Here is a 91,627-nt window from a genome sequence, read left to right as displayed (position 1 = left end):
TATATTCGCTTTGAATGCGGACCAAGAAGCGGCCTCTCTTTCAAGCGACATTTAACAATTTATCATAGAAACTTTGGCTTGTCAAGAGAAGTTTATAATCAATTTTGCCAGTCGCAAATGAAGCTTAAAACTGGCCCCTCTCTTTCAAGCGACATCTACTAGATTATCATAAGAATCAGTAGCTGTCAAGGGATGAATTAAATCTTTCGAATTAAGTTTCATCCCTCTCTCAAACACCAGTAAATAATTTATCATATGCTTGATTTATTGTCAATAGAAAATTTAGATTTTTTATTATTTATATTATATCCAAATCATTCTTTAATTATTCCTCCACCAACTACTATATCTCCATCATAAAAAACTACAGATTGCCCAGGGGTAACTGCTCTTTGCTCTTGAGAAAATTCCACTTTTACTTCTTCTTCCTGCGGTATAATAGTAGCTTCTTGAGCAGGAGAGTTATATCTAATTTTAGCTTCTACAGTTTTTGCTTCAGAAAGCTCATCAATTGCAATCCAGTTCACATCTTCCGCTATTAAACTCTTACTAAATACATCACTATTCTCTCCTACAACTAACGTATTATTTTCCGTATCTAATTTCACAACATATCTCTTTTGATGAGTTTCTAAGCCTAAACCTCTCCTCTGACCAATTGTATAAAAGGGTAATCCCTCATGTTCGCCTAATTTATTACCATCTAAATCTACAATTGGACCTGGAGTTATGATTTCAGGATAATGTTCTTTTAAGAATCTTTTATAATCATCATCTGGAATAAAACAAATCTCTTGACTATCAGGTTTATCATGAACATTTAAATCAAACTCTTCAGCTAACTCTCTAGTTTCAGTTTTTTTATATTTGGCTAGAGGAAACAAAGTGTGTTCAAGTTCTTCTTGAGTCAAATTATAAAGCATATAGCTTTGATCTTTTTTAGGATCACTAGCTTTCTTTAATATATGACGCCCCTCTTGATTCCTATCAATTTTAGCATAATGCCCTGTAGCCATATAATAAGCATCTAATTCTTTAGTTTTTCTTAAAAAAGCATCAAACTTAATTTCTTTATTACATACAACACAGGGGTTAGGGGTTCTACCTTGAGCATATTCCTCTTTAAAATTATTAATTACTGTCTTTTTAAACAATTCCTCAAAGTTAACTACATAAAATGGAATATCCAGTTTAGATGCTACTCTCCTAGCATCTTCTACAGCAGATAAAGAACAGCAATTAGTATCGTCATCTACTGGCTCTTCTTCAGAAGGCCAAACTCTCATTGTAATACCAATTACATCATAACCTTGTTTTTTCAACAAAGCAGCCGTCAAAGAACTATCAACTCCACCACTCATTGCTACCACAACTCTATTTTTATCTAACATCTAATCAACCCTCTTTTAATTATAGTCTAACATTATTTGGACATGGCAAAGCCATGTCCTTATTACTTTATAGTTTTGTGCCGTTTTAGATTTCATTCTTTCTTAACTATTATTTCTTTATTATTGATTTTTATCCATGTTGATGGTGACAATGAAAGTCATCTTCTTCTTCAGTTTCAATCCCTAAATAATTATTAATTGCCTTTCTCAACGCATCAGCAGCTAAATTTGAACAATGCATTTTTACATCTGGCAAACCACCTAAAGCTTCTGCAACAGCTTGATTACTTAATTCTTTTGCTTCATCTAAAGTTTTGCCTTTTACTAATTCAGTAGTAATACTACTAGTAGCTATTGCTGCCCCACAACCAAAAGTCTTAAATTTAACATCACTAATTTTATTATCATCATCAACTTTAATATACATTTTCATAATATCCCCACAAGAAGGATTCCCTACCTGTCCCACACCATCAGCATCTTCAATTTCACCTACATTACGCGGGTTTTCAAAATGATCCATCACTTTATCAGAATAATCCATCATTATTATCACTCCTTAATTTAGTAATGAGTAACTAGTAATCAGTAATGAGTTAAAACATAAAAACAATCAAAAATTAATTCAAGATTCTGATTTTGACTTTTACTCATTACTATTTTCTGATTACTGTTTACTATCTCTTAGTCTTGATTATATATAGGAGACATAGCTCTTAAATCACTAACTACTTCAGGTAATACATTTAAAACTTTATCTATATCTTCTTCAGTATTATATTTACTTAAAGACAATCGCAAAGATCCATGCGCTACTTCAGCAGATAGCCCCATTGCTAGTAAAACATGAGATGCTTCAAGGGAACCAGAAGTACAAGCAGAACCGCTTGATGCTGCAATTCCAGCTAAATCTAACTTCATTAAAATTGATTCACCTTCAATATACCTAATACTAAAATTAACATTACCAGGTAAACGCTTAGTGCGATGACCATTAAGTTTAATCTCATCAATTTCTTCTAAAATTCCATCAATTAATTTATCTCTCAACTGAGTTATCTTAGCCTGTTTTTCTTCTAAATTTTGTCCAGCAATTTGAGCTGCTTTTCCTAAACCAACAATTCCTGCAACATTCTCAGTAGTAGCTCTCCGCCCTCTTTCCTGAGCACCACCATGTAAATATTTCTCTATTCTAGTACCTTGTCTAATATATAAAGCACCTATTCCTTTTGGAGAATGAAATTTATGCCCAGATAAAGATAATAAATCAACATTCAATTCATTTACATCCACTGGAATAGAACCTACAGCTTGCACTGCATCAGTATGGATAGTAATATCATTTTCTTGAGCAATTTCAGAAATTTCAGAAATAGGTTGAATAGTTCCTACTTCGTTATTAGCTAACATAATAGTAATTAAAATAGTATCTTCTCGAATAGCATCTTTAACATCAGCAGGGTCTACAAGACCATCTTCATCAACTGGTAAATAAGTAACATCAAAACCTTTATCCTCTAAATATTCACAAGTATGCAGCACTGCATGATGCTCAATACTAGAAGTAATAATATGTTTACCTTTATCTTTTAATTCCTCAGCTACCCCTTTAATTGCATAATTGTCTGATTCTGTACCTCCACTAGTAAATACTATTTCCTTAGCATCATCAGCACTAATTAAATCAGCAACCTTATCCCTAGCTTCTCTAACAGCATCTCTAGCTTCTCTACCAAATGAATGAAAACTAGAAGGATTTCCATATACCTCAGTAAAATAGGGCTTCATTTCTTCAAGTACTGTTGGGTCAGTGGCGGTAGTCGCCGCATTATCCATGTATATTCTTTCCATTTTTATTTCCTCCTTTATAAACTTAAATTGTTACTTACTATTTATTATATATGATACATATAACCATGTTGTTCTCCTTCTTGCTTAGCATTAATTGCTTCCTGTCTAATATCTTCTAAAGTAATAGAATCTAATACTTCATCAATTCCTTCTTTAACTTGATTCCAGACTAACTCTACTACACAATTTGAGCTTCGATCACAGTTACTTTCCTCTCCTGCTACACAATCAGCTAAAGAAATTGGCCCCTCTAAAGCTCTAATAATATGACCAATAGTTATTTCTTCAGGATTTTTAGCTAACATATATCCCCCGTGTGCTCCTCGCACACTTTCTACAAAACCTTCATTACGTAAAGTTGAAATCAATTGTTCTAAATAATGTTCAGATATATTTTGTCTTTCAGCAATACTACGTAAAGGAATTGGGCCATCACCTTCATGCAGGGCCAAATCAAACATTGCTCGCACCCCATAACGACCTTTTGTAGATAATTTCATAACATCACTCCTTTAATCCCGAGTATTCTTATCAGGATTACTAGATTAATCATACCATACCACTCGGGATTTGTCAATTCTTAGATTTGAAAATGTAAAACCAAAGCTAATTTACACTAACTCTATAGTTCAAAATTATTAATAATCAGGTTGATAAGTACAACTTTTAAATAATTTTTTCATTAACATTAAAGTTTTTTCTACTATTGGACCTACCGATAAAGCAACTACAATAGTTCCTATACCTACCGGTCTTCCTAAAAAATAACCAACTACTAATACAGTAAATTCAATACTATTTCTAATCACAGCTAATCTATAGTTTAATTTCCGGTCTAAAGCCATCATCAAACTATCTCTAGGTCCCGTGCCACACTCTCCAGAGATATAGACTCCAACTCCAAAACTAAAGACAATAACGCCACAAATCAAATATAAATAACGCATTACTAAAGCATTTGGTTTTGCAATCCAAGGCATAATTATATCAATTAAGAATCCTACTAAAAACATATTAATAACTGTTGCTATAGTAGGTTTGATTTTAGCTATTAAAAAACTCATAATAATAATTACTAAACCAGTTAACTGGCTAGCTTGTCCTAAAGTAATACTAAAATGATTAGTCAACCCAATATGAAATACATTCCACGGTGAAACACCCAAGTGAGCTTTAACTGTTAGTACAATCCCGATACTAACTATTATTAACCCTAAGGTAAATCTTAACCAACTATTTTTTTCTTCCATTAAACAAACACCTCTTCTAGTTCTTCAAACTCCGATTCTCCTTTTGTTTCCTCTTTAATCCTAGCTTTAAAATTACTAATAAGGCTCGGCTTCATAACCGCAATTATTCTAACCCCCTCATTAGTATATTCAGTATTTTCAACTTTAGCTTCTGAACCTTCTAAATCATTAATTACTTGCCCCATCATATCATAGGATACTTCAATAGCTAATTTAATATAACGTGTCTTTTTTATAATTCCTGCTTCATCAATTGCTTCTCTAACACTATCACCATATGCTCTAATCAATCCTCCAACCCCATGTTTTACGCCACCAAAATATCGCGTTACTACTACTACAGTATTAGTTAATCCTCTTCCTTCAATCGCTTTTAAGGCTGGAGGACCTGAAGAACCAGAGGGTTCACCATCATCACTAGAACGAGTAATAGCTTTATCTTCTAACCCTACTTTAAATGCATAAACATTATGAGTAGCATCAGCAAACTCTTCTGAAATATCTGCTATAAACTCTTCAGCTTTTCTAACCGTAGTAACATTTTTAATTGAAGTTATAAACTTACATTTCTTTATTTTACGCTGAATCCTCGTATCTTGAGCAATCGTCTTATAACTATCCATAATTACACCTACCTCGCTAATCTAAACTATCTAAAAATTTTTTCAATCTCTTTTCATGTCCATTATTAGTAGGAGAATAAAATTCTGCTGCTGTTAATTCATCAGGCAGATACTGTTGTTTAACATAATTTCCTGGATAACTATGCGGATACTTATAACCCTGCCCATTACCCAAATCTTCTGCTCCACTATAATGGGCATCTTTTAAATGACTGGGTACTCCAGAAGTTGAATTGCTTTTCACAGCTTCCATTGCTTCATCAATAGCATTTACTACCGCATTACTTTTCGGAACCGAAGCAATATAAATAGCTGCTTGGGCCAAGGGAATTCTTGCTTCCGGCAGTCCTACATACTCCAATGCTTCAGCTGCTGAAACTGCTAACATCAACGCATGAGGGTTAGCATTCCCCACATCTTCAGCTGCATGAACTATCATTCGCCGCGCAATAAACATCGGATCTTCTCCAGCTTCAATCATCTTTGCTAACCAATATAATGCCGCATCAGGATCAGAACCGCGTAAACTTTTAACAAAAGCCGAAATAGTATCATAATGATTATCACCAGATTGATCATAATTAATCGCCTTTTGTTGAATCGATTCCTCAGCCACCTCTAAATCAACAGTTTTTACCCCTCCCTCTGTAGGAGTAGTCAACACTGCCAATTCCAAAGCATTCAAAGCTTGTCTAGCATCACCATTAGCTACATCAGCTAAATGTTCTAATGCATCACTGCTAATTTCTACCTCATAACGTCCCAATCCTTTTTCTTCATTTTCCAAAGCTCGTTCCATAACTTCTATAATTTGTGAAGCATTCAATTTCTCTAATTTAAAAATTCGCGACCGCGAAATCAGAGGCGAATTAACTTCAAAATAGGGGTTCTCTGTAGTAGCTCCAATTAAAACTACAGTTCCATCTTCTACAGCAGGTAATAAAGCATCCTGCTGGGATTTATTAAAACGGTGAATTTCATCAATAAATAAGACTGTTGCTTTAGAATACATTCCCCGCCGTTCTTTAGCCCGCTCAATTACTTCCCGTAAATCTTTAACTCCTGAAGTCACAGCATTTAAACTTTCAAATTCAGCTACCGTAGTATTCGCAATGATTTCAGCTAAAGTAGTCTTGCCCGTTCCCGGGGGACCATAAAAAATAACAGACTGTAAACGATCTGCCTGTATAGCCCGCCGCAACAATTTTCCTTCACCAACAATTTTCTCTTGCCCCATAAATTCATCTAATGTCTGCGGCCTCATTCGAGCAGCCAACGGTTTACTATGATTATTATTATCCCCATCTTGATTATTAGCTTGAGTAAATAAATCCATTTTTCCACCTCATACTCTATAAGTTTAACAGTAGTTAGTAGTGCAATGAGCAAAAATTGTTGCATATAGATTGGTCATAAAACCTAGCTGAAAGTCTAAATAATCGGTCTACACGAAGAGTCTTTGCACTTTAAGACTCGTAGGAAACAGTTAAAAAATAAAAACAACCTCAATTTAAGACAGTTCTTGCCTCCACTATTAAAGTAAAACTGCCTTGGTGGGAGATGAAATTTTTTCAAAGCGACTTTAAATCTAGTTTGTAAATGAGTCTTAATGAAGTATAGTTATCTGTAATTTTGAAAGTTTAATTTCTGATTTAATTAAACTAAATTACAGATAACTATACGAATTTAGACGAATCAAACTAGATTTAGGAGCGAAGAAATAATTTCATCTCCCAGCCCGCAAGTTACACTTTATATAAATATCTTTTCTAATGCCTTAGCAACGCCATGTTCTTCATTACTTACAGTAACCATATCTGCTTGTTCTTTAACTTCTTGTGGTGCATTATCAGTTACTACACCTAAATCTGCCAATTCTAACATATCTAGATCATTATAATTATTACCAAAAGATACTACATCTTGCGGAGATAAATTATATTTTTTTAATAATGCCTTCAGTCCAACGCCCTTATTAACATTTTGTCCTGTTACATCTATATAATTCTCAGTTGTTTGGACAATTGACAAACTTTCGCCAAATCTTTTCTTTAAATCTCTGACAGTTTTTCTCATTATTTTTTTATCTATATTAAACAAAATATTAATTGGTGGTTCATCTAATCTCTTCTTTAAGTCTCCTACTGCTTGCGGCATCACTTTTTCTTCTTCGATATGAACATCAGCTTTATCAGTTATTTCTTCTACACAAATCTGATCTGTAAAATAAAAACTAATATGTAAATCACGCTGTTTAGCATAATTTAATATCTGTTCTGCTAATTCTACTTCAATAAAATTTTGTGCTAGCACTTCACCTGATGGTCTTTTAATCAATGCACCATTATTAGCAATTAAAGGCGTATTTAACTCTAATTCTTTAGCAAAAGCTAACATTGATTGATAAGGTCGGCCACTAGCTAATATAATTTTAACATCTTGTGCTGCTAAATCAAGTAATATTTCTTTACTATAAGAAGAAATAATAGAATCATTTGTTAATAATGTTCCATCTAAATCTAAAACAACTAATTTATACATCTAATTCTGCGCCTCCCTCTATAACTATTTTTCTCAAAGCATGAGCCACTCCATTATCTTGATTTGATTTAGTAATAAAATCTGCTTTATCTTTTACTCCTTGAGGAGAATTGCCCATTGCTACTGCTACTCCTGCTACTTCAAACATAGCTACATCATTGAAGTTATTACCAATTGCTATTACTTCTTCAGCTTTCACATTCATTTTCTTCATCATATATTTTAAAGCCTGTCCTTTAGAAACTTCTAAATTCATCACTTCTAAATACTCTTCATCTGATCTAGTAATATATAATTTATTCTGATACTCTTCTCCTAAAAAAGCATAAACATCATCTATTTTTTCTTCTGCCCCATAATAAATAATTTTAATTGGCGCCTTAGATACTTTTAAGTCTTTTACAACTTTAGGTTTAATTCCTTCTAATTCTAAATGTCCTTCTGCCATTTCTGAACTACTAGTTAAAATTTCTCCATCATAATAAACACTAACTCCATAATCATTCTTTAACCCATAATCTATAATTTCCTGTGCTTTATCTAATGGTAAATTACATTTGTGATAAGTTCTTTCTGTTAAACTACATTTAACCATAGAACCATTAGCAGAAATCAAGGGTAAATAAACTTCTAATTCTTTAGTATAAGGTGCTAAAGATTGATAAGGTCGACCGCTAGCTAAAATAAAACTGATTCCTTTATCGGCTAACATTTCTATCATCGTGCGATTTTCTTCTGGTATCTCTTTTTGATCATTTAATAAAGTTCCATCCATATCTATTGCTATAAGTTTATAATCCATAAATTTATTACCCCCAACAATTTAAATTTAGTCAGATATAGTTATAATAATAGAACTAACCTTATTATTATTTCTAGACTGATTATTATTTTCCTGGATTCAATTAATAAAAAGTCCAGCTCCTACAAGAAGTAAGAGCTGGACTTAAGTATAATTATTTAGTTAAATAAAGTTCTTTTAATGATTCTAAAGCAATATCTTTATCTTCTTCTCCAGTCTTAAAGTACTCTGGAATAGCTAGTCTATCTTGAGGAACATACTCTTGTTTATCAGTTAATATCTTTTTGAGTTGTTTTAAATAACCATCGGCAGTACTTTCCCAAGTATATTGAGCTTCAACTCTCTTCATACCTGCTTCTCGATATTCTTGCCAAGTTTCTTCTTGCCCTACAACTTTTAATAGGCCTTCAGCAATATCCTCTGGATCTTCCGGATCTACTAAAATCCCGAACTTTTTATCTCCTTCACGCATAATTTCTGATGGTCCTCCATTTTGTGTTACTACTGCTGGCAATCCAGAAGCCATAGCTTCTACTGGAGCCAAACCAAATGGTTCATAAAAAGCTGTTAAAGCAAATACAGATTGATAATCAGCTAAAGTGCGATAACAAGCTGCTAGTTCTAATTGACTAGCTAAAGAAAACATACTTACTTTACCTTCTAAGTCATTTTCAGCAATAATCTCCATAATCTCATCTAAAATTTCTTTCTCATCGCCACTTGCCTGAGAATAATCCTCAAATGGATTATCTATCCCCCGCAAAGTCATTACTAAATTACCTTGTTCTTGTAATTCTTCATTTTGAGCAAAAGCTTTTACTAACCCTACATGATTCTTTTTGTGATCCAAACGACTAGCAGCTAAAATAGCTGGCATCTCTTGTCTGTCTTCATCCAAATCACGAGCAAAAACTCTTTCAATCTTTTCTTGGATTTTCTCTTCTGTCTCATTTGCTTGATCAGGATTGAAAATGTCAGTATTAGCTCCCGGTGGCACTACTGCAAATTTATCATCATTATCTACATCAACAGCATTACGATAAGCATGATGAGAATACTGTTCTTTCTGTTCTTGTTTAGTGCTCACAAAATTAGTTGCAGAATTCTTCATAGCAATTCTTTCAGCAGTAATCCGACGGTGGAACTTAAAACGATCATTTAGCTCTTCAATATTATCTTCATCAATATTAAATTTATCCATCTTTTGCGCTCCAAGAGAATGACCAGTAAATGTAAATGGAATATCCATTCTCTCTTGCAGCATAGCTCCTGCTAATCCTCCATCACCATAATGAGTTGTTGTGATATCAGGCATCTGACCTTCACTTTGATAAAATTCAATTAAATTATCAACATAGTCTGTTAAATGTGGCCATAATTTCTCTTTCTTTAAAAATTCATCACCGCCAAATGGAATTCTAATTATTCTGACCTTATCACTAATTGCATAAGAATCAAATTTTCTAGAAAATTCTGGCCAGTCTTCATCTCTAACCTGTCGTGTTACAATATCAACCTGCACATCAAATTCTTCTGCTAAAGCTAAGCAAACCTCTTTAACATATACAAGTTGTCCACCAAAGTCAGGATGTTCCGTCCAATAACTATCATTCGGGTCAAAATTTCCTTGCGGGTTTAAAAAAGATATTAATTCAGGTTTAGACATCTGTTTAGCCTCCTTAGATTTTAAAACGATTAATAATTTCATCTTTATTCGGTAAATCTGCTAAAGCTCCTACCTGCTGTAATGCTAAGGCAGCAGTAGCATTTCCAACTTTAACTGCTGTTTCTAATTTATCACCATCTACTAATGAAGCATATAATCCTGACCAAAAGGCATCTCCTGCACCAGTAGTATCAACTACTTGCTCAGCATAAGTATCAAGCTCTATTTCTTGCTTTGCAGTAGAAACTATAACTCCATCTGCTCCTAAAGTCAAAATTACTAATTCTACTCCTAATTTATGAAATTGATTAATATACTCTCGAGGAGTAGACCCAGAACCAAATAATGCTTCAGCATCATCAAGAGACGGTTTAACAATATTAACTTGCTGCAATAAATCTTTAATAAATTGTGGTCCATCTTCTCTACCTTCCCACAATTGTGGTCTGTAATTTGGGTCTAGACTAATAATCTTGTCATTCTTTGCTGCTAATTCAACTATTTTAGCTAAAGTTTCTCGTGTTACTGGGGCAGATAAAGCAAAAGTAGAAAGATGAATAACCTTGGTATCAGTAATTAACTCTTCCTTAATATCATCTTCTTCAATATACTTTTCAGCATCACGATAAGCAATGAAATCAGGACTCTCCTTACTTTGGGTAACCATAACTATTGAAGTATTATGTTCTGCACTAGATACTACTCCACTTACATCTACACCGCCAGCAACTAATTTTTCTGTTAAATAGTCACCTATACCATCAGCACCAACTTTGCTAATCAAAGCAGAATTAGCACCTAAACTACTAACATTCATTGTTATATTAGCAGGAGAACCACCAAAATAACGCTTGAATTCATCTGCTTCTTTAAATGAAGGAACCAAGTCGGTAGAAATAATATCTGCTAAAACTTCACCAACTGCCACAACATCAAATTTACTTTCAGAAAATTCAACTTTTTCAGACAAAGAAAACACTTTTAATACCTCCTCACTTTTATAAGCTGTTTCATAATTCCTCTCTAGGTTGATTCTCTCACTTCTATATCATAGTCTAAAACAATATTATTATCCTCTAGTTCTTCTCCCTTAATCAATTTTAATAATGTTTTAATGCCTGTTTGACCTAGTTCATAAACAGGTTGCACTACTGTAGTTAAACGTGGTTCTACATAATCTACTAAACTAATATTATCGAATCCAGCTACTGCAATATCTTCTGGAATACTATAACCCTGCTCCCTAATATATTTCATTGCCCCTACTGCCATCTCATCATTAGCTGCAAAAACAGCATCAGGAACTATATTCTGCTTTAATATCTCTGCAATTCCTTGATAACCACTTTGCAAAGTAAAATCTCCTTTAACCATTAAATCAAAATCAAACTGCAGTTCATTATCAGCTAAAGCTTGTCGATAACCTTTCTCTCTCTTCAGCCCAGCAGTTTTATCCTCTTCTGGCCCGCCAATAAATGCAATTTTTTGATAACCTTCTTCTATTAAATAATTTGTCATATCATAAGCAGCTTGATAATTATCAATATTTACAGTAGGATAATCAATTTCATTTTCTTCTCGAGAAATAATAACAATAGGAAAATCACAATTAGATAACAAATCAATTCGTTGTTGATCATAAGTCTTACCCATATATATCAAACCATCAACTCTTCTATCTTTTAAAACATTAATACATTTTCTTTCCCGAGCTAATAAACCAGAAGTATTCAATAAAACTACATTATAATCATTATTTCTAGCTAAGTCTTCAACCCCTCTAACAATTCCTCCAAAAAAGGGATTCCAAATATCTGGAATTACTAAACCAATCAATTTTGTTTCGCTTCTCCTTAAATGCCGCGCATTGGCATTAGGACTATAATTTAATTCATCAATTGCTTGAGTAACTTTTTCTTTAGTTTGATAAGTTACTCGGGCACTATTATTTATAACTCTAGATACTGTAGCTTCTGAAACACCTGCTTCAGTTGCTACATCTCGAATTGTTATTTCATTTTTTTCTGACTGCTTAACTTGCTTTAAATTATAACCTAATTCTTCAATTGCTAAATCTACTTTTTCTTTAGTTTGAGGAGTTACTTTTTCGCTATTGTTCAATACTCTAGAAACAGTGGCAGTAGAAACTCCTGCTCTTTCAGCAACATCAGCAATTGTAGTCATTAAAAATCACCTCTTTCTGGTGTATGAAAACCATTACATTATTTATTATAATAATATTTTAGTCTACTGTCAACATTATTTACAACTTATTATTTTTTTATCAGTAATTATTTTCTCAACTTTTTGGTCATGGCAGGAAGTCTTAATTTGCTCAGCGAGTTGTTCTGAAAAAGCTAAAGCAATTGTCAATACTTGTGGGTCAGAAGCTAATAAGCGATCATAGTAACCGCCTCCATAACCAATTCTATTACATGAGTCATCAAACCCTACTCCTGGGGCAATAATTAAATCTAATTCTTCTTTATTAATTAATCTTCTGTATTCAGGTTTAGGCTCTAAAATACCATAAGTACTACTAGGAGTTAATTCTTGCTCAAAATTTTTAAGTTCAGATAGATATAATCTCTTTTCTTCAGTATCAGTAATTGGCACTATCACTCTTTTATCTTCTGCTAAGAGCTTTTTAATTATTGCTTTAGTTCTAACTTCATTATTGAAACTAATATAAATCAAAATTGTTTGAGCAGTATTATATTCTTCAGTAGCAAAAAGTCTCTTTTTAATAAGCTTACTTTTCTCTTTCACTTCTGTTGTTGACAAATTATTTCTAATTTCTAATAATTTTTCTCTTTGTTCTTCTTTAGTCATAATTTCACCTCTTTTTAAATATAAAAAATATTACTAAAATTTTTCTTAAAATTCCTCCACTCATTTTTTTCAAAATATACTCTAATAAATAATAAAAAACTGCAGCACCTTCAATAGAATTGTCAGGCACTGCAGTTTAAATTATATATAATTATCTAAATTTTAATTTAGTCTAATTCTAAATCTTCTAATTCTAAGGCTAATTCTCCTAATTGCCCCTCATCAACTTCAGATGGAGCATCTGTCAACAAGCAAGTTGCTCGCTGAGTTTTAGGGAATGCAATTACATCTCTAATAGTATTTAAGTTACCAAGTAACATTACTAAACGATCTAATCCAAATGCAATTCCACCATGCGGCGGAGCACCATATTTAAAGGCTTCTAATAAGAAACCAAACTTTTCTTCTACTTCATCTGCTCCCATATCTAATAGTTCAAATATCTTTTTCTGCAGGTCAATATCATGAATTCTGATACTACCTCCACCAATTTCTATTCCATTCAGTACTAAATCATAAGCTTGAGATTTCACTGCAGTTGGATCTTCATCTAATAGCTCAATATCTTCTTCTTTGGGCATTGTAAATGGATGATGTAAAGAAATATATCTTTCTTCATCTTCATCCCACTCTAATAATGGGAAATCAGTAACCCAAAGGAAATCAAATTCATCTTCAGGGATTAAATCTAACTCTTCACCTAACTTCAAACGTAAATTACCTAAAGAAGCAGCTACTACTTTTGGATTATCAGCTACAAACAACAGTAAATCTCCTGCTTCAGCTGACATTTTATCTATAATAGCATCTATTTCTTCATCAGCTAAAAACTTAGCAATTTGAGATTCTACACCGTCTTCTGTTACTTTAATCCATGCTAATCCTTTAGCTCCATAATCAGCAACAAAATCAGTTAACTTATCAATATCCCCTCGGGAAAAATCAGCACAACCTTTAGCATTAATTCCCTTTACTTGACCTCCATCAGCTACAGTACCACTAAATACATTAAAGTCACTATCAGCTACAATCTCTGATAGATCAATTAATTCCATATCAAATCTAGTATCTGGTCGATCAGTTCCATATCTCTTCATTGCTTCCTCATAACTCATCTGAGGAAAATCAAGTTTCTCCTCAATATCGGCAGCAGCAAAAACTTCTTCAATCATTCCTTCAATCATATCTAAGATATCTTCTTGATTCATAAAAGACATCTCAATATCAATTTGAGTAAATTCAGGCTGCCTATCTGCTCTTAAATCTTCATCTCTAAAGCAGCGAGTGATTTGAAAATATCTATCCATACCAGACACCATTAATAATTGTTTAAATAACTGCGGTGACTGTGGCAAAGCATAAAATTTACCTTTATTAACTCTACTTGGAACTAAAAAATCTCTTGCTCCTTCCGGAGTACTTTTAGTCAACATTGGTGTTTCAACTTCTAAAAATCTATTGTCGTCTAAATATTCTCGCACTGCTTGTTTAACATTATGTCGCAGCTTAATATTATCCTGCATTGGATTTCTTCTCAAATCCAAATATCTATGTTTAAGTCTTAATTCTTCACTAGTTTTAATTTCATCATCAATCATAAACGGAGGTGTCTCTGCCTCAGCTAAAATTTTCAATTCACTAGCATAGACTTCAACTTCACCAGTTGCTAGTTCTTCATTAATCATTGCTTCAGGTCTTGCTTTAACTTTTCCTTTCACAGCAATAACATATTCTTTACGCAACTCATCAGCTAACTCAAAAGTATCTTCATTTACTTCAGGGCTAAAAACAACTTGAACTAAGCCAAAGCGATCACGCAAATCAGTAAAAATAACTCCCCCATGATCTCTTCTGCGCTGCACCCAGCCCATTAAAGTTATCTCTGTTCCTTCTTGTTCTTTAGTAATTTCACCACAATAATCTGACCTACTCCAATCTTCCATACCTTTCATCTTGGCTTGCTCCCTCCTATGCTATTCTACCCGCTTATCCATCTCTGCTACTAAATTGTCTAGTTCAATTTCTTCTTGATCTCCTGTTTTCATTTCTCTAACTGTAGCAACGCCTTTTTCTAGTTCGTTACCACCTAAAATTATACTATATTGAGCATTATTTCTATCTGCACACTTCATTTGTCCTTTTACACTACGATCTAGATAATCCATTTCTACTTTAATACCTGCTTTTCTTAACTGATTCAGATAGCGAAAAGCAGTCTTTTGGGCTTCTTCACCAATAGTAGTAATAAATAAGTCAATCTCACGATCTATCGGCAACTCTATCCCTTGCTCTTCAAGAGCTAATAGAATTCTTTCTACCCCCATAGCAAAACCAATTCCTGGCACATCACGATCACCAATTTCTTCAGCTAATTTATCATAACGACCGCCGCCAAAAACTGCATCTTGAGCACCTAATTCATTACAAACAACTTCAAAAGCTGTTTTAGTATAATAATCTAAACCTCGTACTAAAGTAGCATCAATCTGATAGTCAATATCTAATAAATCCAAATATTCTTTGACCTCAGAAAAATGTTCTTGACATTCATCACATAATTCTTCATGAATTTTCGGCGCATCAGCCATGAAGTCTTTATCACTATCCACTTTACAATCTAGGATTCTAAGCGGATTACTATCATAACGATTTTGACAGTCAGAACATAATTGCTCCAAATAAGGTTCAAAATAATCTAATAGTTTCTCTTTATAATCAGCTCTACATTTAGGACAACCTACACTATTTAAACGTACCTCTAAATCTTTTAATCCTAATTCAGATATAAAATGCATTCCCAACGATATAATCTCAGCATCAATTGCTGGACTATCTGTACCAAAAACTTCTACACCAATTTGATGGAATTGTCTATAACGACCAGATTGGGGACGCTCATATCTAAACATTGGCCCAGAATAGTAATATTTAGTTGGTTGAGCATGACCATAAATTTTGTTTTCTAGAAATGACCTTACTACTGAAGCAGTACCTTCAGGACGAAGAGTAATACTACGTCCACCTTTATCTTCAAAAGTATACATTTCTTTTTCTACAATATCAGTATCTTCACCTATACCACGTTGAAATAAATTAGTCTTTTCAAAAATAGGTGTTCTTATTTCTTGATAATTATAAGTACTAAAAATTTCTTTAGATTTTTGCTCAAGATACTGCCACTTGGCAGTATCTTGAGGTAATATATCATTAGTCCCTCGCGGGGCTCTGATTTTCATTCTAAATGTACCTCCTTAATTTATCATCTAAAAATTAATTACTTTGGTTTTGTTGTTGATTTTGCTGCTGTTGCTGAATTGCTTTCTTTTGACTCTGCTGTTGTTTCTGCTTTTTAGCTTGAATTTCCTTGACTTTCTTCATTTCAGCTTGAGCTTTTTCTGTTAGACCCATTTTCTTATAGACACTATATAGTCTATAGTGAGCCATTAGATTATCTCCAGATAATTTAGAGAATTTATCATACTGTTCTAATGCTTTATCTTTCATCTCTTCTTTGCGGTATAATTCACCTAATGCCAAGTGAAGATTAGCATTATCTTTATTATTCTTCAGTGCATCTTGATATAAACTAATTGCTTTATCAGTCTTATCTTGGTTCTGATATAAATTCGCTAATGAATTATAGAAACTAGTTTGCTCTGGATACTTTTCAATAGCTTCTTCATAAGTTGAAATTGCTTTATCAGTCTTATCTTGTTTTTGATAAGCTTGAGCTAAATTATTATATAAATAACTTGCTCGACCATTTTCTTCTAGAGCAGCTTTATAATTTTTAATTGCTTGTTCATAATTTTCAGCTTGTTGTGCATTATAACCTTTAATTTCTTTACTGTTAATTACAATTTCTGCTCCTTCTCTCTCTTCAGAAATCCATTTATCAAAAGCAGCTTTTTTCTTTTTATTTAATAGTTCATTTTCAATTTTACTCTTCTGCTTTTCAAATTCTTGACCTTCAGCTTCTTTCTTAGCAGTTACCTTAATAACATGATAACCAAACTTAGTCTTAATTGGGTCACTAATTTCTCCTTCTTCTAATCTAAATGCTTCATCTTCAAAAGCTTCAACCATTTTACCATGACCAAAGGAACCTAATTTACCGCCTCGTTTTGCTGATGGTCCTTCAGAATATTCTTTAGCTACTTTAGAGAATTCTGTTCCTTCTTCAATCTCTTCAATTGCTTCTTCAGCCTTTTGCTTAGCTTTTTGATTACTTTTATTCTTAGTTCTAATTAAAATATGACTAGCAGATACTTCTTCATAATTTTCTTTAATCTCTTTATCTGAAACTTTAATATCTTTTAATACTTCATCAAATAATTTCTGCATTGCTAATGACTTCTTCAATTGACTGCGGATTTGGTCTAAAGAACGTCCTGCTTGCTTTAATCTTTGTTCTAATTCTTCTTTAGACTTAAACTTAGAATCTTTAACTATTTTATCTAATCGTTCTTCTATCTTTTTATCACTAACTTCATCCATCAATCCTCTAGATTCCATTTCTTGTTCAATTAACTGACGATCAATCAGCTGATCTAAAACTCGCTTTTTAAGTGATAAAACTTGTGAATCCTGGACTCGTCCTCTCATTTGACTTAGAGTCTGATTAACTTGCGATTGAAAAGCCCGATTAGAAATTTCATCACCATTTACTGTTGCAATTGGGCTATTATTTTGAGCATTAACTTGACTTTGATTTGCTCCACCAGTGTTACCATAATTTAAATAAACTAAAGTACCTCCACCTACAAAAGCAATTACTACAATATAAATTATTAATTTCATTTTGTCACGTAAAAAATCCATTAACATCTTTTTTAGCCTCCTTGAAAGGTTAAATTTATAATTTTTTATTTATTACAGACTAAACATTATTTTAACTTATCTCAACAAAGTTGTCAATTTATCTATCTTACGTTGAGTCCTCTCTTCTACTTCTTTGATATACTGCACAGGAAACTTAGGATTAATTTCCCGCTCTAAAGACCAATCATTACTATCAACTAATTTAGTAACTCCCCCACCTCCTAAAGCAATGATAATTTCTCTTTCTTCCATCATTAAAATATTATAAATAGATTCCTGACCTGGCTTAGAATAACCAATATTCTCAAAATTTCCTAGTGGTGACTTCTGCCGATACATATAATAAGGAACCAAGCCCAATTTTTCAGCAGTTTTTTGAGTTAAATTTAACATTTTATTTATCTTAGCAGCAGAAGCTGTAGATAATCCACTTTGCTCTTTGCTTAAGTTTGCAGCACGTTTAATAGCTAAAGTATGTACTGTCAAACTATCTGGCTGTAAATCTTGTATCTCTTCTAAAGTAAGCTGTAACTCCTCTTTTCCTTCACCAGGCAATCCTACTATTAAATCCATATTTATATTAGCAAAATTCATTTTACGGGCCAATTTATAAGCTTGCACTACATCTTTAACAGTATGGTCGCGCCCAATTTTATTCAGCGTTTTCTGCTGCATCGTTTGCGGATTAATACTAATCCGGCCAACTTTTTCCTGTTTTAGTACTCTCAATTTTTTCTCATTAATTGTATCAGGACGACCTGCTTCCACCATAAACTCACGTAAATCATCCCCAGTAATAGCAAAAGATGATTTTATTTTTTTTATAATTTCTTCTAATTCTTCGGCCGACAGTACTGTTGGAGTCCCGCCCCCAATATAAACAGTATCAACTTTTAAATTTAAATCTCTAACGACTTGACCTATACTTTCAATTTCATATTGTAAAGCTGCTAAAAAATCAGATACATATTCTCCATACTCTTTTAAAGGATAGGAAGCAAAAGAACAATAATCACATTTAGTAGGGCAAAAGGGCACTCCCAAATAGATACTGATCTTTTTTCTTGCTTCAGACGCTGTAGGTATATATTTACGCTCACGACGTACTATATTTAATAATAATTCTCTTTTTTCAGGGTTAACTCCATATATATTCTGTAGTCGATAATCAACTTGTTGATAACTTAATCCTTTGTCTAATAAAATATGCACTAACTTAGTAGGACGAACTCCAATCAAAATTCCCCAAGGGCTCATCTCTAAATCTAAATAATCACACAATAATCTATAGATGCTTAATTTTAATCTATATCTACATCTTTTCTCAAAATCTTGCCCATCAACAGCAGAATCTAAAATTTCTTTATCTTTAATTATATCTCTTTGTTCTGCCTTAGAAGAAGTATCTCCAACTATCTCACTAATGACCTTAATACCATCGCTAGTATCTAGTTGAGTATTAATAATAATATCAAAATCATAAGCTTGCGCTGCTTTATAAATTTCTATATGCTCTGGTAATAAAACTTTTAAAGTACCCTTAACTGGACCATAGTATTTGGAGTCGATCTTTAAACCTATTTTCATAATTATATCCTTCCTAATTAAAGATAGGGATTATTTTCTTTCACTTCTGCTAAAGTAGCAGATGGACCGTGGCCAGGATAAACCATTATTTCATCATCTAATTCTACAATTTTTTCAAGAGATTGATTTAGTTTAGAGCGAGAACCTGTTGGTAGGTCAGTTCTACCTACTCCACGAGCAAATAATGTATCACCACTAAATAAAACATCAGCTCCTAACAAACAAATACTTCCCTTAGTATGACCTGGGGTATGAATTACTTCTAAACTAATTTCACCACAATTAATCTCTCCTCCCGCCTCTAAAACTCTATCTGCAGCAGGAGAAATCAATTTTTCTGCCATAAACGATGATAAATTTAATTCTGGGTTTGTTAAAAAGTTGGCATCAGCTTCATGAACTAATAATTGAGCATTAGTTTCAGCTAATATCTTTTCATTTGCTGCAATATGATCAATATGACCATGAGTATTTATTATTAATTTTAAATCTAGTTCTTTTTCCTCTAAAGCTTTTAATATTTTTTCAGCAGAACCACCAGGGTCAATTACTATTGCTTCAGTTGTATCTTCATCAGCTACAATATATGCATTAGATTCCATATTCCCCACAATTAACCTTTCTATAAACATTGGCACTTTCCTCCTTATTTCGCAACTTGTTCATAAAAATTTCAGTTCCAAAAACCAACTAGCAATTAACAATAAAAACTTTAATCTAGATAGGCAAGCCTACCTAGATTAAAGTAAGAAATTCATAATATCTGTCAATTAAAATTGTAACTTGTAGTTGTGATAATTTTGTGAACAAAATTTAAAGATTAAGAAACAATTATCATTTTAACTTGGATTGGCTCTTCTAACCTTCAAAACACCATCAATTGCTTCTAACTTATCAATGATTTTATTCATATGATCTAAACTACTAATATGGATTCCTAAATTGATATGAGCTATACTATCATCACTAGTTCGAGCATCTACTTCTGTAATGTTAACCCCTTCTTCTGAAATAGCTTTAGTAACATCATTTAACAGTGAATGTTTATCTAAAGCTTTAACTTCTAATTCTACCTGATAAGAATTATCTTTATCAACATACCACTCTACATCAATAATTCTCTCTGGTTCTTTGTCTTCTAACTCTTCAAAATTAGGGCAATCAGTGCGGTGAATAGAAACACCACGTCCTCTAGTAATATAACCCCCAATTTCATCACCGGGAACTGGATTACAACATTTTGCAATCCGCACTAGCAAATCATCCATCCCTTTAACTTTAACACCTTGATTAGCAGATTGATCTTTCTTAATTTGATGTTTTTTACGTAATTCTTGCAATTCGCTTTGTGGGGTTTTTTCTTCTTGTTCTTTAGTCGCAGGTTCTAACTCATGAATTACTTTTTCAATTGAGACTTTATCATAACCAATTGCTGAATATAATCCTTCTAGATTAGAAACCCCTAACTCAGGAGCAATTTCTTTCAATTTACTTTCTTTTTCTTCTTCTTTAATATTAATATTGCGCTTTTTTAATTCTTTTTGCAACATTTCTTTACCCTTAGCTGCTACCTCTTCTTTTCTTTGGTGTTTAAACCAACGTTTAATTTTACTTTTAGCACGAGAGGTTTGAACAAAATCCAACCAATCGCGACTAGGGCCACTATTACTATTAGTTAAAATTTCAATTATATCTCCATTTTGCACTCTATATTCTAAAGGAACCATATTCCCGTTTGCTTTAGCTCCAATACAATTATGACCTACTTCAGTATGAATATTATAAGCAAAATCAATTGGCGTAGCATCTTTGGGTAATGAAACTACATCCCCTTGCGGAGTAAAAGCAAAAACCTCATCTTCAAACAGATCTATTTTTAATGTTTCCATAAATTCTTTGGCATCAGTTAAATCACGCTGCCATTCTAATAATTGACGCAACCATGAAATCTTCTTTTCGAAGTTTTCATCTTGAGGTTTCCCATCTTTATAACGCCAATGAGCTGCAATTCCATATTCGGCTGTACGATGCATCTCCCAAGTCCTAATTTGAATTTCTAATGTTTCTCCTTGCGAAGTAACTACAGTAGTGTGTAATGATTGATACATATTAGATTTAGGCATTGCTACATAATCTTTAATTCTCCCTGGCATAGGAGACCATAAATCATGAATAATACCTAAAACCTCATAACATTCTTTAACTGTATCAACAATTACCCTTAAAGCTGTTAAATCATAGATTTCATCAAAACGCTTATTCTTATTCACCATTTTTTGATAAATGCTATATAAATGTTTAGGACGACCATAAATTTCTGCTTCAATTCCTACTTCACCTAATTTCTCATTTAACTGCCTATTAATTCTTTCAATATAGGCTTCTCTTTCTTCACGATTTTTAGCTACTTTATTTGATAATTCTTTATACTTTTCTGGCTCTAAATAACGAAAACTTAAATCCTCAAGTTCCCATTTCAACTGTGAAATACCTAAGCGATGAGCCAAAGGAGCATAAATCTCAATTGTTTCGGTAGCTTTTTGCTTCCGCTTTTCTTCCCTCAAATAATTAAGGGTGCGCATATTATGCAATCTATCAGCTAATTTAATCAATACAACTCTAATATCTTTGGCCATAGCTAAGAACATCTTGCGCAAACTTTCAGCTTGATGCTCTTCTTTACTTTCAAAATTAATTTTATTTAACTTAGTAACTCCATTGACTAAAACTTCAATTTCAGACCCAAATTTTTCGCGAATATCTTCTAATGTTGCTTCAGTATCTTCTACTGTATCATGAAGTAAAGCAGCAGAAATAGAAGTTAAATCCAATTTCAGCTCCGCCATTATCCGCGCCACTCGCAGTGGATGTGTAACAAAAGGCTCACCAGAGACACGATCTTGTCCCCGATGAACCTTTTTCGCATAATAATATGCCTCTTTAACCAACTCTATATCTGGGTCATCAATATATGATTGTATTTCAGTTAATAGCTTATCTAAAGACATGATAAATCGACCTCCTCTAGCATAGAGTTGGCCCTTTAAGGCAGACAACCCTATTCAATAATTAAAGAAAACACATCTTGTCCTTCTAATTTATCTCGTCCATTAAGAAAATCTAATTCCATTAAAAAGGCAACTTCTACAATATCGCCACCAATTTCTTCAACCATTTCTACAGTAGCATTAACTGTACCACCAGTCGCTAATAAATCATCAACTATTAGTACCTTTTGCCCTTCTTCAATTGCATCACTATGCATTTCTAAAACACTACTTCCATATTCTAAATCATATTCTTTTACTACTTTATCTCCTGGTAATTTTCCTTCTTTTCTAACTGGAACAAAGCCTTTATTCATATTAATAGCTAATGGAGCTCCAATTAAAAAGCCACGTGCTTCAATCCCTACTACTAAATCTATATCTTCCTCTTCATAACGTTCAGCTATTCTATCAATTGACTCCTGAAAAGCATCAGCATCCTTTAATAAAGTAGTAATATCCTTAAATTGAATACCTTCCTTTGGGAAATCAGAAATAGTTCTAATCTTATCTGCTAAATTCAATGTCCCTCTCTCCTTTCAATGTTGTTAAATAAGTTTCTGTAATAGATTTTAAAATTTCATTCTTTTCTTTACTAGCTAAATTTTCTAAGTAAGAGAATACTTCTTCTAAGACAACACATTCATTATAACGTATTGAGCTACATAAATCTAATTTTTGTTCTGGTTTATCTAATAATTTAATTTTACCTCCTTTTCCTTTGATTCTTTCAATTAAACCTAATTCAACAAAAATATTAAGACAATTAATCAAAACTTCTTTATTAAGTTTAAAATTTAACTTACTATTCAACTCATATAATAACTCTTGCTGATTAATAGTAACTTCTCCTGCTTTATTTTTATTTTTAAATAAAATAATGTATAATTCCTTTAATAATTCACGATTAGGAAGTAACTGTTGCAATACTTTTTTATTTTTTTCAACTTCTTCAAATTGATATAATAAATGCAGCTCACCTGAATCAGACTTAACAGCTTGATTAGCTAAATATTTAAAATTATAACTATTAAAACCTGGTTCATAAAATATTACTTGCTCAATATTCTTAAGCCCCCACACTTCATTTAAATAAGGTGTAACAATTAACATTCTTAATTCTTCATTTACAAATTTATTCCTAATAATAGATTGTTCTTTAGAACTTAATTTTTGATGATAAAAAGCAATTTCTTCTTTATAGAACGGATTTTCTTTTCTTAATTTTTGGGCTAACTCCCTAGTTTTTGCAGGTTGATTAACGTAAACTACTGTATCTTTATTTTGCAAAAGCAACTGTGCTAAATACTCTTCTTTATCAATAATATTACGTTCATCTTTTAATTTTAGTGGGGCTTTATTATAATTGCTACAAACCTGATTGTCAAAATTAAATTCTTTATTCAACTCAGCAATTTCTGTTCTAGTAACTGAACTAGTTAAAGCTAACAATAAAGGAGAACCTAATTTAGCAATTAAATCAGTAATTGAAGGAGTAATAGAATCATTAATAAAATGATCTATTTCTTCAATCACCATTAATCCTAATTCAGATTTTATCTTTTCTAAATCTACTCGAGCCGTCTTTAAAAATTGAGGCGTTGTAATTAATAAATCACAATCTCCATTCATCAATTCCGCTTGCAAGGTTATTGCTTCCCTATCTGCTATTGAAGCAGTAGCTTTAGATACTTGTAGTCCTAAGTTACTTAACTTTTCAGTAATAACAGGAAAACGCTGTTCTAATATTGATTTAAATGGATACATCAATATTACTAATTGATTTTGCTGCAGCGACTGCCAAGCAGCAAAACTTAAAGATAATTCATCTTTATTTTGGCTAGCATTAATAATACTTAAAGTGCTTTCCCCTTTCAATAATGAAGTTATAGACTGCTCTATTAGTTCAGAGTTAGTATTATCATATAATTCTTCTCGCAAATAATCTAAAACCTGAGCTGAATTTTTATTTTCTATTTGGGTTTGCACTTCTTTTAAACGAGCAAATTGTTTACTGTATTCTTTCTGCCTAGATTGTTTAACTAATATGCACAAATTATAATTGCTATTTTCATCGCTAAAAACTTCAGCAACAATAGCTTGATATTCTACACCTACATCTAATTTGCGAGCTAAACTGCTTTGCTCTTTTGCTAAATATCCTAATACTTCATCAGATTCAGTTAATACCTCTACCACTTTATAACTATTATCTTTACTTGCTTTAGAAAGTAATTTAACTCTTTCTCCGATCTTTAATTCTTTAATTCTATCTTGCCGTTCGTTAAATTCAGTTCTCTTCACAGCAATAAAATCACTTTCTTTCTCTTCTACTTCTTCATCTCTAGCAAATAATTGCTCTATTTTAGAACTAAGTGGTACCTTTATATCTTTAATCTTCAACTGCAAACTCTTCTGTCCCTGCCAGCAATTTATTTCAGGACTGAATAATAGTGAAATGTTTTCAGACTTAAGGTCAAGCTTTCTTTTAGCCTCTGGTTGACTAAAAGCAATTCCATCAACTTTTAATCCTTCATCTTGAGCAGTTAACTTTAAATGGTCATCGTTCTTACCTACTAATTTATAATCACTAATCTTTATTTCTTCAACTATCAATTTAGGACTAGGATTAGCACAACCAAAAGGGGCTAAATTATTTAACTCTTGCACTAAAGTAAAAGATAATTGCTCTAAATCAACTGCAGCATCAACCTTTTGGCGCGGAATTAAGTCCTGAGGTTCTAATTCTTGCTTTGCATATTGATTCAATTTATCACGCAACAAATCAATTTTTTCTTCTGCCACTGATAATCCCGCTGCTTGCTCATGCCCTCCAAAGGCTGCTAATAAATCTTGATTAGCTAACAATGCATCATGAATATTAAAGCCACTAATGCTTCGTGCTGACCCTTTACCCATACCTTCTTCTTCAATGGCAATTAATACTACAGGGCGGTAATATTTTTCATTTAAATCTGAAGCTACATTTCCAATCACACCTGAATGCCAATTTTCAGAAGCTAAGACCAAAATCCAATTTTCCTCTAAATCTAGTTGCTCAATCAATGCTTCGGCCTCATCCTGCATTTCTTGACTCATCTCTTGTCGTTGATCATTTAAATCATCTAACTTTTGGGCCAAAGATTGCGCCTGCTCATAATCTGAACTTAAAAACAACTGCACACCTAAATCTGGATTCCCCAATCTACCACAAGCATTAATCCGTGGTGCTAAACCAAAAGCAATATGACCAGTAGAAATTTCCTTATCTAAACAACCCGTCACTTCTGCTAAAGCAAACAACCCCGGCTCATTTTTACTCAATTGCTGTAACTGCTCTAATCCTTCGTTAGCTATAATTCTATTTTCATCCCGTAAAGGAACAATATCAGCTACAACTCCTAATGTAACTAAAGCCAAATATTCAATAGCAGCAGGCATCACAACCTCTTCTTTACTTAATTCTAGCGCTTGCACTAATTTAAAAGCTACCGCTACTCCTGCTAGTTCAGCATAAGGATAAGTAGAGTCTTCACGTTTAGGATTGATCACAGCCACTGCTTCAGGCAATTGTGGGGGGACAGTATGATGGTCAGTAATAATCACATCTATCTCCAACTCATTAGCTAAACCTACTGCTTCATGAGCTTTAATACCACAATCCACTGTAATCATTAAATCTATTTCTTTTTCTGCCAAACTTTTCACAGCAGACTTATTTAATCCATAACCTTCTTCTAATCGATTAGGAATATAAAAATCAACTTGGGCTCCACAATCTTTTAAATACTTCATTAATAATGAAGTACTGCTAATTCCATCGACATCATAATCACCATAAATAACTATATTTTCCTGTTCTGCAAGCGCCTGCTTAATCCTTTCTACTGCAGCTTTCATATCCTGAAATAAATATGGGTCATGCATTTTTTTAATATCACAATCTAAAAAATCTGCTACTTTTTCTACACTATCATAACCACGATTAGCTAATATCTTAGCCGTGATAGGAGTGATCTCTAATTCAGTTATTAGTTCATCAACTAAACCTTCTTCTACTTCTTTTAACTGCCAAACTCTGTCTTCAAACTCCATGATTATCCCCCAATGCATTTTAAATACTATAAATCATCATATCAATTATTCCATCTAAAATCTACCTGACTTCAAGATTGAGATGACTAACCAAGACCCAAATACAACTGCCAACAAATAACCTGTTAAGCCAATTATCGGATAATCTAAAAATAAAGGTCCTTTATCACTCAACATGATTAATGAAGAGCCAATTATTAATGCAGCTACAATTACTGCCATAGATATCCTATTAGTAATAATATCTAACTTAGCAATAAATTGATTCAGACCACTGTGTTCTAAATTAATTGCTAAATCTTGATTCTTCAATAATTTTAAAATATACTGTACTTCATCAGGCATTTCCGATAAAGTAGAAAAAATATTCCGACCACCGCTAAATAAATCTTTTAATAATCGTTTTGGATTTAATTTAGCTTTAATCAATTTAGACATAAAAGGCTTAGCAGCTGCTACAGTATCAAATTTAGGATCTATTTTAGAAATTAATCCTTCAATGGTAACTAATGATTTACCCAATAAAATAAAATTAAAAGGAAGTTTTATTTTATATTTAAAAGACAAATTAAACAGTCTATTAATTAAAGGACCTAATTCTACTTGTTCTAAAGTAGCCCCATAATAATCATCAACTAGTTTATATAAATCACGTTTTAGAGCACTTTTATCTATCTCTTCAGTCACTATCCCTAAGTTCAATAGCTCATCAACTGCTAAATCCATCTCTTTTTGCAATAAAGCCATAAATAAGGTAGCTGCTATTTCTCTATCTCGTTGACTAATCTGCCCAATTAAACCAAAATCTATTAATCCTAATTTACTATCATGGGTAATCATTATGTTCCCAGGATGAGGATCCCCGTGAAAACAACCATCCAAAAGAATCTGTTTCATAAAAGAATCAAATATAGTCTCCGCCATTTGATGACGGTCTATATCCTCAGATAATTCATTAATACTTACTCCATCAATATATTCCATCACTAATATTTTTTTAGTAATAAATTCCCAATATAAATCTGCAACTTTTACTTTTTCTTCTTCCGCAAAATTATTTTTAAATTTAACAGAATTGCGGGCTTCATTTCTATAATCTAATTCTTTTTTTATTAATTCAGAAAAATTATCCATAATTTTTACTGGACTAATAAATAAATCATCAAAAACCCTTTTCTCTAACATTCCAGCTAAATCTGTCATAATATCTAAATCAGAATTCACTTTCTGCTCAATACCGGGCCTCTGAACCTTAACTACTACTTCTGTTCCATCATGTAAAATAGCTTTATGGACTTGTCCAATTGAGGCTGAGGCTAAAGGAGCAGGAGAAAACTCCTGAAAAAGCTCCTCATAATCAGTTTCTAATTCAGATTCCAACTGCTCAATCACTTCTTCATAAGTAATTGGAGGAGCTTGGTCCTGTAGCTTTTCTAACTCTAAGATATACTCCTGAGGTAGTATATCTGGTCTAGTACTCAATAATTGACCTAATTTGATAAATGTAGGGCCCAATTCTTCTAAAACTTTACGTAACCTTTTAGCTTTGCTAGTCTCAGGTGGCGCTGAAGAATCTAAGGTTTTAATTCTTTTAGATAAAGGTACAAACTGATATAAGTCTAATTCATTTATTAAATAACCAAAACCATGCTTGATTAAAATTTCTACTATTTCTCTATAGCGTTTGAGATGTTGATATTTTTTAGTAATTCCTTTAAACAACATCTAGTTCACCACCCTAAAATATTATTACTAATAACCAACTTGCCATCATTAAAGCTATTATAAAAGATATTAATGTACCTCCAAAAGTTCCTAACACAGTTCCAGTACCCACTTTAATTGATTCTTGAATATTCTTTCCCGTTGATAATTCTAAAGCGACAGCCCCTAAGACTGGGCCAAGAAAGATACCAAGCGGAGGAAAGAATAGACTACCAATTAAAACTCCCAGAATAGCCCCTATAATTCCATATTTACTACCACCAAATTTTTTAGTAGTTACAGCACTAAAGAGCCTTTCACTTATTTCCGCTAAAACACTTAATCCAATCAAGATGATAATTAACCTAATACTAACTACTGAAAAGTCCGTTGCCACCCCATTAATTATAGCTGCCCCAACAATTAAAGGGGTTCCAGGAAAGACTGGTACTAAAGTCCCCAAAACCCCTAAAACTGCTATGATAGTTACTATTATATTAACTATCACTTTCTACTTCCTCAATCTTTTCATTCTCCAATCTTTCTATTTTCTGTTCTAGCGATTTAACCTGTAACTCTAATGTATCAACTTTCTGTTTTAAGTTTTTTACTTCTTCTTGGCGGCTAAATCCAGCCTTTTCAAATTCATTCTTCACTTCTGATTTAACCTTATTTTTAATATCTTCGCGCTGCTTCTTTGCTTTTTCTACCATATTATCTACTAATTCTTCCGCTTCTTTTTTACTAACAGAACCTTCTTCTACTAAATTCTGGACCATTTCTTCAATCTTATCTTTGGTTAAAAATACTGCCCCTAATCCAGTAGCCAACATATCTTTAAATACTTTCATCATCGTAACCCCTCCTTGAATAGTTATCAGTGATAATCTCTACTATTTTTCTGTTTTAATTTAATAGACCCTAGTCTATTAAATTAACTAGGGTCTACAATATATTATATCTTAATTTCCTTTCTTTCATTCCATTCTACTAAAATTGGACTAGCTACAAAAATAGAAGAATAAGTTCCTGATAACATTCCAATTAATAACGCTACCATAAAAGTTTGAATAGTCGTACCACCTAAAAACAAAATTGCTAGAATAGGTAATAATGTTGTTGCAGATGTATTAATAGAACGAGGTAACGTATCTAATAACGCTTGATTAGTTAAGCCTTCAAAAGTATCTCTTTTAGAATAATGCATTTTCTCTCTAATCCTATCAAAAATAACAATCGTATCATTAATTGAATAACCTACAATTGTTAATAAGGCAGCTACAAAAGGACTATTAATTTCACGACCTAAAATAGCGAAAGCGCCTAAAACAATAAATACATCATGTAATAAAGCCAAAATAGCAGCCATAGCAAACCTAAATTCAAAACGAACACTAATATAGATAACAATTGCTATTGCAGCAATAATCAATGCTTTAATCGCATTAGCCTTTAACTCTTGTCCAATAGTTGGCCCTACTGCAGCCGTTCTCAACATTTCAGCCGACGGATACTTCTCTTCAATTTTATTTTGAATATTTACAACTTGATCTTGACTTAATTTTGCAGTTTTAAATTGAACCCCATTATTCTCTGTTTGTTGTACTACACTATCTTTAGTAATACCCGAATCAGATAGGATCTCTCTAATTTCTGAATTAGGTACTTGCTCATCAAAACTAAACTGCATAATCGTACCCCCAGTAAAATCAATCCCTAAATTAAGACCCTGGGTTAAAATAGCTACAATACCAATAACAAGTAAAACGCCTGAAATAATAAACCACAATTTTCTTTTTGCAATTATATCCACAGCCATTACCTCCTTGACCAGCCGAGCAAAGAATTTTTCTGTAACAGATTTGTATCTAAAGCAGTATTAAGTAACATTCTAGTTACTATAATTGCTGTAAACATACTAGTTAAAATACCGATTCCCAAAGTGATTGCAAATCCTTTAATTGTACCAGTTCCAAAGTAGGCTAAAACTAATACAGTAATTAAAGTAGTTACATTAGAATCTAAAATAGTATGAAATGCTCTTTGAAAACCTGATTCTACTGATGCTTTTAACGTCTTGCCTTGTTGATACTCATACTTAATCCTTTCAAAGATAATTACATTTGCATCAACGGCCATTCCAATTGATAAGATCAAACCAGCAATTCCAGGTAAAGTTAAAGTTGCATTCAAACCAGATAGAACGCCTAACACAATTATTGAATAAAATGCTAAGGCAATTGCTGCTAATACACCAGGCAATCTATAAGTTAAAGTCATAAAAATAACAATTAGAATGAGACCAATAATTCCTGCTTTAACACTTTTATTAATTGAAATCTCTCCTAAAATTGGACCTACAGTCCGATTTTCAATCACTTCAACTGGAACAGGCAAAGCACCTGATCTAATCTGCAAAGCAATATTCTGTGCTTCTTGAATACTTTCAAATCCAGTGATCCGAGCTTTAGAACGATTTATTTCCTCTTGTACCTGAGGATTAGTTAGTAGTTCATTATCTAAATAAATCCCTACTCGTCTGCCAACATTATTTCTCGTAATTTCAGCAAATTTACTCTGCCCTTCACTAGTTAATTCCATTACAACAATTGGACGATTAAATTTAGAATCAAATCCTGATTCAGCATCTTTGACCTTATCACCAGTCATTAATACTTCATCTGCTTCATTTTTAAACTTCAATTGCGCTGTTCGACCAATTGTTTGAATTGCTTCATTAGGATTTTCAATACCAGGTAATTCAACTATAATCCGTCTTTCTCCCTGTAACTGAATCACGGGTTCTGTTAACCCCATGCCATTAACCCTTCTTTTGATTACACTTTTCACTCTCTGCATTGCTTCATTATTCACTTTTGTTTTAGCAGTATCCTGAGCTTCTAAAACTACATGCGTTCCACCCTGTAAATCAAGCCCAAGATTAATACTTTCATTTAGTGGATATAGAAAATATGCTGCTACTAATAATAATACTACAATACTAGCTAACTTCAAAACTCTCTTTTGCTTCCAAGTCATAACTTGTCTCCTTTCTCTGATACCATAAATAATTATGTTTAGCGGTTTTAATTATACTTTACCATTACTTTAATTTCAAGATAGAAGGTGATTTTCCTTTATGATAAAGCAATTAATTCAAGTTTTTAAGCAAAAAATAAAAATGGCTCCCTGAGCAGGACTTGAACCTGCGACAAAGTGGTTAACAGCCACTCGCTCTACCAACTGAGCTATCAGGGAACATTATGCTAAAAACTAAATTTTTACAATAATATATTACCACAGTGGCACTACCTTGTCAATATTTTTTTATAATTCTTTTTTACAAAAATACCAATCCTTAGATTTGAACTCTGGTTCTAATCTTTTTTCAACTTTAGCATTATCCAAACTTTTCGCCTTCTATTAAAAATTTTTAATACTCACTACCCACTTTATTAATTAAAACCATAGTTTATGATTAAAAATAAAAAAGCTACTCCATAAAGAATAACACTTCAGGGAGTAGCTAAAAATATATGAATTTTTACTGTGCCGCTGAATTACTTAATTGCGGATAACTTGGGTTGTCTAACACCCTCATACGCGTCACAGGCCAATAAACCCAAAACGCTTTACCTTTAATTTGGTCATAAGAAACATAGCCTACTATTTCAATTCTTCTACTGTCAGAACTATGGTTCCTATTATCTCCTAAAACCAATACATGCCCTTTAGGAACATGATACGGACCAGCAGTATCATGAATTTTATAAGTATCTTCTTCTGGGATATAATATTCATACTTATAAGTTTCAATATAATCTTCTTTGATATAGTTTTCTGTTAATGCTTGCCCATTAATATATAAAGTTCCACCTATTATTTCTATTTTATCTCCTGGCAAGCCAATTACTCTTTTAATATAATCTCTCGAATCTCCTTCGGGATTTAAAACTACTATATCTCCCCGCTGTGGATTTTGAAAATAGTATATAAATTTATTAACAAATAATCGCTCACCGTTATGTAGCGTAGGCTCCATAGAAGAGCCCGAAACTACAAAAGACTGAACTATAAATGTAATTATAAAAAATGCTAAAACTCCTGCAATTAATAATGATTCAATGAATTCTTTAGCGAATTCTTTAGTAAATAAACCAAAAAAATCCTTATTCTTTTTACTCAAGATTCTGTTCCTCCTAGAAATTACTCAGTTTCTTGCTCTTCTGTAGTTGAATTTTCTTGCTGTAAGCGACCAATAGACTGTCTGGTGATCTCTATTTCTACATCAGAAGCAATTTTTAATTTTAAATCATCGCCATCTATCTCTTTTATTTCTCCTTTAATACCTCCTACAGTAACTATTTTGTCTCCAACATTTAATTCTGATAACATATCTTGCCTTTCTTCTTGTCTTTGTTTTTGAGGTCTGATTACCAAAAACCAAAAAATACCAAATACTACTACTATAGGTAGTACAGTTCCTAAAATACTTGACATAGTTATTTCCTCCTTTTAAAATGTAAACCCATTAATAACTTCAATAAAGAAGATAAAATTCCTTTATCAACTTTAGGACTATTTTTCAACTCCATACTGATTATAAAATTGCTCTCGATACTCTAAAAAACATCCTTCTTTAATTGCTTCCCTTATATTATGAATAATATCTAACATGAAATGTAAGTTATGATAAGTAGTCAACCTCAAACCTAAAATTTCATTTCGTTTAATTAAATGTCTAATATAAGCACGACTGTAATTATTACAAACATAACAATCACATTCGTGGTCTAATGGCGTAAAATCTTTTTTATAAGTAGCATTTCTCACAGTGATTCGTCCTCCACTAGTAAATACCGCTCCATTTCTAGCAACTCTCGTTGGAAATACACAGTCAAACATATCTACTCCACGCATAATCCCTTCAAAAAGATCAATTGGAGTTCCTACTCCCATTAAATAACGTGGTTTATCTTCTGGTAATAATTCAGGAGCATAATCAAGCACCTCTAGCATTTTTTCTGTTGACTCTCCTACACTTAACCCTCCAATTGCATAACCTGGCAAATTAAATTCAGTAATCTCTTCAGCACTCTTTTCTCTTAAATCTCTATGCATTCCCCCCTGCATAATTCCAAATAAAGCTTGGTCATCTCTAGCATGCGCTTCAATTGATCTTTCTAACCATCTAGTAGTTCTAGCTACAGCTTTTTCAACATACTCTTTTTCAGCAGGGTAAGGAGCACATTCATCAAAAGCCATAATAATATCTGCCCCTAAACTATTTTGAATCCCAATTGCCTTCTCTGGATCAATAAAATGTTTAGAACCATCAAGATGAGATTGAAAAGTAACCCCTTCTTCTGTAATTTCATTACTATCACTTAAACTATAGACCTGAAATCCACCACTATCAGTTAAAATAGGACGATCCCAATTCATAAACTGATGTAAACCACCAGCTTCTTCAATTAATTCATGACCGGGTCTCAAATATAAATGATAGGTATTACTTAATATTATTTCAGAGCCTACTTCTTTTAATTCTTCAGGGCTCATAGTCTTTACTGTTGCTTTAGTTCCTACCGGCATAAAAATTGGTGTCTTAATTCTTCCATGTGGAGTAGTGAATTCACCTACTCGAGCTTTAGTTTCTGGACATTCTTGATTTACTGTATAATCAAATGACAATTTATCGCCTCCAAATATAAAATTTTAAGATCTCTGTTTTTACTTGTCTATTTTTTTACCTTTAGCTTTTATCTCATTTATTATTGTCTCATCATTTCTTTTACTTATTCTTTACTACTTACTCGTTACTGATCAATAATTACTCTTTTTAATCTTAAATTAACAGCATTCCATCCCCAAAACTATAAAATCTATATTCTTCTGCTACAGCATGTTGATAAGCCTTCATCGTCTCTTCCTTACCAGCAAAAGCACTCACTAACATTATTAAAGTAGATTCTGGTAAATGAAAATTAGTAATTAAAGCATCAATATTCTTAAATTCATAACCGGGATAAATAAAAATATCTGTCCATCCCTTATCAGCCTTGACATAACCATCTTCATCTGCTACTGTTTCTAGGGTTCTAGTAGTAGTAGTTCCCACTGCAAAAATTTTATTTCCTTCTTCTTTAGTTTGATTAATTATTTCAGCTGCTTCTGCAGATACTTCATAATACTCAGAATGCATATCATGTTCCTCAATCTTTTCTACTCGCACTGGTCTAAAAGTACCTAAACCTACATGAAGAGTAATATCAACAATATTAACTCCTTTTTCTTTTAACTTATTTAATAATCGATCAGTAAAGTGTAACCCGGCTGTAGGAGCTGCTGCTGCCCCTCGTTTCTCAGCGTAGACTGTCTGATATTTATCAGGTTCATCTAATTCACGAGTAATATAAGGTGGCAGAGGCATATTACCTAATTCATCTAAAATTTCTTCAAATACACCTTCATACTCAAACTCTACAACTCGCCCTCCAAAATCAGTTAGATCTTTAACTTCAGCCTCTAATCGACCATCAGCAAATACAATAGTAGTATCCACTTTTACTTTACCATTAGCTTTAACTAATACCTCCCAAGTATCTAATTCCTTCTGATTTAACAATAATACTTCAACTTTCCCACCTGTTTCCTTTTTCTGGCCAAATAAACGAGCCGGAATCACTTTAGTATTATTTCTAACTAAAGTATCACCAGGATTGAAATAATCAACTATCTCTTTAAAAACTTTATCTTCCAGTACTCCCTGATCCTTCTTTACTACTAACAAATTGGACTCATCTCTTGGTTCAGCCGGTTTTTGAGCAATTAGCTCTTCTGGTAAATCAAAATCAAATTCTTCAACCTTCATTATCAATTCCTCCAACATCTTTTTTTACTAATTTAGTATTTTGATAATAATGATGCAAAATTTCTTGGTAAGTAGACCCTTCTTTGGCCATTTGATAGGCTCCCCATTGACTCATTCCTACTCCATGACCCCATCCCTTACCTATAAATACATACCCTTGCTCATATCTTTCCATAGAAAATTTAGTACTGCGCAAATTTAGCCAAAATCTAAACTTAGAACTATCAACACTTACTTCCTGCTGACCATCATTAATGACTACCTTTTCCGCTCTACCTGAAGGGCCAAGCCCCTGTAAGCCTATTCTATCAATTTTACTTATTTTTATTCCCTTAGAGCTTAAAATTTTCTTTAATTCTTCTCGACTATATTTTTTCTGCCACTGATAATTAGGAGCATCATAGTCTTTAGAATCAACACTTTGCAAATAAGGAGTCTCTCCACCCCAAATCACTGCCCCTTGGGCTGTTTTACCACCCGCATTAGAATGATATACAGCAGAAATTAACTCACCTCTATAAGTTAAAACTTGTCCAGCTGTATCCTTCACAGCTTGATAAACTTTTGGGGTTGTAACACGGTGCCCTTTATAAACTTGAGAATAAATTGTATTAGAAAGATGATATCCTTGACTAAGATAAGAATTTAAATTTCTCAACGCATATGTTCGGGCTACAACTGCCTGGGCTCTCAAAGCTGCTTCCGGCCATTTTGGATCTATCTCACTACCTATCACACTAGCTAAATAATCAGCCATCTTAACTTTATTAACAACTGTTATAGTTTGCTTCTTGTTAATTAGTTGCATTGTACCTTTATAGTCTCTAGAATTAATATTTAACATTTCTGCTCCTAAAGGAGTAATCAAAATATAATCAGAAGCAAAGTAATAGTTATTAATGCGTATAAATTGACCTGTCTTTTCAAACTGAAAATGAGTTACATTAGTTAAACTAAAACTATAACCATCACTAGTCTTTATTTTTATTCCTTCATCAGCCTTTAGTGTAATACTTTTAGTCTCATTAATCAAACCTACTTTTATAATTTTATCTTCAGCCTGAATCACAGCAATACTTGCAGTCAAAATTATAGAAACTAAAATAAATACTAATCCAGATTTAATAATAAACTCTTTAAACCCAGTTAAGTTATTCACTCTTCTGGCACCTCAATTCCTAAGTGTTGGTAGGCAAGTTTGGTAACTCGTCTGCCACGTGGTGTGCGATCTAAATAACCTATTTGCAGCAAATAAGGCTCATAAACATCAGAAATAGTATCTTCTTCTTCATTAACTGCAGCAGCTATAGTTGATAAGCCAACTGGTCCTCCATCATAGTTCTCAACAATAGTTTCTAAAATCTTGCGATCAATTCTATCTAAGCCTAGTTCATCAACTTCTAATTTAGCTAAAGATTTTTTAGCTATTTCTTCAGTAATAATTCCTTCACCTTTAACCTGGGCAAAATCTCGGACTCTCTTTAAAAATCTATTTGCTACTCGCGGTGTACCCCGAGAACGACGAGCAATTTCATAAGCTCCTGTTTCTTGAATCCCTACTTCTAATACTTTAGCAGCTCGCTTAACAATTTTAGCTAATTCATCATTAGTATAAAATTGTAAACGACTAATCACACCAAATCTATCACGCAGAGGAGAAGTCAAATTCCCTGCTTTCGTTGTTGCTCCAATTAAAGTAAATTCAGGCAAATCCAAACGCACTGAACGAGCATTAGGACCATTACCAATCACTATATCTAAAGCAAAATCCTCCATAGCAGGATACATAGTCTCTTCAATAACTCGATTCAAGCGGTGAATCTCATCTACAAATAGTACATCATTAGGTTTTAACTTAGTTAAAATCGCAGCTAAATCACCTGGCTTTTCAATCGCAGGTCCTGAAGTAGTCTTAATATCAACTCCCATTTCATTAGCAATAATATTAGCTAATGTAGTTTTACCCAATCCTGGTGGACCTGATAAGAGAACATGATCTAATGCTTCACCCCGACCTTTAGCTGCTTCAATAAATATTTTTAAGTTTTCTTTTATCTTCTGCTGACCAATATATTGACCTAAACTCTGTGGTCTTAAACTATAATCCATATCCTCCTGCTGCTGACTGGGGGAAACAAACCGCTCTTCCATGCTCATTTTTATCCTCTCCTAAATTTATTATCCACATTCATAATCTATCTTTTATATAATGCTTAATCCTTCTCTAATTATATCTTCTACTGCCAAATCAGAATCTTCTTGCAGAATTTTCTCTACAGCTTTGCGCGCTTGAGTCTTTTGATAACCCAAATTCACTAATCCCTGAATGGCATCTTTAGCTTTGCTTTCATCAATACTTCTATCATTATCTACTATTTTATCAACCTCTACTTTTTCTTGCAACTCTAATATTAACCTTTTAGCTGTCTTCTTACCTACACCTTTAATCTGCTGCAAAGTTTTCGTTTCTCCATTAATTAAAGCTTGTTTGAAATTTCTAACACTCATTGTAGATAAAGTACTCATAGCAGATTTTGGGCCAATTTTAGAAACACCTAATAACTTTTCAAATAGCTCTAGCTCATCTAAGTTAGAAAAACCGTATAATCTAATTGCATCTTCACGAACATAGGTATAAGTATGCAATTCAACTTGCTCTCCTACTCGCGGCAAGTTAGATTGAACACTACCTGGAGTAAAAACTTTATAACCGACTCCATCAACATTAATTACTATAAATTCTAAATCTTTTCTGATTAGTTCTCCATTTAAATAAGAAATCATACCCGTCACTCCTCACAGTTAAGTAATCACTAAAAAGAAAAAACAGTCACCATGCGACTGTTTAAATAGAAACAATTAATTGTCCTTATATTATTATTTAATTTTTAGCACTCGAAAATCCTTCTATAATACTCAATAATTCTTTTCTATTTTCAATTTCAATTCCTGTTTGTAATCTTTTAATATCTTCTTGTACTAAATCCTTAAGCAAAATATCAGTTTTCTTTAATAATTCTTGTTCACCTAAAACATCCCCTCTATAAAGCGCAACATACCCATCTTTGATCCCCAAAAACATATCCCCGGTATTAAAATCAATTGTTTTAAAACCACTATTATCTGGTTGAGCTAACTTCTCCTTAGTTTTAAATTTCAATTCCAAATGAGGATAATTCAATTTGAACTTTTGCTCTTTTTCTATATTAGCAAAATTTAATAGAGGTTTTTTCATAAAATTAAAAGAACTTTCTTGTTCTTTTAATTTATTACTCTCTTCTATTATTAAATCTGATAAATAACTATTTTGATTTAATTCGTTCTTCAACTTAGAATCTAAATCTTCTTGCTCTTCATTTTGCACCGGGCTATCTAAAATTTGATAACTGATTATCGCTACTACTATAATCAATAATATCCCTAAAATAATACTCTGCTTTAATTTCAATAGAACATCCCCCTATTTTAGCATACCCAACTTAACTTTTTTTATAAAATAGGGGGGCAAGATTTATAAGTTAAATCTCATCTTCTATTTCTTCATATACTTCATCAGGAATATTATAATTAGCGTACACATCTTGTACATCATCATGGTCTTCTAACTCTTCGATAGTTTCTAAGACTCGTCGAGCAGCATCAGGATCATCTAAAGTAATTTCATTATCTGGAATCATAGCTAAATCCCCTGAGTCAAATTTATATCCTTTATCTTCCATGTTTCTTCTTACTTCCTGTAAATCTGATGTTTCAGTTAAGATCTCCACCTCTTCTTCTTTAACATTAATGTCTTCTGCACCTGCTTCAATTGCATCAAGCATTAGTGCATCTTCATCAATCTCAAACTCATTACGATCAATAATTAATTGTCCTTTTCTCTCAAACATCCATGATACACAACCGTCTTCTCCTAAATTACCACCATGTTCTGATAAAAGATGGCGCATTTCAGAAGCAGATCGATTACGATTATCACTCATTAATTCTAAGTATAAAGCTACTCCTTCAGGGGCATATCCTTCATAAACTATTTTTTCATAATCTACACCCTCTAAATCACCAGTACCTCTTTTAATAGCCCGCTCAATATTATCTTTGGGCATATTAGCGTCCTTCGCCTTTTGAATTGCTAAGTCAAGATCACTATTTTTCTCTGGATCTCCGCCACCTTCACGAGCAGCAACTGTAATCTTTTTTACCAATTTTGAAAATAATTTAGCCCGTTTTCTATCTTCTTTCTTCTTTTTATGTTTAATATTATGCCATTTAGAATGTCCAGCCATAATAATCGCCTCCTTTTACTATATTCAGAACACTAAAATTTTATCATATTAAAACTAAATTTTCAATCTGCTTGAATTTCAGCTTGAGGATAAGAACCTAATAATTTGATCCAAGCCACTATTTCCTCTACATTAGATAAAGCTAGTTGAATATTTTCTTCGCTCCGATGCCCTTCAAAATCAATAAAGAAAATATAATCACCAATCATTTTCCGCGCCGGACGTGATTCAATTCTAGTTAAATTAATTTCTCGCTGAGCAAACTCTTTTAAAATTTCATATAAAGCTCCAGGATGATCATCACGAGGAGAACAAATAATTGATGTTTTATCATCACCAGTCTGCGGACTATCTTCTTTAGCTAAGACAACAAAGCGAGTCCAATTTTCTTCATTATCTTGAATATCATTTCTCAGCACTGACAAATCATAATAATCTGCAGCGTGATAATTACCAATTGCTGCCCAGTTTGGCCCTGCCTTAGCTACTCTTTTAATTGCATCAGCCGTACTATCAGCAGTATGGACATTACAATTAAGATGTTCATCAATAAAAGCTCTACATTGAGCTAAAGCTTGAGGATGTGATACAACATGGTCTAAATCATCTAAGTCGGTAACTACATCAGCGGCTAATAAACTATGGGTAATCGGAATAATTACCTCATCCACTATTTTTAAATCATACTTCAATAATAAATCTAGAGTTAAAGTTACTGCTCCTTGTAATGAATTTTCTATTGGAACTACTGCTCTATCAATTTTTTCGTCTACTACTGCTTTAACTAATACTTTAATATCACAATAGGGAATATATTCAGCTACTGTACCTCGATACTCTTCAGCAGCCATTTCAGTAAAAGTTCCTTTAGGTCCTAAATATCCTACCCTACTCACTCTTCTCACTCCTTATCACTAATCATTTTATATTTAACATATTATTACTAACCTTCATATCTTATATAAAGGGAATAGAATAAAATCACCCCTACAAAGGAGGATAGCTTATGAAAATTTTTAACCCTTTTACACGAATCACAACAGATAATGGTGAAGAAGAAGACAACATTAATGACCCTTTTATCCTCTTCTTAATTTTAATCTTATTAATACAATCGGATATAAATATTTTAAAATGAATTTATTTTTCTTTTGTCCACTCCCCAGTGGACATTTTATTTATAGATAATTATTATAAATTAAAAATAAAAGACATCCAAAATGGATGTCTTCATCGGAAACATTAGTAGGTCTATAAGCCGGGTTCTGTATGCCCTTGCGAGTGATAATCATCCATCTAAACTAATAATCACTTATTAGTTTTAGCAGCTTTACCCGGGAAGTCGAGCGAGTAACTCTTGCCCTTCCCCTATTTCGCCTTGCTCCGGATGGGGTTTACCATGCTAGTTTTGTCACCAAAACTCCGGTGCGCTTTTACCGCACCCTTTCACCCTTACCAACTAAATTGGCGGTATCCTTTCTGTGGCACTAGCCCGCGGATTCCTCCGGCTGGACGTTATCCAGCATCCTACTCTATGGAGCCCGGACTTTCCTCAAGCAGAAACTGCTTGCGATTATCCGACCTACTAATGACCGTATTAAATTGCAGAATTAATTATAACAATTTAATATTCACTTGTCAATAATTATTTAGCATCTAACTACTCTACTCTTCATAATATAGAATTCGACCACAGTTGTCACAAGTTATTAGTTCATTACTATATTTAACCTTCTTGATCACATTAAGAGGTAAAGTCATGCGACAACCTAAACAATAATTATCTTTTAATTTAGCTACTGCTTTGCCGTGTTTTAGATCATATAGCTTATTATATGTTTTAATTGCTTCTGAACTTAGTTTTTCTTTAATAGCATCTTTTTCTTGGGGAATTTTATTTAGTTCTGCCTTAATTTCTTTTTGTTGTCTCTGGTGTTCTTCTTTTAATTCTTCTAAGTTCTCTTGCCTTTCATTTCTCTTTTGAGTTAATTTTTCAATTTTACTTTCTTTATTTTCAATTTTCATCATTAAATCTAAAGTTTCTTCTTCAATTTCTTCTTTATGTTCTTGTGTCTTATTTAATTTTTCTTGAATTTGATTTAGTTCTTTAGGATTTGAAGTTTCTCCACTATATAATTGTTCTTCATAACTTTCTTCATCACGAGCCAAACGCGAACTACTAAATTCTAACTCCTTCATTTCTTCTTTTAATTCTGCTAGTTCCTCTTTTTCCCCTTTAATAGCTTTTTCTAGTTTTTCTATTTCTACTGCAATCTTATCTTTTTGACTAGCAAAATTTTCATCCTTCAATTCTTCCTTTAACTCTTTTTTCTTCTCATCTAATTGTTGTAATTGATATAACAATTCCGTAGTTGACATCAAATTCCCCCTTTTATTTTAGCTCTCATTTTTCAGTGACCAGGATTAAGCTTAAAAATATTTAAATCCAAAAATTAACCACCTAATAGCTATTCTTAAATCAAATATATTTTTTAAGAATAGAAAAAAGTAGGCCAAAAATGAACTTTAAGGCCTACTTTACTTGAAACGGATTTGTATTAATTTTAGATTTTATAATTTCTACATCCAAATTATCAGTAGTTATCTGCTCTTGTAAATAATCTGTCATCCCTTCACGCATAATTTTCTCAGTACCATAATGCCCAGCATCAATTAAATTCAACCCTAATTCTTCAGCTAATTGTGCTTCATGATATTTTACATCACCAGTAATATATAAATCTGCTCCTTGCCCAGCTGCAGTCTTAATAAAATCTGCACCACTACCACTACATAAAGCTACTTTATTAATTCCTTCATCTGAATTACCAACAAATTTAACATTTTCTAAATCTAATTCAGCTTTAAGTTGAGCTAAATAATCATTAAGATTCTCTTGCTGGTCTAAATAACCAATCCGACCTAAACCTATTTTTTTTCCTTGATTTTCAACAGCATATATATCATAAGCAACCTCTTCATAAGGATGTACTTGCTCTAACTTATTAATTACACTATTTACATCATCTGCTTTCACTATAGTCTCTAAGCGATATTCTTCTACTTGATTTACTTGTCCTACTTCTCCTTTATACGGCTTAGAACCATGCAAAGGTTTAAAAGTACCAGTCCCAGACTGATAAAAAGAACAATGACTATAATTACCTAAACAACCTGCTCCTAATTCTCCCAGTGCCTTTCTCACTTCATCTAATGAATCTTGCGGTACAAAAACTACAATCTTTTTCAATTCTTCTGTAGTAGTTACTTGCAAAGGCGACGTGTTTTTTAACCCTAATTTATCTGCTAAAAAATCATTTAATCCACCAGAAGCAATATCATAATTAGTATGAGCAGAATAAATAGCAATCTCATTTTTAATCGCGTTTTGAATTAAGTTTCCTATAGCAGTATCAAATCGAACCGCCTTTAATTCACTAAAAATAAAGGGGTGATGGGATACTATTAAATCTATGTCTTTTTCTATAGCTTCTTCTATAACATCTTGATTAACATCTAAAGCTACTAAAACTTTAGATACTTCTTGATTATAAGCCCCTAGCTGCAAGCCTACATTATCCCAATCAGCGGCTAATTTCTTCGGTGCTAATTTAGTTATCAAACTACTAATTTCTTGCAAATTTACAGCCATTCTTTTACCTCCTCTAAACGATCAATTTTATGTTCTAATTCGTTAATCTTTTCATGCTGGGGAGCATTAATAGCTATTTTATCCATTATATTTTTCCAATTTTCTTTTAACTCATCTAGATACTCCACCAATAATTCTTCTCTATTTTCTATTAATTTAGGGCCCAATTCTAATAAAAAATCATCATCAATATCCATAATTCCAGGCTCAACTCTCAACACCTGATATATTTTTTCAGCTTTCTGGCCCCTTACTAATTTTTCATCAGTAATCTTAAATCTATTATCCACCAACCATTTACGGAGCGAAGCAGCTCCTGCCATTGGTTGTAAAACTATTTGTTCTAATTGTTGAGCTAATTTATAATCAGTTGCAATAATCTCTTTAATAGTTGGACCGCCCATTCCAGCAATAATCACAGTTTCAACTTCTTCTTCCTTTAAAACTGAAAGACCAGAACCTAACCTTATCTCCACTCTTTTTGATACTTCTGCTCTTTGCACATGTTCCACAGCAACTTGATAGGGTTGTTTTTTAGCATCACTAGCTATTATTGCTGAACACTCACTATTTTGAGCTAAATAAATAGGAATATAAGCATGGTCCGTTCCAATATCAGCAACTGTGGTTGGCAAATCTAAAATTTCTATAATTTTTTTTAAACGAGCTGATAAATTCATAAACATTACCTCATTACTAATAATTACTTTTTTTAGCCACTACTAGTATATTATATATAATTTCACCACTTAATATCAAGGGAATTCCTTTAATTAATAAAAAATTTTAACCTTTTTTTAATCTAATTATAATTTATTATTAATCCTTAAATTATATAATTTACTTGCAATATAATTTTACTGTTATATAATTTAAGTAAGTTAATCATCTGAGGAGGTAATAAATTATGCTAGAAAAAAAGAAATTAGCTCCCTTTTTCAAAGAAAAACTAGACGGTAAATTATCTGAAAATTACATCGACCTCCATATTCATACTACAGCGTCAGATGGTTTTATTAAACCACAATTAATAAAAAAATTATTTGCAAATACATCTCATTTGATCTCTGTAACAGACCATAATGCAATCAAGAGTAATATTCAGTTAGCTGAAGAATCTAACCTTAATATTATTCCCGGTATAGAAGTAGGATGTAGCGATGGTTTTGAACTCCTAATTTACTTTAGAACTCAAAGAGAATTAAAAGACTTTTATAAAAAATATGTAAAGCCATTTAAAATGGATTATGATATTACAAGGACCAAGCAAAATCATGAACACTTTTTAAAGCATGCTGCTAAATACAATTCCTTTATTTCTATCCCTCATATTACTGGTATAGCACAAAAAAACTATCTTCGCAATAAAGACTATATTGAAGAAATAATCCAAACAGTAGATGCTATTGAAACTTATAACCATTCTATGCCGCAGAAGAGAAATAAAAAAGCTAAAAAAACACGGAAACAGAATCAAAAATATGCTACTTTTGGCAGTGATGCTCATATAAAACAAAGCCTTATTTCTTTTTATGAAGGGCAAGAGAAAAAATTCTTCAATACTACACCACTTAAAACTATACTTCACAATCTATATTCTATCATACCACTAATTAGCAAAAGAATTGAATATATCTTTCAAACTAATTAAATAAAAAATAAAACTCCATCTACATTTTAACAATAGATGGAGCTTATCTGTTTTCATTGTTATTAAATTATAAAAACAGTTATAAAAAAACAAATGGCTCCATACTAAGAAGCATTAATCTAAATAATCTTTTAGCTTTTTGCTACGGCTTGGATGTCTTAATTTTCTCAAAGCTTTAGCTTCAATCTGTCTAATTCTTTCTCTAGTAACGCCAAATTCTTTACCAACTTCTTCTAAAGTTCTAGAACGGCCATCTTCTACACCAAATCTTAATTCTAATACTCTTTTTTCTCTATCTGTTAAACTATCTAATACATCATCTAATTGATCTTGTAAAAGCATAAATGAAGCTGCTGCTGATGGAGAAGGTGCATCCTCATCTTCAATAAAGTCACCTAAATAACTATCTTCTTCTTCTCCAATTGGAGTTTCTAATGATACTGGTTCCTGAGCAATCTTTTTAACCTCTCTTACTTTATCAGGATCCATATCCATTTCATCTGCAATTTCATCAACTGTTGGTTCTCTACCTAATTCTTGGACTAAATGTCTAGTTACTCTAATCAACTTATTAATTGTCTCTACCATATGCACTGGTACTCTAATTGTTCTTGCCTGATCAGCAATAGAACGTGTAATAGCTTGTCTAATCCACCAAGTAGCATAGGTACTAAATTTATATCCTTTAGTATAATCAAACTTTTCTACTGCTTTAATTAAACCTAGATTTCCTTCTTGGATTAGATCTAAAAACAACATGCCACGACCCACATATTTTTTTGCAATACTTACGACTAAACGCAGATTGGCAGCTGCTAATTCCTGCTTAGCCGATTCATCCCCTTCTTCCATTCTTTTACCTAACTCTTGTTCTTCTTCTTTAGTTAATAATGGGACTTTTCCTATCTCTTTTAAATACATCTTTACAGGATCATCAATTCCAACACCATCTGGAACACTTAAATCTAAATCAGTATCATCTAAGTCCATATCATCCAATTCTTCTTCATCTTTATCAGCACTAGAATGACTTTTACTCTTAGAAGTCTTTTTCGAGGTAGAACTTTTCTTATTCGAGGCAGAACTTCGCTTACCCCCCTCTTCATCAACTACTTCAATCCCTTCATTATCAAAAACTTTATAGATCTGATCTAAATTACCACTATCAGCATCTATATCAGATAGAGTATCCTTAATTTGACTCTCACTAATTTGTCCTTTTTCTCGCCCAGTAGACAATAATTCTTTCACTTTATCTTGCACAGCTGCTTTAGCCATATTAATCCTCCTTCCTAAGCAAATCTTGATATTGTTCTAATAATTGCTTTAATTCTTGATAATTTTCTTCTTGCTCTGCTTGCTTGATTTTAGCTTCTAAATCTTCTTTCTTCATTCCTGATTGATACCCCTTTATTTTCTTTATATAATCTATTAAAATTTTATCTAGATTTACACTAGAATCAAACTCGTCTCCTTGCACAGCCAACTTAGTTAAAAGCTTTTGTGAAGATTCAGCATTTAATCTATTAAATAACTCATTGATTTCTATTGTTTCTTCTTCTTGATACAACTTACAAATAGTTGTAAATAACTGTCGGTGGTCTTCTTCAACAAAATCACTTTTTTCTAATTCATTTTGAACTTTTTTAACCAACCGCGTATTGTTCAACATCAATTTCAACAACCCATTAACTGCATTTTGATATCCATCTTTTTTAGGGTCATTCAATTCAATACTATTTTTTAAATTATTATTATTATTCCTTTGTGAGCTTTTTCTATCCTGATGCTCTGATTTTTCAAATTTATTTAGCTCACTTCGTAAAACTTCAAGTCTAATTTGCAATTTTTCAGCTACTTGTTTCAAATACTCATCTCTTTCAACTCCATCATCAATAGCATTTAAAATTGGCAATAAATCTTGCACTACATTTACCCTTTCATCAACATTAGATAAATCTTTATCCTTTAAAACCTGATTAATCTTAAATTGGATCAGAGAAGTCGCATTATCTTTTGTCTGCAAAAATACTTCTTTACCTTCAGTTTTAATATATTCATCAGGGTCTTGCTCATGACCCAAACTGATAACTTTGACATCTAGCCCTTCTTTTTTTAAAATATCTAAGCCACGCAGTGTAGCTTTTGCTCCTGCTGCATCTGCATCATAAGCAATATAAACTCGCTCTACATAGCGATTTAATATTTTGGCTTGTTGACTAGTTAAAGATGTTCCTAAAGAAGCAACCACATTCTCAATTCCAAATTCAGAAGCCGTAATCACATCAGTATATCCTTCAGTAATAATTACTTCATCAGTTTTGCGCATTTCCTGTTTAGCCCAATTTAAACCATATAAATTCTTGCTTTTATCAAATAATGGAGTTTCAGGAGAATTCAAATATTTAGGCTGTTCTTCATTACTTAATACTCGTCCCCCAAAACCAATAGCTTGATGACGATGGTCAAAAATCGTAAACATAACCCGATTACGAAAGCGGTCATAATAGCCATCACTATTTTTCCTTGGTAAAATCAAACCTGATTTAACTAATAATTGATCAGAATAACCTTTATCACTTAAGAAATTATATAACCCCTGCCATCTATTAGGCGCAAAACCTAATTGGAATTTTTCAATTGTTTCTTTATCAAAACCACGCTCTAATAAATAATTATATGCTTCTTGCCCTAAATCAGACTTCAAAAGCAAATAATTATAAAATTGAGTAGCTAATTTATGAATCTTAAGTAACTTTTTACGCTGACTAACTTTACGCTGTCGTGCCTGCGAATTATTTTGCTCAGGCAATTCAATATTAGCTCGCTCAGCTAAAAATTCTACTGCTTCAGTAAAAGTCAGTCCTTCTATTTCCATGATGAAATTAAAAATGTTACCTCCTACTCCACAACCAAAACAGTAATATAACTGTTGCTCAGGACTAACATTAAATGAAGGAGTTCGCTCATCATGAAATGGACATAATCCTTTATAACTCTTGCCACTTTTTTTCAAATTAGTATATTCAGAGACTACATCAATAATATCATTACTAAATCTTACCTTCTCTATAAAGTCTTCATTGTATAACTGACTCAAAATAGTTCACCCTTTAATCAGCTATTGCTTAATAATTATCTTCTATATAATCATTCCAAAAAATTATAATAGATATACACCAATTTTTCTGCTTACATAGCCTTAATTTTGTCGACAAATTATAACAAATTCCTGTTATAAATGAAAAAAAATTAACCACCTCAGTAAAATTACAAAAATATTATCTCTATACTCTCCTGCTATATTATAACTACAACACTATAGAAAAAAATCCTTTATTAAATTTAAATTTAATCAAAACTAAAAATTAACCCTATTTAGGATTAAAAAAACCGACAAATATTTGCCGGTTTTTGAGTAATCTTAATAATTTAGTTTTATACTATAATTTTGATTACTATTATAGTAGTTCTTGACTATTAATCAAATTCCTGCATTTAAATCAAATTATGTTAATATGTTAGTATTGAGATAAGTTCTTCCCTAATCCACCTCTTAAATTATAATATGAAATAATTTAAAAATCAACTTAAAATTTAATTTTTTTAAGTTTTATTTTTTTTATTTAAAATTTGAGCTGCAATTTCTTCGATAGCAGTGTCTGTTACATCAATAATTTCACAATCTAATTCATCCATTACCTGTTGAGCATAATTCAGTTCTTTTTTAATTCTATCCAAATCAGTATAATTACTAACTGCTTTAAATTCCATCACTTTTAATCTCTTCTTTCTTATTTTATGTAAACTTTCTGCTTCAATTGTTAATCCGATTATCTTTTCAGCAGGAATTTCATATATTTCTTGAGGTAATTTAACCTCAGGAGATAAAGACAAATTAGCCACTTTATAATTATAGTTTGATAAGTACATGCTTAATGGGGTTTTAGATGTTCGAGATACTCCTAATAAAATAATATCTGCTTCTTTTAATTTATTAATATCTTGACCTTCATCACAGCGCATACTATAATCTATACAATTCATCTTCTGAAAAGCATCATGACTAATCTTATAGCTTAGACCTACTTCTAATTGCGGCTGCTGCTCTAATATTTTAGAAAAACGAGTTAAAAAGGGCTCTAAAATATCAATAGTAGGGATATCGAACATCGATGTTTCTTTTTCCAAATAATCACATAATTCAGGCGATACTAAAGTATAAGCTATTATTGCTCCTGCTTCTTTTGCTTGATTAATTATATCTTCTAATTGTTCTATATCTACTATATCAGCAAATCTTCTGATCTCAACATTTTCTATTTCAAATTGCACTATTACAGAATCAATTACCGTTTCTGCTGTTTTTCCAGTATAATCAGAAAGTACAAATATACTCAAATTATCTGTCTCCACTTTCACCCAACTCCTCTCTAAATATCCAATTTAAAATCAACAAATGCTCTAGTTATATTTGTCTTATTTATTTTACCAATTATCTTGAATTTACTCCCTCTCCCTGAATCATCTTCAGCTTCTTCTACTACTGGCAAAACATCTATTTCATAATCTACTAATTTTTTAGCTGCTTCAAATATAGTACTATCTTCTTTAATTGTAACCAAATGAGGAATTCTAGTCATTGCCATACTAACCGGCAGATTTTCAAGATCAGTTTCTCCAATAGTAATTTTAAGTAAATCTTTCCGGGACACAACCCCTGATAAAAATTCATTATTATCAACCACAAATAAGGAATCAACATTCTCTAAAAATAAAGTTATTACTGCATCATAAATTGAACTTTCTTCTTCTTTAATGATATTAGGAACTGATTTTATTTCATTAACTTTTTTATTATATAGATCATCAAGATCTTTTAGATTCACTTCACTACCGGAATAAAAATAACCAACTTTAGGTTTAGCTTCTAAAATATTAGACATAGTCAACACCGATAAGTCTGACCTTAAAGCTCCTCGTGTTAGATCTAATTGTTTAGCTATCTCCTTACTAGAAATTGGAGAATTATCTTTTACTATTTCAATTATCTTTTTTTGTCTTTCACTTAAATTAATTTTTCTCACTCCCTTCTTACTGTCCTCTTACATATCTTCTTACTCAAATACATTATAGCAAATAATTGTTGCTTTAAAAAGACTTATCTCAGGTCAGGGAGTCTGAGTTTAACTTATTTTCAAATTTTCTGTAATTGAATAATTAGTTTCCATTTCTCTAATATATGATTTTAACTCTGATTCACGTCTCATAACAATTGATTGGGGAATATTATCTTTAATACCATCTACTAATATTCCATCTGTAACTCCAGTTAAAGAAAATATAATCTTTTCTCCAGAAATAATTTCATTTAAAGTAAAAGTTTTATGCAGGTTATTAATTCCTACATTCCTCATTTTTTCTTTCTCCTTTTTATTGCGCGGGCATAACTGTGCTTCCATATCTCCCCCTAAACACTTCACTGCTGCTGCTGTCAAAACTCCTTCTGGCGCTCCTCCAGCCCCTAGCAATATATCAATCCCAGCTACTCCTTTTGCTGCAGCAATACTCCAAATTAAGTCCACTCCTGAAATCAACTTCACATTAGCTCCAGCTGACTTAATTTCATGAATTAAATCTTGATGACGCTTTCTATCTAAAACGGCAACAGTCAACTCATCAATCGATGTATCTTTAGCACCAGCTACTATAGCTAAATTTTCAAGTACTCCCTTATCCAAACTCACCTTGCCCTTAGCTTCGGGGCCAACAACTATTTTATTCATATAAATATCTGGCACACGCAACATTTTATCTTTTTCTACTCCAGCTAATGCTGTTACAGCATTAGGCTTATATTGGGCAGCAAATTCTGTTCCTTCAATCGGATCAATCGCTAAATCCATTTCATGTTTATTCTTTCTTCCTACTTTCTCATTTTGAAAAAAACTAGGTGCCTTATCCTTTTCTCCTTCTCCTACTACTATTTTAGCCCCCAGATTAATATTAGCAAACGCTTCTCGCATTGCATCAACAGCCGCCTTATCTATTGCCATCTTATCTTTATTACCTATTAAAGGTGCTACTGCTAAAGCAGCTTTCTCTGTTACTCTACTTAAATTTTTATCTAAATCTAATTTCATCTCTTCTCCCTCCTCCATTGGTTAAATTTTTAATACTTAATTTACTAAATATTAGTAACTAAGCTAATAAACTATTTAACTTAGCAGAACTACAACAATTTTGCAACAATGAAAATGGACTTTGCCCTCTTTTATCTTCTTCCTCTACATTAATTCCTAATTCAACTAAAAAGTTAATTAATTCTAATGATTCATTATTTTTCACAGCCCATAATAAAGGATTGTTTCCACTAGCATCTGTTAGATCTAATTTTGCTCCTGCCTCAACTAATCTTTTAATTATTTCTTGACTATTAGAATTTTCTGTAGCATAAATCAATGCTGTTCTTCCTAATCCTTCTTGAGCATTAACATTAGCTCCAGCAGCTATTAATTCTTCCACTACCTCTACCGTATTATATCTAGCAGCATACATTAATGGAGTTCTCCCCAAAGAAGATTTAACATTAACTTTTGCTCCAGCATCTAATAATAACCTTATAGCCTTTGGGTCATCATTAGATAAGGCTGCAAACATCAAAGCTGTAAATCCACTACGATTTCTAGCATTAATATCCTTACTTGTAGCTAAGAACTTTTTAATCACTTCTAAATCTGCTTTTTCTTTCACTACCTTCATCAACTTTGTCTCGCCAACATTACCATTAACTCTCTTCTTCAAACAAGTATTATTCACAATAAACCCCTCCTGTTAGTTTTTATGTTGCACTTAATATACAACATAATACTGATTAAATATACTTTATTAGGTTATATATTGCTCTTAAACAACTATTTACACTCTTATTATAGTGTAATAATTATAAAAATGCAACATATATATTAAAATAATTCATTATTAGGTTATTATTGCGTTTTATTGTGTTGTACTTATTCTATATAAAGTTGCACTTTATAAATTAAAAATGAAAAAGTAAAATAGTATACCCCTGCCTCCACACTTAAAGTAAAACTGTCTTGGATTAAGATAAAATTGTTTCGCAGCGACTTCAAATCTAGTTTGTCAATGAGTCTTAATGAAGTAAAAGATAAGTTTAGACGAATCAAACTAGATTTATAAGCGAAGAAATCATTTTATCTTAATCACGAAGGTTACACTTTATATAAAAAAAAGGCCATTACCCCCCTCAAAGGAATAATGACCTTAATAAATAATGTACACTATTGTTTTTTATTGTACACTAATCAATTACAATCTCAGTTAAATCAGCTATTTTACTTAATAAATTAGTAACTGACTTTAATAATCCTAATCTATTTTCTTTAATTTCTTCATCTTCTGCCATAACCATAACGGAATTAAAGAAATTATCAATTGCTTCTTTTAAAGTAGCTACTTGCTTTAAAGCAGTTAAATAATCTTGTTTAGCAATCAAATCAGCTATTTTAGATTTTAAATCTTGATATTCCGCATATAATTTCTTTTCAGAATCATCAGTAAATAACTCCGGCTTTACTTCTTCTTTTTTTCCTTTATCTGCTAAATTACTAGCTCGTTCAAAAGCAGTGATTAATTCAGCAAATCCTTCTTCATTTCTAAATTTCATTACTGCATCAGCTCGTAAGATAGTATCATTAACATCACTAAAGTCTGTTGCTAAAACTGCATTAATGACATCATATCTAATTTCATTATCTTCTAATAACTTTTCTAAACGCAAAGCAAAGAAGTCCATTAAATCCTCTTTAATCTCATTTCTAGACCTAGTTAACTTATCATTATCTTCTAATAGGTCTAATGCAGAATTGATTAACTGCTCTAAAGTAATATCTAATTCAGCATCAGTAATTATTTTGACAACCGCTAAACCCTGTCTCCTTAAAGCATAAGGATCTTGAGAACCAGTTGGAATCAATCCTACACTAAAGCAAGCAACAATATTGTCAATCTTATCAGCTAAACTAGCTACTCTACCAATTTTACTTTCTGGAAGTTTATCATCTGCATATCGTGGTAAATAATGTTCAAATATTGCTTCTGCTACAGCTTCATCTTCTCCATCAATTAGAGCATATTCTCGTCCCATTACACCTTGTAATTTAGAGAATTCATTAACCATCTCTGTCACTAAATCAGCTTTAGCCAATTTAGCAGCACGTTGAGCTTGCTCAATTTCATCTGCTGTATATTCTAAATCAGAAGCAAATTCTTGAGCTAAATCAATCATTCTTTCTACTTTTTCATAAATAGTACCTAAGTCTTCTTGGAAAATAATATCTTTTAGCTGTTCTACTTTATTTTCCAAAGGAGCTTGTTGGTCTTCTTCATAGAAAAACTTAGCATCAGCTAATCTTGCCTGCAGTACTTTTTCATTCCCTTCACGAACTATATCAAGATGTCCCTCGTTACCATTTCTAACTGTAATAAATAAATTCTTTAATTTTCCCTCTTGATCACGCACAGGAAAATAACGCTGATGTTCTCTCATTGAAGTAATCAATACTTCTTCTGGCAATTGCAAGAATTCTTCTGCAAAACTACCACATAAAGCAGTTGGATATTCTACTAAAAAGTTAACCTCAGTTAATAAATCATCAGCAATTGCTACTGTCACATCTTTATCTCTTTCAATCTCTTCAATCTGCTCTACTATCATCTTACGACGACGACTATGATCTACTATTACTCCTTCTGTTTCCAATAAATCAAAATAAGCCTCAGGCTGTTCAATTTCAATCTGTCCTTCACTTAAGAAACGATGACCTCGGCTCCAATTACTAGCTTCTACTTCTGCTACAGAAAACTCTATTGTCTCTGTACCATATAAACTCAATAACCATTTAATCGGTCGCGCAAATCTCATATCTTGGCTGCCCCAACGCATTGACTTAGGAAAATCTAATTTAAAAATAATTTCTTCTAATAAATCTGGCAACAATTCTTTAGTTGCTTGCCCTTCTTCAGTTGTACAGGCAAATACATATTCTCCATTTTCAGTATCACGAATCTCTAATTCATCTGGCGTCAATCCTTGACCTCGAGCAAAACCTTCTCCTGCTTTAGTAGCTTCACCATTATCATCAAAAGCGATATTCTTGGCAGGACCCCGAATTTCTTTTTCTAAATCTTCTTGTTCCTCTGCTACATCTTCAATATATAAAGTAAGACGACGCGGTGTACCAGTAGCTAAGACATCAGCAATTTCAATTCTCTTTTGTTCAAACAATTCTTGGGCCAACTCTTCTAATTGTTCAAAAGCTGGCAGCATAAAGCCTGCTGGTATCTCTTCCGTTCCGATTTCTAATAATAAATCTTTACTCATTATCAGCACCTCCAGTTAACAATGGATGTCCCAATTCTTCTCTTTGGTCTACATAAGCTCGAGCACACAATTTAGCTAAATCTCTAACCCGACCAATATAATTAGTTCGTTCAGTCACAGAAATAGCTCCTCTAGCATCTAATAGATTAAAGACATGAGAACATTTTAATACATAGTCATAGGCAGGCAACACCAAACCTTCTTTGGCTATCCTCTCTGCCTCTCCTTCATATAAATCAAATAATTTAAGCAACATATCTATATCCGCTTCTTCAAAATTATAAGTTGAATGTTCAACTTCTCCTTGATGATGAACATTACCATAATCAATATCATCTACCCAACTAATATCATAGACACTATTTACTTCTTGTAAATACATTGCAATTCGTTCTAAACCATAAGTGATCTCTACAGAAACAGGCTGACATTCAATGCCTCCTACCTGCTGAAAGTATGTAAACTGCGTAATTTCCATACCATCTAACCAAACTTCCCAACCAAGTCCCCAAGCACCTAAAGTTGGAGATTCCCAGTTATCTTCTACAAATCTGATATCATGTTTATCAGGGTCAATCCCTAATGCTTCTAAACTCTCTAAATAAATTTCTTGAATGTTATCAGGAGAAGGTTTCATAATCACCTGATATTGATAATAATGCTGTAAACGATTAGGATTTTCTCCATAACGCCCATCAGTCGGACGACGACAAGGTTCAACATAAGCCACATTCCAAGGCTCAGGACCTAAAGAACGCAAGAAAGTAGATGGATTAAATGTTCCTGCACCCACTTCCACATCATAAGGTTGTCTTAAAATACAATTTTGCTCAGTCCAAAATTCATTTAACGAATTTATCATCTCTTGAAATTCCATACTTCAACCTCCTAAAGTTTATTTAATTAATAATTGATAATTAAAATATCAATTCTCTATTCTAAATAAAACTAAAAAAACCTCGTCCCTAATAGCATTTCCGCTATCAGGGACGAGGTTACCCGCGGTTCCACCCTGTTTAATCCATCAAGGACTCTCTTTCTAAAATTACTCCTAAATGCCTTCAACAACATATTATGCTAGTCTCCCACCAACACTAGCTCGCTTCAATAATAGCGGCCGCCTACTACTTTTATTCATTGTAATTAATTTATTCAATTGACGTTTTAAATATATCAAAACTAAATCCTATTGTCAATCAATATCTATCATTTCCAAAAATGAAACCGCCTTAAGTTTTTTATCAATTATACTTTCAATATAATTAGGTACAATTGCCCCTAGCTCTTCACGAGCATAAGCAGGTAAATTCAATTTCATAATCCCTTTATAATCAAGGTCTAATAATCTGTTCATAAACTTAATTGTTCCTAAACTAATCTTATCATTCCAACTTTCAGCACACTCTGCACACACTACTCCACCTTCAGTAGCATTAAATCTAAAATTACTATTTAATTCAGTACCACACTTTACACAAGAATTTAAATAAGGTCGGTACCCTAATAAATTTAATAACTTCAACTCAAAAGTTCTAATCACCAAATTATTCTTATCAGAATTTGATAACAGGCGGTAAGTAATCAATAATAAGTTAAATAGTGACTTATTGACATCTTTATCAATAGTCAATTCATTAACTAGCTCGGCTGCATAAGAAGCATAAGACATTTTAACAAAATCATTTCTCAAATCAGCGAAGGAATTTTCAATATCACACTGACTCAAATTCCCCAAATCAGAGTTACCTTGATAAACTAAGACGTGATTATAAGTAAAAGGTTCTAATCCAGCAGCTAAGGTGCTTTTAGTCTTTCTAACACCTTTAGCTACTACTCTGATTTTACCGCGCTGCTTACTAAATAAAACAATGATTTTATCAGCTTCTCCTAATTCATAATGACGCAATACAATAGCGTCTGTATCAAAAAGTGGCATAATAATCAGTCCTAGCGTATATTAATCTTCTTCATCCAATCCTTTACCAGTTACTACTGCTACACCATATTCAGTACCAATACGATTTGCACCAGCATCTAACATTTCAATTGCATCATTGAAATCTTCTACATTACCTAGTGTTTCTACTCCTGTATTGCGTCCTACTACTTTACGAATAATACTTACCTGCTCTGGCTGTGAATTAGCTGAACCAAAACCAGTAGAAGTCTTAATAAAACCAATCCCTTGACTCTTAGCTAATTCGCTAACTTTTTTTATCTCCTCTTCTGTTAAATAACAAGTCTCAATAATTAATTTAGTAATGATATCTTTAGTTACGCCAGCTATTTTAGTAGAATCAATTACTGCTTTGATCTCTTCACGCACTAAATCCCATTTTTTCTCTTTAATAGCACTAATATTTGCTACCATTTCAATTTCTTGCGCCCCATTACGCACTGCATCTTTCGTTTCATATGCCTTAGTCTCTACTGTTTCAGCTCCTAGGGGGAAAGAAATTACTGTTGCTACTTTAACTGAACTTTCTTTTAATAATTGAGTTGCTAACGGTACATAACAAGGTTGCACACAAACAGCTGTTAAATTATACTCTTTTGCTTCCATACATTTGTCTTTTACATCATGCACTGTAGCCTGCGGACCTAAAATAGTATGATCAACTATTTTAGCCATATCTTTAGGTTTGATTGCCATACTAAATCACCTCATTAACATTATAGATGTTGTAATAAAACTTTAGCTAAACTAAAATAAATAAATAATCCAGATACATCAATCAGAGTCGTAATAAATGGTCCTGCTGCTACCGCTGGATCAGCCCCTAAATAATCTATAATAAAAGGGATAGTAGTCCCCACCAACGTAGCAGTTATAATTGTAAAGAACATTGCTAAACCTACTACTGCACCAATAAAATAAGTCCCCTGCCAGAAGAAGGCAATTAAACTAATAATCAATCCACAGATTAAAGCTGTAGTAGCCCCTACTCTAACTTCTCTAAATAAATGGTGGAACATTTTATCACGATCTAAATCACCAGTAGCTATGCCACGAACTACTATGGCTAGGGACTGAGTTCCTGCATTTCCTCCCGTACCTGTTAAGGTAGGAATAAAAAAAGCTAAAGCAACTACCTCTGATAAAGACTCCGAAAAAGTACCAATTACTGTACCAGAAAGCATACTAGCAAACAAAAGAATTATTAACCACGGTAAACGCTTAAAAACACCACTAAGAATTCCTTCTTCTGCTGCTGTAATTTCAAATTCAGAAGTAGCAGCCATCTTATAAATATCTTCTGTCGCCTCTTCTTCTATTACATCCAATGCATCATCTACAGTAATAATTCCTAACAATTGATTATGATTATTAACTACTGGAATAGCCAATAGATCATATTTAGACATTTGATTAGCTACTTCTTCTTGGTCCATATTTACTGTAGCTTTAATTACTTTACTATGCATAATCTCTCTTAATTTCTTTTGCGCATCAGCAGTCAATAACTCTCGCATTGAGATGACTCCTAATAAGTCTTTATTAGGATTTATTATGTAAATATAATAAATCATTTCTGTTTTAGTAGATATTTCTCTAATTTTATTTAGGGCTTCTTCCACAGTCTTGTCATCTTTAACTGCTAAATATTCTGTGGTCATGATGCCTCCAGCACTTTCTTCATCATAACCTAATAACTTCTGAATCTGTTGAGCATCTTTATTTTTCATTAATTTTAATAGTTCTTTACTTTGACCAATTGTTAGTTCTCCTAACAAATCAGCTACATCATCAGAATACATCTCATTTAAAACTACTTTTAGCTGTTGTGGAGTTAAAAAATTCAATAAAACATTTCTCGTATTAGTATCTAACTCAGAAAAAGAAAAAGCTAGTTTTTCTAAAGAGATAACGGGGATGATAAATTTTAATTCCTGCGATGATAGCTCTGCTACTAGTTCAGCCATATCCGCGGGATATAATTGAGAAAATATCTCTTTAATCTTAACTTTATCTTTATTATCAACAGCAGCTTTAACTTCAGCAATTAGCTTTTCTGCTTCCATTGCTATTACCCCCGATAACCTAGCATTTTCAATGCATCCTCTTTATCACGCCAATTTTTCTTGACTTTAACCCATAAGTCTAAAAAGATTTTACTATTTAATAAATCTTCAATTTCAGTCCGAGCTTGACTGCCAATTTTTTTGAGCATTTTCCCATTCTTTCCAATCAAAATACCTTTTTGGGAGTCTCTTTCTACATATATATTGGCTCGTATATCAATCAATTCTTCATCATTACGTTCATTAAAATCAATTATTTCTACAGCTACTGAATGAGGTACCTCTTCATGAGTATAATTAAGGACCTGCTCTCTAATTAATTCAGTGATAATAAACTGTTCAATCTGGTCGGTAATCATATTATCTGGATAATATTTAGGACCTTCTTCTAATGAATCCACCATTAAATCCAATAAATAATCAAGGTTCCTTTCTTGCAGCGCAGAAATAGCTACTACATCATCAAAATTTCCTAACCTCTGATATTGGTTAATTCTTTCTTCCAGCTCATTAGACATTTTATCAATTTTATTAATTACTAATAATACTGGCACTCCTAAATTAGTCAATTCGGCTGCTACTTTCTTATCATCATTATTGGGCGGATAATTCCCATCAACCATGAACAATACTAAATCAATTTCTTTTAAAGCATCATAGCTGACATTATTCAAATATTCCCCCATCTTATCATCAGCACGGTGAACTCCAGGAGTATCAATAAATACTAATTGAGCATCATCCAAAGTTAAAATGCATTGAATCTTATTTCGTGTTGTTTGTGCTTTACGTGAAGTAATTGAAATCTTTTGCCCAATTAAATTATTAATCAATGTCGATTTACCTACATTAGGTTGGCCCACTACACTAACAAACCCCGATTTGAAACCTTCTTCTGCTTCTAAATTATTCATCTACTATAAACCCTCCCTTATAGACTATTATAAACTTAATTTCATAATCACTCTATCTTCTCCTGGACCATATTCTGCTTTACGATAAGCTATCTTTTCAAAATCAAACTGCCGGTATAAATTAAGAGCAGCCTCGTTATCAGGTTCAACTGTTAATTCCACTGTATTTATTTTGCGCTCTTTTAACTCATTTAATGAGTATTCTAATAATTTATTTCCTATTCCCTGTTCCCGATAGTCTTTAGCTACGGCTAAGCCATATAAATATGTTTTATCTTTATCATCAAAATCTCTCATATATTCTATAACTCCTACTACTTCTTTATCAACCATAGCTACATATACTGCCCCATGATAAATAAAAGGAGGAACCCCCCAATGATTTAATCCACCTTCACCAAAGGCTTCTTTTTCAATTGCTATTATTTCCTCAATTATTTTTTGAAAATTATTAGTTAATCGTTTGATCTTGATTTCCATTATTTTCACCTCTAAATTCTGGGATTACAGTTCCAGCAGAAACAACATATTTCAGTCCTTCTTCTACTGTCATATCTAAATCAATAATTTCATCTTGTGGTACTAATGCTAAACGTCCTGAAGTGGGATTTGGAGTAGTAGGTACAAAAACATTAACTAACTTTTGTTCAGTCTTATCGCTAATCTCTCCTGTATTATCATTAGTTAAAAAACCAATTTGATAAACCTCTTCTTTAGGAAATTCAATTAGCACAACATCTTCAAAAGCAGTTTTATTACGCAGAAATAACCCACTAACTAATTGTTGTACAGTAAAATAAATCTTTCTGACGATAGGAATTTTGTTTAAAAACTTCTCTCCCATATCAATTAATTTTTTACCAATTACATTACGAGCTATGGCCCCTACTCCTAAAATTATAATAAAGGTTAAGCCTAAACTCAACAAGCCATGAGTTTGCTGACCAATAGCTAATTCAACTACTGGGCCAAATCTTTTTTCCACTAAATTAACTACGGCCATAATTATCGATACAGTCGCCCAGAGAGGAATTAATGCTACTAAACCTGTAATAAAATAATTACGTATTTCCTTTAGCATTTATTCTTCCTCCTGTTCTAACTCCGCAAAATCTTCATTAGACTTCTTTTCAATTTTCACTTTAGAAATTCTACGCTGACTAATTTTAGTAACAGTAATCTCTAAATCTTCAAATTCAATTTTCTCTCCTTCATCAGGAACATAACCTAACATACTTAATACAAACCCACTAATAGTTTCATAATCTTCTTCCGGTAAAGAAATATCTAAATGATCATTAATTTCATCAATATCTACTCGCCCATCTACAATAATTCGATTACTATCAGGCTGTTGAATTAAGTTCTCTTCTTCATCATATTCATCTTGAATATCCCCTACAATTTCTTCTAATAAATCTTCAATAGTTACTAATCCTGCAGTACCTCCATATTCATCTAAAACAATAGCCATATGTATTTTTTCTTTTTTTAATTCACTAAATAAATTATCAATTTTTTTACTTTCTGGTACATAATAAGCTGGACGCATAATTTTTTGAATAGTAATCTCAGGTTTATCACCTTTTAGTAGTGGTAGTAAATCTTTAGCATACACAATCCCTACAATATTATCAATTCTACCATTATAAACAGGAATTCTAGATAGACCCATGCGAACAACTATATCACGTAACTTTTCAATTGAATCATTTACATCTACACAAATCATATCAATTCGCGGCACCATTATTTCTTTAACTGTAATATCATCAAACTCAAAAATACTATTAATCATCTGTCTTTCATCTGTTTCAATTACTCCTTCACGCACTCCTACAGCCAAAAATCTTCTAATTTTGTCTTCACTGATAAACGGTTTAGTACCTGGCGTATTACCATCTTTATTTACTACTTGCACTAAAAAACTAAGCCCCTTAACTAGTGGATAAAATAAATAATAACAAATTTCAATGGGACGTGCAACAGTCATTGAAAATTGCTTAGCCTTTCGCGTTGCTAAAGATTTAGGAGTAATTTCACCAAAAATTAATAATAACAAGGTAACAACTCCCGTAGAAATTCCAACTCCAAAATTATGAAAAATATTAGTAGCTACCTTAGTAGCAATGGCAGAAGCTCCAACATTAACTAAATTATTTCCTACTAAAATAGTTGTTAATAAGTTATCGGGCTTACCTAATAGTCTATCTACAATTTGTGCTTCTTTATTTCCCTCTTGAGCCAAATGTCTAATTTCAACTTTATTAACCGACATCAAAGCTGTCTCTGACCCAGAAAAGAATCCAGATAAAGCTAATAAAATTATAAAACTTACTGGTTCATACCAGTTCTGTATTCCCATACAACAATTCCTCCTTAAATTTGCCAATCATAAATATAATAGTTGTAGTACGATTATCCCAATTGCTAATCCCACTACTGCCCCCCAAAATACTTCTTTAAGTTTATGGACTCCACTCTCAACTCTACTTTGCGCTACTAATGTAGTTAAGACTAGACTTAGACCAAGAACCAAGACGTCTTCAGTAATTGCTGCAATAATAGTTAATAAACAAAATGCTGTTGCTGTATGTCCACTAGGCATCCCCCCATGTAGAGGCGTACCTCTTTTAAAGTATAACTTAAAAACAGTTACTATCACAACTACAATTGATAAGGAAAGAAAAGTAATATGCATTACATTATTTCTCAGCTTAAATAATAAATTCAACGTTAAATCTAATTTACGAGAAAATATAACATAACCTACTACAATTGCACTTGTAGCAGTAATTAATACAGCACCAGCAGAAATATCTTTAATTAGTTTTATCTGCTGATGATAATCTTCTGTAATCAAATCACAGACTTTTTCAATTGCAGTATTGAAAATTTCAGCTACAATCACTCCACTAGCAGTCAATAACAAAATTAATAATTCCATTTCATTAATATTCAATAATAAGCTTGAAACCATAACAATAATAGCAACTACAAAGTGAATTTTCAAATTTCTTTCTAGTACAAAAGCCTTAGCCACTCCTACAATTGCATTATTAAAACTATCAGTTAATTTCTTTAATATTTTCATTAATCTCTACTTAAATCAAAATGAGCTAAAATTTCTTCTTCTTTAGCTCTCATTTTTTCTTTTTTTTGCGGTTCATGATGATCATAACCAGTTAAATGAAGCATCCCATGAACTGTTAAAAATCCAATTTCTCGAGCTAATGAATGGTTATACTCTTGTGCTTGTTCCTTAGCTCGGGGAATAGAAATGATTATATCACCTAACAGATTTTCATCTTCTTGTGGAAAAGACAACACATCAGTTGCTTCATTTTTACTACGATATTTATCATTTAATTCCTTAATATACTGATTATCTACTAAAGCAATACTAACCTCTTTATCTACTTTTTCTACTTCTAGTACTCTTTTACTTACTTTTGTAATTAAATCACTAACTTCTGAGTCTATTTCAGAATCCCCCTGCAAATTATTAATTAGAATTTCCATTACTTTGACCTCCTTCATCAAACTGTTTAGCAAGATTATCAGGATATTCAATCCGATTATGAAAAATCCCTTTTAGAATATTAACAAATGATTTAGCAATCTTATCTAAATCTTTTAAAGTTAAATCACTTTCATTTAATTGACCAGAGTCCAATTTCTGCTTAATTAAATCTCGCACTAACTTTTCTAAACGACCTGGATTGCTCTGAGCAGTAGGATTAGCTCTAACTGCTGCTTCTACCATATCAGAGAGCATAATCAAGGCTGCTTCTTTATTTTGCGGTTTAGGACCATCATATCTAAATTCATCTTTATCTACTTGTTTATATTTTTCATCATGCATTGCTTCTTGATAGAAAAAAGATACTAAACTAGTCCCGTGATGTTGCTTGATAATATCAATCACATCAGAAGGTAATTTATATTCTTGAGCTAATTCAACTCCATCTTTAACATGTGAAGTAATAATTAAAGTACTTAAATTAGGTGATAATTTATCATGAGGGTTTTCAGAACCAATTTGATTTTCAGTAAAAAAGTAAGCTCTTTTTATTTTACCAATATCATGATAATAAGCACCAACTCTGACTAACAATGAATCAGCCCCAATTTTATCTGCAGCAGCTTCAGCTAAATTACCAACTATAACACTATGATGGTAAGTTCCTGGAGCTTCTACTAATAATTTTTTTAATAACGGATGATTAGGGTTAGACAACTCCAATAATTTAACTGGAGAAGTAATCCCAAAAACGTTTTCTACATACGGTAAAAATCCATTAGTCACAATTGCCACAATAATACCATTTAATAAACCCAAAGGAACCATTTTAAGTAGCAACATTAGGTCTAAAGAGTTTTCAATTAACAGAAAACCAAAGATAGTTAAAGAACTAACCCCTCCTACTATAAAACCAGCTCTCACTAAATCCGTTCTTTGGCTTAATTCTGATACACTATAAATTCCAGTAATACCACTAACTATAATTACTGCTATATCAGCAATACCACCATTAGTAATCAACCCCACTAAAAATGATAAAATTACAGTGAATATAACTGCTAAATTTGTATCTAGTAAAATAGCAATAATAATTGAACAAGCTGCCACTGGAACTACATAACCAGGGTGATCAAGCGGCAAATATTTTGCTATATTTGCTAATAGCAAAATAATGATTGGCAATAATCCTAATAGAGATATCACTCCGTTATTTTCAATTAATTGTGGTTGATACTGCTGCATATAAATAACCACTAATAATGAAAGAATCAAAACCACAATAATATAGCCAATAATATTCAAATAATTATTCTTAGCACTTCTTAAACCTAATGCTTCTAGTTTTTCTATATCATCTGAAGTTACCACTTTGCCATGACGGATGATAACTTCTCCCTTATGAATAGTTTTAGTAACTTTTCCTAAATCTATATTTTCACGAGCCTCTGATTTCTTCTGTTGTGTTAATTGTTGATCATAAATCTGATTAGGCATAATTAATTGTTTTGTCAAAGAGCTAACAATTGACTTATAGATTTTAGCTTCTCCTAATTCTTGACTTTTTTGTTTCAAATTATTTTTTGCAGTTTCTAATTCATCACTTTTAACTCCTGTTTCCAGCTGTTGAGTTAAAAGTTGATTAACATCTATTTTAAGATCATTTAACTCTTGGGGAGATTTTTTTAATAAGTAAAGATACTCTTCAGAACTCAACTTTAATTCACTAGTTTGAGCTAACTTCTTTACTTTTTCATTTGTCGTCCCCTGCTCCTGTTGTAAGCTAATAACTGAACTAAAAAACTTATTACTTTTAGCCAGTACTTTCTGTTCTACATTATCTTGCTTTTGATATTGTTTTTTAACTTTCTCCACTGCTCTAGCTTCAGCTTTAACCTTTTCTTCTTGGTCTACATAAGTAACTGTTCTTGGAGCTTTAATATCCTTTTCACTAACTTGTCCTACCTGTAATCTACTAGGCAACAAATCAATAGTTACAATCCCAGCTAAAATAGACAGCACGACTATCAACCATGTGATTTGTTGAAATTTCTTATTCTTATAAAAATTTATTTTATCAAACTCTAATTTTTCTTGCAATTGATCCCATAACCCCATAACTTTCACTCCTAAATTATAGATATGATCATAACCATATACAATAGATTAATCTATTGTTCTTGTTCATAAGCATCAATGATTTCTTTTACTAACTTATGTCTGACCACATCTCGATTAGTTAAATAAGTAAAATTAATCCCATCTATATGCTTTAAGATATCTTCAGCTTGAGCCAAACCTGAATGACCACGGTGCGGCAAATCAACCTGAGTAATATCTCCAGTGATTACTGCTTCTGAATTAGGACCTAATCTCGTTAAGAACATTTTCATCTGCTCTTTAGTCGTATTTTGAGCTTCATCTAGAATAACAAAAGAATTTTTTAAAGTACGCCCTCGCATATAAGCTAAGGGAGCAATTTCTATAATCTCTTTTTCTAACAACTCATCTACTTTTTTATTCCCTAATACATCATATAATGAATCATATAAAGGACGCAAATAAGGGTCTACCTTTTCTTGCAAGTCCCCTGGCAGAAAACCTAGATTTTCTCCAGCCTCAATTGCTGGACGCGTTAAGATAATTCTTTTAACCTGATTGCTCATCAAAGCATTAACTGCCATTACTACAGCCAAATAGGTTTTACCTGTTCCTGCTGGGCCAATACAAAAGACAATATCATTCTCACGCAAAGCATCAAGATATATTTTCTGTCCAATTGTCTTCGGTCTAATCTTTTTACCTGAATTTGTAACCTGTACTACATCAGAGTATAGATCATTAATAGAAATTGACTCCTTTTCTGCTAATTCAATTGCATAATCAATTTCTTTTTTTGTTAATCTACCTTGCTTATTAAATGCTTCATTTAAATCATTGAATAAATCAATTACTGTCTCTACATTTTTCTTTTCCCCAGTAACCTTAACTATATTACCTCTAGCTACTAATTCAACATCAAACTCATTTTCAATTGTAGTCAAATGTTGATCTTGTTTTCCAAAAATATTACGTGCTGCTTGATTATTTAAATTAATTTCTTCTGTTTGCTCAACCAACTATTTATTCCCTCCTAATTGCAATATCTTTTTCCACTTCTACTACTGCTTTTACGCGCAGTAAATTATCTTCTTTAAATTCAATTAATTTTAAGTCACTATTCATTATTATAACTTCTTTTGCTAGTTGCTGCAAGATACTTTCAACAGCTTTTTCTTTAGCAAGCTTTTTAACTTGACCTATAGTTCTTTTTACTCTAATTTTCCTTAATTTTATATATTTCTTTGTAATTATTTCTAGAGGGAAACTAATATTCCTCCATTGAGCTAATCTTTTTATATTTTCTTTGATAAAAAAGTGATTATAAGGCGGCTTTTTAGGTCCACTTAAAATTATTTCTCTATTTTCATACTTTAAAATAATACTTTTTTGAATATCTGAAGTCGGTTGAGTAAAAGTTTTAACTAAAGCAGCTTCTCCATAACCTTCATACCACACTTTAGCCTTCACAATTCCAGCTGCTTTTACTTTTTTTATTCCTTCTATAATATCTTCTCTTTGCTCTTCTTTTGGTCTATTAGTAACTGTTTTTACTTCTTGACTAATTAAAATTTGCCCCTGTTTAACTGTTTCTCCTTCTTCTACCTTTGCAGTTCCCCGAAAAACAATCAATTCTGTTATTACTCCTGAATCTTCAGCTATCAAATCACTAGGCTTTACTTTAGTCTCTATGATCTTTTTTTCAACTACTTCTAAGACTAATTTTGTTCCTTGAAAATATAGATGAGCCCAAGCTATATGACGATTTTTTTGAATGATTATTTCTTCTAAATTTTCTAAAGGAATACTTGATTTTAAAACTCCCGGTCGCACTTTTAACTCTGCTAATTGTTCTTTTAAAACTTTATTTTCTACTTTTTCAGTACCCTTAATCTCAATAAAAAATATAAATGAAGATAGTACATAAATTAAAGAAATAAAAGTTATAATTCCTATTATTATAAATTTGCGATTTAAACTTCGCTTAACTAAATTAGGTAAACCATGATAACTAATTACTTCATATTGACAATTAATGCGCTGTAAATAATCTTTAAGTGGCTCTATATCTTCTAATTTAATATTTGTATAAAGTTGCCCCTCTATTCGCATTACATCCCACAGTTCAATTTTTTCTTCAATTAATAAATTAATTAATCTTTCTAAACTTCTACCAGTAATTTTAACTCTAATATATCCCTTCAGCCAATAATCTATTTGTTTTAGCATAATATCCAATATCCTCCTCAATCACAATCAAAATTCAATTGTTTGACCTGCCCAATGACTGCAATCTTTTTTTCGGAGAGATAATCAAGCTTAAGATTCAAACCCTGAATTACTATATATCCATTCTTTACTTTAATTTTAATAACTTCTGTTGTATATTTATGAATTCCTTGATGATTTTCTAATACCAAACTTAAAGAACCAGTTAAACATATAACTGGTAAATTAAAGACTACATCTTGGGGCAAATCAAATATTTTAACAAGCTTAGTTTTAATCTCATCCTGCTCCATAAAACCCCTCCTAACTCTTTAAATAATATGTATTTCATTTATCATAAATTACATTTAATCACTATAAAGTGGCACTAGCTAGTAGATAAAAGCTAGTAGCTAGTAGTAAATTCAAAACCAAAAAACAGTTCATAGCTTTGAATTATTGAATACTAGGTTAATGTTTTAGGTTTTGAATTTGATTTTATGTTTTTAACTACTAGCTCCTAGCTACTTACTTCTAGCTATAAAGTTTCACTGAAAGTGCCAATTTATATAGATATTATTACAAAAAAATAAAAAGCTTGACGTTATTTAACGCCAAGCTGCCAAATATAGTTTATATTATTGTAACTTTTCTCGTACTAACTGATTAACTTCACTACCATCAGCTTTCCCTTTTATTTTAGGCATAATTGCTCCCATTACTTGACCCATATCACTCATATCCTGGGCACCAACCTCAGCAATAGTTTCATCAACTACATCCTCTAATTCACTATCACTTAATTGTTCTGGTAGATATCCTTCTAAAATTTCAATTTCTCTTTTTAATTCTTCTACTTGCTCTGGGCGTTCAGCTTTTTCAAATCCTTCCAAAGATTCTTTACTCTGTTTGACTAATTTAGATAATACCTCAATTACTTCATCATCTGATAAATCTTTTCGCTCATTTATAGCTGCATCTTTAATAGCTGCACGAGCCATTCTAATAACTGCTACTTTTTCTTTATCTTTATTTTTCATAGCAGCTTTCATATCATTTAATAAATCTTCTTGTAAAGACATCATCGTCTCCCCCTTAATTTAACCAGGTGGCCACTGTAAATCACGTCCACCTAATAAGTGATAATGAATATGGAATACTGTCTGTCCTCCTGCTTCTTTACAATTGCTAACTACTCTAAATCCATCTTCTGCAATACCCTCTCGTTGGGCTAATTCATTTGCTACTTGATAAATATGACCAATTAATTCATTATCTTCTTCATCCAAATCTAACAAAGTAGAAATATGTTTTTTAGGAACAATTAGAATATGTGTTGGTGCTTGAGGGTTTATATCTTTAAATGCAATTACTTGTTCATCTTCATAGACTATATCGCTATCAATCTCACCATCAATAATTTTACAAAATAAGCAATTTTCCATATTTACCCTCCTTTCTATAATATAATATCGCAGTGAAGATTAATTAATTCATTATAAAATTCAAAACAATAATTACCTATTACCCACGTATTTTTATTTTAATTTATCAATCTTAGAATGTCAATTAAATTTAATATAGTTTCACTCTATTACTTGCCCATACAAATTATTATTATTTTCTGTTAACTCAACTCTTACTAATTCTCCCTGCAATTCATCTGAAGCATCTACTAATACTCGCAAATAGTTATCCGTTAAACCTGTCAGTAAACCTGTTTGATTATCTCGTCTATCTTCTAATAAAACTTGTTGTCTAGTTCCTATAAATTTTTCTCGATATTGTTGGGCCAATTTTTTTGCAATCTCACGCAGTTTCTTACTTCTTTGCTTCTTGACGCGCGAATGGACCTGGTCATCAAATTTAGCAGCTGGAGTTCCCTCGCGCTTAGAATATTTAAAAACATGAACTGAACTAAATGCTAATTCTTTAACCACTTCACAAGTAGCAGAAAAATCAGCTTCGCTTTCCCCAGGAAATCCTACAATCACATCCGTTGTAATAGCAATTTCGGGAATTCTATCTCTAATCTGCTCTACCATATCTTTAAATTCTTCTACTGTATAAGGGCGGTTCATAGCTTCTAAGACCTGATTGGAACCACTCTGCAGCGGTAAATGTAAATGGCGGCATAATTTATCAGATTCCGCAATTAAATAAATTAACTCTTCACTAACTTCTGTGCCTTCAATAGAACTTAATCTAATCCGTTCTAAATTTTCAATTTTAATTAATGCTCGCAATAATGTCACCAAATCTAGATTTTCCTGGTCTTGTCCATATTCACCTAAATGAATACCAGTCAAAACAATTTCTTTTACACCATGTTCTACTAGTTTCTGCACTTCAGTTACAGTACTATCTAGAGGTCTACTCTTTAATCCTCCTCGAGCATAAGGGATAATACAATAAGCACAAAATTGCTCACAGCCATCTTGAATTTTGATATTGGCCCTAGTTTTACCTCTCACTTTATCTAATTTTACATTTTCAAAAGGATCTTCATCTTCTAAGTCTTGAACAAAGTTAACCTTTTCTCCTGCTTTAATCCCTTGTTCAACAAAGTCAACAATTCTTTCGCGACCCTTAGTACCTAAAATTAAATCTACTCCTTCAATCTCTAATACTTCTTCAGAATCTACCTGAGCATAACAACCTACTACAGCAATATAAGCTTCAGGATTTTTCCTCTTTAAACGCCGTGTTATTTTGCGTGATTTTCTCGCACCCTGATGAGTCACAGTACAAGTATTAATGATATAAATATCTGCTATTTCATCATAATCTACAATTTCATAATTTTCCTTTTCAAATTGAGCTCTCATCATTTGAGTATCATATTGATTAGCTTTACAACCCAAAGTATAAAATGCAACTTTGCTCATAATTATCCTCCTAAGTCACCTAATTCATAAAGTAACATTGTTAAAACTGCTAAACCAGCTGTTTCCGTTCTTAATGTTCTCGGGCCAAGTAAGACAGGTTGCACTCCCTCTTCTCGAGCGCTAGCAACTTCTTGGGGACTGAAACCTCCCTCTGGACCGATAATTATTAAAACATCTTCTATTTCTTTAGTATTTTGCTGTTGAATAATATCTTTTAATCCCTGTTTCTCTTCAGCTACCCAAGGCATAACTGCTAAATCATAATCAGCTACTAACTCTAATCCTGATTCAAAATTGATGACATCTTCAACTAAAGGAATTCTAGTCCGCTTAGATTGTTTAGCAGCAGATTTAGCAATCTTTTGCCATCTCTTTTTTCTTTTTTCTGCTTTACTAGAGCTTAATTTAACTACGGTATGATCTGTTTCCATGGGAATAACTTTATCAATTCCTAATTCAGTACATTTACGTACAATTAAATCCATCTTCTTACTTTTCGGCAACCCCTGTAATAAGGTTACATTTATATCCGATTCTGCATCAACTTCTAATTCTTTTTTTATTTCTCCCTCTACTAGTTTATCATTTGTAGCAGTTAATTCAACTAAATATTTATTTTCCAGACCATCAGCAACAGTAATTTCATCTCCTGGTTGTAAACGCAGCGACCGAGTAATATGTTTTACATCTTGGCCCCGAATTATCACTAAATCGCCTCGAATATCTTCAGGTTCTACAAAAAAGTGGTTCATAAAGCTCACTCCCAAATTTAATTTTAACTTAGACAGGGCTAAGCCCTGTCTTTTAAAATAAATATAATTTAATATTTTCAATTCATATCTATCTTTCTGATCCTCCGTGTTTTAAAAACCAAAACACTCCGTACAGCCCTATTTGCTTTATTTTTTTACTATATTATATGCGCAATCTATATACAGTGTTTTTTGCATCACTCTTTACTAGCTCCCGTAATCGTCACCCAGTCATCATTTTCCTCACTTTTGCGAATCACATTATTAATTATAAAACCATTATCCGCTAAGGTCTGTTTTATCTCATCTAATTTTTCTACTACAATCCCTGATAAAATAAAAGTACTATCTGGATGCATAACTTCTTTTAAATTAGGAATCAATTGCAAAATAATATGGGGTAGAATATTGGCCACTACTAAATCATAATTATATTCTACACTATCCACTAAATTACCTTCTAAGAATTCAATTTCATTGCTAACTCCATTTAATTTAGCATTAGCTCGTGCAGCTTTAACTGCTACCGGATCAATATCAAGCCCTACAATCTTTGCTGCCCCTAATTTTGCAGCAGCAATAGCTAAAATCCCCGTTCCAGTACCTAAATCTAAAACACTAGTTTGCGGGGTTAAATTAGCCTCAATGGCTTCTAAACAGCTACTAGTAGTAACATGATGGCCAGTACCAAAAGCTTGGCCAGGATCAATTTCTATTATGATCTCTTGGGGCTGTGCTTCATATTTTTCCCACGTAGGTTTAATAACTATATCCTCTGTAATATTAAAGGGCTTAAAATTCTCTTTCCATTTATTAGCCCAATCTTCTTCTTGAACTTGATTAACTTTAAAATCTACAGGGCCAATATCTAAGTCATAATCTCGCAAAGTATCTATTTTTCTCTCTACTTCTTTTAAATCCTCCGCTAAATCATTTGTCTCTTCAAAATAAGCTTTAATTATAATTTCATTTTCACTACCACTAGCTTGTTCAGTGAACAGACCACTAGCCCCTGCTTCTTCAAGCAAGTTACTCACTGCTGAAAAAGCCTGGTTAGTGGTCTGTATTTCAATCTCTTTCCAATTCATAATTAGCCCTCTTTTCTATTCAAAGAAGCTTTTTATTTTACTCCAAAAGTTCTTTTGCTCAGGATTAATTTCTTCACCGCTAATATCAGCAAACTCTTCTAATAGTTCTTTTTGATCTTCATCTAAGTTTTCTGGGATAATTACTTTAACTTTGATAATTTGATCACCACGAGTATCTCGTCGGTTTAAATATGGAATTCCTTTATCTTTTAATCTAAAGGAAGCGCCTGGTTGAGTTCCTTCTGGAATATTAAATTTAACTTTCCCATCTAAAGTAGGTACCTTAATTTCATCACCTAAAATAGCTTGAATAAAGCTGATTGGAACTTCACAAATTACATTATTACCTTCGCGCTTAAATAAATCATGCTCCTTAACCTTAATTATAATATATAAGTCTCCAGAAGGTCCTCCATTTTCTCCTGCTTGACCTTCACCACGCATTCTTAACTTATGTCCATCATTAACTCCAGCAGGAATATTAACCGTTACTTTACGCCGTTTTTTAACCTTTCCTTGACCATTACAATTAGGGCAAGGCTCTTTTACAAACTTACCTGTTCCATTACAGCGATCACATGTTTGGGTCTGTACCATTTGGCCAAATGGGGTATTCTGCTTAAATTTGATTTCACCTGTCCCATCACACTTAGCACAAGTTTCCACATCAGAATCTGATTTAGCCCCTGTTCCATTACATTCACTACATTCTTCTGTACGTGGTACAGTAATTTCTTTTTCAGTACCAAAAGCAGCCTCTTCAAAATCAATAGTCATGGTATATCTCAAATCTGAACCTTTTCTTGCTCGACTTCTGCGGTCGCGACCGCCGCCTCGTCTGCGATCACCAAAGAAAATATCAAAAATATCTTCAAATCCACCTGCACCACCGCCAAAGTTACCAAAACCACCTTGACGTGCTCCTCCGCCAGCATCTTGGTTTACACCAGCATGACCATACTGATCATATTTAGCTCTAGTCTCTTCATCACTTAATATTTCATATGCTTCTGTTACTTCCTTAAACTTTTCTTCTGCATTTTCTTCATCACTAATATCCGGATGATATTTTTTAGATAATTTACGATAAGCACGTTTTATTTCTTTTTGACTTGCATCTTTATCTACACCTAATATATCATAATAATCTTTTTTTGCCATTATTTTCACCACCTTTAAAATTGTTTAAAGCTAAAAAATAACTACCATAAAAACAGAGCCAAAGCCTGAGGCTTTGGCCCATTTTCTTAACTAATTTATTTACTAATTACTCTTCGTCTTCATCATCTACTTCTTCATAGTCTACATCTACTACATCTTCTTCATCTTCAGCTGCTTCTGCTCCTGCTTGAGCTCCTTGCGCACCGGCAGCACCTTGCTGTGCTCCTTCAGCTTGCTCATACATCTGACTAGATAAATCATGTAGTTTCTGAGTTAATGCTTCTTTCTTTTCATTAATTAACTCTGTATCAAGCTCATCAGGATCTATATCATGAACATCAATGTCTTCAAGAACTTCTTCTAGTTCTTCTTTAGCAGTTTCAATTTCTTCTACTACAGCAGCATCAACCTGATCTCCTGCTTCTTCTAGAGTATTTTCTACTTGTCGCACTAATCCATCTGCTTCAGTTACTGTATCTACAGCTTCTTTCTTCTTCTTATCTTCTTCTGCATGTTCTTCTGCTTCATTAACCATTTGTTCAATTTCTTCTTCAGATAATCCAGTATCAGATTCAATAGTAATATCTTCTTCTTTTCCAGAACCTTTATCTTTAGCAGATACATGCACAATTCCATCTTTATCGATACTGAATGTAACTTCAATTTGTGGTACTCCTCGTTTTGCTGGAGGAATTCCAGTCAATTGGAACCGACCTAATGTCTTATTATCTTTGGCCATTTCACGTTCTCCCTGTAGCACATGAATATCTACTTGTGTCTGATTATCTTCTGCAGTAGAGAAGACTTTACTCTTTTCTGTTGGAATAGTAGTATTTCTTTCAATTAATTTAGTGAATACTCCACCTAAAGTTTCAATTCCTAAAGATAATGGAGTTACATCTAATAATACTACATCATCAACTTCATCATTTAAGATACCTGCTTGAATAGCAGCACCCATTGCTACACATTCATCAGGGTTAATACCTTTATTTGGTTCAACGCCTAGTTTTTGCTTAATAGATTGCTGTACATATGGAATTCTTGTAGAACCACCAACTAATAGTACTTGGTCAATATCAGACTTAGTTAAATCTGCATCATCTAATGCTTTTTGTGTCTGGTCAATAGTCTTATTAATCAATCCAGAAATCATATTTTCAAATTGAGATCGAGAAATATCAATATCAAGATGAGCTGGACCAGATTCAGTTTGAGTAATATATGGAATATTAACGTTAGTAGTAGACACATTAGATAATTCAATTTTAGCTTTTTCAGCAGCATCTTTTAATCTCTGTAGTGCTAACTTATCTTTTCTTAAATCAATTCCATGAGTAGATTCAAATTCATCAGCTAAATACTCAATAATTTTTTCATCAAAGTCATCTCCACCTAAGTGATTATCACCTCGAGTAGAAACTACCTCAAATACACCATCACCAAGGTCTAGAATGGAAACATCAAAAGTACCTCCACCAAGGTCATAGACTAAAACAGTCTGTTCAGAATCATCATCTAATCCGTAAGCTAAAGAAGCAGCAGTAGGCTCATTAATAATTCTTTTAACATCTAACCCAGCAATTTTACCTGCATTTTTAGTTGCTTGACGCTGAGCATCTTCAAAGTAAGCCGGCACAGTAATTACTGCATCTGTAACTTCTTCACCAATATAATCTTCAGCATAACTTTTGATTTCTTGCAAAATCATTGCAGAAATTTCTTCTGGTTTTCTTTCTTCATCATGTAAATCTACAGTAAAGTCACTTTCACCCATATGACGCTTAATAGACTGAACTGTTTTACTTGGACTTTTAACTGCCTGTCTTTTAGCAGGCTCTCCAACTAATCTTTCTCCTTTATCAGAATATCCAACTACAGATGGTAACGTTCTGTTACCTTGTTTATTAGGAATAACAGTGGGATCGCCACCTTCCATTACTGCTACACAAGAATTTGTTGTTCCTAAATCAATACCAATCATTTTTCCCATTTTTTATTCCCCCTTCAATAGAGATTAAAATTGTTTTTTAGATTTATGTGAAGATTAATTATTTAGCAACTTTGACCATAGCTGGTCTAATTACAATTCCATCATAAATATAACCTTTTTGCAATTCTTCAATAATTACTCCTGATTCATATTCATCACTTTCTTCTTCTAACATCATCTCATGTAAGTTAGGATCAAACTCTTCGCCAACTGTATCAATTACTTCAATTTCTTTTTTCTTTAATAAATTACTTAATTGTTTATGAATTTTCTCAATTCCTTCTAAATCATTTTCATTCTCTTGATCAAAACTATCAATCGCTCGTTCAAAATTATCAATCACTGGTAGTAAATCACTGACAAAATCTTTAACTGCTCGGTCAGCAATTTTATCTTTTTCTCGCTCCATTCGCTTTTTATAATTTGAAAAGTCAGCCTTCAAACGATGGAGACGGTTGACATACTTTTCTTTCTCCTCTTTTTCATCTAATAGTTCACTTTCTAACTCTTTCATCTCTTTTTCAATTTCCTGAGCTACGGAAAGACCATGCTTCAATTTATTTACTCTTTCACTAATTTGACTAAGCTCGGTTTCCATCTCAGATTCAATATCTTCTTCTAACTTATTAAACTCTTCCTCTAATTCTTCTAAATCACTATCCAAACTTGTATCTGCTTCATCATTCACACTTGCTGTTTTTTCTGATTCTTCTTTTACTTCTTCATCAGCCATTTATATCACCTACTCCTAATTTATTCTAATGATTATTCTTCTGTTAGCAATTCACTCAATAAATCAGCTATATACTTTACTCTACCTGCTACTTTAGAATACTGCATTCGAGTTGGACCTAAGACTCCTAATTTTCCAACAGGTCGCCCATTCAACTTATAGGTAGCAACTACAATACTGCAGTCTTTAATGTCCTCATAATCATTTTCACTACCAATAATTATTTCTAGTTCTGATTTATCTCCTTCATCAAGAATATCACGTACTATCTGCTTATGTTCAAGCATACTTAACATATTCTTAACCTTAGTTAAATCACTAAATTCTGGTTGGTCTAATATGTAAGTAGTTCCACCTAAATAAACTTTACCAAAAGGTGATAACTTATTACTAACCAACTCTTGCTTTAATAAGTCAATATTTTGTTGAGCAATACTTATTCTAGCGGCTAACTGAGATGCAATATTAGATAGTAGCTCTTCATCTATCTCATATAAAGACATACCAGATAACCTATCGTTTAAAATTCTTTCTACTTCATTCAAATCTTTTTTTGATAAAGTTTCAGGTAGTTCAATGATTTTATCTTTAATTACTCCTGTATCAGTAACTAAAACTATTAGTATCTTCTTATCAGTAATTTGCACTAGCTTTAAATTACGAAATGTACTTTCTTTTAGTTCTGGACTTAAAGCTAATGAAGTATAATTAGTTAAATCTGATAGTAAATTTGATGTGTGATTCATTAGTTCTTGAATTTCAGTCTCTTTAGTATCGTAATTTTTCTTAATTGTTTGAGCTTCTGTTTCAGACAAACCACGCATTTCCATTAAATAGTCAACATAAAACCTATAACCCTTATCTGACGGAACTCGCCCCGCTGATTTATGGGGTTGCTCTAGATAACCTGCTATTTCTAAATCAGACATTTCATTCCTAATTGTAGCTGAACTTACCCCAAAGTCATACTTTCGGGCCAAAGTTCTGGATCCTACTGGCTGAGCTGTTACAATGTATTCATTAATGATTGTTTTTAATATTTCTTTCTTTCGTTCCGTCATTTCCATATTACCACCGCCTTATTAATTAGCACTCACTCTTATCGAGTGCTAACAATATGCTATAAATAAAATATCATTTCCCCTATCATTTGTCAAGTCTTAATTTTGATTATTATTTTTTATTATATAGCATATACTCGTATTTACTTGCATTTTCTCTAATAAAGCACTTTATATTAACTAATATTTAATGGTTCCAAATCAAACTTCGTCTGTTTAATTTCTACTTAATATATAATTTTAATTTAGCTGAGTATAAAAGAAGATAAAACTTGGTTAGCAATTTCTCGACCATGATCAGTCAAAAATAATCGCCCTTTACTCTGATTAATTAAATCTTGCCCTACTAATTTTTGAATCTCTATCTCATAAATTTCTGTTAAAGATTGATTGAATTTTTTCTTGAATTCAGCTAAAGAAATACCTTGATTCAATCTCAAACCTAAAATTAATGTTTCTTCAATCTTTTCAACTCTACTTAATTTATTTTGTTCTGCAATCGCTAATTGACCAGCTTCTAAATGATGACAATAATCCTTTATATCAGTTATATTATAACCTCGAAATTGACCATCATAAAAATGAGCTCCCGGACCTAGAGCTAAATACTCTTGATTTTGCCAATAAATTTTATTATGCCTACTATTATACCCCGGCTGACTAAAATTAGATATTTCATATTGATAATAATTATTTTCTTCCAATAGTTCTATAGTACGGCGATACATCTTTAGGTCTAATTCTTCACTTATTTTTTCTATCTTACCTTCTTCTAACCATTGTGCAAAAACTGTGTTAGGCTCTATCTTCAAGTTATAAGCCGAAATATGCTCCGGGCCAAGTTCAATAGCTTGTTGCAGAGTATTCTCCCATTGATTTAAACTTTGACCCGGTAAAGCAAACATCAAATCAAAACTAATATTATCAAAATCTAATTCACGGGCAAGACGATAACTTGTTATTACATCATCCTTGCTGTGAATCCGACCTAATTTAGTCAAAAACTGATTATTAAATGACTGCACCCCTAAACTTAATCTATTCACTCCAGCTTGCTTTGTTAATCTTAATTGTTCTTCACTTAAAGTACCAGGATTAGCCTCCATAGTGATTTCTAAATTAGAGTTTAGATCAAATTTCTGGCGACATTGATTTAAAATAGTACTTAAATCTTGCCCAGATAAAATACTAGGAGTACCCCCACCAATATAAATTGTTTGCAATTGAGGACTATAATATTTATCAGCAACTAATTTAATTTCTTTTTTCAAAGCATCCAAATAGCGACTAATTAAATCATCATCTGCAGCTATTGAATTAAAATCACAATAATGACATTTTTGAGCACAAAACGGAATATGAATATACAAACCATAATCTTCTGTCATCTAATCACCTATTGTTAAAACAGCCATGAATGCTTCTTGTGGAATCTCCACACTCCCCACTTGTTTCATCCTTTTCTTACCTTCTTTTTGCTGTTTTAAAAGTTTCTTCTTTCTCGAAACATCTCCGCCATAACATTTCTGTAATACATCTTTTCGTTTAGCTTTAACTGTTTCCCTAGCAATAACATCATTCCCAATAGCAGCTTGAATTGGAACTTCAAACATCTGTTCAGGAATATATTCTTTTAATTTTTTAGCTAATTCTCGGCCAATTTCATAAGCAAATTCATCATGAACAATACAAGATAAGGCATCAACCGGATCCTTATTTACTAATATATCTAACTTAACCAATTCAGCTTCCTGATAGCCCTTAAATTCATAATCAAGAGTCGCATAGCCTTTAGTTCTAGACTTTAAATTATCGAAAAAGTCTAGCACTATTTCACTTAATGGCATATCATAAGTCAATCTAACTCTTACTTCATCTAAATACTCCATATTTTTGAACTTACCACGTTTTTCTTCTGCCAATTCCATAGCTGAACCAACATGTTCATCCGGTAACATAATTTCAGCTTTGACAATTGGTTCTTCAATCTTTTCAATATGATGTCGTTCAGGCATATTAGCTGGATTTTCAATTTCAAGAACTTCACCATCAGTTTTATAGATTTTATAAACCACACTAGGAGCAGTAGTCACTAAATCTAAATCATATTCACGTTCTAATCTTTCTTGAATAATCTCCATATGCAGCAATCCTAAGAACCCACAACGATATCCAAAACCTAATGCTTCAGAAGTTTCTGGTTCAAAAGTCAAAGAGGCATCATTTAATTTTAATTTGTCTAACGCATCTTTTAATAGCTCATAATCTTCTCCTTCAACTGGATATAAGCCGCAATAAACCATCGGTTTAGCCGGTTGATAGCCTGGCAATGGTTTAGCAGTAGGATTATCAGCATCAGTAATTGTATCTCCTACCCGTGCATCCTTTACATTTTTAATGCTAGCTGCCATATAACCTACTTCTCCGCTATGAATCTCATCTACTTCTTTTCTTTGGGGAGCAAAAACACCTACTTCAGACACCTCAAACTTTTTTCCCGTCGACATCATTTCAATATTCATCCCTGGTTTAATACTACCATTTATAACCCGAAAATAAGAGATTGCACCGCGGTAAGAATCATAAACTGAATCAAAAATTAAAGCCTTTAATGGCTCGTCCTGATTTCCATCAGGAGCAGGAACGCGATTTACTACAGCTTCTAACACATCTTCAATTCCTATTCCCTCTTTAGCACTAGTTAATAATGCCTCATCAGGATCTAAACCAATATCAATTAATTCTTCTTTAACTCGATCTGCATCAGCACTTGGTAAATCTATTTTATTAATCACCGGAATTATTTCCAGATCATTTTCTAAAGCTAAATAAATATTAGCTAAAGTTTGAGCTTCAACTCCCTGTGAAGCATCAATTACTAATAATGCCCCTTCGCAAGCCGCTAAACTTCTTGATACTTCATAAGAAAAGTCTACGTGACCAGGAGTATCAATTAAGTTTAGTACATAATCATCCCCAGTCTCACTTTCATAATCCATTCTTACAGCTTGAGCTTTAATTGTAATACCTCTTTCTCTTTCTAAGTCCATTGTATCTAACAACTGTTCTTCCATTTCTCGCTCAGAAATTGCACCAGTGAATTCCAATAATCTATCTGCTAAAGTAGATTTTCCGTGATCCACATGAGCAATAATTGAGAAATTTCGAATTTTATTTTGGCTAACTTGAGTCATGCTCCGCCTCCTCATAATAATATAAAGTTTGCTAGCCTTAATTATAACACCAGCTTTTATATTATTCAAGATAGCAGATTCAAATTTTACTTTTTTATAGACCTTCAGCCATTAATTCAGCTAATACTTCGGCTAATAAATAAGAAGATCTTCTAGCTTCATCTAGAGTACTATTAGCTCCTCCTACCTCTAATAATAAAGCTCTAGGATGAACATGCTGATTATAGCGCCGATTTGAAATTAATTTAACTTTTCTTAATAACCCTGGATACATATCATTCATTTTAGTAGCCAGTCTTTTAGCAAATCTAAAATTTTGCTGCCAATTAGGATGCGGCAATCCATAGTTATTATTAGTAACTACAATCATAATTTTAGCAACTTTTTGCCCATTAATATTAGTAGTTACATATTTTTTATTATTAGCCCCAATCGCATCACGGTGAATATCAAAAATAATATCTAATTCTGGATTATTATTAACAATACTATTAGCTGTCTCTAAAGCCCTAATATAGGATCTGTCATATGTTTTATCATGTACAGTTTCAGAATGGATTACTGAAATATTATATCTATTACTCAATCTTTCTTCAATCCATCTCCCGACCTTTACTACATCTCCTTTATCTCCAGCATTAGCATGAGCATTATAACCCTTGTTTTCATAATTTTCAGCAGTATGAGTATGATAAATAGCAATTACCTTTCTATCATTTTGATGATATTCATTCTTGAAATTATGATTAGGCAATTTTCTATCAGTATTATCTGTTCTCGTTTGGGGAAGACGACTATTACTTGTTGTAGGTTCAGTTTGCCAAAAATCAAGTTCTACTTTTTCTCCTTGGTGACGACCTTCAGCTCTCATTTTAGATTGAATTTGATTTGAACTATCAAATTTTGCTGTGGGCTTTGATTTAGCAATTCTTTTTATTTTATCATTAGTTTCAAAAAAAGAAGGGGGTAAATCAAATAATAAGTTACTAGCAAAATTAATTATTTGATTATTATTAGATTTCTTTAATAATTCATCATCAGCTACTCTAACTACTGGAAGTCCTTTTTTTAATAATAACCGTGCATGAATTTCATCTAAATGTAATAAATCTACTCCCCATTTTTTTATATGAGATTGTAAGTCTAAAACACTCCCCACTACTAATTGGGAATTAGGTGAATAGAAATCAAAAAAATTAAAAAAATATAAATTCAATACTAATAATGAACAAAAAACTAAAGTTATTATAAATATTTTCTGCTCATTTTTCATATTAATCCCACCCTAATTTATAGTCACTGATAAATACACTCTCAAGTTACTAACATCTGATTTTTCAGCAACTAAGATTATATTAATTTTATGTTATTCCTAACTAGTTTATGTTAAATAGCTTAAGCCAGTTAATTACTTTAATTCCACTACTAATCTTTTTTATTTTAAAAAGTGTAAAATAAAACTGCAGTTTTAAAGCTCTAATCAAATGATTAGAGCTTTAAATAATTACTGTAAATAAAATGAAACATTTTCAGTTTCAACATCAGGATGTAGAGCTATATTAATTCCACCAGCTACAATACGACTAGTATCTCTAATTAGTTTATCTATTCCTTTAGGAGCAACTATCATATCTCCTAAAAAAGGTTGTAATATATTTTCAATTACTTGCTTTTGTGTTTGCTTTTTTTGAGATAAATTAAGGTTGATATTATGATTCTGACTTATTGCTTCTATTGTATCATTTACAATATTAACGGAATTAATAACTGTCGGCATCCCCATAGCAATAACTGGCACTCCCATATCTTTTTTTGTAATCCCGATCCGCCTTTTCCCTACACCAGACCCAGGATAAATACCAGTATCACTAATTTGTAAAGTAGATGCTAAACGCTCACTTTCTCTAGCAGCTAAAGCATCAATAGCTATAATTAAATTTGGTTTGACTCGATCTACCACACCTTTGATAATTTCAGCAGTTTCAATTCCAGTTAATCCTAATACACCAGGCGCTAAAGCACAAACAGATCTAATCCCTCGCCGTGACTCAGGTTCAGCAGAATTGTAAATATGTCTAGTAACTAATAAATGATGTACAACTTGAGGTCCTAAAGCATCGGGAGTAGCATTCCAATTTCCCAAACCAATCACTAAGATTGTGGGCATTTGAGTAGGATTTTGTGTTAAAGCGGGATAATCTATTAAATTATTTATTTCTGCAGCTAAAACTCCACTTAATTCTTGATGAATTTGAGGGTTAGTTTGACGTAAACTTTCCGATTCAATAGTAATATAATTTCCTGGTGGTTTAGAAATTTTCTTACTTGCAGCTTGATTCAAAACTTCAATTCTAGTGATTTTAGCTATCTCCTTATCTTCTTCTTCTACACTTACACCTGAAATTTCTCCTCCAGTACGTTCTACAGCCATATCTCTTGCTTCAACTGCTAAATCAGTCATAATAGAATTAAATTCATTATTTTCAGTCATGAAATCCCCCTTGGTTTTATATTTTTTCATATAAAAATACTATCTCAGTTCTGTAGGAATCAAAGAATCTATTATACCAATAGCTAGAGCTGCTAAAAATGCTCCTAATATAGAAACATTAATTCCAGCAGTAATATATTGTGTTAAATAAATGACCACCGCTGAAGTAATAAATCCAACTAATCCTCGTCCCTGTGGGGAAATATCTTCTCCTGCTAAACTTTCTATTGCATATCCTAATAAAGCAATAATAATAGAAGCTATTAAAGCATTAGTAAATCCAAAAACTTCGATCCCTGGTACTAAAATCCCTATCCCCAATAATACAAAAGCAGAAATAATAAAACGAATTACAGCACCTAACCATCCAGACATTTAAATTCCTCCTTTGTTTTGTTTTCCAATCGTAGTTTAACCTAATTAAAAAGATATATTCCCTTATATATTTAAAATTTATTTTTTATATAGAAAAAAGTAGGTAGCCAAATTAATGACTACCTACTTCAGTAAAATTTATTTAATTGAATTTTTCTTTTAAATCGTTTCCTTTAATTCAACAACCAACAATTCTAATTCTAGATGATCATCATTAGCAGTGACTAAATTATAATCCGCATCTAATAATTTTTCTAAGGCCTGCTCTAAACTTTCAATAGAAAAGTTTCTACTTTGTTTTAAACATTTCTCTATAGGATAAGGATGCTGTTTTAACCTTCCAGCTATTTGATCAACTGTCATGCCTTCTTTAGATAATAATTTTGACTGCAGCATCAATCTAATCTGTCTAGCAATCATTCCAATTATTTGTTTAGGTGTAGTTCCTTCACCTAAAATATCAAATAACAAGTTCAAAGCTTGAGAAGTATTATTTCTACCAATTTCATCTACAAAATCAAACATTATATTTTCTTTAACTAGCCAGTCCTTACTAATTACTTGTTCAACTATTTCTTTAGTAATCAAATCAGTATCATCAGCAAAAATAATAATTTTCTCTATCTCATTTTTAAGACGCTGTAAATTATTATTAAAAGCTTCCTCTAATAACTTAACAGCTCTATTAGTAATCTTATAATTTTCTTTTTGTACTTGTTTTTTAATCCATTTATCTAATTTTTTATATTTTAAAGATTGGAATTCTAATATCTCGCCATGTTTTTTTATTTCTTTATAAATTTTTAATCTTTTATCTGTGTTTTTATGGCTAACTAATAATAAAACTGTACTCTCAGGTAAATCAGAAATTAAATCAAGCATCTTTTCATCCATAGATGTCTTAGCACCTAATAATTCATATGCATGAAAAATAACTACTCTTTTTTCAGACATGAAAGGCAAAGTTTCCACCGAATTAAATAACTGGGCCATTGAATTATCATCTTCTGTTAATACATCAAGATTAAAATCTTTAAATTCTCCTGCACAATTTTTTTCAATAAACTTTTCTTCAAATTTTTTAATTTGATAGTCATCTGAACCGTGGATTAAATATAATGAATCTAAATCTTTAATATCCGCTTTTAAAACTTGCTTATAATTCATTTTATTATATTCACCTTCTTCTCCATTTTATTTAACAATTTAAATTTTAACATAGATTTTATTGATTATGCAAAATTAATATGAATTAGAAAAAATAATAGTGTATAAAAAACTAATAAAAACTAATAATAAGAATAGAAAATCAAATAACCAATCTACTACTTTAAGGAGGAAATAATATGTCAGTTCGAAATAATAGTAATCGCTTAATCAATCCTGCTGCAATGGAAGCTATGGACAAGTTCAAGTTAGAAGCTGCCCAAGAACTAAATGTATCTGATGAGTATAAATCTGGATACTGGGGTAATATGACTTCTCGCGAATGTGGTTCTGTTGGTGGTCAAATGGTTAAAAAAATGATTCAACAGTATGAAGATCAATTAGCTGGTGGTAATTATACAAACCAAGCTAATCAAACAATCCAAGCAACTAATCCTAATGAAAATGATCAGCAACAAGGGAATTATAATCTAGCTGCAAAAGCTGGTTCTTTTGAACCACAACAGTAAACTATCTATTACTAAATCAAATAGGAGATGATAAAATATGAGTGCTAGAAATAACAGTAATCGTTTATTAAACCCTAATGCTATTCAAGCCATGGATAAGTTTAAGTTAGAAGCTGCTCAAGAACTAAATATTTCTGATGAGTATCAATCTGGATACTGGGGTAATATGACTTCTCGCGAATGTGGTTCTGTTGGTGGTCAAATGGTTAAAAAAATGATTCAACAATATGAAGACCAATTAGCTGGGGGTCCTGCTCCACAGAACAATAACCAAAATCAATAGAAGTTTAGCTTTATTATATCAAATTTAAAACTAAATATCGAAAATAAGCGGTGTGCAAACACCGCTTATTTTATATTTAAATTATGTAATTCAAATATCACAATAGGGGGCTAGAAAATGAAAAAAATTAATTTTTTATTAACAACTTTATTAACTTTAGTAATGATTTTAACTTTAGTTTTCACTCCTAGCTTAGCTCAAAATAGAAATATGAAATATCGTAATCATAGTCTAGAATCACAACAAAACCAAAGCACTTTATGTACTGTTAAAAAAGGTGATTGCTTATGGAAAATAGCTAAAAGTCATAACTTTAAATTAAGAAAAATAATAAATGCTAATCCTCATTTCGAAAATCCAGATTTGATTTATCCTGGTGATAAAGTCTATATGCCTAAAAAACAGGATATGCAAAATGAATCACAAATGCAAAAACAAAATAATATGAAGCAAGAGAAAACTGATATGTCAAAAGAAGATACTGCTCCACAAACTAATAATCAAATGCAAACCATGAAAAAAGAAGTGGTTAATTTAGTCAATCAAGAACGACAAAAAAGAGGTTTAAAACCCTATCAACATTATAGTAAGCTAGCTAATGTAGCCCAAAAAAAAGCTGAAGATATGCGGGATAATAATTACTTTAGCCATCAATCACCAACCTATGGTTCTCCCTTTGAAATGCTAAAAGAATTTAATATTCAATACAGTGCAGCTGGGGAAAATATTGCTCGTGGCCAAAGAACAGCAGAAGAAGTAATGAATAGTTGGATGAACTCCCCTGGACATCGCAAAAATATTTTAAGTGAAAAATATACGCATATTGGAGTTGGTTTAGCTAAAAACTCTCAAGAAACAAATCATTGGGTGCAAATGTTTATTCGCAAATAAAAAACAAATAATAAACCAAAGACAATATTGTCTTTGGTTTATTATAATTATTCTAAAAAAGTTTGATAATTATAACTATAACCATCAGTTTCTATTATCACTGCTCCTTTTTTATCAGTCCGTAAATTTTTAATATCTAAGTTCTTTAATTTCTTCTCTACTTCTTCATCTGGTAGACCATGTTTATTTTTTCCTACAGACATAATACTAAGTCGAGGGTCAACAAGTTTTAAAAAATCAATAGTACTTGAAGTATTACTCCCATGATGGGCTACCTTTAAAACATCCGCTCTTAAATCAGCTTTGTCTTTAATCAAAACTTCCTCTGCTCCTTTTTCAATATCACCAGTTAATAATAATTTAAATTTTTTATAAGTAACCATCATTGCTAAAGAGTTATTATTCAATTTGCTCTTTTCTATCAACTTTAATTGTGGGTGTAAAACTAAAAAATGGATCTTATCAATAATTATTTGATCTCCTTTGGTCAATATTAAAGACCTAGATATTTTATTTTTTTCTTTAATTATTCTATTTAATTCAGTTTTTAAACGATTATTAACTGTGGGAGGATAACAAACTTTATTCACCTTAAATTCTTTTAAGACCTCAATAATTCCTCCTACATGGTCATTATGAAAATGTGATATAAAAATCAAATCTAATTCTTTTACTCCTCGTTTTTTCAAAAAATTAATGATTTCTCTTCCCGTACTACCACCATCAATTAAAACATTTTTTCCTCTTGGAGTTTTTAAATATATTCCATCACCTAATCCCACTGAGAAAAATATGAATTCTAAATTTTTATTTTGACTAATTCCAACCGTAGTTATAATTATAACTAAACTCAATAAGATAAGAGAGATCTTCTTGAAATCGTCTTTGCCATAAGGCACTTTAGTTACTTGAATTAATTGAGTCAAATAATAAATAATTAGATAGTAAATAATAATTGTACCTAAAGATAATCTTTTGACTAGAAAATTAAAGCTAAAGTACTTAGCTAAAAAATTAGCTATCTCTCTACTTAAAGCCAGAGGGACATTGATTATAACAGCTACTATTTTTCCTAAGTACAAAGACACAAAATTTATCATCATCCATAATAATAAGAGCAATAATATAAAACTAATTAAAGGCATTAACAGCAAATTAGCTAATATACTAGATAAGGATATCTGATGAAAATAATAAATCAAAATAGGAAACAAACCTATTTGTACTGCTATAGTAGCTGCTACAACTTCTCGAATTTTTTCTGGTAAAAAAACAAAATATTTTTTCAAAATCGGGCTTAAATAGCTAATCATTACTACTGCTGTAAAAGATAATTGAAAACTAAGCGAAAATAAATACCAAGGGTTTATAATTAATAAAAATAAAGCAATAGCTGCTAGCAAATTATATATATATGTTTTTCTCTTTAAAATTTTAGCTCCTAAAACTAGAATAATTAATAAAGTCGCTCTTACAGCTGGTAACTGCCAATTGATAATTGCCAAATATAAAACTAAAAACAAAAAATTGATAATAAAATTTAATCTTAAAGATAAATTAACATAATTAATTATGTTATAAATCACATAACTAATTAATCCAATATGAAAACCTGATATTACTAATAAATGACTGATTCCTAATTTTTTAAAAGAATTAATCACTTTAGACTCTTTTCCTTGTTTTAAAGCTAATAAGAGTCTGAGAACTAATTCTTGATTTTCGACTTTAAACTGTTTTTTGATTATAGTTTTAATCTTATTTCTTAGGCAATTAACTTTTTTAATTAAAATATTATTAGTAGTATTTAATTTAATCAGCTGACCCTTAGTAGTTTCTCCTATAGCATATATCCCTTGCCGCTGCAAATAATTACGATAAGAAAATCCTCCTGGATTCTTTTGGACTGGTGGTAATTTTAATCTAGTTGTAAATAAAACTTTAGCCCCAGAAAAAAATCTATCTTTCCCTTCCCACACTCTTAATTTAATCTTATAATCATATTGTTCTCCAGTTTTAAAATTACTTATATTCTTAATAATATAATCTCTACTATTGCTATATTTTTTTATTTGAGTAATAACTCCAGTTAATTTAGCCTCTTGTCCTAATATTCTTCTCATCTTTGCTTCTTGGAATGCTAATTTTTCGCTTTGTAAGTAAAATAAAAATGTTAAAGATATTAAAATTAAAACTACTAAATGAGTTCTAGAAACTGAATTATATAAAATAATTATCAGGGCCACTATTATTATAGATATTCCAAGCAACAAAATTAACATTTGAGAAGGTGGTAAATAATAAGCAGTAATTAATCCTCCTCCAGCAGCTATAAACCATCTTAGTAGTGGTCTCTTCATTTAATAAGTAATCTTTTCTTTAACTTTTTCTAACGTTTTAGGACCAATTCCTGAAACTTCTGTTAAACTATCAATACTTTTAAATCTACCATTATCTTGTCTATAATTAATTATTTTTTTAGCAGTAGCAGGACCAACTCCATTAATTTCTTCTAGTTGTGACTGCTTAGCCGTATTGATATTGATCTTAGCATTTGGCCCCTGAGAAGAATTAGATTTAGTTAAGCTAGGAATTATTATTTTTTGCCCATCTCGAACTTTTATCGCTAAGTTAATTGCATTTAAATCTGCTTTATTTGTTGGTCCACCAGCTTTTTTTAAAATTTTATATAATCTACTATCTGCAGCACAATAATAAACTCCCGGTTTTAGGACTTCACCTCCTAAATGAACTACTATTTCTTCTTTTTTCTGATTAAAATTAGATTTTTTATTTTCAATTTCATGATTAGAATTAACTTGAGTCTTAGCTTGAACCTTTATCTCATCTTGTTCAGAATTAAAACGTTGATAAAATATATTCCCTGCAGCTAATAGAATTATAATTATCAAAACCACAATTAATAGATTATCTCTTCGACTTTGATACATCCAACCAATCCCCTCCTTTTTTAACTATTTTTTACTATCTTGATTTCTATTATTCATTTTTTAAATCAAGAGTAAATAAAATCGGAGGGATTACTATTTATCCTAAGTATTAAATGTGCAGTCTATATACTTTATTTTTTAGCATGGTGTAGTGCTACTACCCCACCCATCATTTTTTCCACCTTTATTTCTTTTAAATCAAACTCTTCTAATTTTAATGCTAATTCTTCTATCGTTATAAATTCTTCTATAGACCGAGGTAACCAGTTATATTCTTGATATTGATTAAAAATCAATTTAGCTAAGTGAGGAATTACTTGTTTGAAATAAAACATGACTAATTGCCGATACCCCCATAAATTTGATCGGAAAATATCTAAAGTAATAATAGTTCCATCTGTTTTAAGAACCCTTTTCATTTCTCTAAGGACTTGCTCTCTTTCTGAAATATTTCGCAAAGCAAAAGCTATTACTACATAATCAAATTCTTGAGCAGCAAAAGGTAATTTTCGGGCATCACCTTGTATTAACTTTATTACACTACTTAGATTTTGCTTTGCTATTTTTGCCTTCCCTATTTCTAACATCTTAGCACTATAGTCTAATCCTATTACTTGGCCCTCATTTTTTAATTTTTTAGCTAACATAATAGTCAAGTCACAAGTTCCACAGGCAAGATCTAAAATATTAGTTTCAGGCTCCACTCTTACTAAATCAACTACTTTTTGACGCCACAATTTATCTAATCCTAAACTCATAATTTTATTCATAAGCCCATAATGAGGAGCAATATTATTAAAAATTGTTTTAATTGTCAGTGATTCAGATGGTGATTGTTTATTATCTTTGCTCATTAGAACACCTCTAGTCTATTGTTACTAGTCAGTATTCCCAATAAATTAATAAATATCTATATAAAGTGGCACTATCGTGCCACTAGCTACTAGCTACTTACTTCTAGCTATAAAGTTACACTGAAAGTGAAACTTTATATAGATTAATCAAAATTTATATCCTATTCCTAATTTTAATCCAAGACCACTAATTTTCAACTCTTCATCATTAACATTTATTACCTTACCCTGATAAGAACTATATCTTTCATCTATATCAATCTCTGCTAAATAATATTCTGTATTTAATATCACATCAAAATTTTTATTAATTTGATAATTAACTTTAGTTCCTATCATAAATCCTAAACCTTCACCAGATTTAATATCAGTAGAAAAACTAGATTTAGAATAATGTTCTTGATAAAAATTGTAATTAGCATCAATATATAATTCTAAAGTTGGATTAACTTTATAAGTCACACCACTATAATAAGTATCTAAATTAGATTTATACTCATATTTTTCAGAATTATTTTCTGAATCCCATTCAGCCTTCATTTCATTTTTCTGTAGACCTAATTCAATTCCTAATTTTTTGTTCAACCAATAAATAACCTCAGTATAGAACCCTTGCCCATGATGTAAATCTTCTCTAATAAAATAATCTTCATCTAATTCTTTTTCTCCATTATTCAAATCATACTTTTTATAAATATAATTATTATATGTTAAGCCACCATTGAATTCTATTTTTTTATCAGTAATTTCTTTCGCTTCTATACTGCAGTTAAAACTTAATAATATTAATAATATAAGTATATATTTTTTCATCGAAAAACACCCCAAAAATCAAAATAAAAAGCGATTCTTAAGAACCGCTTTTTCATATCTTTTACTCTTTTACTCTATCTACTACAGAACCATCACTAGGGTTGATTTTCACTACATAACTATTAGTACTGCCATCATTACTAGTGGAATGACCGGCTAATAGATAGTCGCCATCAGTTGCTTTATCAACACTATATAAATAACTTCCATAATTTTGAGTGAAGCTATCACTATTAGCTAAACTTCCTGCTGTTAATTTACTAACTACACCTTGGTCATATTTATCATCATTATTACTATCTTTTGCTCCAACTACAATATAATTACTACCATCAACAAGTACATCTCTATATCTAGCAGTACCTATATTATCACTTGTAATAGTTAAATTACTACTGTTGTCATCAATTTCACCAATATAACCGTTATCTCCAACTACTACATAATCTACCCCTGTAACATTTTTAACTTTTTTTATTTTAAATAATTTTTCTGTAATACTCGTATTTACCTCAGTAACATTAAATTCAGAATTTAATCTTAAAATGATTCCTTCTGCTCCACTTCTATTTGCACCAGTAAATCCAACTGCAATATACCCATTATTAATTTCTACAATTGATTCTAAATTATAATATGAATTAGCAAATTCATATCCATAATCATTATCCAAAATATGAGGTGTAACATCAGCAGCATCATTAGTATTAATATCGATAATATAAGGTGCAAGATTCCCATTATCAAGTCTTGTATTTCCAACTGCTATTACATGGTCACTAGCAAATATATTTTTAGAAATAATTCCACTTCTTAAATAAGTATCCCCAGTCGTAATTCCTCCCGAGTTATAATCTTTATTTATCACCATCTTATTATTTAATTCTAATACAAATTCTTGACTAACATCACCATTAACTGTTCCATATCCAATTAAATAATAGTAATCACCTCTAGCAGTTCTAACAAAGTCCTTTACTTCATAAAATCTTCCTTCGCGATTAAATTCTTTTTTTTCAATGGTAACCCCTCTATTATCTGCCTTAACCATATAAGGGTGTCTACTATTTGATGAATTTAGATCTCCCACAGTTCCTGCTGCCAAATAACCTTTCCGGTTCATATCATCAGTAGAAACAATACTGTGAAAAGATCCTTTAGCATATTCAGTTTTGCTATCATTACTTAATACTTCTATATCTTCTATTGTTTTTTCTGTATTATCAATTAAAACACTGATATCAATTCTTCCCTGATTCAATGCTTCTTTAGAAGCTATAAATTTAGTTTTATTACTAGTTCGATTAGTGAATGTACCTAAACCATTTGCTACTTGCCAAGAATAATCAGAACCTGTAGGGCCAGTAGCTGTAAATTGGTCACTTTTTTCATTAACTATTACCTGCGGCGGTCCGTCAACATCTTCAGTTAATTCAGTTACAGCACTATCACCTGAACACCCAGTAAATACTATTCCTAATACTAATATTGCAATAACTAAAAGTAATCTTTTCTTATTAAACATCATATGACTCCCCCTTTTAATTCTTTATTAATAATTATACACCTCATACCTATA

84 protein-coding genes, 1 tRNA gene, 1 other RNA gene and 1 other annotated feature are annotated in these 91,627 nt (G+C 31.9%); of the genes, 4 read left to right on the top strand and 82 right to left on the bottom strand.

The window, feature by feature from the left end; genetic code table 11:
• Nucleotides 1–314: 314 nt before the first annotated feature.
• The 41 genes from mnmA to JOC47_RS05440 all read right to left on the bottom strand — a co-directional run bounded on the left by mnmA (nt 315) and on the right by JOC47_RS05440 (nt 43,699).
• Entirely contained in the window at nt 315–1,391 is a 1,077-nt protein-coding gene (gene mnmA, locus JOC47_RS05640; RefSeq protein ID WP_204701054.1) for a tRNA 2-thiouridine(34) synthase MnmA, read from the bottom strand.
• Between the two features lie 130 nt (nt 1,392–1,521).
• Entirely contained in the window at nt 1,522–1,935 is a 414-nt protein-coding gene (gene nifU / locus JOC47_RS05635; protein WP_204701078.1) for a Fe-S cluster assembly scaffold protein NifU, read from the bottom strand.
• Between the two features lie 140 nt (nt 1,936–2,075).
• Nucleotides 2,076–3,242 carry a cysteine desulfurase NifS gene (nifS, locus tag JOC47_RS05630; RefSeq protein ID WP_204701052.1) on the bottom strand — a complete coding sequence of 389 codons (1,167 nt, stop codon included), beginning with the start codon at nt 3,240–3,242 and terminating at the stop codon, nt 2,076–2,078.
• A 44-nt stretch (nt 3,243–3,286) separates the two neighbouring features.
• Entirely contained in the window at nt 3,287–3,742 is a 456-nt protein-coding gene (locus JOC47_RS05625; protein WP_204701051.1) for an RrF2 family transcriptional regulator, read from the bottom strand.
• 138 nt (nt 3,743–3,880) lie between these two features.
• Entirely contained in the window at nt 3,881–4,492 is a 612-nt protein-coding gene (locus tag JOC47_RS05620) for a YczE/YyaS/YitT family protein (RefSeq protein ID WP_204701050.1), read from the bottom strand.
• Nucleotides 4,492–5,115, bottom strand: a complete 624-nt coding sequence (locus JOC47_RS05615; protein ID WP_239550925.1) for a YigZ family protein — start codon at nt 5,113–5,115, stop codon at nt 4,492–4,494. Before JOC47_RS05615 ends, JOC47_RS05620 begins: the two co-directional genes overlap by 1 nt.
• 16 nt (nt 5,116–5,131) lie before the next feature.
• A complete protein-coding gene (locus tag JOC47_RS05610) occupies nt 5,132–6,451 on the bottom strand; it encodes a replication-associated recombination protein A (RefSeq protein ID WP_204701049.1) in 1,320 nt (439 codons plus the stop codon).
• 416 nt (nt 6,452–6,867) lie between these two features.
• A complete protein-coding gene (locus JOC47_RS05605; RefSeq protein ID WP_204701048.1) occupies nt 6,868–7,656 on the bottom strand; it encodes an HAD family hydrolase in 789 nt (262 codons plus the stop codon).
• Entirely contained in the window at nt 7,649–8,458 is an 810-nt protein-coding gene (locus tag JOC47_RS05600) for a Cof-type HAD-IIB family hydrolase (RefSeq protein ID WP_204701047.1), read from the bottom strand. Before JOC47_RS05600 ends, JOC47_RS05605 begins: the two co-directional genes overlap by 8 nt.
• A gap of 154 nt (nt 8,459–8,612) precedes the next feature.
• Entirely contained in the window at nt 8,613–10,124 is a 1,512-nt protein-coding gene (locus JOC47_RS05595; RefSeq protein WP_204701046.1) for a glycosyltransferase, read from the bottom strand.
• A gap of 13 nt (nt 10,125–10,137) precedes the next feature.
• The gene (locus tag JOC47_RS05590) at nt 10,138–11,103 is read right to left on the bottom strand and encodes a PfkB family carbohydrate kinase (protein ID WP_204701045.1); all 966 of its coding nucleotides are present in this window, start codon (nt 11,101–11,103) and stop codon (nt 10,138–10,140) included.
• Nucleotides 11,104–11,147: 44 nt separating this feature from the next.
• Nucleotides 11,148–12,308, bottom strand: a complete 1,161-nt coding sequence (locus JOC47_RS05585) for a LacI family DNA-binding transcriptional regulator (protein WP_204701043.1) — start codon at nt 12,306–12,308, stop codon at nt 11,148–11,150.
• Nucleotides 12,309–12,383: 75 nt separating this feature from the next.
• Nucleotides 12,384–12,956: a 5-formyltetrahydrofolate cyclo-ligase gene (locus tag JOC47_RS05580; RefSeq protein WP_204701041.1), complete on the bottom strand. Its 573-nt coding sequence runs from the start codon at nt 12,954–12,956 to the stop codon at nt 12,384–12,386.
• 167 nt (nt 12,957–13,123) lie between these two features.
• On the bottom strand, nt 13,124–14,908 hold the full coding sequence (gene aspS, locus JOC47_RS05575) for an aspartate--tRNA ligase (RefSeq protein ID WP_204701039.1): 1,785 nt from the start codon (nt 14,906–14,908) through the stop codon (nt 13,124–13,126).
• A 21-nt stretch (nt 14,909–14,929) separates the two neighbouring features.
• Entirely contained in the window at nt 14,930–16,192 is a 1,263-nt protein-coding gene (hisS, locus tag JOC47_RS05570) for a histidine--tRNA ligase (protein WP_204701038.1), read from the bottom strand.
• Nucleotides 16,193–16,226: 34 nt separating this feature from the next.
• Nucleotides 16,227–17,783 (bottom strand): peptidylprolyl isomerase, encoded by a 1,557-nt coding sequence (locus JOC47_RS05565; protein ID WP_204701036.1) that lies wholly within the window; start codon nt 17,781–17,783, stop codon nt 16,227–16,229.
• A 69-nt stretch (nt 17,784–17,852) separates the two neighbouring features.
• On the bottom strand, nt 17,853–19,364 hold the full coding sequence (gene hemZ, locus JOC47_RS05560; protein WP_204701035.1) for a coproporphyrinogen dehydrogenase HemZ: 1,512 nt from the start codon (nt 19,362–19,364) through the stop codon (nt 17,853–17,855).
• Nucleotides 19,365–19,381: 17 nt separating this feature from the next.
• Nucleotides 19,382–19,996 (bottom strand): MBL fold metallo-hydrolase, encoded by a 615-nt coding sequence (locus JOC47_RS05555; RefSeq protein WP_204701034.1) that lies wholly within the window; start codon nt 19,994–19,996, stop codon nt 19,382–19,384.
• Between the two features lie 207 nt (nt 19,997–20,203).
• Nucleotides 20,204–22,372 carry a RelA/SpoT family protein gene (locus tag JOC47_RS05550; protein ID WP_204701033.1) on the bottom strand — a complete coding sequence of 723 codons (2,169 nt, stop codon included), beginning with the start codon at nt 22,370–22,372 and terminating at the stop codon, nt 20,204–20,206.
• Between the two features lie 50 nt (nt 22,373–22,422).
• Nucleotides 22,423–22,935 carry an adenine phosphoribosyltransferase gene (locus tag JOC47_RS05545; protein ID WP_204701032.1) on the bottom strand — a complete coding sequence of 171 codons (513 nt, stop codon included), beginning with the start codon at nt 22,933–22,935 and terminating at the stop codon, nt 22,423–22,425.
• Nucleotides 22,919–26,506 carry a single-stranded-DNA-specific exonuclease RecJ gene (gene recJ, locus JOC47_RS05540; RefSeq protein WP_204701031.1) on the bottom strand — a complete coding sequence of 1,196 codons (3,588 nt, stop codon included), beginning with the start codon at nt 26,504–26,506 and terminating at the stop codon, nt 22,919–22,921. The genes JOC47_RS05545 and recJ overlap by 17 nt, the downstream gene beginning before the upstream one ends.
• A gap of 54 nt (nt 26,507–26,560) precedes the next feature.
• Nucleotides 26,561–28,231 carry an ABC1 kinase family protein gene (locus tag JOC47_RS05535; RefSeq protein WP_204701030.1) on the bottom strand — a complete coding sequence of 557 codons (1,671 nt, stop codon included), beginning with the start codon at nt 28,229–28,231 and terminating at the stop codon, nt 26,561–26,563.
• 13 nt (nt 28,232–28,244) lie between these two features.
• Nucleotides 28,245–28,718 carry a DUF456 family protein gene (locus tag JOC47_RS05530; protein ID WP_204701029.1) on the bottom strand — a complete coding sequence of 158 codons (474 nt, stop codon included), beginning with the start codon at nt 28,716–28,718 and terminating at the stop codon, nt 28,245–28,247.
• Nucleotides 28,708–29,064 carry a phasin family protein gene (locus tag JOC47_RS05525; RefSeq protein WP_204701028.1) on the bottom strand — a complete coding sequence of 119 codons (357 nt, stop codon included), beginning with the start codon at nt 29,062–29,064 and terminating at the stop codon, nt 28,708–28,710. The genes JOC47_RS05530 and JOC47_RS05525 overlap by 11 nt, the downstream gene beginning before the upstream one ends.
• Nucleotides 29,065–29,165: 101 nt before the next feature.
• Nucleotides 29,166–30,023 (bottom strand): protein translocase subunit SecF, encoded by an 858-nt coding sequence (gene secF, locus JOC47_RS05520; protein WP_204701027.1) that lies wholly within the window; start codon nt 30,021–30,023, stop codon nt 29,166–29,168.
• Nucleotides 30,024–30,028: 5 nt separating this feature from the next.
• Nucleotides 30,029–31,249, bottom strand: coding sequence for a protein translocase subunit SecD (secD, locus tag JOC47_RS05515; RefSeq protein WP_204701026.1), 1,221 nt, complete (start codon nt 31,247–31,249; stop codon nt 30,029–30,031).
• Nucleotides 31,250–31,392: 143 nt separating this feature from the next.
• Nucleotides 31,393–31,468: transfer RNA gene (locus JOC47_RS05510), tRNA-Asn, on the bottom strand.
• Nucleotides 31,469–31,754: 286 nt separating this feature from the next.
• The gene (lepB, locus tag JOC47_RS05505; RefSeq protein ID WP_204701024.1) at nt 31,755–32,396 is read right to left on the bottom strand and encodes a signal peptidase I; all 642 of its coding nucleotides are present in this window, start codon (nt 32,394–32,396) and stop codon (nt 31,755–31,757) included.
• Nucleotides 32,397–32,416: 20 nt separating this feature from the next.
• Nucleotides 32,417–32,710: a preprotein translocase subunit YajC gene (gene yajC / locus JOC47_RS05500; RefSeq protein WP_204701022.1), complete on the bottom strand. Its 294-nt coding sequence runs from the start codon at nt 32,708–32,710 to the stop codon at nt 32,417–32,419.
• 78 nt (nt 32,711–32,788) lie between these two features.
• Nucleotides 32,789–33,904, bottom strand: coding sequence for a tRNA guanosine(34) transglycosylase Tgt (tgt, locus tag JOC47_RS05495; protein ID WP_204701020.1), 1,116 nt, complete (start codon nt 33,902–33,904; stop codon nt 32,789–32,791).
• Nucleotides 33,905–34,058: 154 nt separating this feature from the next.
• Nucleotides 34,059–35,084, bottom strand: a complete 1,026-nt coding sequence (gene queA, locus JOC47_RS05490; RefSeq protein WP_204701018.1) for a tRNA preQ1(34) S-adenosylmethionine ribosyltransferase-isomerase QueA — start codon at nt 35,082–35,084, stop codon at nt 34,059–34,061.
• Nucleotides 35,074–36,243: a SpoIID/LytB domain-containing protein gene (locus tag JOC47_RS05485; RefSeq protein WP_204701016.1), complete on the bottom strand. Its 1,170-nt coding sequence runs from the start codon at nt 36,241–36,243 to the stop codon at nt 35,074–35,076. The genes queA and JOC47_RS05485 overlap by 11 nt, the downstream gene beginning before the upstream one ends.
• A complete protein-coding gene (ruvB, locus tag JOC47_RS05480; protein ID WP_204701075.1) occupies nt 36,240–37,235 on the bottom strand; it encodes a Holliday junction branch migration DNA helicase RuvB in 996 nt (331 codons plus the stop codon). The genes JOC47_RS05485 and ruvB overlap by 4 nt, the downstream gene beginning before the upstream one ends.
• Nucleotides 37,236–37,286: 51 nt before the next feature.
• Nucleotides 37,287–37,868 (bottom strand): Holliday junction branch migration protein RuvA, encoded by a 582-nt coding sequence (gene ruvA / locus JOC47_RS05475; RefSeq protein WP_204701014.1) that lies wholly within the window; start codon nt 37,866–37,868, stop codon nt 37,287–37,289.
• Nucleotides 37,869–37,965: 97 nt separating this feature from the next.
• Nucleotides 37,966–38,532 carry a BofC C-terminal domain-containing protein gene (locus JOC47_RS05470; RefSeq protein WP_204701012.1) on the bottom strand — a complete coding sequence of 189 codons (567 nt, stop codon included), beginning with the start codon at nt 38,530–38,532 and terminating at the stop codon, nt 37,966–37,968.
• Nucleotides 38,533–38,602: 70 nt separating this feature from the next.
• Nucleotides 38,603–39,367: a YebC/PmpR family DNA-binding transcriptional regulator gene (locus tag JOC47_RS05465; RefSeq protein WP_204701010.1), complete on the bottom strand. Its 765-nt coding sequence runs from the start codon at nt 39,365–39,367 to the stop codon at nt 38,603–38,605.
• 62 nt (nt 39,368–39,429) lie between these two features.
• On the bottom strand, nt 39,430–40,263 hold the full coding sequence (gene pheA / locus JOC47_RS05460; protein WP_204701009.1) for a prephenate dehydratase: 834 nt from the start codon (nt 40,261–40,263) through the stop codon (nt 39,430–39,432).
• Between the two features lie 342 nt (nt 40,264–40,605).
• Nucleotides 40,606–40,956, bottom strand: an RNA gene (rnpB, locus tag JOC47_RS05455) — RNase P RNA component class A.
• Between the two features lie 76 nt (nt 40,957–41,032).
• Entirely contained in the window at nt 41,033–41,746 is a 714-nt protein-coding gene (locus JOC47_RS05450) for a zinc ribbon domain-containing protein (protein WP_204701007.1), read from the bottom strand.
• A 154-nt stretch (nt 41,747–41,900) separates the two neighbouring features.
• Nucleotides 41,901–43,019 carry a Nif3-like dinuclear metal center hexameric protein gene (locus JOC47_RS05445; protein ID WP_204701005.1) on the bottom strand — a complete coding sequence of 373 codons (1,119 nt, stop codon included), beginning with the start codon at nt 43,017–43,019 and terminating at the stop codon, nt 41,901–41,903.
• Nucleotides 43,010–43,699: a tRNA (adenine(22)-N(1))-methyltransferase gene (locus JOC47_RS05440; protein WP_204701003.1), complete on the bottom strand. Its 690-nt coding sequence runs from the start codon at nt 43,697–43,699 to the stop codon at nt 43,010–43,012. The genes JOC47_RS05445 and JOC47_RS05440 overlap by 10 nt, the downstream gene beginning before the upstream one ends.
• A 227-nt stretch (nt 43,700–43,926) precedes the next feature.
• On the opposite strand from JOC47_RS05440, the gene JOC47_RS05435 reads away from it, so the two are divergent.
• A complete protein-coding gene (locus JOC47_RS05435; protein ID WP_204701001.1) occupies nt 43,927–44,670 on the top strand; it encodes a PHP domain-containing protein in 744 nt (247 codons plus the stop codon).
• 114 nt (nt 44,671–44,784) lie between these two features.
• Here the strand turns inward: JOC47_RS05435 and rpoD are convergent, their stop codons facing one another.
• From rpoD to holA, 36 genes are all read right to left on the bottom strand, one after another.
• Entirely contained in the window at nt 44,785–45,948 is a 1,164-nt protein-coding gene (rpoD, locus tag JOC47_RS05430; RefSeq protein WP_204700999.1) for an RNA polymerase sigma factor RpoD, read from the bottom strand.
• Nucleotide 45,949: 1 nt separating this feature from the next.
• The gene (gene dnaG / locus JOC47_RS05425) at nt 45,950–47,770 is read right to left on the bottom strand and encodes a DNA primase (RefSeq protein ID WP_204700997.1); all 1,821 of its coding nucleotides are present in this window, start codon (nt 47,768–47,770) and stop codon (nt 45,950–45,952) included.
• Between the two features lie 506 nt (nt 47,771–48,276).
• Nucleotides 48,277–49,086: a pyruvate, phosphate dikinase/phosphoenolpyruvate synthase regulator gene (locus tag JOC47_RS05420; RefSeq protein WP_204700995.1), complete on the bottom strand. Its 810-nt coding sequence runs from the start codon at nt 49,084–49,086 to the stop codon at nt 48,277–48,279.
• A gap of 17 nt (nt 49,087–49,103) precedes the next feature.
• Nucleotides 49,104–49,757 (bottom strand): transcriptional regulator CcpN, encoded by a 654-nt coding sequence (gene ccpN, locus JOC47_RS15890; protein ID WP_204700993.1) that lies wholly within the window; start codon nt 49,755–49,757, stop codon nt 49,104–49,106.
• Nucleotides 49,758–49,856: 99 nt separating this feature from the next.
• Nucleotides 49,857–50,813, bottom strand: a complete 957-nt coding sequence (glpX, locus tag JOC47_RS05410) for a class II fructose-bisphosphatase (protein ID WP_204700992.1) — start codon at nt 50,811–50,813, stop codon at nt 49,857–49,859.
• Nucleotides 50,814–50,871: 58 nt separating this feature from the next.
• Nucleotides 50,872–51,489, bottom strand: coding sequence for an ankyrin repeat domain-containing protein (locus JOC47_RS05405; protein WP_204700990.1), 618 nt, complete (start codon nt 51,487–51,489; stop codon nt 50,872–50,874).
• A gap of 505 nt (nt 51,490–51,994) precedes the next feature.
• Nucleotides 51,995–54,076, bottom strand: a complete 2,082-nt coding sequence (gene glyS / locus JOC47_RS05400) for a glycine--tRNA ligase subunit beta (protein WP_204700989.1) — start codon at nt 54,074–54,076, stop codon at nt 51,995–51,997.
• A complete protein-coding gene (gene glyQ, locus JOC47_RS05395; protein WP_204700987.1) occupies nt 54,069–54,953 on the bottom strand; it encodes a glycine--tRNA ligase subunit alpha in 885 nt (294 codons plus the stop codon). Before glyQ ends, glyS begins: the two co-directional genes overlap by 8 nt.
• 105 nt (nt 54,954–55,058) lie before the next feature.
• Nucleotides 55,059–55,223, bottom strand: a binding site (T-box leader).
• A gap of 45 nt (nt 55,224–55,268) precedes the next feature.
• Nucleotides 55,269–56,012, bottom strand: coding sequence for a DNA repair protein RecO (recO, locus tag JOC47_RS05390; RefSeq protein WP_204700985.1), 744 nt, complete (start codon nt 56,010–56,012; stop codon nt 55,269–55,271).
• 21 nt (nt 56,013–56,033) lie between these two features.
• Complete coding sequence (deoC, locus tag JOC47_RS05385; protein WP_204700984.1) at nt 56,034–56,729, bottom strand: deoxyribose-phosphate aldolase; 696 nt, start codon at nt 56,727–56,729, stop codon at nt 56,034–56,036.
• 20 nt (nt 56,730–56,749) lie between these two features.
• Complete coding sequence (mgtE, locus tag JOC47_RS05380) at nt 56,750–58,099, bottom strand: magnesium transporter (protein ID WP_204700982.1); 1,350 nt, start codon at nt 58,097–58,099, stop codon at nt 56,750–56,752.
• Between the two features lie 5 nt (nt 58,100–58,104).
• Complete coding sequence (gene era / locus JOC47_RS05375; RefSeq protein WP_204700980.1) at nt 58,105–59,013, bottom strand: GTPase Era; 909 nt, start codon at nt 59,011–59,013, stop codon at nt 58,105–58,107.
• A 27-nt stretch (nt 59,014–59,040) separates the two neighbouring features.
• Nucleotides 59,041–59,493, bottom strand: a complete 453-nt coding sequence (locus JOC47_RS05370) for a GNAT family N-acetyltransferase (RefSeq protein WP_204700979.1) — start codon at nt 59,491–59,493, stop codon at nt 59,041–59,043.
• Nucleotides 59,465–60,094, bottom strand: a complete 630-nt coding sequence (locus JOC47_RS05365; RefSeq protein WP_204700977.1) for a DUF502 domain-containing protein — start codon at nt 60,092–60,094, stop codon at nt 59,465–59,467. Before JOC47_RS05365 ends, JOC47_RS05370 begins: the two co-directional genes overlap by 29 nt.
• The gene (locus JOC47_RS05360; protein ID WP_204700975.1) at nt 60,095–61,378 is read right to left on the bottom strand and encodes a hemolysin family protein; all 1,284 of its coding nucleotides are present in this window, start codon (nt 61,376–61,378) and stop codon (nt 60,095–60,097) included. It abuts the gene before it with no gap.
• A 27-nt stretch (nt 61,379–61,405) separates the two neighbouring features.
• Complete coding sequence (locus JOC47_RS05355; protein WP_204700974.1) at nt 61,406–62,107, bottom strand: diacylglycerol kinase; 702 nt, start codon at nt 62,105–62,107, stop codon at nt 61,406–61,408.
• A complete protein-coding gene (gene ybeY / locus JOC47_RS05350; RefSeq protein WP_204700972.1) occupies nt 62,107–62,535 on the bottom strand; it encodes an rRNA maturation RNase YbeY in 429 nt (142 codons plus the stop codon). The genes JOC47_RS05355 and ybeY overlap by 1 nt, the downstream gene beginning before the upstream one ends.
• A complete protein-coding gene (locus tag JOC47_RS05345) occupies nt 62,519–64,654 on the bottom strand; it encodes an HD family phosphohydrolase (RefSeq protein WP_204700971.1) in 2,136 nt (711 codons plus the stop codon). The genes ybeY and JOC47_RS05345 overlap by 17 nt, the downstream gene beginning before the upstream one ends.
• Before the next feature lie 53 nt (nt 64,655–64,707).
• Complete coding sequence (locus tag JOC47_RS05340; RefSeq protein WP_204700969.1) at nt 64,708–65,655, bottom strand: PhoH family protein; 948 nt, start codon at nt 65,653–65,655, stop codon at nt 64,708–64,710.
• Nucleotides 65,656–65,659: 4 nt separating this feature from the next.
• A complete protein-coding gene (gene yqfD / locus JOC47_RS05335) occupies nt 65,660–66,865 on the bottom strand; it encodes a sporulation protein YqfD (RefSeq protein ID WP_204700967.1) in 1,206 nt (401 codons plus the stop codon).
• Nucleotides 66,866–66,882: 17 nt separating this feature from the next.
• Entirely contained in the window at nt 66,883–67,158 is a 276-nt protein-coding gene (gene yqfC, locus JOC47_RS05330) for a sporulation protein YqfC (protein WP_204700965.1), read from the bottom strand.
• Nucleotides 67,159–67,482: 324 nt separating this feature from the next.
• Nucleotides 67,483–67,926 (bottom strand): GatB/YqeY domain-containing protein, encoded by a 444-nt coding sequence (locus tag JOC47_RS05325; RefSeq protein WP_204700963.1) that lies wholly within the window; start codon nt 67,924–67,926, stop codon nt 67,483–67,485.
• 18 nt (nt 67,927–67,944) lie between these two features.
• The gene (locus tag JOC47_RS05320; RefSeq protein ID WP_204700961.1) at nt 67,945–68,289 is read right to left on the bottom strand and encodes a histidine triad nucleotide-binding protein; all 345 of its coding nucleotides are present in this window, start codon (nt 68,287–68,289) and stop codon (nt 67,945–67,947) included.
• Between the two features lie 141 nt (nt 68,290–68,430).
• Nucleotides 68,431–69,732 carry a tRNA (N(6)-L-threonylcarbamoyladenosine(37)-C(2))-methylthiotransferase MtaB gene (mtaB, locus tag JOC47_RS05315; protein WP_204700959.1) on the bottom strand — a complete coding sequence of 434 codons (1,302 nt, stop codon included), beginning with the start codon at nt 69,730–69,732 and terminating at the stop codon, nt 68,431–68,433.
• 2 nt (nt 69,733–69,734) lie between these two features.
• The gene (locus JOC47_RS05310) at nt 69,735–70,484 is read right to left on the bottom strand and encodes a 16S rRNA (uracil(1498)-N(3))-methyltransferase (protein ID WP_204700957.1); all 750 of its coding nucleotides are present in this window, start codon (nt 70,482–70,484) and stop codon (nt 69,735–69,737) included.
• Nucleotides 70,485–70,681: 197 nt separating this feature from the next.
• A complete protein-coding gene (prmA, locus tag JOC47_RS05305; protein ID WP_204700955.1) occupies nt 70,682–71,572 on the bottom strand; it encodes a 50S ribosomal protein L11 methyltransferase in 891 nt (296 codons plus the stop codon).
• 15 nt (nt 71,573–71,587) lie between these two features.
• Entirely contained in the window at nt 71,588–72,733 is a 1,146-nt protein-coding gene (gene dnaJ, locus JOC47_RS05300; RefSeq protein WP_204700953.1) for a molecular chaperone DnaJ, read from the bottom strand.
• 106 nt (nt 72,734–72,839) lie between these two features.
• Nucleotides 72,840–74,726: a molecular chaperone DnaK gene (dnaK, locus tag JOC47_RS05295; protein WP_204700951.1), complete on the bottom strand. Its 1,887-nt coding sequence runs from the start codon at nt 74,724–74,726 to the stop codon at nt 72,840–72,842.
• Nucleotides 74,727–74,784: 58 nt separating this feature from the next.
• Nucleotides 74,785–75,459: a nucleotide exchange factor GrpE gene (locus JOC47_RS05290; protein ID WP_204700949.1), complete on the bottom strand. Its 675-nt coding sequence runs from the start codon at nt 75,457–75,459 to the stop codon at nt 74,785–74,787.
• Between the two features lie 32 nt (nt 75,460–75,491).
• A complete protein-coding gene (gene hrcA / locus JOC47_RS05285; protein ID WP_204700948.1) occupies nt 75,492–76,526 on the bottom strand; it encodes a heat-inducible transcriptional repressor HrcA in 1,035 nt (344 codons plus the stop codon).
• A gap of 239 nt (nt 76,527–76,765) precedes the next feature.
• On the bottom strand, nt 76,766–77,908 hold the full coding sequence (hemW, locus tag JOC47_RS05280; protein ID WP_204700946.1) for a radical SAM family heme chaperone HemW: 1,143 nt from the start codon (nt 77,906–77,908) through the stop codon (nt 76,766–76,768).
• Entirely contained in the window at nt 77,909–79,714 is a 1,806-nt protein-coding gene (lepA, locus tag JOC47_RS05275; RefSeq protein ID WP_204700944.1) for a translation elongation factor 4, read from the bottom strand.
• 94 nt (nt 79,715–79,808) lie between these two features.
• A complete protein-coding gene (gene spoIIP / locus JOC47_RS05270) occupies nt 79,809–80,987 on the bottom strand; it encodes a stage II sporulation protein P (RefSeq protein ID WP_204700942.1) in 1,179 nt (392 codons plus the stop codon).
• 231 nt (nt 80,988–81,218) lie between these two features.
• Nucleotides 81,219–82,205, bottom strand: coding sequence for a GPR endopeptidase (gpr, locus tag JOC47_RS05265; RefSeq protein ID WP_204700940.1), 987 nt, complete (start codon nt 82,203–82,205; stop codon nt 81,219–81,221).
• 39 nt (nt 82,206–82,244) lie between these two features.
• Nucleotides 82,245–82,580: a phage holin family protein gene (locus JOC47_RS05260; protein WP_204700938.1), complete on the bottom strand. Its 336-nt coding sequence runs from the start codon at nt 82,578–82,580 to the stop codon at nt 82,245–82,247.
• A gap of 159 nt (nt 82,581–82,739) precedes the next feature.
• Nucleotides 82,740–83,747: a DNA polymerase III subunit delta gene (gene holA / locus JOC47_RS05255; protein WP_204700936.1), complete on the bottom strand. Its 1,008-nt coding sequence runs from the start codon at nt 83,745–83,747 to the stop codon at nt 82,740–82,742.
• Between the two features lie 179 nt (nt 83,748–83,926).
• Here holA and JOC47_RS05250 point away from each other — a divergent pair, with 179 nt between their 5' ends.
• The 3 genes from JOC47_RS05250 to JOC47_RS05240 all read left to right on the top strand — a co-directional run bounded on the left by JOC47_RS05250 (nt 83,927) and on the right by JOC47_RS05240 (nt 85,430).
• Nucleotides 83,927–84,256: an alpha/beta-type small acid-soluble spore protein gene (locus JOC47_RS05250; protein ID WP_204700934.1), complete on the top strand. Its 330-nt coding sequence runs from the start codon at nt 83,927–83,929 to the stop codon at nt 84,254–84,256.
• Between the two features lie 37 nt (nt 84,257–84,293).
• Nucleotides 84,294–84,539, top strand: coding sequence for an alpha/beta-type small acid-soluble spore protein (locus tag JOC47_RS05245; RefSeq protein ID WP_204700933.1), 246 nt, complete (start codon nt 84,294–84,296; stop codon nt 84,537–84,539).
• 117 nt (nt 84,540–84,656) lie between these two features.
• A complete protein-coding gene (locus JOC47_RS05240; protein ID WP_204700931.1) occupies nt 84,657–85,430 on the top strand; it encodes a CAP domain-containing protein in 774 nt (257 codons plus the stop codon).
• A gap of 47 nt (nt 85,431–85,477) precedes the next feature.
• On the opposite strand, the gene JOC47_RS05235 is transcribed toward JOC47_RS05240, so the two are convergent.
• The 5 genes from JOC47_RS05235 to JOC47_RS05215 all read right to left on the bottom strand — a co-directional run bounded on the left by JOC47_RS05235 (nt 85,478) and on the right by JOC47_RS05215 (nt 91,573).
• Nucleotides 85,478–87,790, bottom strand: coding sequence for a DNA internalization-related competence protein ComEC/Rec2 (locus JOC47_RS05235; RefSeq protein ID WP_204700930.1), 2,313 nt, complete (start codon nt 87,788–87,790; stop codon nt 85,478–85,480).
• Nucleotides 87,791–88,381, bottom strand: coding sequence for a helix-hairpin-helix domain-containing protein (locus JOC47_RS05230; protein ID WP_204700929.1), 591 nt, complete (start codon nt 88,379–88,381; stop codon nt 87,791–87,793).
• A 131-nt stretch (nt 88,382–88,512) separates the two neighbouring features.
• Nucleotides 88,513–89,235, bottom strand: a complete 723-nt coding sequence (gene ubiE / locus JOC47_RS05225) for a bifunctional demethylmenaquinone methyltransferase/2-methoxy-6-polyprenyl-1,4-benzoquinol methylase UbiE (RefSeq protein WP_204700928.1) — start codon at nt 89,233–89,235, stop codon at nt 88,513–88,515.
• A gap of 147 nt (nt 89,236–89,382) precedes the next feature.
• Nucleotides 89,383–90,048, bottom strand: a complete 666-nt coding sequence (locus JOC47_RS05220; RefSeq protein WP_204700927.1) for an outer membrane beta-barrel protein — start codon at nt 90,046–90,048, stop codon at nt 89,383–89,385.
• 61 nt (nt 90,049–90,109) lie between these two features.
• The gene (locus tag JOC47_RS05215) at nt 90,110–91,573 is read right to left on the bottom strand and encodes a hypothetical protein (RefSeq protein WP_204700926.1); all 1,464 of its coding nucleotides are present in this window, start codon (nt 91,571–91,573) and stop codon (nt 90,110–90,112) included.
• Nucleotides 91,574–91,627 lie beyond the last annotated feature (54 nt).

It is taken from the genome of Halanaerobacter jeridensis, assembly GCF_016908315.1.
GTDB classification, from domain to species: domain Bacteria; phylum Bacillota; class Halanaerobiia; order Halobacteroidales; family Halobacteroidaceae; genus Halanaerobacter; species Halanaerobacter jeridensis.
The sequence above is the reverse complement of the archived record's forward strand: the minus strand, read 5'-3'. Positions and strand labels throughout refer to the sequence as shown.

Coding starts and splice junctions, on each gene's coding strand:
- aspS (WP_204701039.1), bottom strand. CDS start 14,908: ATGAAAGGTATGGAAGATTGGAGTAGGTCAGATTATTGTGGTGAAATT.
- JOC47_RS05445 (WP_204701005.1), bottom strand. CDS start 43,019: ATGGCTGTAAATTTGCAAGAAATTAGTAGTTTGATAACTAAATTAGCA.
- JOC47_RS05325 (WP_204700963.1), bottom strand. CDS start 67,926: ATGTCTTTACAAGAAGATTTATTAAATGATATGAAAGCTGCTATGAAA.
- JOC47_RS05360 (WP_204700975.1), bottom strand. CDS start 61,378: ATGGGAATACAGAACTGGTATGAACCAGTAAGTTTTATAATTTTATTA.
- JOC47_RS05465 (WP_204701010.1), bottom strand. CDS start 39,367: ATGGCTGGACATTCTAAATGGCATAATATTAAACATAAAAAGAAGAAA.
- hemW (WP_204700946.1), bottom strand. CDS start 77,908: ATGACAGAAGATTATGGTTTGTATATTCATATTCCGTTTTGTGCTCAA.
- JOC47_RS05250 (WP_204700934.1), top strand. CDS start 83,927: ATGTCAGTTCGAAATAATAGTAATCGCTTAATCAATCCTGCTGCAATG.
- ruvA (WP_204701014.1), bottom strand. CDS start 37,868: ATGATTTCTTATTTAAATGGAGAACTAATCAGAAAAGATTTAGAATTT.
- lepA (WP_204700944.1), bottom strand. CDS start 79,714: ATGACTCAAGTTAGCCAAAATAAAATTCGAAATTTCTCAATTATTGCT.
- mtaB (WP_204700959.1), bottom strand. CDS start 69,732: ATGAGCAAAGTTGCATTTTATACTTTGGGTTGTAAAGCTAATCAATAT.
- era (WP_204700980.1), bottom strand. CDS start 59,013: ATGAATAATTTAGAAGCAGAAGAAGGTTTCAAATCGGGGTTTGTTAGT.
- ubiE (WP_204700928.1), bottom strand. CDS start 89,235: ATGAGCAAAGATAATAAACAATCACCATCTGAATCACTGACAATTAAA.
- rpoD (WP_204700999.1), bottom strand. CDS start 45,948: ATGGCTAAAGCAGCTGTGCAAGATAAAGTGAAAGAATTATTGTCTACT.
- yqfC (WP_204700965.1), bottom strand. CDS start 67,158: ATGGAGCAGGATGAGATTAAAACTAAGCTTGTTAAAATATTTGATTTG.
- JOC47_RS05595 (WP_204701046.1), bottom strand. CDS start 10,124: ATGTCTAAACCTGAATTAATATCTTTTTTAAACCCGCAAGGAAATTTT.
- prmA (WP_204700955.1), bottom strand. CDS start 71,572: ATGAATTGGAAAGAGATTGAAATACAGACCACTAACCAGGCTTTTTCA.
- JOC47_RS05215 (WP_204700926.1), bottom strand. CDS start 91,573: ATGTTTAATAAGAAAAGATTACTTTTAGTTATTGCAATATTAGTATTA.
- JOC47_RS05435 (WP_204701001.1), top strand. CDS start 43,927: ATGCTAGAAAAAAAGAAATTAGCTCCCTTTTTCAAAGAAAAACTAGAC.
- JOC47_RS05535 (WP_204701030.1), bottom strand. CDS start 28,231: ATGTTGTTTAAAGGAATTACTAAAAAATATCAACATCTCAAACGCTAT.
- JOC47_RS05440 (WP_204701003.1), bottom strand. CDS start 43,699: ATGAATTTATCAGCTCGTTTAAAAAAAATTATAGAAATTTTAGATTTG.
- recJ (WP_204701031.1), bottom strand. CDS start 26,506: ATGGAGTTTGAAGACAGAGTTTGGCAGTTAAAAGAAGTAGAAGAAGGT.
- ruvB (WP_204701075.1), bottom strand. CDS start 37,235: ATGGAAGAGCGGTTTGTTTCCCCCAGTCAGCAGCAGGAGGATATGGAT.
- JOC47_RS05240 (WP_204700931.1), top strand. CDS start 84,657: ATGAAAAAAATTAATTTTTTATTAACAACTTTATTAACTTTAGTAATG.
- JOC47_RS05245 (WP_204700933.1), top strand. CDS start 84,294: ATGAGTGCTAGAAATAACAGTAATCGTTTATTAAACCCTAATGCTATT.
- JOC47_RS05525 (WP_204701028.1), bottom strand. CDS start 29,064: ATGATGAAAGTATTTAAAGATATGTTGGCTACTGGATTAGGGGCAGTA.
- JOC47_RS05310 (WP_204700957.1), bottom strand. CDS start 70,484: ATGAACCACTTTTTTGTAGAACCTGAAGATATTCGAGGCGATTTAGTG.
- glyS (WP_204700989.1), bottom strand. CDS start 54,076: ATGAGTAAAGATTTATTATTAGAAATCGGAACGGAAGAGATACCAGCA.
- mgtE (WP_204700982.1), bottom strand. CDS start 58,099: ATGGAAGCAGAAAAGCTAATTGCTGAAGTTAAAGCTGCTGTTGATAAT.
- mnmA (WP_204701054.1), bottom strand. CDS start 1,391: ATGTTAGATAAAAATAGAGTTGTGGTAGCAATGAGTGGTGGAGTTGAT.
- nifS (WP_204701052.1), bottom strand. CDS start 3,242: ATGGAAAGAATATACATGGATAATGCGGCGACTACCGCCACTGACCCA.
- JOC47_RS05290 (WP_204700949.1), bottom strand. CDS start 75,459: ATGGCTGATGAAGAAGTAAAAGAAGAATCAGAAAAAACAGCAAGTGTG.
- hisS (WP_204701038.1), bottom strand. CDS start 16,192: ATGAAAATCAGAGCCCCGCGAGGGACTAATGATATATTACCTCAAGAT.
- JOC47_RS05260 (WP_204700938.1), bottom strand. CDS start 82,580: ATGTCTGGATGGTTAGGTGCTGTAATTCGTTTTATTATTTCTGCTTTT.
- yajC (WP_204701022.1), bottom strand. CDS start 32,710: ATGTCAAGTATTTTAGGAACTGTACTACCTATAGTAGTAGTATTTGGT.
- dnaJ (WP_204700953.1), bottom strand. CDS start 72,733: ATGGCAAAAAAAGATTATTATGATATATTAGGTGTAGATAAAGATGCA.
- deoC (WP_204700984.1), bottom strand. CDS start 56,729: ATGGCAATCAAACCTAAAGATATGGCTAAAATAGTTGATCATACTATT.
- recO (WP_204700985.1), bottom strand. CDS start 56,012: ATGCCACTTTTTGATACAGACGCTATTGTATTGCGTCATTATGAATTA.
- JOC47_RS05610 (WP_204701049.1), bottom strand. CDS start 6,451: ATGGATTTATTTACTCAAGCTAATAATCAAGATGGGGATAATAATAAT.
- JOC47_RS05345 (WP_204700971.1), bottom strand. CDS start 64,654: ATGGGGTTATGGGATCAATTGCAAGAAAAATTAGAGTTTGATAAAATA.
- JOC47_RS05235 (WP_204700930.1), bottom strand. CDS start 87,790: ATGAAGAGACCACTACTAAGATGGTTTATAGCTGCTGGAGGAGGATTA.
- JOC47_RS05565 (WP_204701036.1), bottom strand. CDS start 17,783: ATGTTAATGGATTTTTTACGTGACAAAATGAAATTAATAATTTATATT.
- JOC47_RS05355 (WP_204700974.1), bottom strand. CDS start 62,107: ATGAAAATATTAAAGAAATTAACTGATAGTTTTAATAATGCAATTGTA.
- JOC47_RS05370 (WP_204700979.1), bottom strand. CDS start 59,493: ATGGAAATCAAGATCAAACGATTAACTAATAATTTTCAAAAAATAATT.
- glyQ (WP_204700987.1), bottom strand. CDS start 54,953: ATGGAATTTCAAGAGATGATAAATTCGTTAAATGAATTTTGGACTGAG.
- holA (WP_204700936.1), bottom strand. CDS start 83,747: ATGAATTATAAGCAAGTTTTAAAAGCGGATATTAAAGATTTAGATTCA.
- hrcA (WP_204700948.1), bottom strand. CDS start 76,526: ATGGAAATGACGGAACGAAAGAAAGAAATATTAAAAACAATCATTAAT.
- JOC47_RS05620 (WP_204701050.1), bottom strand. CDS start 4,492: ATGGAAGAAAAAAATAGTTGGTTAAGATTTACCTTAGGGTTAATAATA.
- JOC47_RS05615 (WP_239550925.1), bottom strand. CDS start 5,115: ATGGATAGTTATAAGACGATTGCTCAAGATACGAGGATTCAGCGTAAA.
- JOC47_RS05600 (WP_204701047.1), bottom strand. CDS start 8,458: ATGGATTATAAACTTATAGCAATAGATATGGATGGAACTTTATTAAAT.
- JOC47_RS05585 (WP_204701043.1), bottom strand. CDS start 12,308: ATGACTACAATTGCTGATGTTGCTGAAAGAGCAGGAGTTTCTACTGCC.
- yqfD (WP_204700967.1), bottom strand. CDS start 66,865: ATGCTAAAACAAATAGATTATTGGCTGAAGGGATATATTAGAGTTAAA.
- JOC47_RS05605 (WP_204701048.1), bottom strand. CDS start 7,656: ATGTATAAATTAGTTGTTTTAGATTTAGATGGAACATTATTAACAAAT.
- hemZ (WP_204701035.1), bottom strand. CDS start 19,364: ATGAAAATAGGTTTAAAGATCGACTCCAAATACTATGGTCCAGTTAAG.
- JOC47_RS05220 (WP_204700927.1), bottom strand. CDS start 90,048: ATGAAAAAATATATACTTATATTATTAATATTATTAAGTTTTAACTGC.
- spoIIP (WP_204700942.1), bottom strand. CDS start 80,987: ATGAAAAATGAGCAGAAAATATTTATAATAACTTTAGTTTTTTGTTCA.
- JOC47_RS05320 (WP_204700961.1), bottom strand. CDS start 68,289: ATGGAAAATTGCTTATTTTGTAAAATTATTGATGGTGAGATTGATAGC.
- JOC47_RS05550 (WP_204701033.1), bottom strand. CDS start 22,372: ATGTCTTTAGATAAGCTATTAACTGAAATACAATCATATATTGATGAC.
- JOC47_RS05450 (WP_204701007.1), bottom strand. CDS start 41,746: ATGTCAACTACGGAATTGTTATATCAATTACAACAATTAGATGAGAAG.
- dnaK (WP_204700951.1), bottom strand. CDS start 74,726: ATGGGAAAAATGATTGGTATTGATTTAGGAACAACAAATTCTTGTGTA.
- glpX (WP_204700992.1), bottom strand. CDS start 50,813: ATGAAATTAGATTTAGATAAAAATTTAAGTAGAGTAACAGAGAAAGCT.
- ybeY (WP_204700972.1), bottom strand. CDS start 62,535: ATGGAAATTCTAATTAATAATTTGCAGGGGGATTCTGAAATAGACTCA.
- nifU (WP_204701078.1), bottom strand. CDS start 1,935: ATGGATTATTCTGATAAAGTGATGGATCATTTTGAAAACCCGCGTAAT.
- JOC47_RS05555 (WP_204701034.1), bottom strand. CDS start 19,996: ATGTTTATAGAAAGGTTAATTGTGGGGAATATGGAATCTAATGCATAT.
- JOC47_RS05580 (WP_204701041.1), bottom strand. CDS start 12,956: ATGACTAAAGAAGAACAAAGAGAAAAATTATTAGAAATTAGAAATAAT.
- secD (WP_204701026.1), bottom strand. CDS start 31,249: ATGACTTGGAAGCAAAAGAGAGTTTTGAAGTTAGCTAGTATTGTAGTA.
- JOC47_RS05625 (WP_204701051.1), bottom strand. CDS start 3,742: ATGAAATTATCTACAAAAGGTCGTTATGGGGTGCGAGCAATGTTTGAT.
- JOC47_RS05365 (WP_204700977.1), bottom strand. CDS start 60,094: ATGCTAAAGGAAATACGTAATTATTTTATTACAGGTTTAGTAGCATTA.
- gpr (WP_204700940.1), bottom strand. CDS start 82,205: ATGACTGAAAATAATGAATTTAATTCTATTATGACTGATTTAGCAGTT.
- JOC47_RS05230 (WP_204700929.1), bottom strand. CDS start 88,381: ATGTATCAAAGTCGAAGAGATAATCTATTAATTGTGGTTTTGATAATT.
- queA (WP_204701018.1), bottom strand. CDS start 35,084: ATGAAGGTTGAAGAATTTGATTTTGATTTACCAGAAGAGCTAATTGCT.